Here is a 114,477-nt window from a genome sequence, read left to right on the forward strand (position 1 = left end):
TGCGACAACGTGCTGTCGTTCGAGGTGGTCACGGCGGCGGGGGAGGTGCTGCGGGCGAGCCGGACCGAGCATCCGGACCTGTACTGGGGGCTGCGCGGCGGTGGCGGGAACTTCGGCGTGGTCACCGAGTTCGAGTTCCGGCTGCACGCGGTCGACCCGCGGGCGCTGGTGGCGGAGCTGACCTTCCCGATCGACGCCGGTCCGGCGGTGCTGCGCGGCTGGCGGGATCTCAGTGCCATTGCGCCGCGCCAGGCCACGTTCACCGCGTCGGTCTCCGACGCGGAGGTCACCGTCGGGTACGTCTGGGTCGGCGATCCCGACCAGGGCAAGGGCCTCGTGCCGGAGCTGTGCGGGCTGAGCCGGCCGGTGCGCGAGCGGGTGTACGAAGCGAGCTATCACGAGCTGCAGACCAGGGACGACGAGGCGGATCGGCACGGCCTGCGCCAGTTCTCAAAGGACCACTACCTGTCGACGTTCCCGGACGCGGCGATCGAGGCGTACCTGTCCCGTGGGGCGCGGGACGGCAGCGGCGAGGGACTGCCGGGCGGCTGGCTGGAGGCGTACGGCGGGGCGATCGCCGAGGTGCCGGACGAGGAGACCGCGTTCGGCCACCGGCAGACGCTCTTCGAGTTCGGGGTCCGCTCGTCGTGGACCGATCCCGCCGAGGACGCCGACCGGATCGCGGTGACGAAGCAGGTGGCGGCGGCGCTCGAACCGTTTGCCAGCGGGGTCTACGTGAACATGCTCAGTGACGACGGGACCGACGGTGTCCGCCGTGCCTACCCGCCCGCCAAGCTGACCCGGCTGGCCGAGGTGAAGCGGGCCTACGACCCGGACAACGTGTTCCACCTCAACCAGAACATCAAGCCGGCGCCCTGATCGTCGCCGACCCGCGAATGCGGAAACCCGCCAGGTCGCGTCCGGCGGAAGGGAGGACGCGACCTGGCGGGCCCGGATGGTTCAGGGCATCAGGCTGCCGCGATGGCCTCGATCTCGAGCAGCCAGGACTCGTCCCAGCATCCGGTGATGATGATCCCCAGAGCGGGCCGGTGGCCGCCGAGCATCTCCTGCCTGATCTTGGAGTTCATCTCCCGGTCGGAGCGATCGGCCAGGTAGGTGGTGACCTTGACGAGGTTCTCGACGGTCATCCCGGCCTCGTGCAGCACCGCCAGCACGTTGCGCCAGACCAGCCGGCACTGTGCCTCGAAGCCCTCCGGCACCGCTTCCTCGGCGGTCAACGGCGCTTGACCGGTGATGAAGAGCAGCCGCTGCGCACCGGTGACGAGCGCACCCTGGGAGAGCCCCGGATCGGCGAGATGCGGGGGATCCACGTTGGTGAAGTTCATGCCAGCGATGCTAAGAAGTCCCTACCCGGGTGTCATCCTCGTGCGTGCTCAGTTGCCCCGTGGACGACCGGGCGCTCCGGTCCCGCACGGCCGGGACGACGGCGATCAGCAGCAGCGCCGCGGTCAGCGCGAAACCGGCCGGGTAACTGAGGATGTCGGCCACGAAACCGAATCCCACGGCGCCTATCCCGAGCCCGGCGTCGTAGGCGAAGTTCCACAGCGCGCTCGCCCGGCCGAACTCGGCCTTGTCGACCCGCTCGAACAGCATCACCATCGTCACGTTCTGCCCCGCGCCGAAACCGATGCCGAACAGCACCATGCCCGCGATCACCGCGACCGGGCTGTCCAGCCAGACCACGCAGAGGGTGCCGACGGCCGCCGAGAGCACGGCCGGGACCAGCAGCCGGGACACGCCGTGACGGTCGGCGATCCAGCCCGCGGCCCAGCGCGCCAGCGCGACCAGGCACGACTGGATGAGCAGAGCCAGCGCGGCCAGGCCGCGTGAATCCGCCGACACCGCCAGCGGCAGGAAGGTGGCGAACACGCCCGAGGCCACCGCGAGTGCCGTGAAGATCAGCGTCGGGCGGGCCAGCGCTCCTGTCATCCCCTTGAAGACCCTGGGCTCCTGCTCGACCCGGCCGGCCCTGGACGGCAGGAGGAGCACGGCGATCACCCCGGCCAACCCGATCACCGTCATCGCCGTGAAGATCGTCGAGAATCCGACGTGGTCGGTGAGCCACACCCCGGCCGGCAACCCCACGACGGCCGGTATCGCGCAGATGACCCCGTACAGCCCGAGGGCTTCCCCGCGGCGTTCGGGTGGGACCAGTTCGGCGACGAGGGCGCCGCCGGCGACCACGAAGATGCCGAACCCGGCGCCCCGCACCAGCGACACCGCGATGACCAGCTCCACCGCCGCCGAGACGGTCAGCAACAGCGACGGCACCGCCAGCAGGAGCAGCCCCAGCGTCAGCACCGTCCGATAGCCCCATCGAGCCAGCAACTTCGGTGCGGCCAGTTCCAGCAGCACCGTGGACAGCATCATCGCACCGGTGGACAGACCGGCACCGACGTCGCCCGCGTCCGACCCGCCGGCATAGAGCGGGACGACCGACAGGAGCAGGAAGAAGTTCGTGAGCGCGCCGAACGCGGCCAGCAGCAACAGGACCATCTGGCGGTTCAGGATCGGCGTCGGAGTGGTCGTCCGCCCCTGGCGCTTCGAGAGGTCGGCCGCTCCCGTGCTGCGCGCCTGCTTCGCGGGTGGCGCCTGCGGGTCGACATCCATGACAGCGTCGTATCCCCTCACCGGCAATGTAGCCCAAGATTCGTGACAAGTGTGCCCATGCCTACCGACCAGGTCGACGTGATCCGGCAATTGAGCAATTTGGAACAAGATTTCGTGGCGTGGCCACAAAGTAGCATCAGAGCTGGCGTGACGATGTCCGCCGGAGCGGCGTTCCCGGTACAGCCGGCCCGAGTTGGAGGAGCACGTTGCCAGAGCACACGCGGTCGACGGCCGACGACAGCGGCGAGCCGCGGGTCCTCTCCGGCGGCCCGCCGGCAACCACGGGGCCGGTCGGCGACGTCGCCGGACCGCAGGCGCCCGACCAGGTTAAGGACTTGGTCAAAGCGCTGGACAGCTGCGCCTGGGAGCTGAGCACGGCACGGCACGACATCGACGAGTTCGTCGGATATTGCGAGCGCAACACGCTACCGGTGGACGAGCCGGTCGTCGCCGCCCTGGTCGCCGCGGCCGACGCGGCCGGCGAGCGCATCGCCGAGCAGCGGCACCTGCTTCTGACACTGTCCGCGATCGACGCGAGCCTGCTGTCGGCGAGCGAGCTGGCGCTCCGCTTCGGGTTGGCCACGCACTCCTATGTCCGTGGTGCGCTGGAATGGCGTTCGGCCGCATTCGACCAGTCGGTGGCCGTGCAATTCTTCGACCTCCGGGCGCAGGGCTCACCAATCGTGAACTACGAGCGCTACGAGCACGATCCGGTGCGCCGGGTCGAGGCGCAATTGCTCGACGTTCTCGGCCTGTCACCGGAGCGCCATTCGATCAGCGCCACCTCGTCCGGTGTCGCCGCCTACACTCTGGTCGAGGCATTCCTGCTGCGGGAGCGGTTGCGCAACGGCGACCTGGTCCTGATGGCGCCGTACATCTACTTCGAGGCGTCCGAGCAGTTGGTCACGCTGCCGTTCGTCCGGGTCGAGCGGGCCTCCGGGTACGGCGTCGAGGAGATCATCGCCGATGTCGTGCACTACCGGCCGCGAGCCCTCTTCGTGGACCCGCTGTCGAACACGGCCGAGCAGCGGATGATCGACCTGCCCGGCCTGCTGGCCCGGCTGCGCTCGGTGGTCATCGAGCGGACCACAGTCGTGATCGACGGCACCATGCTCTCCGGTGGCATGCCGGCCGACCTGCTGAACAGCGACGACAAGGTCGAGGTGCTGTACTACGAGAGCGGCTCGAAGTACCTCCAGTTGGGCATGGACGCCGGCATGGCCGGCATGGTGGCCTACCCGGTCGAGTTGCGGGAGGCCTTCGACCGGCAACGCCGCAACACGGGATTGATCCTCTACCGGCACGGCGCGGACCTGTTCCCGCGGTATCAGCGATCCTTCTATCGCCGGCGGATGACGCGGATCGGCGCGAACGCCCTGCGGATCGCCGAGTTGCTGCGCGGCGACCACCGGGTCACCGATGCCGGCGCGGTCTTCTACCCCGGTCTGCCCGACCACCCCGACGTCCGGATCGCCGAGCGGCTGCCGTACGCGGGTGGGTGTGTGACGTTCCTGTTCCACGACCGGGACCGCAACACCAAGGGTGAGCTCAACCTGCTGTTCGACCGGATCTTCGCCTACGCCCGCGTCTCGGGCGTGCAGGTGACCAAGGGAGCCAGTTTCGGCTTCTCGATCCCACGAGTGTCCGCCGCGGACGCCTTCGCCGAGGGCGAGCCCCCCTTCCTGCGGCTCTACGCGGGCGACCGGGCCGACCAGCTCGAAGCGCTCGCCGAGGCGTTCGCCCAGGCCCTCGCCGACCACGTCGGCGTGTCGCCCCGCGATCTCGCGGGTGACGGCTCACCCCGGATTTCCCGAGTCCCATAACTGCCGCCCCAACGGGAGCCCTTGGATGCGCAATGTGCTCATCATCGACTACGCCGGCCGGGGCCACGCCTTCGCCGACCTGTTCGTGAGAACCGACCCGGACGTCACCGTGCACCTCGCCCCCGGTTGCGCGGCGATCACGGACGATCGCATCGTCTCGGCGCCCTGGCTGGACATCTACCACTCCGGCCCGGTCGTGGAGTACGCCCGGGAGATCGGCGCGGACCTGGCCATGCCGGCCCATCCCAGATCGCTGACCGAAGGGTTCGTCGACGAGCTGCGCGCCGCGGGGATCCCCACCATCGGCCCGGACCGGTCCGCGACCCGTCTCGAGTCCAGCAAGAAGTTCACGAAGGAACTGTGCGTGAAGTACGGCATCCCGACCGCGGGATACCGGTACTTCGAGGATCCGGCGGCCGCCATCGCGTACGTGCGCTCGGTCGACGGCCCGCACGTGGTGAAGGGCAACGAGTCGTGCCAGGGCAACGGCGTCTTCATCTGCGACACCGAGGCCGAGGCGATCGACGCGATCAACCGGCTGATGGTCTCCCGGGACTTCGGCCCCGGCGGACGAACCATCATCATCGAGGAGAAGCTGGTCGGCCGGGAACTCCTGTACTTCGCGCTGGTCGGCGGGGAACACCACCTGATGCTGCCGATGGCGGTCGACTACCCCCGGTCCGACGACGGCAACCGCGGCGTCATGTGCGGCGGCATGGGCGCCTTCTCGCCGAGCCCGGACGACACACCCGAGGAGATCGAGAGGTTCGAGCGTCAGATGCTGCGGCCGCTGCTTGCCGCGATCAACGCCGAGGGACTCCACTACACCGGGGTGATCTACGTCGGCTGCATGCTCGTCGGAGACCAGCTCCACCTCATCGAGATCAACGCCCGGATGGGTGACCCGGAGGCCGAGGTGGTGTTCCCCCGGATCACGACGAACTTCACGGAGGTGGCCGCGTCCATCCTGGACGGCAGCCTCGACCGGCAACCGCCGCTGGCCGTCACCGACGAGTGTTTCGTGAACGTCGTGGCCACCCAGGGGCCGACCAGGGAGCCCGGCCGGTCCTTTCCCGGCTGGCCCTACGGGGAGTACGGCCGCGGCTATCCCATCACCGGTCTGGACGCCGTGGACCGGGACCGCTGCCTCGTCTTCTACGGTGCCGCCCGCACCCGGCCCGACGGCCAGCTGGTCACCGACGGGGGCAAGAGCATCAACCTGGTCGGTCGCGGCGCCACGCTCGACGAGGCGGCCTCGCACGCCTACCAGGCGATAGCCGAGGTGAGCTTCCAGGGCATCCGGTACCGCAACGACATCGCGAAGGCCATGCCGTGGGATTGACGCCGGACCAGGCCCGGCGCCGGTGACGACAGGGGGACCGTCCTGCGGGAGGACGGTCCCCCTGTCATTCCGGCAGGCTTCACCCCGGCAGGACGAAGGGGATGGTGAGCCCGTCGTGCGCGTGGGCGCACCGGCATTCCCCCTGGTCACCGAGCCCCGCCACGGTCCGCAACACGAGTTCGCGCAGCCGCTCGACGTTCTCGGAGAACACGCGGAAGACCTCGTCCTGTGCCACCGCGCTCTCCTCGTCGATGCCGGCGTCGAGGTCCGTGACGAGGGCGATCGAGGTGTAGCACATGGCCAGCTCGCGAGCCAGCGACGCTTCCGGAAGGCCGGTCATGTTGATCAGCGACCAGCCCTGCCGAGCGTAGTACTGCGACTCGGCGCGGGTGGAGAACCGCGGGCCGTTGATCACGACCATCGTCCCTCCGTCGACGGCGGGCTGCCCGAACTCGGCCGCGTTCTTCACCACCGCGGCCCGTCCGTCCGGGCAGTACGGATCCGCGAAGCCGACGTGCACGGCGCCGGTGTCGAAGAAGGTGGCGGCGCGGCCACTGGTCCGGTCGACCACCTGGTCGGGCACGACGAACGTGCCCGGCCCGAGCTCGGGGCGCAGCGAGCCGACCGCGCAGGGGCCGAGGACCTGGCGTACGCCGAGCGACCGCAGGGCCCAGAGGTTGGCACGGTAGTTGATCACATGGGCCGGGTGCCGGTGGCCCTTGCCGTGCCGGGGCAGGAAGACCACCTCGCGGCCGCCGACCACGCCGCGCACCAGACTGTCGGACGGCTCCCCGTAGGGAGTCTCGACGCTGACCTGCTCGGCTTCCTCCAGCAGCGAGTACAGCCCGCTGCCACCGATCACACCGACCGGCGTGCTTCCCGCCATGATGCCGCTCCTTCCCGCTGCTTCGTGGTGCTGGCGAACTCGGCCAACCGGCCGGCGGCGGTGGCGATCACCGCGTGACTCTTGCAGAATGCGAACCGGACGAGGTGCCGCCCCGCCTCGGTGTCGGCGTAGAACGCCGAGCTGGGGATGGCGACCACGCCCGCCTTGGTGGCCAGGTCCTGGCACAGCGCGGTGCCGTCGAGGTAGCCGACCGACCGGGCGTCCGCCTGGAGGAAGTAGCCCGCCTCGCAGGAGAAGCACTGCCATCCGGACGAGGTGAGCGCGTCCCGTAGCGTGTCGCGGGCGGCCGTGAGACGCGCCCGGAGCTCGTTCAGCCAGCCGTGCCGTTCGGGCAGCGCCGCGGCGACGGCGTACTGGAACGGCGTGCCGCCGGCGAAGGTGAGGTACTGCTTCACCGTCCGCACGGCGGCGACCATCCGCGCGGGCCCGCACGCCCAGCCGATCTTCCAGCCGGTGGCGTTGAAGGTCTTGCCCGCGGAGGAGATGGTGAGCGTTCGCTCCGCCATCCCCGGCAGCGAGGCCAGCGGGACGTGCCGGATCCCGTCGAAGGTCAGGTGCTCGTAGACCTCGTCGGTGACGGCGATCAGGTCGTGCCGGCGGCAGACGGCGGCGATGTGGGCCAGCTCGGCCGCCGAGAACACGGTGCCGGTCGGGTTGTGCGGCGTGTTGACCAGCACCGCGCGCGTGCGTGGGGTCACCGCCGCGGCCAGCTCGTCGGGATCGAAGGTGAAGCGGTCGTGCTCCGGACGCAGCGGTACGGTGCGCCGGCGGGCCCCGGCCATGGTGATCGCCGCGCTGTACGAGTCGTAGTAGGGCTCGAACACCAGGACCTCGTCGCCCGCCGGGACCAGAGCGGCGATCGCGGCGGTGATCGCCTCGGTGGCGCCCGCGGTCACGAGGATCTCGGTGTCCGGGTCGTACGGTGTGCCGTAGTCGGCCGACCGCTGCTCGGCGATCGCGCGGCGAAGCTCGGGCACACCCGGCAGCGGCGGATACTGGTTGTGCCCGGCGAGCACCGCCTCCGCTGCGGCCTTGAGCAGCTCGGGAGGACCGTCGCTGTCCGGGAAGCCCTGACCGAGGTTGATCGCGCCGGTTCGGTTCGCCAGCGCGGTCATCTCGGCGAAGATCGTTCTGCGGAAGGCCGCGAACTTGGGGACGAGCACGTCGTTGCTCACTCAGGCCACCTCCGTTCTCGCGCCGAACCCGGCGAGGTCGTCGACCACCCGGTGGGTGCCGAAGTCGGTCTCGCAGCCGGGCCGGCGTACGCCCACGGCCCGCCAGCCCGCCGTCCGGGCGGCGTCCAGCTCGGCCCGGCTGTCGGACAGGAACAGGATGTCGCTGCCGTCCGCGCCGATGGCGTGCGCGATCCTCCGGTAGGAAGCCGGGTCCCGCTTGGGGCCGCCGGTCACCGTGTCGAAGTGCCCCGCCAGGTAGCCGAGCAGATCCCCCTGGTCGCTGCGGGAGAACCAGAGCCTCTGGGCGAGCGCGGAACCGGAGGAGTAGATCCAGCAGGGCGTGCCGAGCCGGTGCCACTCGGCGAGTGCCGGCGGCACGTCCGCGTAGAAGACACCGGACAACTCACCGGCCAGAAAACCCTGCTCCCAGATCAGCCCGTGCAGCGTCTTGAGCGGGCTGTGCTTCGCGTTCTGGTCGTGCCAGTCGAGCAGCGTCCGTACCACGTCGTCGAGGTCGTAACCGTCGCCGAGCAGGCCGCGAACCCCGGCGACCACCTCGCGGGTGCCGGGGCGGTCCTGCCGCACCCAGCTCTCGATCCGATCGCGGGCGTAGGGGAACAGCACGTCGTGCACGGCTGACAGCGGGCTGACCGTGCCCTCGATGTCGAGGACGACCGCACCGGTCATGAGGTGGACGCGGGAGCGAGCAGTTCGTCGAGGGTCGGGATCCGGGACGCGATCTCCGAACCGGTGAACTCGGCCACCCAGCCGTCCTCCTCCTGGAAGAACCGGATGGCGCAGAAGTGCGGCCGGGTGCCCATGTCGAACCAGTGCGTCGTGCCCGCCGGGACCGACATCAGGTCACCGGCCGTGCAGACCACGGCGTAGACCTTGTCACCGAGGTGGAGGTAGAAGCATCCGCTGCCCTCGACGAAGAAGCGGATCTCGTCCTCGTCGTGGGTGTGCTCGTTGAGGAACTTCGTCCTGGCCGCCTCCGCCTTGGCCGGCCACTCCGGGTCGGCGTCGTTCGGCACCATCCGGACCACGTCGACGAGCGGGTACGGGCCCTCGGCCGAGAGCCGCTCCACCTCGGAGGCGTAGGCGGCGAGCACCTCCTCCTGCCCGGCGTCCGGGGCCAGCGGGACGGTCGCCCAGCGCTCGAGCCGGATGCCGTGCGGCGCCAGCTCGGCGGCGATCTCGGCGATGTCCTCGGTGCGCGTCAACACGTTCGTACCGTCGTCCTTGGGCATGACCTGTAGCAGGGTCATCTCAGATCTCCTTGTCACTGATGGCACGTCATGAGCGGTCGACCAACAACGTGAGCTGGCACATCGCCTCCAGGCATTCCATGCGGTTGCGGGCGATGTCCAGCGTCGGCCCCCACGTGGTCGCCCCGTGATTGCCGATGAGCATCACCGGCGGCGCGTCCGCGGCGATGCGGTCGAGGACGTCGCCGGCGATGCGGGGCACGTGGGCGTGGTTGTCGAACACCGGAACGACGACCTTGGACGGATCGGAGAGTCCGAGCCCTTTGATGATCTCCAGGTCCGTGAACGTCACGTTGTCGGCGCCGCGCCGCGCCGCCAGGATCGCCGTCGCGGTGGCGTACGGCGGGTGGGCGTGGACGACCGCCTGGGACTCGGCGGACAACCGGTACAGCGCCGCGTGGATGGTGGTCTCGGCCGACGGCCTCGGGGCGTCGGCCCGCACCGGGCGCGCGTCGTCGATGCGGACCTCGACCACGTCGGCGCCGGTGATCGAGCCCTTGCTGACGCCGCTGGCGGTGATGAGGGCGGTCTCGCCACCGGGCATCCGGATCGAGAGGTTGCCCGCGGTGCCCTCCAGCCAGCCGCGGGCGTAGAGCGCGGCGGCGGTCTCGGCCAGGGCGTTGCCCGCGCCGTCGACGGACCAGGTCATGAGACCGGCTCACCCACTGGCGGTGCCGACAGCGGCGTCGTCAGCGGGCGGAACGGCCCGGATTCGGTGACGACGGCGGTCACCAGCTCCGCGGGCGTGACGTCGAACGCGGGATTGAACACAGCGGTGCCCGCCGGCGCGACCTCCACCCCGCCGAACGCGGTGACCTCACCGGCCGCGCGCTCCTCGATGCGGATCTCCGTACCACTGGCCAGCGACATGTCCAGGGTCGACTCGGGTGCGACGACGATGAAGGGGACGCCGGCACGGTGCGCGGCCAGCGCGAGCGAGTAGGTGCCGATCTTGTTGGCCACGTCTCCGTTCGCGCACACCCGGTCCGCCCCGACCAGGACGCAGTCCACCATGCCCGAGGCCAGAGCGGCCGGCCCGGCCGAGTCGACCAGCATGCGGTGCGGGATGCCGGCCTCGGCCAGTTCCCACGCGGTGAGCCGGGCGCCCTGCAGCAGCGGCCGGGTCTCACCGAACAGCACCTCGGCCACGTGGCCGGTGCCGGCGAGAACGCGGATGGCGCCGAGCGCCGTGCCCCACGCCGCAGTGGCCAGACGGCCAGTGTTGCAGTGGGTCAACAGCCGCAACGGCTTCCGCCCGCACAACCGCCGGACGAGTTCGGCGGCCTCGTCGGCGGCTGCGCGGTTACGCTGCTCGTCCTCGACGAGGATCGCGTTCGCCTCGGCGAGCACGGCGTCTGCACCGCCGCTGAGCTCGCCGATCACCCGGCGTACCGCCCAGCTCAGGTTCACGGCGGTCGGCCGTGCGTCGGCTATCCGCCGGGCGTCGGCGCGGACGGCACCTTCGTCGCAGACGCCGTCGCGCGTGTGCGCCCGCGCCGACATCGCCACCGCGAGCGCACCGGCGACTCCGATGGCCGGGGCCCCCCGGATGGCCAGGCGCTGGATGGCGTCGATCACTTCGCCCGGCGTGGTGAGCCGCAGCAGCCGGTACTCGTGCGGCAGGGCGCACTGGTCGACCGCTTCGACGGCACCGTCCCGCCAGGCGATGGAGAGACTCATGCGCGTCAGTCTCGCAACCGGCCGGCCGGGCGGGCATCTTCGATCGTGCGGACAGTGCCGAGGGCGGATCCTCGGTCGTGCGGACGGCCAGCCCACGCGGGCCGGCAGTGGCGGTAGAGCAAGGCGAGAGGTGCGTTGCGTCTCCGGAATCGAGAAGCATGGCTGCATCGACAGAGATGCCGAGACCGGTAGGGGTGGCGATGACCACGAACGAACTCGACCGTGCGCCAGTCGGACCCGGCGGAGTTGATCGCAGGGAATGGGCCAGAGTGGCGGCCGAGGTGCTCGGGTGCGCGACCGAGACGATCGAGGAGCGCGCCGACACCGCATCCTTCATCGATCTGGGCGGCACCTCCCTGCGAGCGGCCGACTTCGCCGCCCGGGTCGAGCGCCGGCTGGGCGTCGCGCCACCGTTGCGCGCACTGCGGGCGGCCGTGCCGCTCACGGAGGCCATGGCGCAGGCGACCGCGTACCAGCCGGTGTCGGCCGGCGACGACAGCACCGCCGTGGACCGGCCGCTGCTGACCGGCCAGGCCGGCATGCTCCTGGCCGAGGACATGATCGACGGTCGCCCGGTGCGGGTGATCTTCACGGCGGAGAGCGCCGTACCCTTCGATCCGGAGCGGCTGCGGTCGACGCTGGCCGCGCTCACCCGCAACCACGAGGCACTGCGCACCATCTTTACCTCCGGCGCCGCCGCGCGTGCCGAGCGCGAGGCCGCCGCGTCCTCCCACGGCGGGTACGTCTCCGGGTCTCCGGGCGACGACTTCAGCCGCCGGGTGCTGCCCAGCTGGGAACCGCGGCTGATCGAGCAGCGGCTGTCACCGCCGGCCGGCGGTGACGTGGTGGCCATCGTCCACGGCCAGCTCTCGGCCGCGCCGGGGCTGCTGCGGCCGTTCGAGGAGCCGCCGATCCTGTTCGTGCACACCCGGGTCGAGGGTGGGCCCGACCTGCTGAGCGTCCTGTTCCATCACACGTTGATGGACGGGTGGGCGCTGGGCCGGTTCTGGCACGCGTTCGCCCACGCGTACGCCACGGGCGTCGCCGAGCCCGGGCCTTCGCCCGACCTGATCGCGGCCTGGCATCGGGAGATCAGCGAGAACGGGCGGCTGGCGGAGCTGACCCGCCTCGCCGTCGAGGACCTCGCGGGGCTGCCCGACACCGTGCCACTGCCCGTCGACCGCAAGCGGCCCGAGGTCCCCGACGTGACGGGCGTGCACCTGCCGTTCAGCCTGAGCGCCGAGCTGCGGAACCGTGTCGAGGCGACCGCGCAGCGGCTCGGCGTGCCCCACACCGTCGTCGTGTGCAGCGCCTGGGCGATGGCCGTGGGGCGTCGGGCCGGTCTGCGGGACCTGGCCATCGGCGTCGCGATGTCCGGGCGGGAGGCCATTCAGCTGCACGACGTGCTCGGGCTGTGCGTGCGGATCGTACCGGTACGTTTCCAGATCGGCGGCACCCGTACGGTCGCCGAGCAGCTGCGCGCCTGGGCCGCCTCCTGGTCCGCCGCCACCGGCCGCTCCGAGCTGCCGTTCGAGGAGATCATCCGGGCGCTCGGGAAGGAGGAGGTCCGCGATCGGACGCCGGTCATCCAGGCCGTGTTCGAGGCCCACGACGAGCTGGTGGGCGACCGGCTGCGCGCGGGTGGGCTGGACCTGCGGCTGCACGAGGGATACGGCGGCTCGTCCATGATGGAGACGACGCTGTTCCTCACCAACTGGGGTGAGCGGCCGTCGTTGCAGCTGGAGTACCAGCCGAGCGTCTTCCGGCCGGACGAGGCGGTCGCCCTGATCGAGGGCTTCACGGCGGCGCTCGAGGAGCTGGTCACGGACCTGGACGCGCCGGTGTCGACGGTGCGGGCCATCTCGGCGGGGCAGCGGCGGTGGCTGGAGGAGCTCTCCGACGGGCCGGCCACCGACTGCGAGGCGGATCTGTGGCACCTCTTCGAGGAGACGGCAGAGCGTTTTCCGGACGAGGTGGCGGTCGATGACCTGACGTACGACGAACTGCTCGCCGCCGTGCGTACCCAGGCCGCCGCCCTGGCCCAGGTCCGCCCGGGCGACCGCGTCGTGCTGGCCGTACCCCGCGGCGTCGCCGAGGTCGTGGCCGTGCTGGCGGTGCTGCATCGAGGAGCGACCTACGTGGCGGTGGACCAGGCCGCCCCACGTGAATGGCTTGCCCAGATCCTCCGCCAGGTCTCGCCCGTGGCCGTCATCGGCGCGCCCGAGGTGGCCGAGCTGGCCGGCCGGCCGTCGGTCGAGCCGTGGACGCCTGCGATGCCGCTGGAACCCGGGCCTGAGCCGGCGCCCGCCGACCCGGGCCGCTTCGCGTACATCGCCTTCACCTCCGGCTCCAGCGGAAGGCCCAAGGGCGTTCCCGTGCCGCACCGCGCGGTGGTGCGCCTCATCCGCGACGCCGGCTATGCGCGCAAGGGCCCCGGCGAGCGCTTCCTGCGGGCCGCGCCCCTGGCGTTCGACGCGTCCACGTTCGAGATCTTCGGGTCGCTGCTGTCCGGCGCCGGCCTGCAGGTCCTTCCGGACGGGCCGGTCGCCCCGACCGAGCTGGCCCGGTTCCTGATCGAGCGTGAGGTCACCGTCGCGTTCCTGACCACCGGCCTGTTCCGGCTCATGGCCGACCACCGGCCCGAGGCGTTCGCGCGTATGCGTCAGGTGATCACCGGTGGTGAGGTCACACCGCCACAGCAGGTGCGGCGCGTGCTGGAACGCCACGAGGGACTGCGGATCAGCCTCGCCTACGGCCCGACCGAGTGCACCACCTTCACCACGATCCACCACTTCGACTCGCCGGCCGAGGTGAGCGACCCGCTGCCGATCGGCCGGCCCCTGACGGGCACACGGTTGTTCGTGCTCGACGACGAGGGTCAACCGGTGCCGCCAGGCGCGGTCGGTGAACTCTGCGTCGGCGGCATCGCGCTCGCCGACGGCTATCTGGACCAACCCGAGGAGACCGCCCGCGCCTTCGGCGCGAAGGCGCCGGACACGGGTGAGCGCCTCTACCGCACCGGAGACCTGGTGCGCTGGGACGGTCGCGGTCGCCTCATGTTCGTCGGTCGCCTCGACCAGCAGCTCAAGGTACGCGGGTTCCGCGTCGAGCCCGAGGCGGTGGCGCGGCGGCTGCGCGAGCACCCGGGGGTGCGCGACGCGGTCGTCGTCGGCGAGGGCAAGGTCGCCGACCAGCGGTTGATAGCCGGGGTCATCCCTGAGGGCCCGGCCCCGTCGGCGGCCGAGCTGCGGGCCTGGGTGGGCCAGACGCTGCCGGCCTGGGCCGTGCCGGAGCTGTGGGCCTTCATCGAGGCATTCCCCCTCACCAGGAACGCCAAGGTCGACCTGCGGGCGCTGGCCGCGCAGGCGGTGGCGATGGGGAGCGGGCGATGACCGGCCTTGAGACCGTCCTCGGCACGCACCCCCGGGTGGAGCGTGCGGCCGTGGGAGACGGTGTGATCTATGTGGTACCGGCCGACCCACGGCAGCCCGAGTTCGTCACGCGCTGGCGCCGGCTCTATGACGACCTCTACTCCGCCGACTCCGAGGCGGCCGGGCACACCTCCGACTTCAGCGGCTGGACCAGCAGCTACACCGGAGAGCTCATCCCGACCGACCAGATGGAACAGTGGCGCGGGGCGACCGTCCGCCGCGTGCGTGCCCTGAAGCCGTCGCGGGTGCTCGAGGTCGGCGTCGGGTCGGGACTGCTGCTCTGGCACCTGGCCCCCGACTGCGTCGAATACCGGGCCACCGACTTCTCGCCGGTCACCATCGCGAAGCTGCGGGCCCGGCTGCGGGGCGCGGGCGTTCCCTGGGCGGGCCGGGTGCACCTGCGGGCGGCCGAGGCCGTCGAGACCGACCGCTTTCCCGAGGGTTACTTCGACACGGTGATCCTCAACTCGGTGACGATGCACTTCCCCGGGCACGGGTACCTGCGCCGGTTCATCGAGCAGGCGCTGCGGGTGCTGGCGCCGGGCGGCCGGTTGTTCGTCGGTGACAACCGGAACCTGAGCCTGCTGCCGCAGTTCCTCACCGAGGTGCAGCGCACACGCGACCCCGCGGCCTCGCCGGCCGAGATCCGTGACCGGGTACGCGAGGCGGCCGTCACCCAGCAGTGGATGCTGCTCGCCCCGGAGTACTTCGTCGCCACGGCGCGGGAGCTGCCGGACGTGGTGGGCGTCGACATCCAGCTCAAGCGCAGCTCCGCGGTGAACGAGCTGACCAGCTTCCGGTTCGACGCGGTCCTGCACAAGGGGCCGGCACCGGTCCGCTCACTCGCCGGTGTGCCCCGGCTGCGGTTCGGCGATCTGCCCGACGGTGCCGATCTCACCGGACTCACCCGTCAGCTCACGGAGCGGGCGGGCGAGGACCTGCGGGTGACCGGTATCCCGAACCGGGCGCTGACCGCACTCGTGGCCGCGGCGGATGCCATCGAGCGCGCCGAGCCGGTCCCGCCCGGCGAGGCATGGGGTTGGCTGCCGGAGGATCTGCACCTCCTCGCCGAGCGCCTCGGCCGTACGGTCGTGGTGACCGCATCGGCGCGTCCGGACGAGATGGACGCCGTCTTCCTCGGCACCGACGCGGCCGAGCCGCTGACCGACCTCTACGAGGTGCGGGAACCGATCGAGTCGGCGGCGCACTACCTGAACCACCCACAGGCGGCGGAGCTGGCCGAGGACATACGCCGCTTCGTCGCCGAACGGTTGCCCGAGTCCGACGTCGCCCCGATCAAGGTCGTCAGCGCGCTGCCTCCGGCCGTCGAGAAGCGGCTGCGCGACCTCGGCCGGCACGACGGGTCGTGTCGTTGACGGCCGGTCCAGGCCGGCCGGACGGCCAGGGGCGCACGTCCGTCACGGGCGTTCAGAGATCACGGATCGGACGGTAGCGGACGGTGAGCTCGGCCAGCGGGTCTTCCTGCAGTGTCGCGCGCAGCCGGATCGGGGTGCCGCCCGGGTTGTCGTACAGCCGGATACCGTCGCCGAGCAGCACCGGTGCGATGTGCAGGTCGATCTCGTCGATGAGGCCGAGCTGGAGCAGCTGCCGGCCGATCGAAGCGGAGTGGATCTCGACGTTCTTGCCGTTGGCGGCCTTCACGGCGATCCGCAACGCCTCGGCGACGTCACAGGTCAGGAACGTGACGCCGGGCGACGGCTTGGCGTCCTCGGGGTGGTGGGTGAGGATGAAGACCGGTCCGTCCCAGTCGCCGTAGGGCTTGGTGTCGCCGTACTTGTCGTAGCCGTCCCGACCGCCGAGCACGGCGCCGAGGGTTTCGATGTACGGCTCGATGATCCCCGGAGTGTCGGAGAGACCGTCCATCCAGTCCATCGAGTGGTCCGGTCCCGCGACAAAGCCGTCCAGGGACATGGAGAAGTGCCAGAGCACCTTGCCGTCGGCGGTCTGTGGCGTGAATTCGTGCATGGTGACCCCCAGCCTGGTTGCGGTTTGCAATCGGTGCACCATATGCCAAAGAGGAGTGGATCGCAATCAATTCGGGGGTGGTGTGTGCCGCGTGTCGGAGCCGCCGGACGTCACCTGGGCAAGCTCGAAGAACAAAACGGACATTGAGTTCGATAGTCTTGCTCCCCGCTGGAGGCCCGTCCCGGGTCCACCGGTGACGGAACGGACCAGGAGGATGCCTGATGCGACCCCCCACTGACGACATTGAGCCGGCTCGGGCCGGCAGACGCGAGTGGATCGGGCTGGCGATGCTGGCCCTTCCCGCGTTGCTGCTGTCCGTCGATGCCAGCGTGCTCTTCCTGGCACTCCCGCAACTGAGCACCGACCTGGGCGCCACCGGCGTCGAGCAGCTCTGGATCATCGACGTGTACGCCTTCCTGACCGCCGGGTTCCTGATCACCATGGGCGGTCTGGGCGACCGGATCGGCCGGCGCCGGATTCTGCTCGTGGGCGCGGCCGCCTTCGGGCTCATGTCTCTGCTCGCGGCGTACTCGACCACCCCCGAGATGCTGATCCTCGCCCGGGCCCTGATGGGTGTCGCGGGCGCCACCGTGATGCCGTCGGCGCTCGCCCTGATCAGCAACATGTTCCGCGACCCACGGCAGATGGGCCTGGCCGTCGCGGTCTTCATCGGCTGTTTCATGGGCGGCGCGGCGGTCGGTCCGGTGGTCGGCGGTGCCATGCTGACCAGCTTCTGGTGGGGCTCGATCTTCCTTATCAACGTGCCGGTGATGCTGGTGATCGTGCTGGCCGGGCCGGTGTTGCTGCCGGAGTACCGTGGCCCGGACGGCGGCAGGATCGACCTGGTCAGCGTGGTGCTGTCGCTCGGTGCGATCCTGCCTGTCATCTATGGCCTCAAGAAGCTGGCGCGCGACGGGTGGGCGGTCCCGCCCGCGCTCGCCCTGGTGGCCGGGCTGGTGATGGGCTTCCTGTTCGTGCAGCGGCAGAAGCGCCGGCGGGATCCTCTGCTCGACCTGAAGCTCTTCCGGCATCAGGCTTTCACCGGCGCCCTCATGATCATGATCATCGGCTCGGTGATGATGTCCGGCATGTCGCTGATCTTCACGCTCTTCCTCCAGTCGGTGCGCGGCCTGACGCCGCTGGAGACCGGGCTCTGGAGCGTTGTCTCCGCGGCGGCGCTCGTCTCCGGCTCGATGACCGCGCCGATCCTGGCCCGGAGAATCCGCCCCGGCGTGGTCATCGCCATGAGCCTGGTCGCGTCGGTGGCCGGCTTCCTGCTGATGACGCAGGTGCAGAAGACCGGCCCGCTGGCCCTGCCGATCGTCGCCATCGCGTTGGTGTCGTTGGGCGCCGGCGGTTTCGCGTCGATCGCCACTGGTCTCGTGGTCAGCTCGGTGCCTCCGGAGCAGGCCGGCTCGGCGTCGTCGGTCTCGTCGATGAGCGGCGAGCTGGGCGTCGCGTTGGGCATCGCGGTGATCGGCACCATCGGCACGAGCATCTACCGTGGCCTGCTGGATGTGCCGGCGGGCGTGCCGGGAGGCGTTGCCGAGACGGCCCGGGAGAACATCACGGGCGCGGTCGCCGCGGTGGCCGGCCTCCCGAGTTCCACCGGCGCGGCCCTGCTCGAGGACGCACGCGCTGCCTTCACCACGGCGCTGCAGAGCGTGGCGGGGATCTCCGCGGTGATCGCCACGATGCTGGCGGTGGTGGCTGTCACGGTGCTGCGCCGGTTCCCACCCACGGGCGGGACGCCGGATGCCACGGGCGACGGCGATCCTGCGGCGGGGCCGGCGGTGACCAGGGAGGCGTCGGCCCAGGTCTGACGCCGCCGCGAAACGCAGACGCCACCCCCGCCGGGGGTGGCGTCTGCCGTTGTGGAGGGCGGGGGCGAGCCGGGACGATGCGGGCGGCCGTCAGTCGAACCGCAGGGCGACGTGGTGCTCCAGAGCCATCCTGCGGATCGCGGTCAGCGCGACCTCGAGCAGGACGCTGCGGGCGGCCGCCTCCCCCCGGTTGGGCTTCTCGGGAGAGAGCAGGTCGAGCTCTCGGACGACGAGGCGCTCAGCCGCCTCGGCGTACGGGGAGAAGAAGTCCATCTCGCAGTCACAGCCCAGCTGTCGCAGTGCCGCCAGCACCTGCGCCAGGTGGCTGCTGACGGGCGATTCCGGATCGACCCGCCAGCCGTGCTCCTTGATCAGGATTTCGACGTCCTCGCGTGCGGCACGCAACACGTCGGCGTTGTCCGGCCGGGGATCCTCCTGCGGGACCTGCGTGCGGTTGATGACGTCGAAGAGCCCGGGAAGGGGGAGTGCCTCGTCTCCGATCGCGGTGAGGAGGGCGCGGACCGTGGTGAGGTCGAGTTGGCCGATGGTGGTGAGCGCGCGGATCAGTCGTAGCCGACGCAGGTGTGCCTCGCCGTATACGGCCTGGTTGCGGCCGGTCGGCTCGCCTGGCGGGAGCAGGCGTTCGCGCAGGTAGAACTTGATCGTGGGAACCGGTACACCGGTCTGTTTGCTCAGATCCGATATTCGCATGGAAACCCCCATATTCCGCGGGCATCTGTTCCCTGCATCAGTTCGTCCCGCGAGCCCGGTGTGATTGTACTTTGACGGGCCATGTCGTGGCTGTGTGAAAGAAGACGGGTGCCCTGGTTGACACCAAAAGCGGCACCGACCGGAGCCGAGGCCGCTTACGGTCGCACTACGTAACTGTGGCGGATCGTTAACTCGCCGGCCCGACGGTGCCCGGAGTCGATTATCACTGCCGTTTTCTACCGTCGGGTAATAGCGATTGATTGAGGTGGGCCGTCAATTAGCGGACAGTATTGACGGGTGGAGTCCGGCGGCGCGCGCCTCAGGCCGCTGCCCAGCGTGGTGCGTCACGGGTGCCGCGACGGTGCTGGCGGGAATCTCATTGAGTCGCGTTGCCGACGGTCTCCCTCGTGCGGATGGATTGTGCGGGCATGCATATTGTCGATGCGGCACGTTTCCGGTGTCTTCTCTGTCCGTGCTAGGTAGCGTCGCGGCTACGGTGCGTGACGAGGTTGGCGCCCTCGCCCTGCTTCATCCAGGGCCGCGGCGTGCGCCGTGACCGGGTGTGGTGGTCCGGGGTCGGCTTGCCGCGGCGGACCACCGGGTGGGCCGACCGCAGGTCGGAGTGCTCGGGCCGGGGGTGAAGCGGGGTGCGCGGCGTCCGGGGCCTGCCAGGGGTCGTCCGGCGGTCGACGCGCGGCCGGCGTCGTGGGTGGGTGGTTCGGGCCGGCGGGCGCGGGCGGGGTGTCGGCTGCTGACCGTCCTGTGTCGATTTGTAATGCCAGTGTGGCCTGGTCTGTCCAGGCGGGCGAAGTCGTTTCTGAGAAGAGTCGGCGGACCGGCTGCTAATGGTGTAGAACGTCCGTATTCGAGCACTTCATGAATGAATGCTGCATCGACGGTGTCGATTTTAGGTTCAAGCATCGGCGAGTATCAGTATCCATTCCGGCAGATGTGCCCTGGGCTGCGGATTCCGGCGGCAGCAGATAGTTTCAATATCCAGAACTACTTCACGTGTGCGCTGCGTACCCGGGTGGTAAGTGGAGGGTATTGATCGCCCACAGGGGGTCGGCTAGCCTGTCTCCGGGGATCAAAGAGTTCCACATCGATCGATGGTAACGCTGTCCCGAGAGCAATTTGGGCGATTATTTTTATGTCGCTGTCCAGGCGACCGTAAATTGTCGTCAGAATTGCGCTGCCACTCTAGATTCGTCAACTGTCATGAGGGGGAGACCATGCAGGACGTTGCCGAACGGGCCGTGCTACGGGCGATCGAAGCCATGCACGAGCGGCTGGGCGATGAGCTGACCGTCGACGACCTGGCTCGCGCCGCGATGTTCAGCAAGTTCCACTTCACGCGGATCTTCCAGCGGTTCACCGGCGTCTCGCCCGGCCGCTTCCTGTCGGCGTTGCGCCTGCAGAAGGCCAAGCAGCTGCTTGTCTCCACGTCGATGAACGTCGCGGACATCAGCGTACGGGTCGGGTACAACAGCGTCGGCACGTTCAGCTCGCGCTTCAGCCGCAGCGTCGGCATGTCGCCGACCGTGTACCGCCGCCGCGCCGGCTACGCCGCCGCCATCCAGGCCGCCACCGACAGCGCGAGCCGCCGATCGAACGCCCGGCTGTCCTGCCGGCTGCGGCTGCCCGAGTCGGACGACGCGGTGATCTTCCTGGGCATGTTCGCCCACCGGATCCCGGAGGGCCGACCGGCGCGCTGCGCGGTGCTGGAGCAACCCGGCCGGGTCGTCTTCAACTCGGTGCCCGTCGGCACCTGGTACCTGCTCGCGCAGTCGGTGTCGCTGGACGGAGCCGGAACCGGGACGGACATCGCCGACCGGCCCGTGTCGGTCGCCACCTACGGCCCTTTCACGGTACGGGCCGACTCGACGATCATGGCGGATCTCGAACTGCGGCCGGCCCGCGACCTGGACCCGCCGGTCCTGCTCGCCCTGCTCGACGCACGCAAGTACGCGATGGAGCGGATGAGCGAGGAGCGGGACACCCAGCCGGAATTCGAGCGCAGCGCCGCCTGACCGGCGTCACTCCTCCGCCAATCGGACGCGGCCCGGCAGCCGGGACAGTGACCATCCGTTTCGCCACACCAGGAGGGAGCGTCATGACCACGGTCGGTACCGGCGTCCACGTCGCTCTCGACGGCGCGACGCTCGGCCTTCCCGATCTGCGCCGGATCGCCGAGGACCACGTGCCGGTCGCGCTCGGCACCCGGGTGCTGGAGCGCGCGGCCGTGAGCCGGCAGCAGGTCGAGCAGACCGTGCGGCAGCACCTCCCGGTGTACGGGGTGGCCACCGGCTACAGCGAGATGGTCCGCCTGCTCACCGAAGCGACCGACGAGACCGAGTTGCGGACCGGCCTGGTACGCGGTCACAGCGCCGCCGTGGGACCGCTGCTCGGCGAGCCCGAGGCGCGGGCCGTGACCACCGCACGACTGAACGCCCTCGCCAAGGGGCCGTCGGCGGTTCGGCCCGTGGTGCTCGAACGTCTCGCGCTCCACCTCAACGAGGGTCTGACGCCGGCCGTGCCGGAGACCGGACTGCTGGGCGCCGACGGGGACCGGGCCGCGCTGGCCCACATGGTCGGCACGCTGCTCGGCGAGGGGCACCTGCTGCGGGACGGGGTGCGGACGCCGGTCGGGCCGGTGCTGCGCTCGCTGGGCATCGAGCCGCTGCGGTTGGACGTCAAGGAGTGCCTGGCGCTGCTCAACGGCACCTCGGCCATGACGGGCGTGGCCGCCCTGGTGGCCGAGCACGCGCTGGCGCAGGCACGGCACGCCGAGATCGCCGCGGCGCTGGTCGTCGAGGTGCTGCAAGGCTCGCCGAGCCCGTTCCAGGCGGCCGGCCATGAGGCCCGCCCGCACGCCGGCCAGATCGCCAGCGCCGCCAACATGCGTGCGCTGACCGGCGGCAGCAGGCTGATCAGCGACCACGCGGACCGCCGTCGGCGAGTGGCCGCCAGGATGACGGGCGGCAACGGCGACGGGGCCGTGTTCGGCGCCGACGTCGTTCTCCAGCAGGCCTACTCGTGGCCCTGCGTCCCGCAGGTGATCGGCGCGGTCCGGGACACCCTCGGGCACGCCACGCGCACGCTCGAGATCGAACTCAACTCGGCCGACGACAGTGCGCTGTTCCCACCGGACCGGGACGTGCCCACCGGCCAGCCGGTCGCCTTCGTGATGGACTTCCTGACCATCGCGCTCGCCCGGCTCGGCGCGTCCTCCGCCCGGCGCAGCAGCCGGCTGCTCCACCGGCGCGTCGACGACGGCCTGCCGGAGAGCCTGATCAAGGGCGGTCCCGGCTCCGCCGGCACGCGGTACCGGGCCACCGCGCTGGTCGCGGAGAACCGGACGATCGGTCCGGCCAGCACCGGCGGCCCGCCCGGTGACGACGACGAGGACCGGGCCAGTGCGGGGCTGGTCGCCGCCTGTAACTGCCGGCGGGTCCTGGGCAACAACTTCCTCATCCTCGCTTTGGAGCTCCTCGCCGCCGCTGCGGCGGTGGACGTCTCCGGGCGCCTCGACCGCCTCAGCCCGGCTGCCCGGGTCACCTACAGCACCGTCCGGTCGCTGGTGCCCACCCTCGCCGACGACCGCTACCTGGCCGACGACGTCCAGTCGGTCGCCGACGAGTTGGCGCGCGGCACGTTGCTCGACGCCCTCGACGACGCCGGCATCAACCTCCAGTAAGGAGAAGTTCCCATGACCATCACTCCGGAAGCTCCGCAGGCGCCCAGCGCGCTCTCGCTGCAGCAGCAGTTCCTCTGCATGTTCGCCCAGGGCTTCGAGGCCGGGCCGTTCGGGCCGCACTACGTGGAGGTCGGCGGGTGGCGCATCCACGGACGCGTCGACGGGCAGGTCCTGCGCCGGGCGTTGGCCGACGTGGTGCAACGGCACGAGGCGCTGCGTACGGTGCTGCACCTGGAGAACGGCGGCGGCACCCAGAGCGTGCTGCCCGCCCGGCCGCCCGAGCTGCGCGAGGTGGAGCTGGACGGCTCGCCCGGCGTGGACCGGGACCAGCGCGCCGAGGAACTCATGATCGAGATGGAGACCCGGCCGTTCCCGATCGACGAGGTTCCGTTGATGCGGGCCGTGCTCGGCCGCTTCGACGAGCAGGACTCGGTGCTGGTGCTCTGCACCCACCACAGCGCCGCGGACGTCTGGTCGCTCCAGGTGATCCTGCGGGACCTGGCGGAGTGCTACGCGGCGCGCGTCGCCGGGGACGAGCCGCGGCTGCCCGAGGCGACCCAGTACCGCGACTACGTCTCCGCGCAGCAGGAGGAGGCCGCGGGGCCGACGGTGGCGGCCGCACGTGCCTACTGGCGTGAGACGCTGCGCGGCGCCCGGATCCTGGTCGAGCCGACGCACCGCAACGAGCAGGCCCCGGCGACGAGTTACCACCGCTTCACCACCGACGAGCACCTCAGCACCGAGGTGTCCCGGCTGGCCCGGGAGACGCTCAGCTCGCCGTTCATGGTGCTGCTCGCCGCGTTCGCCGTCTTCGTCCACCGGCGCACCCAGGCGACCGACATCACGGTGCCCACGTTCGCCCCGGGCCGCCAGCGCGGCTTCCAGGCCACGGTCGGGTCGTTCTTCAACTTCCTCCCGCTCCGGGTGGACCTGCGCGACTGCCGCTCCTTCCGGGACGTCGTCACCCGCACCAGGACTGCCTGCGTCGGCGCCTTCAAGCACGAGCTGCCGCTGCTGCACGTGCTCGCCGAGGCGCCCGAGCTGATGGCCTCGGTGAGCCCCGACGCGGTGCCGTGCCTGTTCCAGGCCGTCCAGCCGCCCTACCTCATGCAGGGCAAGCGAATCGGCGACCTCGAGTACACGGCGATCTGGCGGCGGGTCAAGCCGCAGCCGGTCGGCTCCGAGACCCCGGACGGCATCATCTGGTCGATGCACCTGGGCAAGACCGAAGTGGTCGGTGGGCTCAGCTTCAGCCGCCACCTGTTCGAACGCGCCCAGATCGAAGAGCAGGTGGCCGGATACCTCGGCGTGATCGCCGAGATGGCGGCCGACCCGGACGCGGCGATCTGAGAGGCTGACCCATGACCGTCACCGCGAACGACGTGCAGGGCGCGGCCCTGTCATCCGAGCCCGACGTCACCCCGGCCGTGCTGATCGAGCGGGCCAGGGCTCTGGGGTCCACCCTGGTGGCCCGCCAGCGGGAGACCGAGGAGCGAACGTACTACGCCGAGGACACCCACCGGGCGTTCCGGGACGCGGGCCTCTACCGCATCACGGTGCCCAAGCGCTACGGCGGCTACGAGTTCGGCTTCGACACCTTCCTGCAGGTCGTGATGATCCTGACCCGTGCCTGCGCGTCGACCGGCTGGATGTACTGCCTGGGCGCGGCGCACTCGCTGTTCGTCGGCACCATGTTCGGCGAGAAGGCGCAGGCCGAGATCTTCAAGGATCGTGACTTCATCGCACCGCTCGTCAACGCCCCGCACGGCACGGCCCGGCGCGCGGCGGACGGCGGCTGGATCCTGAACGGCGTCTGGAAGTACTGTTCCGGCGCGCCGTACGCGACCCACCTCATCGGCAACACGATGATCATCGAGGAGGGGCAGCCGCCGCGCCCGCTGCTGTTCATCGCGCCCCGCGACCAGTGGGAGATGCTCGACGACTGGGGCTGGCAGCTCGGCCTCAAGGGCAGCGGGTCGCACAGCATCCGGATCTCCGACGGGCACATCCCCGGCCACTTCGGCCTGGAGCTGGACTTCAACGAGATCTCGGTCACCGGTGGCACCCCCGGGCGTGACCTGCACGAGCACCCGCAGTACGGCGGTGCGCCGGCCAGCTCGATGGCCCTGGAGGGCGCACACATCGCGGTCGGCATGTGCCAGGGCGCGCTCGACGCGTACACCGAGTTGATGTTCTCCCGGCCCACGATCCTGCCGCCGTTCCCGCCCCGGGTGGAGGACCCGGACTTCCAGCTCTGGTACGGGCAGGCCAGCAGCATGATCGACGCCGCCGAGACGCTCGTGCTCGCCACGGCCCGGCGCTGGCACGAGCTGTCCGAGCAGCCGGTCGGTGCGTTCACCGCCGAGGAGGACCTGCGGATCGCGCTGACCTGCCGAGAGGCCACGTCACTGGCCTGGCGGGCCGTCGACGAGATCATCCAGCCGACCGGCGGCAGCACCTCCGTACGGGAGGGAGAGCGCCTCGAACGGGTCTGGCGGGACCTCTCCACCGGCCGTACGCACGTCAGTTCCGCCGTGCTGCTCACCACCATGGCCAACCGCGCGTACACCCAGATGCGGCTGCGGCGCGAGCACCGGTGACGGTGATCGCGGCGCCGGGGTCAGGCCGGCGTCGCCGGCCGCGGACACCGTCCGCCGGCTGACGGCGACCGGCCGGGACGCACCGGGCGGTGACACGGATGCGTGTCACCGCCCGGTGCGTCCCCGTCTCCCGGCCGGACGGTGCGGCCCGGCTGTGGGCGTGCGCCGCACACACCGGTGCGGCGTCGCGTGCGGCTCAGGGGGCGCCCTCCGGTGAGGGCCGGGGCACGGCCCGGAAAAGGCGCCAGCCGCTGCCTTCCACTCGGGAAGGCAGCGGCTGGTTCGCCGACCGCGACTGTCGGTCAGGCGCCGAGCCGGAGCCGCTCCGGCTCCGACTGCGGCAGCGCCTGCGGGGCCTGGCCGTCGTTGGCGGCGCCCGAGTCCACCCGACGCGCGTACTCGTCGAGCAGTTGCTGAGCCTGGTCGTTGGCCTGGCTGAACCGCGCTACCAGGTCCGCGCCGCCGACCAGCACGTCGTGCATGGCCTGCACGGCCGTGCTCTGGACGGGCAGGAAGTTGCCCATCACCGCCCCCCGGGTGGCGGGGGAGTCGGGACTGGCCCGGAGCTGGTCGACGGCGGCCCGCTCGTGCGGGTTCCGGTCGTACCAACCCTCGCTGGCGAGCAGGGCGATCGACGCCTCGGTGGAGGGGACGAACGCCCGCCCGTGGTCATAGACGGCGCGGGCGTTGCGCGGGCTGTTCAGGAACTGCATGAGGGCCAGCGCGCCGTCCCGGGTCCGCTCGTCCAGCCCGTCGCGCAGCCACAGCGACTCGCCGGCGATGACGCTTCCCGAGTAGCCGGCCCGCTCGTTGTACGGCATCGGGCTCGCCTGCACGTGGAACCCGGCCCGCCGGGCCGCCCGGACGATGGGACCGGCCTCGACCGAGGTGCTGATCATCATCGCCGTGTCCCCGGCGGCGAACGTCTCCATGCAGCCCCACCAGTCCGACGACTTGCCGGTGTAGAGGTAGTGGCCGGCCCGGTGCAGGTCCCGCCACCAGGTCGCGTAGGCCAGCATCTCCGGGGACGTGTAGTGCACCTTCTCGCTGCGCCCCGACCTGCCGTTGTCGTGGTCGGCGGTCAGCCCGCCCTGCTGGGCCACAGACTGCTGGAACAGCCAGCCGAAGTTGGGCCAGGTGATCCCGCCACGGCGCGCGCCGTTCCGGCCGGCGACGGCGGCGCAGGCGGCCTCCACCTCCGACCAGGTGGCCGGCGGCTCGGTGATCCCGGCCGCGCGCAGCGCGTCCATGTTGGAGTAGAGCAGGAGAGTGGAGGTGTTACGTGGCATCGACCGCAGCTCGCCGCCGAACGTGTGGTAAGCGCGCATGTTGGCCACGATGTCGTCGAGGACCACCGGCTCGCCGAGGATCTCGTCCCGCCCGCCCACCGCCTCGGTCACCGAGGTGAAGAACGGCCGTCCCTCCGGGTCGCGGAGGTCCTGAACCTCCTGGAGATACGTGTACTGGTACGAGGCGATGTGCGGCGCCGTGCCCTCGCGTGCGGCCCGGGCCATCTCCCGGGGGAAGGCGCCCACGTTGACGGCCTCGACGACGGCCCGGTACTGCGGATGCCTGCGGTTGAACTCCTCCGCCTGTCTCCGGACCGGGTCGACGAGTTGTTGCCACATCGGCCAGCGGTTCAGCCAGAGCTTGATTGTGATCTTGTCGGCTGATTCATGCATCAGTCCTGCCACCTCAGGTCGGCGCCGGGGATATTCATAGGGTTCTCATGCTCTGCGCCGTCAGCAGCTGTCGCATCTCCTCGCTTGCCCCGGACCGTCCGCAGGCGGGCACGCGGGAAGAGGACCTTCCCCGGCACGGCGGGCCAGACTTCAGATCCGGAGGCCGGACCTGAAGTGGAGGACTCCGCCATGACCGCACCCGTTCTCGCGCCGGGCGCGCCGGTGCACCTGCTCGTCCGGCGCCGCGCCGAGGCGGCGCCGGAAGCCACCGCCATCTCGTGGGGAGACGAGGCCGTCTCCGCGCGCGACCTCGACCGGCACGCCGCACGGATCGCCGCCGCGCTGGCCGGCTTCGCCGGTCGCCCGGTCGCCGTACGGGTACCGGCCGGACCGGACCGGTACGCGGCGCTGCTGGGGGTGCTGCGCGCCGGCGCCGTGCTGCTGTGGTCCGGCACCGGGGCGGCCGGCGAGCGCGGTCGCGCCATCCTCGACGCGGTGCGCCCGGCCGCCGTGCTGACCGGCGGTGCCGGCGACGAGCTGAGCGACTGGCACACCGGGCGCACCGGTGTACCGCAGATCGATGTGACAGCCCTGCCCGACGCGACCGCGACCGAGCCGTCCGTTCCGCCCGGGGCCTGGGCCTACCTCGCGCACACCTCGGGTTCCACCGGCCGGCCCAAGGGCGTGCCACAGACGCATGCCGCACTGGCGCAGTTCAGTACCTGGTTCGCCACCGAGTTCGGACTGGCTCCGGGCGTACGGGTGGCGCAGTGGGTGGCCCCGGACCACGACCCCGCGCTGTGCGAGACGTTCGCGACGCTGGTGGCCGGCGCGGTGCTCTGCCCGGTGCCCGACCCGATCCGCGCCCACCCCGGCCGCCTGCTCGCCTGGCTGTCGGCGGAGCGGATCGACGTCCTGCAGACCGTGCCCAGCTTCGCCCGCCAGTTGCTGACCGAGAGCACCGAGCGGTCCCGGGTGCCCCTGCTCCTGCGTCGCCTGCTGCTCATGGGCGAGGCAGTGCCGGAAAGCCTGGTCCAGGGATTCCAGGCCGCGGCGCCCCGGATGGCCCTGGCAAACATCTACGGCCCGACCGAGACGGTCGCCGCCACCTGGCACCGGATTCCACGCGGGTTCCGGGGCACCGTGCCCATCGGGCGGCCGATCCCCGGCCGGGACGTGCTGGTCCTCGACGAGCGGGACCGCGACTGTCCGCCCGGAGTGGTGGGTGAGATCGTGGTCGGCAGTCCGTACGTGACCCCGGGCTATCTCGGCGACGACGCCGGTGGGCCGGCCTTCCGCCCCGTGCCCGGCCGTGGGCCGGGGCCCTGGTACCGGACCGGCGACCTGGGCCTGCGCCGCGACGACGGGCTGCTGGAGTTCCGGGGCCGCCGGGACCAGCAGGTGAAGATCCAGGGGCATCGGCTGGAACTGGCCGAGATCGAGTCGATTCTGCTCGAGCACGACTCCATCACCGAGTGCGCCGTGCTCGCCGTGACCGGTGCCGACGGCATCGTCACCAGGCTGACCGCGTACGTCGTGCCGCGGGAGGGGCCGGACCCGGCGCGGTGGCGCGCGCACATGCGGCAGCGCTTCGGTGACGTGATGCTGCCGATGACGTTCCGGGTTGTGCCGCACGCGCTGCCGCGCAACGAGACGGGCAAGGTCGACCGCCGCCGGCTGACCGGACTGGACCAGCCGCCGGCCCCGGCCGACGGACAAGACAGCAGCTCAGGAGATGCGTCGCGGTGACCTGAGCGGCCAGAGTCACACCTAACGGCGTTCGGACTCGAGGAGAATCAATGGACACAGTCACCACGCTGCCACGAGCGGAGCTGCTGCGGCGTGCGGCCGAGCTCGGCCCGCTGCTGCGGAACAACGCACAGGCGTCGGAGGAGCAGCGGCGGCTCAGCATCGAGACGCTCGAAGCGCTGGGCGGCTCCGGCCTGCTGCGTATGCGGGTCCCGCGGAGCTACGGCGGCTACGAGTCCGACATGCGGACCGTCGCCGAGGTGCTGGCCGAACTCGCGCGCGGCGACGGCTCCGCGGCATGGACCGCGTCCGTCTGGCTGATCAGCAGCTGGATGGTCGGGTTGTTCCCCGACTCCGTGCGCGCGGAGGTGTTCGCCGATCCGGACGTGCGGATCAGCGGCATCCTCAGCCCGACCGCCATGGCGACGCCGGTCGACGGTGGCTACCGGGTCAACGGCAAGTGGTCGTTCAACACGGGCTGCCTGCAGAGCGACTGGAACGTCAACGCCGCCGTCCGGCCCACCCCGGACGGCCAGTTCGAGCCCGTCATGGTCCTCGTCCCGATGAGCGAGCTGCAGGTCATCGACGACTGGCACACCACCGGCATGCGCGGCTCGGGCAGCGTCTCCACCGTGGCGGACAACGTCTTCGTGCCCGAGGACCGGGTGCTGCCGATGGGTCCGGTGATCGGCGGGGCGCACCCGCTGCAGCAGGACCCCTCGGCGCCGATGTGGCGGGCCCCGTTCATGCCGATCGCCTGCATGACTGTGGGCGCCGTCGCCTACGGGCTGGCGCAGGCGGCGCGGGACGCGTTCCTCACCCGGCTGCCGGGCCGCAAGATCACCTACACCGACTACGACGAGCAGAGCGCCGCGCCGCTGACCCACCTCCAGGTGGCCGGCGCGACGCTCCGGGTGGACGAGGCCGGCTTCCACATCCTGCGCACCGCCGACCGGATCGACGCGAAGGCGGCCACCGGCGAACCGTGGACGATCGAGGAGCGGGTCCAGGCCCGGCTCGACCTGGGCGCCGCGTGCCTGCGCGCCAAGGAGGCAGTCGACCTGCTGGCCGGTGCGAGCGGCGGAAGCTCGCTCCAGCTCGACGTGCCGATCCAGCGCATCGAGCGCGACATCAAGGCGCTGAACCTGCACGCGATCATGCACCCCGACACCAACTTCGAACTGTACGGGCGGGTGGCCTGCGGGCTCGCCCCCAACACCCAGTACCTCTGATCTCCTGCCAGGAGGAGCGACATGACCACTCAGCAGCAGCCGGCCACCGCGGACATCGCCGAACGGGTCGCGGCCATCTGGACGGATGTCCTGGGCGATCGGTCCGGCACGTTCTTCGAACTCAACGGGCAGTCCATCGCCGCCGTGCAGATCGCCGCGGCGGTCGAGGAGCAGCTCGGTGTCACTCTCGACATCGGGGACCTGTTCGAGGACCCGGATCTGGAGACCCTGACCCGTAACATCCTGGCCCGCGTCGAGGGGTGACTGGGATGGCCGACCTGACCCACGTCACCCCGGCCGCTCCGCTGGACGACGTCGTGGCGATCCTGGAACGCGACGGGGCGGTGATCGTCGAGAACTTCGTCGACGGCGAGACCCTCGCCGGGCTCCGGGCGGACCTCGAGTCCGGCCTCGATGCGGCCGGCTACAGCGAGAGTGGTTACGACGGGCAGAAGACCAAGCGGCTGTCCAGCCTGTTCCACTGGTCGCCGCGTCACATGTCCACAGTGGTCACCCAGCCGCAGTACCTCGGTGCGGCCCGGCGCCTGCTGCAACAGCCCACGCACATGTGGATCGGCAAGGTCCGGATGGAGGTGACGCCGAACATCCAGGTCAGCTTCACCCAGGCGATCCGCATCGACCCGGGGCAGGGCCGGCAGCCGTTGCACCGCGACGACGCGATGCATCTGTGGCGGCATCCGGGCCCGCCGTGCCGGCTGCAGCTGATGCTGGCCATGACGGACTTCACCGCGGCGAACGGCGCGACCCTGGTCATCCCCGGCAGTCACCACTGGGACGACGAGCGGGCCCCGACGTACGCCGAGACGGTCCCGGCCGTCATGCCCGCCGGTTCCGCGCTGCTCTGGCCGGGCGGCGTCTACCACGGCGGCGGCGCCAACACCACTGACTCCTCGCGGATGAGCCTCTCCGTCGCGCTCGACCTGGGCAACCTTCGGCAGGAGGAGAACCAGTACCTCGCGGTCCCGCGGGAGACAGTGCAGACCCTGCCGGAGGAGGTGCAGCGGCTGCTCGGCTGGGACCGCTGCCCGCCGGGTCTCGGCCAGGTCGCGACCCAGGACCCGCATCTGTTGCTGGAGCGGACGCTGGAGGAACTCACCGCCCGGCCGCGCGGTGCGAATCCGTTGATGTAGGGCCGGCCGGGTCCCACCCGAACCGGTGGCGCGCCGGACATGAGCCGGTCCGTGCCGTCGCCTGACGCAGCCGGTGCGCTCTGCGAGAGCAGGCGCACCGGCTGCGTCGTGTGATCCCGCCGGAGACGGCCACCGCCCCGGCCGGCCGGGGCCGGCTCACCGGCCCGCCGGCGTACCCGTCACGCTCTCGCCTGCGGTGCGTTCCCGCTCGGCGGCGTACGCGGCTTCGAGGCGCTCGAAGGCGCCGGGGCCGTGCCGCGGCTTCGGCGGCGCGCCCAGGTGGCGTACCCGGAGTTCGTCCATGAGTTCGTCGAGGAACGCCGGGCCCGCGTCGCGCATGAACTGCTGTCGGCTGCGGAGCGCGTCGTCGCCGGGGCGCCAGTCGAGCCCCCAGTCGCCGAGGGCGTAGAGGATCGGCAGGGTCTGGATGCCACTCTCGGTGAGGCTGTAGAGAGCGCGCTGCCCCCGCGCCGCGGTGCCGCGGGTGAGGATCCCCGCCTCGACCAGCCGCACCAGGCGGTCGGCGAGGATGTTCGACGCGATGCCCTCGACCGATCCGGCGAGCAGCGCCCTGAAGTATCGTCGGTCGCCGAAGATGACGTCGCGGAGCACGAGCATCGACCACCTGTCGCCGAGCAACTCGACGGCGGCGTTGATCGGACACCCGGATCGTTGTTGCACGCTTCCTCCTTGACAGGTATGTCGCTCTACATATAGTGGTTGCGGAACGCAACCGCTACCGGGAAGAGGCGATGATGGGCCGCTTCGTGTACTGGATGAACGTGTCCCTCGACCTCCGGATCGAGCAGGTGCCGGGTGACAACGGCGCCGGCGAGTGGCTGCGCATCGACGAGGAGCTGCACCGGGAGTTCAACGCGCGGGCGCGCGCACTCTCGATCATGGTCCAGGGTCGCGTCATGTACGAGATCATGGAGGAGTACTGGCCACGCGCGCGGGGGGACGAGTCGCTGCCGGACTTCCTGCGGGAGTACGGCGAGATCTGGACCGCCGCGCCCAAGGTGCTGGTGTCCCGCACCCGCCGCCACGCCGACCACAGCACCCGGATCATCGGCGGTGACGACGCGATCGAGCAGCTCGCCGACCTCCGCGCCACCACCCCCGGCACTCTCGGGGTGGGCGGCGCGACGCTGGCCACGCAGCTGCTGCGGGCGAGGCTGCTCGATGAGCTGCTGCTCTTCACCCACCCGGCGATCCTCGGCTACGGCCGGCCGCTCTTCGACGACTACGACATGCCCATCGACCTCGACCTGATCGAGCAGCGGTCGTTCAAACAGGGCGTCACGATGCATCGCTACGCCGTCTGCGACGCGAGCGAGACGAGCCCCTGACCGCGCTCCACCGGGCCCGCCGGTCGGTCAACCGCCCGTTCCACCAGGCTGAACCGTTCTCGTGGCGAGGTCGAGGTCGGCGGCGCGGGCGAGCTGATCCCGGGTCCGGGCGTCGCTGAGAAGCGGCTCGTCGAACTCCCGGGAACCCGAACGGACGGCCGCCAGCACCCGGTCCAGGAACAGGAGCATGCTGTCGGCCGGCGGGAGCCGGTGCGACTCGGACGTGCCCCCGGCGTCCACCCGCACGGTGGGGGAGAGGTCCGGCGGCGCCGAGAACGGGCGCTCGAAGTCCACACCGACGCCGGGGCCCAGCAGATGGAGGGCGTTGCGGTAGCCCGTCGTGAAACCGAACTGTCCGACGAGCGTGCGGTCGCCCGGATAACCGGCCAGCACGCTGTAGGCGAGTTCCAGGCCGTCGGGGGCACGGTCGCCGACGATGACCTGGAGGCGGTCGGGCTCGGCATCCCACAGGACCCGGCCCAGGGACGCGAGGTAGGGGCCGGTGTCCAGCAGGGCTCCGCCACCCCGCGAACGGTCGTGGCGGAAGTCGGTGGCGGGCACCGGCGGGGTGAAGACCGCGACGGCCTTGGTGAACGTCGCGTCCAGCGCGCCCGCCCAGGCGAACATCGGATGGTACGAGTAGCAGGTCGCCTCGGCCAGGACCAGCGACGACCGCCGGGCCAGTGCGACGGCCGACCGCGCCTCGGTCAGGGTCGGGAAGGCGGGCTTGTCGACCACCACGTGGTGTCCCGACCGCAGGGCCCACGCGACGGCCTCGGCGTGCTCGCCGTTGGTCAGGGAGACGTAGACCAGGCCGGGCCTGCGGCCGGTCAGGGTACGCCAGTGCGTGCCGTCCCGGCGGCTCACCACGGTGATCGAATCGAAGGGAAGCGCCGCGGCGGCGGGCAGGACCCGCCGCTGCGCGAAGCGCGACCGGCCGATCAGGAGGAAGTCCACGCGACTCCTAGAGAAGGCAGGCCATCAGGCTGCGGGCCTCGACGTTCACGTAGTAGCCCGCCGACACCAGGCGGTCCAGCAGGCCCAGTGTCATCCAGCGGTGGGTGGGCGGCACGTCCACCTCCTGGCCGGGCCGCAGTTCGATGACCACGTGCCGGGTGTCGGCCCGCAGGAAGCGGCCGCCGTCCTCCGACTGCACCGAGCTGTGCCGGACCTGTGACACCGGGGCGGAGAGATACTCCACCAGCGGGGGAAGATCGGACGGGGTGCGGTAGTAACCGGGGGCCAGCTGGATGCTGGCGGCCAGCTCCAGCCGGTCCGTCAAGCCGGGCTGCACCAACGCCTGGACCAGGAACTCGAGCACGCCGCCCCGGCGCCGGCAGAGGAACGCGACCAGGTTGCCGGGCACCGGCTCCAGCATCGGCTGGGTCCAGCTGGTGACCTCGCGGCTGGTCGCGGTGATCTTGAGGCCGACGACGCGGAAGTAGCCGCCGTCGCGGTGCCGGATGCCCTCGTCGTCGGCGATCCAGCCGTCCAGGCCGGACAGGGCGGTGCGGCGGACGTCGAGCGTGTAGAGCTCCTTCTGGTCGATCAGCCAGGTCATGGCGTCGGCCAGGTCGGCGTCCGAGCGGCTGCGGCGGTGCGAGGCGACCACGGCCGCGTGGAAGTCGTCCTCGGGGTCCGGCCCGTTGCCGGCGTAGGAGATGCAGGCCAGCACCGTACGGGCGTTCATGTTCACGTGGCCGGCGGCCAGCTGTGCCCGAAGTTGCCCGAGGGTGAGCCAGGCGAAGTCGTCGAGGCGCGGCACGTCCACGTCCGGCGGAATCTCGACGATCATGTTGCGGTTCCGCTTGTGCAGGTACCACGACGCGTGTTCGGAGAGCAGCCGGTCGACCAGCACCCGGCCGCGCGAGGGGCGCAGGAAGTGTTCCAGGTACGGCGTGGGTCGCCCACCGTGCACGCGCTGGTAGTTGCTCTGCGTGGCCTGCACGGTCGCGGCGTACTGCACCAGGCTGCTGTTGCCGGGCTCCATCTTGACCTGCATGAGGAAGTGCGGCACGCCGTGGAACCGCTTGACCAGGATGCCCAGGATGCCGATGTCGGGCTGCACGATGATCGGCTGGTGCCAGGCGGGCACGGGACCGAAGTTGGTGCGGACCGCGAGGCCCTCCACGCTGAAGAAGCGACCCGAGGTGTGCGCCAGCCGGTCTGTCAGCCGCCATTCGGGCAGCGCCGACAGCGGCACCTCCGTCACCTCGTACGTGGCGGAGGCAGACCGCTGCTTCAGGAACAGGTCGGCGTCGACAGGCCCGTCGGTGACGAGCGCCGAGGCGAGGAACCCGGGTCGCATCAGATCGGCCCGGACAGCGACGGCAGCGGGAAGACGAGCTTCCCGCCGGCGGCGACGAACTCGCGCTCCCGTTCGAGGAAACCCTGCCGGTGCACCCAGGGCAACACGAACAACTGGTCGGGGCGGCGGGCCTTCGCCTCCTCCTCGGAGACGATCGGGATTCCGGTGCCGGGGGTGACCGCGCCGTGCTTCTCCTCGCTGACCTCGCCGATGCACGGCAGGTCGTCGGTGCTCAGGCCGCAGTACTGGAGGATCACGTTGCCCTTTGTCGACGCGCCGTACCCGATGGTGTGCAGGCCGGCCCGGCGCGAGCGGTCGAAGAACGCGCGCACCTGGTCGCGGTGCTCGGCGACGCGGCGGGCGAACGTCTCGTACGGCTGCTCGGTGTCGAGCCGCAGCGCCGCCTCACGCTGCCGGACGCGCTCGATGCCGGCGTGGTCGATCCGGTGCTTCGACGGGTCCTTGACCAGGGTGACGCAGAGGCTGCCGCCGTTCACGTCGGTGATCTCGGCGGTGGTCAGGGTGAGCCCGGCCCGTGCCGCCATCCACTCGATCTGGCGCAGCTGGTAGTACTCCAGGTGCTCGTGGCAGATCGCGTCGTACGCGGGGATCTCCAGCAGCGGCAGCGCGTAGCTCATCTCGATCATCCACACGCCGTCGTCGGCCAGGATGTCGCGCACCTCGGTCATGAAGCCCAGCGGGTCGGGCAGGTCGTAGAACATCGCGATCGCGGTGACGATCTTCGCCTTGCGGTCGCCGTACCGCTCGGTGAAGCCGTCCCTGGTGAAGAAGTCGGAGATCAGGGCGATGTCGTCCGGGTAGTACTGGCGCCACTTCTCGCCGGTCGGATCGACGCCCACCCGGGTGACGTGCGACGGGTACGCCTTGAGCAGGGTCCCGTCGTTGCTACCGATGTCGAGCACCAGGTCGCCCGGACTCAACTCGACCAGGCCGGTAAGGGCGGCCACCTTGCCGTTCAGGTGATTGATCATGAAGGGGCGGATGCTGGAGCGGTAGCCGTAATGCTCGCCGTACATCAGCGACAGGTCGGCGGTGTGCCGCATCTGCAGGAGTCCGCAGCCGCCCAGGTCACACCGCACAAGCTCCAGTGGGGCGATCTGTACGTCCTCGCCGGGCCGGGGGAAGATGCCGGTGAGTGCCTGCATCCCCAGGTCCAGCACCGGCACCAGATTGCGGTTGCCGCAGATCCGGCAGGCCGTGCATTCGGTGACCGTTCCGGTGCCGATGGTCATGATGCCTCCCATGGTGAGTGACGGGCGCTCAGCGGTCGCGGCGCGCCGGCTTGTCCGCTCAGACCGCCACGGCCGGGGTGCGCCGTTCGACCGCCGTGCGGAACAGCGAGGCCACCTGCTCGACCTCGGCGTCGGTGAGTGACTGGTGCAGGGGCAGCAGAAGGGTCGTCGCGGCGGCGGCGTCGGTGCCGGGCAGGCGGGCGTCCGAGCCGTACAGCGGAACGCGGTGCAGCGGTGGATAACGGAATGTCGTGTAGACGCCGTTCTCCAGCAGTTCCTCGGCGATGCCGTCACGCAGCGCCGGATCCACCTGGACCCAGTAGAAGTAGTGCGTGGACCGGTGTTCCTCGGGCGGCTGCGGGCAGAGCCGCACGCCCCGCAGGCCCGCAAGCGCCCGGTCGTAGGCGGCGCAGATGTCGCGGCGGCGCGCCACGAAGCCGGGCAGGCGGCGCAGCTGGACCTGGCCGATGGCCGCGGTCATGTCGTTTCCGATGAGCCGCTGGCCGACCTCGTGGATGGTCTGATCCCACCAGCGGCGCGGGTCGCGGGCCATCGCCGCGAAGGCGCCGCGGTCCTGCATGCCGTGGTAAGCCAGGCGGTGGGCGCGCCGGGCCATCTCCGGATCGCGCAGATAGATCATGCCGCCGTCGCCGGTGGTGATGATTTTGCGTGAGTCGAAGCTCCAGATGCCGACGTCGGCGAAAGTGCCGCACGCCTTCCCCGCCACCTGGGAATAGACCGCGCAGGCGGCGTCCTCGACGAGCGGGATGCCGCGCTCGCGGCACAGCTCGGCGATCCCCACGACCTCCCCCGGGTGCCCGCCGTAGTGCAGGATCGTCACCGCCTTCGTGCGCGGGGTGAGGCAGGCGGCGATGTCCGCCACCGACGGGTTCAGGGTGTGCGGGTCGACGTCGCAGAACACCACCCGGGCGCCGGAGGCGGCGATCGTGTTGGCGTTGGCCACGAAGCTCACCGAGGGCACCACGACTTCGTCGCCCGGACCGAACTCGAGCAGCCTGGCGGTCAGCCCCAGCGCCGAGGTGGCCGAGTTGAGGAAAAGCAACGTCTCCGGCGGTACGCCGAGGTGCTCACCGAAGGCGCGCTCGAACTCCCGCGTCCGAGGGCCGTAGCCCAGCCAGTTGCTGTCGAATGCCTCGCCGACCGCCGCGAGCTCCTCGGCACCCACACTCGGCTGAAACACGTTGATCATGCGGCGTCCTTCCGGCCTACGTCCAGCAGGGCCTGCGCCTCGGCGGTGGCCCGGTGGAGCGGGCGGCCGGGTCAGTGCCTTCATGCTCGGCGACCACGGCCGGCGGGTGCATCTTCGTCGGTGCCGTCCGCGGCAGCACGTGAACACCAGGCCGGCACCAGGGCAAGCGAAGAGGTGCGACGGCTATCGCGCCGGTGATGGCATCGATGCGCAACCAGGCGTTCTTTCCCCACACCAATCGGGAGCATCACATGACCACGGTGGAAACCGATGTCCGAGTCGAGTTGAACGGCGAGACGCTCGACGTGCCGCAGGTGCGCCAGGTTGCCGAGGAGCACGTGCCGGTAGTCCTCGGCGAGCGGGTGCTCAGCCGCGCCGCCGCGAGCCGGGAGCAGTTCGAGGAGACCGTCCGCAGCAACGTTCCGGTCTACGGCGTGACGACCGGCTACGGCGAGATGATCTACATGCTCGTCGACACGGCCAAGGAGACCGAGTTGCAGACCAACCTGGTCCGCAGCCACAGCGCCGGCGTCGGTCCGCTGTTCGCCGAGGCCGAGGCACGCGCCGTGGTCGCCGCCCGGCTGAACGCGCTGGCGAAGGGCCACTCCGCGGTTCGTCCCGTGGTGCTCGAGCGCCTCGCGCTCTACCTCAACGAGGGCCTCACCCCCGCCGTACCGGAGATCGGCTCACTCGGCGCCAGCGGAGACCTGGCCCCGCTCGCACACATCGCCAGCACCCTGATCGGCGAGGGCTACCTGCTGCGCGACGGCGACAAGACGCCGACCGGGCCGGTGCTGCGCTCGCTCGGCATCGAGCCGCTGCGGCTGCGCTTCAAGGAGGGCCTCGCCCTCATCAACGGCACCTCGGCGATGACCGGTGTGGGCGCTCTGCTGGCCGAGTACGCGCTGGCCCAGGCCCGACACGCCGAGATCGCCGCCGCACTGGTCATCGAGACGTTGCAGGGTTCGATGAGCCCGTTCCAGCCGGAGGGCCACGACATCGCCCGGCCGCACGCCGGGCAGATCGCGAGCGCCGCCAACATGCGCACGCTGATGGCCGGCAGCAAGCTCACCGTCGAGCACGCCGACCTGCGCAAGCAGGTGGCCGCCAGCAAGGAGAACGGCAACGGCAACGGCGGCAACGTCTACCGCTCCGACGTCTACCTCCAGAAGGCGTACTCGCTGCGGGCCATCCCGCAGGTCATCGGCGCGGTGCGGGACACCCTGTCGCACACCCGGCTCAAGCTCGAGATCGAGCTGAACTCGGCCAACGACAACCCGCTGTTCTTCACCGGCAAGGAGATCTTCCACGGGGCGAACTTCCACGGTCAGCCGGTGGCCTTCGTGATGGACTTCCTGACCATCGCGCTCACCCAGCTCGGCGTCCTCTCCGAGCGGCGCAGCAACCGGCTGCTCAACCGGCACCTCAGCTACGGTCTGCCGGAGTTCCTGGTCAAGGGCGAGCCGGGTCTCAACAGTGGCTTCGCCGGTGCGCAGTACCCGGCCACCGCGCTGGTCGCGGAGAACCGCACGATCAGCCCCGCCAGCACCCAGAGCGTCCCGTCCAACGGCGACAACCAGGACGTGGTCAGCATGGGCCTGATCGCCACCCGTAACGCTCGCCGGGTGCTGCGGAACAACCACATCATCCTGGCCCTGGAGTTCCTCGCCGCCGCGCAGGCCGTGGACGTCTCCGGCCGCCGGGACCGGCTCAGCCCGGCCGCCCGGGTCACCTACGACACGATCCGGTCGCTCGTGCCGACCCTCGACGAGGACCGCTACATGGCCGACGAGCTCGAACTCGTCGCCGCCGAGCTGGAGCGCGGCACGCTGCTCAAGGCCCTCGACGACGCCGGCGTCCGCCTGAACTGACGGGAGAGTCTCATGACCGGCACGCGGACCGCGTATCGCACCTGCCCGCTCTGCGAGGCCGTCTGCGGCCTGCGCCTGACCCTCGACGGTGACCGGGTCACATCGGTGACCGGTGACAAGGACGACCCGTTCTCCAAGGGCTACCTGTGCCCGAAGGGCGCCACCCTGGGCCGCCTCGACGAGGACCCGGACCGGCTTACCGGCCCGATGGTCCGCGAGGGTGAGGCGTGGCGCCGGGCGGACTGGGACGAGGCGTTCGCGATCGTCGCCCGGGGGCTGGAGGGAGTCATCGCCGAGCACGGGCGGGAGGCCCTGTCGCTCTACTACGGCAACCCGACCTTCCACACCATGGCCGGCATCCTCTACCGGGGTCCGCTGGCCATGGCGCTCGGCACCCGCAACGTGTTCTCGGCGAGCACCGTCGACCAGATGCCCAAGCACGTGGCGTCCGGGCTGATGACCGGCGACCCGTGGGCGGTGGCGGTGCCCGACCTCGACCGCACGGACCACCTGCTGATCATCGGAGCCAACCCGGCGGTGTCGAACGGCTCGCTGTGCGCCGCGCCGGACTTCCCGGGGCGGATGCGGCGGCTGCGCGAGCGCGGCGGGCGCATCGTGGTGCTCGACCCGCGCCGCACCCGGACCGCCGAGCTGGCCGACGAGCATGTGTTCGTCCGGCCCGGCAGTGACCCGGCGCTGCTGTTCGCCATGGTGCACACGCTGCTGGACGAGGAACTGGTGACGATCCGGGTGCCGGTGGCCGGCCTCGACCGGCTGCGGGAGCTGGCCGCGCCGTTCACGCCCGAACTGGTGGCCCCGTTCTGCGGCGTCGACGCGGAGACCGTCCGGCGGCTCGCCCGGGAGCTCGCCGCCGCGCCCACCGCCGCCGTCTACGCCCGCATCGGCACCTGTACGGCCGAGTTCGGCACCCTCGCGCAGTGGTTGGTGGACGTGCTCAACGTGCTGACCGGAAACTTCGACCGGGCCGGCGGGGTGATGTACGCGAAGCCGGCCACCGCCGAGGTGCACAAGAGCCCCGAGCCGTTCACCGCGGGGCGTTGGCGCAGCCGGGTGAAGGGCTTCCCCGAGACCCTCGGGGAGTTCCCGGCCGCCACCATGGCCGACGAGATCGAGCAGCCCGGCCCCGGTCAGGTACGGGCTCTCGTCGTCGTCGCCGGCAATCCGGTGCTGTCCACTCCGGACGGCGGACGGCTCGACCGGGCGCTGGAGAGTCTCGACTTCATGGTGGCTGTCGATCCGTACCTGAACGAGACGACCCGGCACGCCCACGTCATCCTGCCGCCGCCGCGCACCCTGCAGATGGCGCACTACGACTTCCTCATCTCCACCATCCAGGTACGCAACTACGCCCGCTACTCCCCGGCGGTGGTGCCACTCGACGCCGGGCAGCGCAGCGAGGCCGAGATCCTGGAGCGGCTCACGCTGATCGCGATGGGACTGGGCGCGCAGGCCGACCCGTCCGGGCTGCCAGAGCAGATGCTGGGCCAGCTCCTGTCGGCGATCCCGGTGACGACCCGCGCCGAACTGGACGGCGAGGACGGCCCGGATCTGCTGCTCGACGCCATGCTGCGGATGGGCCCGTACGGCCTGACCCGCCGGAAGCTGCTCGACCACCCGAACGGGATCGACCTGGGCCCGTTGGAACCCCGGCTGTCCGAGATCCTCAAGACGCCGTCCGGGCGGGTCGAGCTCGCCCCCCAGCCGCTCGCCGAGGACACCGGGCGGTTGCGGGCGGCGATGATCCGCCCGCCCGCGCCCATGGTGCTGATCGGACGCCGGCACCTGCGCTCGAACAACAGCTGGATGCACAATGTGCCGACGCTCACCGGCGGCACCAACCGCTGCACCCTGCAGATCCACCCGGACGACGTGGCCCGGCTCGGCCTCGGCGAGCGGGCACGGGTCAGCTCGGCCTCCGGCGAACTGGAGGTCGAGCTGGAACCGACCGACACGATCATGCCCGGGGTGGTGAGCCTGCCGCACGGGTGGGGGCACCGGCGTACCGGCCAGCGGGTGGCCGCCGGTCGGGCCGGGGTCAATGTGAACGAGCTGACCGGTGGTGCCGTGGACGTGCCCTCCGGCAACGCGGTCTTCAACGGTGTGCCGGTCGCCGTGGCGCCGATCGGCGGCTCAGTAAGCGGCTCAGTAAAGCAATCTGGAAGATCTTAGGCCGCGATCGACGACCATAGACTCCCGCTCACCTAACCGAGTGGGGGGAACAGCGATGAGAAGACGGGCGATCCTGGTCGCGGGCGGATCGGTGGCGGGCGCGGTGATGCTGTCGCGGGGGGCGGCGGCGACCACCAGCGGGCCGGACGCGTCAGCCGCGGCCCACCACCACGCGCACGGTCCGGCCGGAGCCACCGCGCGCAAGGCGACGACGCTCAGCGTCACGCCGTTCCAGACGCGCATGCCGGTGCCGCCGGTCGCGGTGCCGAAGCGGCAGACGGCGGACTGCGACGAGTACGAGGTCCTGGTGCAGCCCGCCCAGCTCGAACTGGTGCCGGGTATCAGCACCGCGGCGCTCACCTACGGCGGCGGCTGGGTGGGCCCGACCATCTACGGCCGCACCGGCCGGCCGGCCAAGGTGACCTTCCGCAACAACCTCGACACGCACACCAACGTGCACCTGCACGGCGGCCACGTGAAGGCGATCGACGACGGGCACCCGATGGACATGATCCTCCCGGGTGCCGCCAGGACCTACTACTACCCGAACAACCAGCGCGGGGCCACGCTCTGGTACCACGACCACGTGCACGGCGACGAGGCCGAGCACACCTACCGCGGGCTGCACGGCTTCTACCTCGTCAACGACCCGGCAGAGAAGGACCTGGGGCTGCCGACCGGCTCGTACGACGTGCCGATCATGTTCACCGACGTCCAGATGGACACCGACGGTTCACTGATCTGGGGCTTCCCGAACGAACGTGACCTCGTCGTGGTCAACGGGAAGGTCAAGCCGTTCTTCCCGGTCGCCGCCCGCAGGTACCGGTTCCGTGTCCTGAACGCGACGAACGAGGGCAAGTACACGTTCAGCATCGACAAGGGGAAGATGTGGCAGGTCGGCTCGGACGGCGGTCTGCTGCCCGCGCCGGTGGCCCGGACCTCGCTGACCCTCAGCTCGGGCGAGCGGGCGGACCTGCTCGTCGACTTCACCGGCCTGCCGGTCGGCACCTCGGTGGTGCTCAGTGACGCCGTCAAGGGACCGGTGCTGCGTTTCGACGTGCGCTCCACCGCCGCCGATCCCAGCCGGTTCCCGCTCCGGCTGCGCCCGCTGCCCACGCTGCCCGTGGCCACCAAGCAGCGTGAGGTTCACCTGGGGTTCGACTTCAGCCAGGAGCCGCCGTACCCGATGGTCAACGGGAGGTCTTACGACCCGAACCGGGTGGACTTCAGCATCAAGCGTGGCACGACCGAGATCTGGACCGTCTACAACGACGACGTCGAGGCCGGCATCGACCACAACTTCCACCTGCATCTGACGCAGTTCCGGGTGCTGGGCCGCACCGGCGCGCCGATGACCGCGGACGACGCGGGGCTCAAGGACACCGTGCTGATCCCGGCCGGAACCTCGGTGCGGCTGCAGGCCACCTTCACCGACTACCTGGGCCGGTACGTCTACCACTGCCACTTCCTCGAGCACTCCAGCATCGGGATGATGGCGCAGATGGAGATCGTGCCCTGAGCCGGGCGGCGCCGGCGCGGCGCTGAGCACCGGCGGAGATGCCGTGCTGGCCACCCCGATGTGACGCTGTCGGCATGACCGTCATCTCGAACGTGGTTGCGCCGTCCGCATCCCCGTCCGCCCCGACCGAGTTGACCGAGTTGACCGAACGAGCCCGGGCCATGGTGCCCGGGCTCGTTCCACGACAGCGTGACGACGGCGGTCGCCGGCTGGTCGGGGGTACGCCCGCCCGGCCGTCCCGGCGTGGCGGAGCACGGCGATGACCGGGCCGCTGACCGGGGACGAGTACGTCGAGAGCCTGCGCGACGGCCGCGAGGTGTTCCTCTACGGCGAGCGGGTCAAGGACGTCACCACCCACCCGGCGTTCCGCAACCCGGTACGCATGACCGCCCGGCTCTACGACGCGCTGCACGATCCGGCCCAGCGCGACGTGCTGACCGCGCCCACGGACACCGGATCGGGCGGCTTCACCCACCCGTTCTTCCGCACCCCGCACACCGTCGACGACATGATCGCCGATCAGCGTGCCATCGCGGCCTGGGCGCGGATGAGCTACGGCTGGATGGGGCGCAGCCCCGACTACAAGGCGTCGTTCCTCGGCACGCTCGGGGCCAACGCCGGCTTCTACGCGCCGTACAGCGACAACGCGGAACGCTGGTACCGGGAGTCCCAGGAGAAGGTGCTCTTCTGGAACCACGCGATCGTGCATCCGCCGGTGGACCGTAACCGGCCGCCGGACCAGGTGGCCGACGTCTACATCCGGGTGGAGCGGGAGACGGGCGAGGGTCTGATCGTCAGCGGCGCCAAGGTGGTCGCCACCGGGTCGGCGCTGAGCCACTACAACTTCATCGCCCACTTCGGCCTGCCGGTGCGAAAGAAGGAGTTCGCGCTGATCGCCACCGTGCCGATGGGCGCGCCCGGCGTGAAGCTGATCTGCCGTCCGTCGTACGGGGCGAACGCCGCCGCGGTCGGCACACCGTTCGACTACCCGCTCTCGTCGCGGCTCGACGAGAACGACACCATCCTCGTGCTCGACCAGGTGCTGGTGCCGTGGGAGAACGTGTTCGTGTACGGGAACCTCGGCAAGGTGCAGATGTTCGCCGGCCAGTCCGGCTTCTCCGAGCGGTTCACCTTCCACGGCTGCACCCGGCTCGCGGTCAAGCTCGAGTTCCTCGCCGGCCTGCTCGCCAAGGCCCTGGAGCTGACCGGCACGAAGGACTTCCGCGGCGTGCAGAGCCGGCTCGGTGAGGTGCTCGCGTGGCGCAACCTGTTCTGGGGGCTGTCGGACGCCGCCGCCCGCAACCCGGTGCAGTGGAAGAACGGCGCGCTGCTGCCCAACCCGCAGTACGGCATGGCGTACCGCTGGTTCATGCAGATCGGTTACCCGCGGGTCAAGGAGATCATCCAGCAGGACGTGGCCAGCGGGCTCATCTACGTCAACTCCAGCGCCGACGACTTCCGCAACCCGGAGATCCGGCCCTACCTCGACCGGTACCTGCGCGGCTCGGACGGCTCGGACGCCGAGCAGCGGGTCAAGGTGATGAAGCTGCTCTGGGACGCGACCGGCACCGAGTTCGGCGGCCGCCACGAGCTCTACGAGCGCAACTACGCCGGCAACCACGAGAACACCCGGGTCGAGCTGTTGCACGCGCAGACGGCGACCGGGCTGGTCGACGGCTACAAGGCCTTCGCCGAGCAGTGCCTCGCCGAGTACGACCTGGACGGGTGGACCGCCCCCGACCTGTGGACGCCGGAACGCTGACGGGACCGGTCCGACGCACGCCGGTGCGGTCCGGCCCCGCGCCCGCCCGGCCCCGCCGTCAACCGGCCAGCCAGCGCAGCACCGGCTGCCCGGACTGCTGCTCGGCCTCCCGGTAGCGGGGCAGGATCGAGTCGGTCACCGCCCCGCCGGTCAGCCTGAACAGCGCCGTCGAGAGACTCAGCTGGCCGAGCCGCGCGGCGCCGACCGACACCGGCACCCCGGCGGCGGCACACACCTCGGCGACGCCGGCGCCGTCGTGGACGGCGTCCAACAGCAACAGATCGAGCGGCGAGACCACATACGACGGCAGCAACGCGCCGCAGAGGTGGTCGAGCAGCCAGGTGATGACCTCGTCGCCCGGCCCGCGTGGCAGGTCGAGCTCGCGATACCGGCCGGTCAGGACCGCCACCTCGGCCTCGGCGATGCGGCGCCGCCCGCCGGCGACCAGCGCGGCCAGCCCGGCGACGCCGAATTCGCGGTAGAGCAGCGTGGCCTGCCGGATGTGCGCGGAGCGCAGCCTCGGCGATGCGGGGCAGTGCCGGTCGTGGACGAGGATCGACCGTAACGCCGTGCGCGGCACGACCGCGGCCGCCGCGTAGCAGAGCCCGAGGACGTCGGCGAGCCCCTGCTCCAGCCCCCGGTCGGATCCGTCCGGCCCGACGTCCGCGGCGGCGTGCACCAGCCTGCGCGCGGCCCGGGTGATGCTCAGGAACGGCCGCAGCCCGGACAGCCGCAGGTAGGCACCGGGCTCGAGCCGGTGCCGGGCGGCCTTCGACGGGCCGATGGAGATGGACGTGCGCTCAGACGCGGCGTACGGATCCGGCAGAACCGACCCGACCGTGACGGTCATTCCGGCCACGTCCAGGCCGGCCGCCGTGAGCCGGTCGCGCAGCGGTCCCGCCGCGGCGAGCACCGCGTGCTCCGTACCGCTGCTGCCGAGGGCCAGCGGCGCGTCCGCCAGCTCGCGGAGCTGGGCGGCGGTGAGCCGGCGGGCGGCGGCGGCGTCGTCCGCGCACTCCCCGCTGTCGCCGTCCAGCGACGCGCCGGCCCGGCGCAGCAGGTCGATCGCCTGCCTGGCCGGCACGACGTCGTCCAGGGGCAGGTGGGGCTCGACACCGGAGAGGAAGGCCTCTACGTTCGCGAAGCGGCAGGGTGCCAGATGGATGCCGGCGAAGAGCCAGTCCCGCATCGTTTGCGTCATCAACGCCTCTTTCAGGTTATTTCCCTTGGATTGTGACAAGATCGGCGCGCGAATCAACTCGCATCGTGCTCTCTGCCGGGCGAGCACGCGCGGCGGAGACCGGTGGCACCGGGTGGTCCTCCAATCGTGCGTTGAACCCGCCGTCTGCGCTGCCCCGACGGCAGGCGCGTTCCCGGGGGACCGGGCACAGAGTTGGGCCCGTCGTGCGGGGGGAAGCACGACGGGCCCGGTTCGGGACGGCGGGGCTCAGCCCGACTGTGCGAGCGTCGGCTGACGCGGCCGGTCGACGGGGGCGCTCCGGGCGAAGGCGCCGCGCAGCACGCGCCACAGCGTCGCGGGGCGCATCAGCGCCTGTGGGGTGTCGACCATGCCCGCGGCCCGCAGGTACGCCGTGGTGACCTTCGGGTCCCGGGTCGCGGCGACCTGCACGAGCCGCAGGTAGCGCTGCACCATCCGCATCTTGAGAGACCGGTGGCCGGGCACGTCCGGGAAGTTCAGGTCGACCGTCGTGGTCATCTCCCACGGCGCGTCGATGCAGTCGCGGGCCAGGTCGCGGAAGTACGCGGCCGGGTCGGGTTCGCCGTGCGCGCTCAGGTGGCGCCGGATCGTCAGGGCGGCGACCGCGGCCACCGTCATGCCCTGCGCGTACACCGGGTTGAAGCTGGTGACCGCGTCGCCGGTGACCAGCAGGCCGGCCGGCAGGCGGGACATCCGCTCGTAGCGCCGGCGCAGCGTGACGGGATAGTGGAAGGGGACGGGCTCGTCGATCGGGCGGGCCGACTTGAGGGCGTCGGCGATGTCCGGGATCGCCAGCGACCGGATGAAGTCGTAGAAGCCCTCCTGGTCGGTCGGCGGGTGGTCGCCGAGCAGGCCGTAGGCGGTCAGTTCGACCTTGCCGTGGTCGGTCTGGGTGAAGATCGCGCCACGCGGCGAGGCGGGGTACGCCACCGGGATGATGGCCAGGTCGCCGTGCCACGGGTCGTCGTCCAGTTCGTAGTGCTGGGTCACGTATCCGAGGTTGATCTTGATGCGCTCCTCGGGGACCCGCTCGTAGCCGAACCGCTCCAGCATGGCCGGGGTCCGCGAGCCGCGGCCGGTGGCGTCGACGACCAGGTCGGCCTCGATCACCTCGTCCCGGTCGTTGTCCAGATCACGCAGCCGGGCGCCGGTGACGCGGGCACGGTCCGGTGTCGTCTCCAGCTCGACGATGTCGCGGCGCTCCAGGAACCGCACGCCGGACAGCTGCTCGACGCGCTCGCGCAGGTGACGTTCCATCAGCGGGGCCGTGGCGGGCACCGCGATGTAGCCGATGTCCTCGCGGACCAGCGGCCGCCCGTTGAAGTACCACCGGCACGAGCCGGCGTAGTCGCCGGTCGGGCAGCCGTCCGCCACGAGTCCCTCGATGAAGCCGGGGAACAGTTCCTCGGTCACCTGGAGGCCGCGGACGTGCATGGCGTTGATGTGCTTGCCCTGCGGGCGGCCGCGACGCGGTCCCCGCTCACCGACCAGCTTGTCCCGGTCGACGATCAGGACCTCGTCGTACCGCTCGGTCAGCACTCGCGCGGCGAACAGGCCGGCGTAGCTGCCGCCGAGCACCAGCGCCCGGCGTGGATTCTTCCCCATGGGTGGCTCCACCCTTTCTCTGTGCGATGCGGCTGCTTGACGGTCAGCCGGGCATCCTGCTCATCGGCGCGGAACCGAGCAGGCCGCCGTGCACGGCGAGGTCTGGCCGGTGATGCGGGCCGAGCGGGACGGCAGGAGGAACAGCACGGCTCGGATACGTCGGCGGGCCACCGAACGGGCCACCCGACCTGGCTGCGGAACACCCTCAGCCATCGGGATGAGCGTCGCAGTCAGACGGGCGGGCTCACATCTCCCCGCTTGCCCTCATCCGGCACGATCCGGCCGGTGGTCGCACGGGCCGCCGCGAACGCCGCCCAGGCGGTCAGCTCGACCAGTTGCGCGTCGTCCGACCGGCACTGTGCGACCAGTTCCGGGGTGACCCGGTAGGACGCGTACGCGGTCAGCAGCGCCACCCGCCCGGCCGGCCGGTCCGCCGCGGGCAGTTGCTGGACCGCCTCGTCCAGCCACGCCCTGGCGCTGATCCCGGGCCCCGCGAAGCCCGGATCAGCCAGCCGGGCCTCGACGAGTTCGCGCACCCGGGCCGGGACGCTCCGTTCGCCGGCTGCGGCGATGGCGGCGCCGGCGCGGTTCAGCGCCTGGGCGATGTGCGGCACGGTCGCGGCCCAGGCGGTGCCCGCCAGCGGGCCGGCCTCGGGCAGCAGGTCCAGCGACGAGCCCGCCGCGACCTCGACCCGGCCGAGCCGGCCCAGCACCGACGCCGCGGTGCGCCGCAGGACCCGTTCGGCCGGCCTCGGCACGGCCGGCAGCGGTGAGTCCCGCAGGAACACGTTGACCATGCGGTTGATGTAGTGGAAGACCAGCACCACCCCGACCAGCTCGGCCCGTTGCTCCGGTGGGAACGGCTCCGGCCCCTCGCCGGTCCGCGCCCAGCGGACCAGGGCGCGCAGTCGGGGCTCGGTCACCTCGTCGGTCCCGCCGGCCGCGATGCGGGCGGAGTCCGGCCCGGCGAGCAGGCCGGTCAGCGCGGCGCCGTGCACGTCCAGGCAGTACGGGCAGCGGTTGGCCACCGAGACGGCCGCGGCGACCGCCTCCTTGTCGGCGCGGCTCGCCCGGCCGGACACCACCAGGGTCTCCCGCAGGATGCTCCAGCAGGCGGCCAGCACCGGTGGCGCCGGGGCGTGCAGCGCCACCGGCGGGGCCAGCATCCCGAAGTCCGTCTCGACCTGGCGGTAGACCAGCGCGACCGGTTCGGGGGCGGTCTCCGGCGGCACCGGCCGGACGTAACGGATGTGGGCCGGCGCGATGCGTCGGGTCGCCGCTCTCAGCAGTCTTCCCATCGTCGTCCTTAGTCGAGTGCGTATGCGATCTCGGTGAGGTAGCGGCCGTAGTCCGAGTGGGGCATCTCGGCGCCCAGCTCGTAGCAGGCCTCGGCGTCGATGAAGCCCATGCGCAGGGCGATCTCCTCGAGGCAGGCCACCCGGACCCCCTGCCGCTCCTGGATCACCTGCACGTACTGGCTGGCGGCGAGCAGGCTGGCGTGCGTGCCGCAGTCCATCCACGTGTAGCCGCGGCTCAGCGGTACGAGCCCGGCCCGGCGCTGCCGCAGGTATTCCTGGTTGACGTCGGTGATCTCCAGTTCCCCGCGATCCGACGGACTCAGGCCGGCGGCGATGCTCACCACGTCGTTGTCATAGAGGTAGAGGCCGGTGATCGCCTGGTTGGAACGCGGCCGCCGGGGCTTCTCGAAGATCGAGACCAGCCGGCCCTCCGTGTCGGTCTCGGCGACGCCGTAGCGCTCGGGATCCGAGACCGAGTAACTGAACAGGGTGCAGCCGTCGACCGAGCGGGCCTCGTGCTGCAGCAGGTTGTAGAAGCCGGCGCCGTGGAAGAGATTGTCGCCGAGGATCAACGCGGACCGGTCGTGTCCTATGTGACCGGCGCCGATGAGGAACGCCTCGGCGATGCCGCGTGGCTCCTTCTGCTCGGCGTAGCTGAGGTTCAGGCCCAGCCGGGATCCGTCGCCCAGCAACTGGCGCATGTGCGGGAGCACATCCGGGTTCGAGATGATCAGGATGTCCCGGATGCCGGCCAGCATGAGTACTGAGAGCGGGTAGTAGAGCATCGGTTTGTCGTAGACGGGCAGCAACTGTTTGGACGTCGCCAGCGTCAGCGGGTACAGCCGCGTACCGGTGCCACCGGCGAGAACAATTCCCTTCACCATCGGGTCCGTTCGTCGAGTCGACATCTGCCGGAAAACCAGTATGTGGCGGGCCGGCAGACCCCCAGGTCTCCTGGAATGCGGTGCGCGCAGAACCCCGGCGAGCGGCCCGGCTGTTCGCACTCTCAGAGGCGCAGCCCGCTGGGAAACGGCGTGATACTCCACTTCACCGGGCCGTTCGGGCTCCGCTCATCCAGGAGGTCGGTAACAGTGACTGTCGATCAGGACACGGATATTCTGGCGGGATTCCGGTCCGATGACGCCAACTTCAAGTTGACGCTGTGGGATCCACGGAACAACGGAGTGCGGTACCTCAAAGCACTGCTGTACAGCGTCAGCGGCCGGCTGAGCCCGCAGGACCGCGAGCGGCTGCGCAAGACCCGGAACCGGGACGTCGGCGATCCGATCACCGTTCGCCACGACGGCGACGAGATCGACATGGACTACCTGCGGGCCGTGCAGGAGGTCGGTTTCCTCGCGGAACGGGTGCGCCTGGCCGGTGCGCGAATCGTCGAGATCGGCGCCGGATACGGCCGTACCTGCCACGCGTTGATGGCCAACCACGACGTCGCGGAGTACCACATCGTGGAGCAGGAGCCCTCGCTGCGGCTGGCCCGCGCCTACCTGCGCGCGGTGCTCGAGCCCGCGCAGTACGCCAAGGTGTCCTTCCACGCGGCCGCGGACGCCGGGCGGACGTTCCCGCGTGACGTCGACCTGGCGATCAACATCGACTCGTTCGCCTGCATGCCGCCGGAGGTGGTCCGCGGCTACCTGGGTCTCGTCGACGAGCGGAGCCAGGCGTTCTACGTGAACGGCCCGGTCGGCAAGTATCTGGACAAGGCGCTGGACGACCACTCGCAGGGCACCGAACAGGTGGCCTCCGCGCTGCGCGCCGGGCTGCTGACCGAGGTGATCGACATCTTCGACAGCGAGGCCGTGCGTAAGCAGTCGCGCCGGTTCGTCTCGGCCTACACGCCGGGGGACCGCTGGGAGTGCGCCGCCGAGGCGAGCACTCCAGTGTGGAGCCACTACTGGCAGGCGCTGTACCGTTCCTCCAGCGCGCGGCAGGCCGCGTAGCCCGGGAGCAGGCCGGCGTCCAGCGCTTCGGCGAGACTGGGCGCCGCCTGGTCCCGCGGCGAGAGGATGGGATCGATGTCGGCCGGGATCGGGAGCGCGAGCTGCGGGTCGAACGGCGCGAGCGCGAGTTCGTTCTCCGGCCGGTACTCCAGCGACAGCAGGTAGTTCATCACGGTGTCGTCCTCGAGTGCGACGAAGAGATGACCGACCCCGAACGGCAGGTACAGCGCCGGACACCGCTCCTGGTCAAGCTCCACGGCGTCGTACCGCCCGAACGTCGGCGAGCCCACCCGGAGGTCGACGATGATGTCGAGGGCGCGGCCGTGCAGGCAGTAGACGTACTTCGCCGTGCCGGGCGGGGTGACTGTGTAGTGCAGGCCGCGTACCGCGCCGCGGCGCGAGACGCTGAAGTTGACCTGGGCCACCGGAAACAGGGGACGTCCGAATGCCGACGACCGGAACGGCGTACGGAAGACGCCGCGCTCGTCCGGAAAGGCCGGCGTGTCGAACGCGAGGGCACCGGCGACCAGCTTCCTGGGTGCGGATGGAATAGTCACGGCACCAGGGTCGCCGAGTCGCCGGCGCCGGTCCACTTCCGGGTTGCGGCCCGGGCGTCACCAGCAGTTCGAGGGACCGTGACCAGCCACTCCGGCCGTCAGCGGAACGTGCGCATGGGCACGCTGCGCCACGATCTCCATCGCCAGCTTGCGGACGTCCAGCAGGGCCAGCAGGACCGGTGGGTCGAGCGGACCGGCGCTGTTGAACTCCAGCGCGGAACGGACCACCGAGCGCGGTGCGACGGTGATCGGGCCGAGGCTGGCCACCGACACCGACTCGTTCACGTTTGCCTGGTAGCCGTCCGGATGGCCGCATGATCCCGGCACCGCCTGGGCCAACAGATGCCAGGTGCCGCTGGGCACGTCGTCGAGCTCGAGATGCGCCGGGTCGGCGAGCACCGTACAGCGCACCGGGCGGCCCTGCGGAATGCGTTCGGGGAAAAGGCCGGCGAAGACCAGCCGCGGCTGGCCGTCCTGTGGCATCCGGATGCGGCACTCGACGCGACCACCGGCCGACGACGTGGTGTGGGCGTCTGTTTCCGTGACGATCTGCCGCGCGAATCCGGACTGGAGCCGGTATTCGGTGGGGGACATGCCCACACTACGGCTGAACCGGGTGCTGAACGTGCCGACGCTGTTGTAGCCGACCCGCTGGCTGATATCGGCGATCCGCAGTGGGGTCGAGACCAGCAGTTGCTGGGCGTGCTGGAGCCGCAGTGCGGAAAGGAAACGGCCGGGGGAGATGCCGGTGACCCGCTGGAAAACGCGCGTGAAGTGGAATTTGCTGAACATGGCCGAGCGGGCCATGTCGTCAATCGTCAGCGGTTGGCCTAGATTGTCGCGCATCGTCGTCACTGCGCGTTTGACGGCTACCTCAATTTCCTGTTCCATTGCGCCCATTCCGGCCAATTCCGAATGCTGGCGGCCTTGTGATGTCCGTCGCTCTTCCCCGAGGCTATCTCAGGGCGGGAGCGGGCGCAATCCGCCGCGCCATCAGTTTCCCGACACCGAATCCACGCCGGGGCGCGACGCATGGATGCCCTGGTCGGAGATCCTTGCCGGGTGGCGGAATGTAGATAGTGGAACGCACTGCTGCGTACTGAGAATCAGTTGTCGAACATCGCCGGAACCCAGTCGAATCCGAAATAGCGGGTAGAGCCGGGCGGATGTGGCCGGGGGTGCTCCCGTGCCGACCCGCCGGGCCGGCGGCCCTGACTCAGGCGGCGCCGGCGTATTCCTCGGCGGGCCGGTTCTGCTCGGCCAGCCGGCTCAGCGCGTAGGTGCGCACGTCGAGCAACGCGAGCAGCACCGGCGGATCGAGGGCGCGGCCCGGCCGCAGCACCAGCTCGGTGGAGATCGGCTTGCCCGGCCGGATGACGATCGGCCCGGCGGTGGCCACGGCGACCGGCCGGTCGGCGTGATCGCGGTACGAGCCGGGTGGGCGCCGGTCGGCCGAAACCGACTGCGCGAGCAGGTGCCACCGGCCCAACGGCGCGTGGCGGAAGGTGACGTGCCGCGAGTCGCGCAGCACCGCGCAGCGCACCGGGCGGCCCTCGGGCACGCGCTCGGGAAAGAGACCGACGAACGTCAGGGTGTTCTCCGTGGGGCCGGCGGGGTGCACCACGCAGGAGAGGCTCGCGTCGCTCAGGGCCACCCCGTCCGAGTCGGTGCGGATCTCGCTGGCGTAGCCGGCGCGCTGCCGGAAGGTGGTGGGTGACATCCCGACGCTCCGGCTGAACCGGGAGCTGAACGTGCCGACGCTGCTGTAACCGACGCTGACGCTGACGTCGGCGACATTCATCGGCGTCGAGACGAGTAGTTCCTTGGCCCGCTGGAGGCGCAGCGCGGAGAGGAAGCGACCCGGCGACACCCCGGTGACCCGCTGGAACAATCGTGTGAAATGAAACTTGCTGAACATGGCTGCGCGAGCCATGTCATCGACCGTCAATTGTCCACCGAGGCGCTCGTGCATCGCCTCGATGGCGCGCAGAACTGCCTTCTCCGACGTATCCTGCATTCTTCCCCCAGGGCTGGGCCGCGCCGCAACAATGAGATTCCGGCCTTCTCGGCCGATCCGTCACGGCGAGCGGTGGAATGCGCACCGAACAGCGCACCCCCACGTTCATGTGTCGCCAGGCTAGCCACGGCCGAGTTGGGCGGGCAACCGGATAGGCCGTCCCGCCGGGCCGAGCGCAATATTGAAGTAGCAATTGGATACCGGAGATACCCGATCACAGCTCTCCGCCGGGAAATTCTTTTCCAGAATTGCTTCCCTCGTCCGGCACGCGGGATTTTCGCGTTCGATCTGCTGATACTGGCCACACCGGCGGAAGGAGCAGCCATGATCGTCGGCCGAGTCGCAGCCTCAGTCGTGCAACGTCAGGTACGCCATGTCACACCGGTCTCCGCGCTCTCCGCGAGCGGTCTGGTCGAGCAGGTGTACCAGCAGGTGGCGGACGAGATGCGCCTGGTGATCCCACCGGCGCTCATGCATTCACCGTCCCCCCGCGCGCTGGCCGCCTACTGGACCCTCATGCGCGAGCCGGTGCTGGCCAGCGGCGCCGCCGACCGGGCCTCGAAGGAGGCCGCCGCGACCGCTGTCGCGGTCGCCACGATCTGCCCGTACTGCGTCGACATGCACTCGGTCAGCATGTACGACCTGGCCGGCGAGTACGACGCGGACCAGCTCGCCGCCGACCGCGTCGACGACATGCGCGACCCCCGGCTGCGTGAGATCAGCCAATGGGCGCGGGGCGCGCAGGAGGCGCCCGACGGACTCGGGGTGCCGGCCTGGCTCACCCCCGCGCAGAGCGCCGAGCTCATCGGCACGGTGACCGCGATGCACTACCTGACCCGGATGGTGAACGTCTTCCTCTCCAGCTTCCTGCTTCCGCCCGGCCTCACCGGGCGGGCACGGCAGCGCATGAAGCAGGGGGTGGGCCGGCTGCTGCGCGACACGTTGCGCGCGCACCGCGAGCCCGGCCGCTCCCTCGACCTGCTGCCGGACGCGCCGCAGCCCGCCGACGCCGGCTGGGCGGCGGGCAACCCGTTCATCGGCGGTGCGCTGGCGCGGGCCGCCGCGACGTTCGACGCGGCCGGCGAACGGTGGCTGTCACCCGAGGTCCGTGCCGTGGTGCGCGAGCACCTCGACGGCTGGCGCGGCGCGGACACCGGCATCTCCACGGCGTGGTGCGAGGACCTGCTCACCCCGCTCGGCCCGGCCGACCGGGCGGCCGGACGGCTCGCGCTGCTCACCGCGGTGTCGTCGCACCAGGTGGGCGACGGGGTCGTCGCCGAGTTCCGGCGTCACCAGCCCGGAGACGAGGCGCTCGTGGAGGTCACCGGGTGGGCGGCCTTCGAAGCCGCCCGTCGCATCGGAGCCCGGCAGCGTCTCGCCGCACCCCGCACACCAGGAGACGCGCCGGCCGGGAATCGCATAACACGATGAAGTCTCACCCACACACCGCGTGAGGGAGTTTCCCGATGCCCACAGTCCTCGGTTCGTTACGCCGGATGGCCCTGACTCCGTCGTTCCACGACGTGAGTTTCGCCGGGCGCGGATTTCCGGTCACGCCCACCGACGCCACCCGCGCCCTCGAAGCCATCCCGCAGGCCGTCGTCTGCGGCTTCGAGTGGGGCATCGAACTGCGGGACCAGTGGGGCCTGGAGCGCCGGCTCGACATGGTCGACGCCGAGCTGCGCGGCTTCGCGTACGAGGGCGCGACGATGGCGTTGACCGTGCGGGACGCGATGGCGGGCGGCCGGGGAACCCGTACCCGGGAACTGCTGCGCGGACCGGGTGTCCCGCACACGTTCCTGACCTACATCGGCATCGGGTTCGCGATGGCCCGCCTGCCGCGTCCACTGTGGCGCGGTGTCCTACCCGACCTCACCGGCACGCCCTACTTCCCGACCATGAGCTGGCTGGCCGTCGACGGCTACGGCTTCGACCGGGCCTACTTCGACACCCGTAGCGTGGTGGAGCGCCAGCGCCGTCCGGCGCCGTACCCGTGGCAGGGCCGCGCCGACTACTTCCCCCGCGCGGTCGACCAGGGCATCGGGCGGGCGCTGTGGTTCATCCACGGCGGAGTCCCGCAGCACGTCGACGCCGCGGTGCGCGCCTTCGCCGCCGAGCGGCACGCCGACCTGTGGAGCGGTGTCGGCCTCGCGGCCACCTTCGCCGGCGGCTGCGACGAGACCGGTCTGGCGGTGCTGCGGCGGGCGTCCGGCGAGCACTGGCGGCACCTGGCACAGGGCGCGGTGTTCGCCGCCAAGGCCCGCGACTTCTCCGGCTTCGTGCCGGAACACTCGGCGAGCACGCTGCACACGCTGACCGGCCTCACCGTGTCGGCCGCGGCGACGCTGGCCGACGACATCAGCCTGAGCCGAGCCGAACCGACAGGCCCGCCCGACTACGAGTCCTGGCGGCAGCAGATCCGCGACCACCTCGATGCGCTCGCCCTCTCCCACCCCCCAGCGGAGGCCGTGACATGACAGCCTGGCACAACCTGCGACGGCGCGTCCTGACGCCGGACATCTCGGAGACCAAGGTCGCCGTCCGCGGCTTCCACGCCAAGTCGGCGGAGGCCGTCGACCGGCTGGAGACCGTCGGCAGGTCCTTCCTGACCGGTTACGGCGCCGCCGCGGCGACCGGCCGGCCGGCCGACGTCGAGGCCGAGCTCAGGCAACTGCCCGAGCTCTACCGCGGTTTCGCCTACGAGGGCGCCGGCATGGCCATGGCCGTGCTCGACGGCCTGCCCGTCGGACGCGGCGGGCACGTGCGGGCGCTGCTCGACGGGCCGGGCGCCGACCACGTCTACATGGTGTACGTCGGGGTCGGCTGGGCGATGGCCCGCCTGCCGAGATTCCGCTGGTCCACGCTGTACGGCCCGGACCCGCTGCTGCGCTGGCTGCTGCTCGACGGCTACGGCTTCCACCAGGCGTACTTCAAGACCCGCCAGTACGTCCACGAGCGGTACCAGGCGCCCCGGGCCCCGAACGTCGTGCCCGGCCCGGCGTGGCACACCAACCAGGTCATCGACCAGGGCATCGGCCGGGCGAGCTGGTTCGTCTGCGGCACCGACCCGGAGCGGGTCGCCGCGCTGTTCGCCACCTTCCCCGAGGAGCGCCGGCCGGACCTCTACAGCGGAGCCGGCCTGGCCGCCACGTACGCGGGCGGCGTCGACCGCGCGGAGCTGGAGTGCCTCGCCGAGGCGGCCGGCCCGTACCGGGGTCAGCTGGCCCAGGGGGCCGCGTTCGCCGCGCAGGCCCGGCTGCGTGCCGGTCTCGTCGTCCCGCACAACGAACTGGCCACCGAGGTGCTGTGCGGCACGGACGTGGCCACGGCCGCCGCCGCCACCGACCACGCCCGCGAGGGCCTGCCCGCCGACGGCGCAGTGCCCGCCTATGCGACCTGGCGTCAACGCATCGCCGACGCGTTCTCGGCACACACCGGGGTGGAACGGCGCCGCTGACCCCGTCTCGTGCGCCCCGTCCGCCCGTCCATGTGAGGAGCCCCGATCGCCCATGTCCAGAATCGCGCTGGTGGGAATGGCGTGCCGATATCCCGACGCCACCACCCCCAAGGAACTCTTCGACAACGCCATCGCCGGCCGCCGGGCGTTCCGCCGGCTGCCGGACGTCCGGATGCGGCTGGAGGACTACTGGGACCCGGATCCCCGTACCCCGGACCGCTTCTACGCCCGTAACGCGGCGGTCATCGACGCGTACGAGTTCGACCGGATCGCGTACAAGGTGGCCGGCAGCACGTACCGTTCCACCGACCTGACGCACTGGCTGGCTCTCGACGTGGCCGCCGGAGCCCTGGCCGACGCCGGCTTTCCGATGGCCGAGGGCCTGCCCCGGGAGCGCACCGGCGTGATCGTCGGCAACACGCTCACCGGCGAGTTCTCCCGCGCCAACCAGCTGCGGCTGCGCTGGCCGTACGTGCAGCGCACGGTGACCGCGGTGCTGCGCGAGCGTGGGTTCGCCGACGAGGACCTGGACGCTCTCCTCGACGACCTGGAGCAGACGTACAAGAGCCCGTTCCCGGCGGTCGACGAGGACACCCTGGCCGGCGGCCTGTCCAACACCATCGCCGGGCGCATCTGCAACCACTTCGACCTGCAGGGCGGCGGCTACACGGTGGACGGCGCGTGCTCGTCCTCGCTGCTCTCGGTGGCCACCGCCTGCAAGGCGCTGGCGGACGGCGAGCTCGACGTCGCGGTGGCCGGCGGGGTGGACCTGTCGGTCGACCCGTTCGAGGTCATCGGGTTCGCCAAGACCGGGGCGCTGGCCACCGGCGAGATGCGCGTCTACGACCGCGGCTCGAACGGGTTCTGGCCGGGCGAGGGCTGCGGCATGGTCGTGTTGATGCGTGAGAGTGACGCGCTGCGCGGCAACCACCGCATCTACACCACGATCGCCGGCTGGGGCATCTCCTCCGACGGGCGCGGCGGCATCACCCGGCCGGAGACCCGCGGCTACCACCTCGCCCTCAACCGGGCGTACGCCCGCGCCGGCTTCGGCATCGAGACCGTGCCGCTGTTCGAGGGGCACGGCACCGGCACGAAGGTGGGCGACTCCAACGAGCTGACCGCGCTCAACCAGAACCGGCTGGCCGCCGACCCGGGCGCCGCGCCCGCGGTGATCGGGTCGGTCAAGGCGATGATCGGGCACACCAAGGCCGCGGCCGGTGTGGCCGGGCTGATCAAGGCGTCGATGGCGATGCACAACGAGGTCATCCCGCCGACCGTCGGCTGTGTCGACCCGCACGAGGTCTTCGAGTCGCCGAACGCCGCGCTGCGCGTCGCGCGTCGGGCCGAACCGTGGCCGGACGACCGCCCGGTGCGCGCCGGCGTGACCGCGATGGGCTTCGGCGGCATCAACACGCACCTCGTCCTGGACCGCGGCGAGCCGGTGCGCAAGGTGCGCTACGGGAGCCGTACCCGGGCCATCGCGGCCGGCGCCCAGGACGCCGAGCTGCTGGTGTTCGACGCGCTGACCCCGGCCGAGCTGCGCGAACGGCTGAAGCGGGTGGCCGACTTCGTGCCGTCGATCAGCTACGCGCAGCTCAGTGACCTGGCCGCGACCCTGCACGGCGAGCTGCGGGAGCTGCCCTGGCGGGCGGCGGTCGTGGCGCACTCCCCGTCGGACGCGACGAACCGGTTGAAGGCGGTGGTCGACGCCCTGGACGCCGGCGAGCCGCAGTTGTTCGCCGACGGGGGTCGTACCTGCTTCGGACAGATCGGCGACGGGGAGATCGGCTTCCTGTTCCCCGGGCAGGGCTCCGGCAAGGGCACCAGCGGTGGCGCGCTGCGCCGGCGCTTCGCCGAGGCCGACGAGGTCTACCGCGCCGCCGCGCTGCCCCGCAGCGGCGACATGGTCGCCACCGAGGTGGCCCAGCCGCGCATCGTCACCGGCTCGATCGCCGGCCAGCGCGTGCTGCGGACCCTCGGCCTGGAGGCGGTCGTGGCGGTCGGGCACAGCCTCGGCGAGCTGACCGCCCTCCAGTGGGCCGGGGCGATGGACGACGAGACCGTGCTGCGCCTGGCCGCCCTGCGCGGCCGCACCATGGCCGAGCACAGCTCCTCCGGCACGATGGCCGGTCTGTCCTGCGGGCCCGAGCAGGCCGAACGGCTGATCGCCGGACTGTCGGCGGTCGTCGGCGGGCACAACGGACCCGGACAGACCGTGATCAGCGGCAGCGTCGAGGCCGTCGAGCAGGCCTGCCGGCGGGCCGAGGAGGCAGGCGTCGCGGCGACCCGGCTCGCCGTCTCCCACGCGTTCCACTCGTCGCTGGTCGCCGAGGCCGCGGGCGCCTTCGGCGGCCTGTTGCGCCGGGAGTCCTTCGGCACACCCGACCGGCGCGTGGTCTCGACGGTGACCGGTGAGGAACTGCCCACCGATACCGACCTGGCCGACCTGCTCACCCGGCAGATCACCGAGCCGGTGCTGTTCGCCCAGGCGGTCGCCGTGGCCGCCAAGAACGTCGACCTGCTCATCGAGGTCGGCCCCGGCCGGGTGCTCAGCGGCCTGGCGAGCGGCGTGGTGGACGTGCCGGCGGTCGCGCTGGACACCGACGACGAGTCGTCGGTCGGCCTGCTGCGGGTGCTCGGAGCGGCCTTCGTGGTGGGGGCCACCGACGTCGACCCCGCGCTGTTCCACGGGCGGCTGGTGCGCCCGCTGGCGGTGGGCACGGAGTTCAGCTTCTTCGAGAGCCCGTGCGAGGCCGCGCCGCAGGTGCCGGCCCGCAACCGCGGCGGGATTCCGGCGGCGCCGTCCAGCACGCCGGAGGCGCAACCCGTGTCCGGCCCGGCCGGTGAGTCGGTCGCCGACCTGCTGCGCCGGATGACGGCGGAACGGGCGGAACTGCCGCCCGAGCTGGTCGACATGAACAGCCGGCTGCTCGACGACCTGCACTTCAGCTCGATCACCGTGGGCCAGATGGTGAACCGGGTGGCGCAGAGCATCGGCATCCCGCCGAGCCGTACGCCCGCCAACTTCGCCACCGCCACCCTCGCCGAGCTGGCCGAGGCCCTCGAAGGACTGCGCGGGTCGGAGACGGTCGAGGGCGTCACCGAGGCCGCGCCGATCGTCACCGGCGCCGCCGACTGGGTGCGGTCCTGGCGGGTCGACCTCGACGAGCGCGACGTGCCGGCGGCGGCCGGCGTCGAGCAGCGCGGCAGCTGGCAGGTGCACGCCCCGGCGGAGCACCCGCTGGCCGAGCCGCTGCGGGCCGCGCTCGAGCGCGGCGACGTCGGCGGCGGCGTTCTGGTCCTGCTGCCGACCGACTGCGAGGAGGCGGATCTGGCCGAGGCGCTCGCCGGGGCCCGGGCCGCGGTGACGGGCGCCTCCGGTGGCCGGTTCGTCCTGGTGCAGCACGGGCGGGGCGCGGCAGGTCTGGCCAAGACCCTGCACCTGGAGGCGCCGCACATCCGCACCACTGTCGTACACATCGCGCCGGAACCCGACGCGGTGGACCGGATCGTCGCCGAGGTCGCCGGCACCACGAGCTTCACCGAGGCGTGGTACGAGGCCGACGGCACCCGCCGCGTGCCGGTGCTGCGCCCGTTGCCGGTGAGCGCGGAGCGCACCGAGGCGGCGCTCGACGAGTCCGACGTGCTGCTGGTGACCGGCGGCGCCAAGGGCATCACCGCCGAGTGCGCCCTGGCCATGGCCAAGGACAGCGGTGCCCGGCTGGCCCTGCTCGGCCGCTCCGACGCGGCCACCGACCCGGAGATCTCGGCGAACCTGGCCCGCATCGCCGAGCAGGGCGTCACCGTCCGGTACGCGCGGGCCGACGTCACCGACCCGGCCCAGGTGCGCGCGGCGGTCGAGTCGCTCACCGCGGAACTCGGCGGTCCGGTGACCGCGGTGCTGCACGGTGCCGGGCGCAACGAGCCGACCGCCCTCACCGGCGTGAACGAGGACCTGGTCCGTCGCACGCTGGCACCCAAGGTGGACGGCCTGCGCAACGTCCTCGACGCCGTCGGCGGCGGTGGGCTCAAGCTGCTGGTCGCGCTCGGCAGCATCATCGGCCGGGCGGGGCTGCGCGGCGAGGCGCACTACTCGATCGCCAACGAGTGGCTCGACGACCTGGTCACCCGCTACGGCGCGGACCACCCGGACTGCCGCGCCCTGGTGCTGGAGTGGTCGGTCTGGTCGGGCGTGGGCATGGGCGAGCGGTTGTCAGTGGTCGAGACGCTGGCCCGCGAGGGCGTCACCGCCATCACCCCGGACCAGGGCCTGGCGATGCTGCGCCGGCTGCTCGCCGACCCGTCGGTGCCGTCCACCGTGGTGATCAGCGGCCGGACCGAGGGCATCCACACGGTCGAGCGGGAGAACCCGCCGCTGCCGCTGCTGCGCTTCGTGGACCGGCCGCTGGTGCGCTACCACGGCGTCGAGCTGGTGGTGGAGACGGAGCTGAACGCCGGCACCGACCCGTACCTCGCCGACCACCTGCTCGACGGCAACCTGCTGTTCCCGGCGGTGCTGGGCATGGAGGCGATGGCGCAGGTGACCCGGGCCCTGACCGGCTGGACCGGAGCGCCGGCGATCACCGACGCCCGGTTCGAGCGGCCGATCGTGGTGCCGCCGGGCGGCAGCACGACGATCCGGATCGCCGCGGTGCGCACCGACGACGACGCGGTCGACGTGGTGATCCAGAGCGAGGAGACCGCGTTCGCGGCCGACCACTTCCGCGCCCGGCTGCTCCGGCGCGACACCGGCCCGGCCGGCGGCGCCCCCGACCAGGTCGGCGAGGGGATGCCGCCGGTGGCCCTCGACCCGGCCGTGGACCTCTACGGCGACGTGCTCTTCCAGGGCGGCCGGTTCCAGCGGCTGCGCGGCTACCGGCGGGCGCAGGCCCGGGACGTGGACGTCGTGGTCGAGGCGCTGCCGCAGACCGACTGGTTCGCCGCCTTCCTGCCCGGCGCGCTCGTGCTCGGCGACCCGGGCGTGCGGGACACCCTCATGCACGGCAACCAGGTCTGCGTGCCGGACGCGACGCTGCTGCCGGTGCGGGTGGACGAGCTGCACCCCGCCGGTGACCGGCTCGACCGGGCCGGTGAGCTGCGCTACTGCGCCACCGAGCGCAGCCGGGACGGCGACACGTACGTCTACGACATCGCCCTGCGCGACGCGGACGGCTCGGTCATCGAGCGCTGGACCGGACTGCACCTGCGGGCGGTACGCAAGCGCGACGGGCGCGGCCCGTGGGTGCCGGCGCTGCTCGGGCCGTACCTGGAGCGCACGATCGGCGACCTGGCCGGCATCCGGGCGGCGGTGGTGGTCGAGCCGGACGACCCGGGCGACGACACCGGCGACCACGTCGGCACGCGGCGGGTACGCACCGCCCGCGCGGCCTGGCGGGCCGTCAACCGCCCGGTGAACGTCCGGTACCGCCCGGACGGGCGGCCCGAGATCGACGGGAACCTGACGCTGACCGCGTCGCACGGCGCCGGTCTCACCCTGTGCGCGGTGGGGGAGGGGCAGCTCGGCTGCGACGTCGAGCCGGTCACCGCCCGGACGGAGGACGACTGGAAGGGGCTGCTCGGCCGGCACCTCGACCTGGCCCGCCTGATCGCCGAGACGTGTGCCGAGCCGCTGGACGTGGCGGCCACCCGGGTCTGGTCGGCGATCGAGTGCCTGCGCAAGGCGGGCTCCTCGGCCGAGGCCCCGCTCACGCTCGCCGGAACCGAACGCGCTGGCTGGGTCACCCTCGCCTCCGGCGACATCCGCATCGGCGCCCTGGCGGCGACGGTACGCGGCGGCGCCGTCGAGCCAGTGGTCTTCGCCGTACTCGCAAAGGAGGGCCAGTGAAGTACTTCGAGTATCGCCACACCGTGGGCTTCGAAGAGACCAACCTGGTGGGCAACGTCTACTACGTCAACTACCTGCGGTGGCAGGGCCGGGCGCGCGAGCTGTTCCTCAAGGAGCGTGCCGCCGAGGTGCTCGCCGATCTGCAGGACGACCTGAAGCTGTTCACGCTCAAGGTGGACTGCGAGTTCTACGCCGAGATCACCGCGTTCGACGAGGTCTCCATCCGGATGCGCCTGGTCGAGCTTGGTCAGACCCAGCTGCAGTTCGGCTTCGACTACGTGCGGCTCAACCCGGAGGGCGGCGAGACGCTCGTCGCCCGGGGGATGCAGCGGGTGGCGTGCATGCGCGGCCCGAACAACCGGACCGTGCCGTCGCGGGTACCGGAGGCGCTGGTGCGCGCGTTGGAGCCGTACACCCATCAGTTGGCGAGGGCCCGCTGATGACCGAGCTGCAGACCGAACGCGAACCGGTGCCGCAGGTGCAGGACACGGCCCTGCTGCGGCGCACCTTCGGCTCCTTCGCGACCGGGGTGACGGTGGTGACGACCGGCGGCGACGAGCCGCACGGCATGACGGCGAACAGCTTCACCGCGGTGTCGCTGGAGCCGCCGTTGGTGCTGGTCTGCGTCGACCGCAACGCCAACATGCACAGCGCCATGGTGCGGGCGGGCACCTTCGGGGTGTCGGTGCTCAGCGCCGGTCAGGAGAAGGTGGCCCGGCACTTCGCCGGGCGCCGGCCGATCGGCGTCGCGGAGTTCGCCGACACCGACTGCCTGCGGGGCGCCTGGTGCGACGCCCCACTGATCGCCGGCGCGGCCGCGCACTTCGAGTGCGAGCTGTGGCGCACGTACGACGGCGGCGACCACAGCATCTTCGTCGGCCGGCTGCTCAGCATGGCGGGCAGCAGTGACGAGGACGTACTGGTCTTCCTGCGCGGCCGGTTCGGGCGGATCGAGTGCGACGCGGCCGACCGGAGGGCGGCATGACCGCCGCCTTCACGCCCACCGACACCCCGTCGCGGGGGCGCGCCCTGCCGGGGCCGTCCCGGCGGTCGGCGCTGCGGCTGCTCGCCCAGATGAACCGCGACCGGCTGGCCATGATGACCGGCGCCGCACGGGAGTACGGCGACGCCGCCCGGCTGCCGGTCGGGCACAAGGCGCTCTACTTCTTCAACCATCCCGAGACTGCCAAGCACGTGCTGGCCGGCAACGCCGCCAACTACCGCAAGGGCATCGGCCTGGTGCACGCCCGGCGGGCGCTCGGCGACGGCCTGCTCACCAGCGAGGGCGAGCTCTGGAAGGAACAGCGCAAGGTGATCCAGCCGGCCTTCCAGAGCCGGCGGATCGCCGAACAGGCCGGGGCCGTCGCGGCCGAGGGAGCCCGGCTGGTCGACCGGTTGCGGAGCCGGATCGGCGCCGGCCCGGTGCAGCTGGTCGACGAACTCACCGGCCTGACCCTGGGCGTGCTCGGCCGCACGCTGCTCGACGCCGACCTGCACGAGTTCGACGGGATCGGCACCGACTTCGCCCGGGTGCAGGACCAGGCCATGTTCGAGCTGGAGACGCTCAGCATGGTGCCGATGTGGATCCCGCTGCCGCACCAGATGCGGTTCCGAAAGGCGCGGCAGCGCCTGGAGGTCGTCGTCGAACGCCTGGTGGCCGAGCGACGCGCGCGCAGGACCGACGCCGACGACGTGTTGTCCCGGCTCATCGTGTCGGCCGACCGCGAGGCCGACCCCCGCACGGGGCGGATGCGCCTGCGCGACGAATTGGTGACGCTGCTGCTGGCCGGGCACGAGACCACGGCCAGCACGCTGAGCTGGAGCCTGCACCTGCTGGACCGGCACCCGCAGGTCTGGCAGCGGGTGCACGACGAGGCGGTCGAGGTGTTCGGCGGCCGGGCTCCCGAGTACGACGACCTGCGGCGGCTGACCTACACCTCGGCCGTCATCTCCGAGGCCATGCGGTTGTTCCCGCCCGTCTGGCTGCTTCCCCGGATCGCGATCGAGGACGACGTGGTGGGCGGCTACCGGGTGCCCGCCGGAGCGGACGTGCTCGTCTCGCCGTACACCCTGCACCGCCATCCGGCCTTCTGGCCGGAACCGGACCGGTTCGACCCGGAGCGCTTCCTCGGCGACGCCGGGACGGACCGGCCGCGGTTCGCCTACATCCCCTTCGGAGCCGGCCCCCGCTTCTGCGTGGGTAACCACCTCGGTCTGCTCGAGGCGGTTCTTGTGCTCGCCCTGCTCTGCCGCGACCTGCGGCTGACCGGGCTTCCCGGCCGACCGGTCGTCGCCGAACCGATGCTGTCGCTGCGCATCCGCGGTGGACTGCCGGTAACGGTGCAGGCCGCCTGACCCCTGAATGGAGAGCCTCTTGTCAACGCCCACGATCGGACGGCCACGGCGGATGTTGCCGGCCCTGTTCGCGATCCTGCTGGTCGCCGGCCTCTACGCCATCGCCCGCGCACCGTCCGCATCAGCCTCGGAGCGGGCCGAGATCTCGTCCCGCTACCAGTTCACCGAACTCCCGATCGCCCTCCCGCCGGGTCTGCCGAACAACAACGTCCGCCGGGTGAACCAGGACTACCAGCACATCCGCTCCTGGATCTCGTCGGTCGGCGCGAGCATCGCCGTCAACGATCTCACCGGGGCGGGCGTCCCCCAGGACCTCTGCCTGGTGGACACCCGCAGCGACTCCGTCATCGTCACCCCCGTACCCGGAACCGGGACCCGGTATGCGCCGTTCGTGCTGGATCCCGCGCCGCTGCCCAGCGGCCCGGGGGTCGCGCCGATGGGTTGCACGCCCGGTGACTTCAACCAGGACGGTCGGATGGACCTGCTGACCTACTACTGGGGTCGCACGCCGATCGTCTTCCTCAACAAGCAGGCCGGCGCCTCGACGTCGCTCAGCAAGGCGACCTACCAACCGACCGAGCTGGTGCCCCAGTCGCCCTCCGCGGACGGCAGCTACCACGGCCCGCTGTGGAACACCAACGCGGTGGCGGTCGCCGACTTCGACGGTGACTCGCACCCTGACATCGGGGTGTTCAACTACTTCCCGGACAGCGGGGTACTCGACCCGGACTCCCCGCGCAACGTCGAGATGAACCACTCCATGTCCCGGGCGAAGAACGGCGGTGGCGCGCACGTGCTGCGCTGGACCGGCGCCACCGGCGGCGACCGGCCCTCGGTGAACTACCAGGAGCAGCCCGGCGCCGTGCCGCCGAAGCTGGCGTCCGGTTGGACGCTGGGAGCCGGCTCCGCGGACCTGGACGGCGACCTGCTGCCCGAGCTGTACCTGGCGAACGACTTCGGCAACGACCACCTCCTGCACAACGTGTCCACCCCCGGAAAGATCAAGTTCGCCGGTACGGAGGGACGCCGCGGCGCCATGACGCCGAAGTCGATGGTGCTCGGCCACGACTCGTTCAAGGGCATGTCGATCGACTTCGGCGACCTGATGGGCACCGGCCGGTTCGACATGTTCGTCAGCAACATCACGACCCCGTGGGGCATCGAGGAGAGCAACTTCGTCTGGCGCAACAACGCCGCGAACGAGCAGGAGGCGGGCCGGAAGCTCCGCAAGGGCATCGCCCCGTACGACCAGAAGGCCGCCGAGCACCAGATGGCCTTCACCGGCTGGGGCTGGGATGCCAAGATGGCCGACTTCGACAACAGCGGGCGCCTGGCGGTGGTGCAGGCGGACGGCTTCGTCAAGGGCACCATCAACCGCTGGCCCTGGCTGCAGGAACTGGCCATGAGCAACGACCTCATGTTGCAGAACCCGCACATGTGGCCGAAGGCCGAGCCCGGTGACGACATCGCCGGACACCAGAAGCTGGCGTTCTGGGCGCCGGGCAAGGACGGCAAGTTCCTCAACGTCAGCGAGGACCTCGGCCTCGCGGTGCCGGTGCCGACGCGCGGGATCGCCGTCGGTGACGCGGACAACGACGGTGGCCAGGACTTCGCGGTGGCCCGCCAGTGGGACGCGCCCGTCTACTACCGCAACGCCAAGGCCGGCAAGGGGAACTTCCTCGGGCTGCGGCTCTTCCGCCCGGCGCTCGGCGACGACCGGGCCCGTACGCCCGCGTACGGCGCGCAGGTCTGCATCAAGAGGGCCGACGGCCGGATGCAGATCTCGCAGCTCGACGGTGGCGGCGGGCACAGCGGCCGCCGCAGTTTCGACGTCTTCTTCGGGCTCGGCGACGCCGGCTCGCAGCCCGTCGAGGCCACCGTCAAGTGGCGTGACGCCAACGGGGTCGCCCGCAGCCAGACGCTCGACCTCACCAACGGGTGGCACGACGTAATGCTCACCGAGCAGGCAACGGAGGTACCAGGACGATGACCGACACCGAGGTTCGGACCGCGACGAGGACCCGGCCGGCAGAGCCGCTGGTCTCACCAGCCGCGGCCTCCGGAGAGGCGGCGCGTGAGCCCGCCCGCGTCGACTCCGCCGACCCCCGCTACAAGGCGCTGCGCAACTTCGCCATCTCGATGAGCGTCTTCAACATCCTCGGCTACACAGTGCTCGGCTTCGAGCAGCCGTGGCTCTGGCCGCTGCTGGCCCTGGCCGTCGGCTACACCGCCGAGATCGCCATCGAGTCGGTGGCGGCGTGGGCCAACGGCCGCCGGCCGGAGTACGCCGGCAACGGCGCGTGGGGCATGTACACCTTCCTGCTGCCCACCCACATCACGGCGCTGGCCTGCAACATGCTGCTCTACGCCAACGTGCACTTCTGGCCCATCGCGTTCGCCGTCGTGGTGGCGATCGGGCAGAAGTACGTCTTCCGTGCCCCGATCAAGGGACGGATGCGCCACTTCCTGAACCCGTCGAACTTCGGCATCACGATCACCCTGCTCGCCTTCTCGTGGGTGAACATCGCGCCGCCGTACCACTTCACCGAGTCGGTGCCGGACGCGATCTCGTTCATCGTCCCGTTCGTCATCCTCACGGCGGGCACCGTGCTGAACGCCATGCTCACCAGGAAGGTCCTGCTGATCATGGGCTGGGCGGGCGGCTTCGTCATCCAGGCACTGGTACGGCACTGGATCTGGGACGTCTCGCTGTGGGGCGCGCTGGTGCCGATGACCGGTGTGGCCTTCGTCCTGTTCACCAACTACATGATCACGGACCCGGGCACGACGCCCTCGACCGGCCGCGCGATGTTCATGTTCGGCGCCTCGGTGGCCACCGTCTACGGCATCCTGATGGTCTTCAACGTGGTCTACACGCTGTTCTTCGCGGTCACCATCGTGTGTGTCATCCGCGGCCTGTACTGGTGGGTGCGTTCGTACCGGGAGAGCCGCCGGCCGCAGCTGGCCCCGGCCCTGGCCTAGGCACGCCGCCACGCCGACCAGTGTGGGCGTCGCCGCCGTACCCGTGACGGCGGCGGCGCCCACGCCGTCGCGCCCGAGCCCGGCCCCGGCCGGACGCTGAGGGCGCTTTTCAGGAGATGCCCCGGGTTCGGGCGTGAGGCCAGACTGGGCCCGGTCGCGTCGTCCGGGTGACACCCGGCCGCCCGGCACCGCCAAGCCGCCGGGCGATCGCGGATGCCCCGGAGCCCGAACTCACCTGGCGTTCAAGCGGGAGGCGTTTATGAGCATCGTCGACGTGAGGCGCAAGGCCTTCCACCATCTTCTGGTCAGCACCGTGCTGGTCTCGATCATCAACGTCACCGTCTGGTTCGGGGTCACCTTCTATGTGTACGTGCAGACGCGCTCGGTGTTCGCCACGGGAGTGATCTCCGGGCTCTTCCTGGCGATGTCCGCGCTGACCGGCATCTGGTTCGGCAGCCTGGTCGACCGCCATCCGAAGAAGACGATGATGCAGGTGTCGTCGGTGGTGTCGCTGGTGCTGTACCTCGTGGCCTTCGTGATCTACGAGACCGCGTCGCCGGAGTCGTTCACCGACCCGACCAGCGTGGTCCTGTGGACGCTGGTGGTGGTGCTGATGTTCGGCGTCGTCACGGGCAACATCCGCCTGATCGCACTGCCGACGCTGGTGACGGTCCTGATCCCCGAGGAGTCCAGGGACCGCGCCAACGGCCTGATCGGTGCCACCATCGGGGTGGTCGGCGTCGTCACGAACGTGATCAGTGGCGTGCTCGTGGCGGTCGACGGCATGTTCTGGGTGCTGGTCCTGGCCCTGGTGGTGCTCGCCGCCTCCGTGGCGCACCTGCGCCTCGTGCCCGTTCCCGAGCGCGCGGCCACCGACACCCGTCCGGGTGAGCCGGCCTCCCACGGGCCGGCGCCCGACGTGGCCGTGCCGGGCGGCATGGTGGATCTGCGGGGCACCATTCGGGTGATCGGCCAGGCGTCCGGGCTGGGTGGCCTGATCGTCTTCTCGGCGTTCAACAACGTTCTCAGCGGCGTGTTCCTGGCGCTGATCACCCCCTATGGACTGACGCTGATGTCGGTCCAGGCGTGGGGGTTGCTCTGGGGTGTGCTGTCCACGGGCTTCATCGTCGGCGGGCTGATCATCGCCCGGACCGGCCTGAGCAGGAACCCGGTGCGGTTGCTGCTCATCGTGAACCTCTGCCTGTGGGCGGTCACCCTGCTGTTCCCGGTGCGGTCCTCGATCATCCTGCTGTCCGTGGGCATGTTCATCTACACCCTGCTCCAGCCGTACGCGGAGGCCTCCGAGCAGACGATCCTGCAGAAGGTGGTGCCCTACGAGCGGCAGGGGCGCGTCTTCGGCTTCGCGCAGAGCGTCGAGCAGGCCGCCTCACCGCTGGCCGCGTTCCTGGTCGCGCCGATCGCCCAGTTCCTGGTCGTCCCGTTCATGACCGACGGCGCCGGTGCCCGGGCGATCGGCGGCTGGTACGGCACCGGCACCGACCGCGGCCTCGCGCTCATGTTCATGCTGAGCGGCGTCGTCGGCCTGATCGTCACCGTCCTGGCGATGCTGAGCCGTTCGTACCGACAGCTGAGCCGGCGTTACACGCAGTCCCCGGCGGCTTCCGCCGAACTGAGTCCCACCGGGCAGCGGTGAGACGAACACGCCGCCGGTGTGTATTCACCGGCGGCGTGTTCGGTCTGGTCGAAAGGGACGTCAGGAACGGTCGCGCGGGCAGTTCTGATAGACCGCGAGCACCCAGTCGTCGTTCTCCTTGACGAGGATCCACGACGCCCGGATCGCGTTCTCGGGCGCCAGTTCCTCGGCGCCGGCCTCGATCACCCCGCCCTCGGTCAGCAGCGCCACGGCGCCGGGACCGAGCGGCCGGATCGCGATCGGCGTCCCGGTGACCGTCGTACCGCGGTAGGGACCGGCGTACGCGTTCGTCATGAACTGCCTGATGGCCTCGCGTCCCTGAACGAGGACGCCGGGCAGGATCAGCGTCCCGTCCTCGGCGAACAACCGGGCGAAGGCGTCGGCGTCGTGCTCACGCCACGCGTTGACCATGCGCGCCGGGACGGCGGCGATGGCGGCCTGTTCGGTGGATGCGGTAGTCGAAGTCATCGGCTCTCTCTTTCTCGACGAGACGGCGGAACGGCCGTCCCCATCGTGTCCACATCCGTGCCCGCGTAGCGCCTTCACGCGTGCGCAGCATCGTGCCGCAAGCCCAGAGATGACCCCGAACGGCGCAGCGAATGAACATGAGAATTCGATTCGACGTTCGCAGAAAGGCGGTGCAGGGATGCCACCGGAATCCACGCGGTTGACCGATTCCGAGGTGATGACGCTCGAGGCCTTCGCGGACACCATCATCCCCGGAGAGCGGCGGCACGCCACCGACCGAGCCGTCGCCGGCGCGGCCGACGGCGGGGGCGCTGTCGCGTCCGGCGCCGTCGATCTGATGGCGTCCGAGGAGGGCGGCCTCGGCGGGCTGCTGCCGACGCTCGTGATCGGGCTCAACGACCACGCGCAAGCGTACGCCGACAAGCACGGCCTGACCCTCGACGACAGCGTTCCCGCCTTCGTCGCCCTGGACTTCGACGACCGGACCGCGTTGGCCGCCGAGCTGATGGCGCCACGCACCGACGAGCAGGACCTGTGGGTCCCGCTCGCCATGTTCAGCGTGATGGCCTGGGACACCGGTGCCTCCGTGCACACCACCGAGGCCCTGGCCGCCGGCCACCCGGGCCTGACCACGATGGGCTTCAACGGGCCCGACGCCGACGGCCTGTGGCGCTTCCCGGACTTCTCCTACCGCCGGGTGCTCGCCTCCCCGCACCCGCACACCACACCCTCGGGAGATCCCGCATGACAGGTATTGAGACCACCGACGTCCTGGTGATCGGCAGCGGCTTCGGTGGCGCGATCCCGGCCTACCGGCTCGCTGCCGGCGGCGCCCGCGTCGTCGTGCTCGAACGCGGTCCGTGGCTCACCGGCGAGGAGTTCGAGCACGACTTCAAGTTCGGCAGCTCGAGCACCCGGGCCTTCGAGTTCACCATGGGCGACGGCATGAACATCCTCGGTGGCAACTGCGTCGGCGGCGGCAGCGTCGTCTATTTCGCGGCCATGCCACGGGCGCCCCGGTACGCCTTCGAGCGGCTCGGCGGCGCGGGACGGCGGTTGTGGCCGAGCAGCATCAACCGTGCCGAGCTCGATCCCTGGTACGACATGGTCGCCGAGTCGCTGCCGATCACCCGTCAGGACTGGAACGACGTCACGTACTCCGGGGGCCTGTTCGGGGCGGCGTGCGCGCACGCGGACCGTACGGCCAACCCGGTGCCCGCCGCCATCGACCGGGACAAGTGCACGAACTGCAACTGGATGATGTCCGGCTGCCGGTTCGACGCGAAGCGCTCACTGCTGCTCAACTACCTGCCCGGGGCGCTGGCGCACGGCGCCCGGATCCGGCCCCTGCACGAGGTGCAGCGCATCTCGCGCACCGACGACGGCTACCGGGTGCACTTCAACACGGTGGACGAGGTGGACTACCGCAACGTCACAGGCAGCGGCGCGATCGACTGCAAGGTCGTGATCGTCGCGGCCGGCGCGGCGGCGACCCCGGCGATCCTGCAACGCTCCGAGGCCGACCTCGGCGAGATGCCGGCCGCCGTGGGCCGGTACTTCTCGGGCAACGGCGAGCGGCTCAACACGGCGGTCGTCGACGAGAACCGGGTGCGCGAGGTGCTCGGTCTCTCCCGCCCCGACGGGCGGGCCTACGAGGGGTACCAGATCGGCAAGGGCCCGGTCTGCGCCAGTTGGGACCGGCTCGACGGGAACCTGCCGGAGTTCCACCGCTACTCGCTGGAGCAGCTGTACTTCCCGCCCGGCTTCGGCACGATCCTCGCTCAGGTGCGTGACGCCACCGGGCCCACGTGGTTCGGCGTCGAGAAGAAGGAGATGCTGCGCCGCTGGCAGTCGTGGCTGACCATCTTCATCATGTCCGAGGACGACAACGAGGGTGTCTTCGGCCCGCCGCCGGAGACCGGCAACGCCGACCGGGTCTCGCAGCAGATGCTCAGCCGCGGCCCCCTGCGTTACGACCCGACGGCGAACACCCGGGCCGCCTGGGCGCGGGCCGACGCGGACGTGCGCGACATCCTGGAGCGTGACGGCCTGGCCAAGGTGATGCCGTGGAGCAACGAGGTGATCGGGGCCTACACGGTGCACCCGTTGTCGTCCTGCCGGATCGGCGACGACCCGCAGACCTCCGCCCTGGACGACACGCACGAGTTGCGCAACCACCCCGGCATCTTCGTCACCGACGGCTCGTCGGTGCCCGGTGCGTTGACCGTCAACCCGGCCTTCACCATCGCGGCGCTGGCCGAGCGGGCGGTGCCCCGGATCGTCGAGGCGGTCGCCCGGCGCGGCGTCGGGGTGCGGTACGTGGCCGAGCCGCCGGAGGCGCGCACCAGCAGCCGCCGTCCTCTCCTCGCCCAGGCGTGAAACGGCCGGGTCCGCCTCGACGGACCCGGCCGCTTGCCGGGACGTGCCCCGGCCGCTCAGGGCCGGGGCACGTCGAAGAGTGCGGGGAACTTGTTGATCAGACCGAGGTCACCGCGGGCCTTCAGCCTGCCGCGCAGGAAGAGCATGCGGGCGTTGGCGTTGCCGGTGGTCATCTTGACGAAGTTGACCGCGTCGAGGTGCAGCACCAGCCGCGGCGTGCGCGCCGGTCGCGGGGACACCGTGCACCGGCCGCCGGCGATCTCCAGCTCGAAGACGTCCTCCTCGCCATCGGCGGGGCCGGTCACGTGCCAGTGCACCACGGCCTGGAGGGCACCGGCGCGGTCCGCCCGGAACACGTCCGGCATGCCGTCGATCAGGTCGCCGAGAACCGTCTTGCGCCGGTCCCCGGCGACCAGCTCGCGCAATTCGGCGTCCGAGGCCTTCTTGACCTGTCGCGCGAAAGTAGCCGCGCCTTCCGCGGGGTTCACCATGGACACCATTCGGTCACTCCATTCAGGTGCAAAGAGGGATTCTTCAATTCTTTTCGCCGGCCTGCACCCCGGGCCAACTCCCAGAATGCGTAGAGGTACGCCATGACATTTCTGATCACCGGCGGCTCCGGCTTTCTCGGTTCGCACATCGCGGCCGAGCTGGTCCGCCGTGAGGTTCCGGTGCGGCTGCTCGTACGGGATCCGCAGCGGGCCCGGAAGGCGCTGGAGCCGCTCGCCGCCGGTGCCGCCGGTGTGCCGATGGCGCTCGGGGACGTCACCGATCCGGCGGCCGTGGTGGCGGCGCTGCGCGGCTGCGCCGGGGTGCTGCACGCGGCGTCGGTCTACAGCTTCGATCCGCGCCGGCACGCCGAGATGCGCGCGGTCAACCGCCGCGGCACCGAGGTCGTGCTGGCCGCCGCCCGTGACGCCGGTGTGGACCGGGTCGTGCACGTCTCGACGTTCGGCGCGCTGCTGCCCGCGACCGGGCCGATCACCTCGGATGCGCCGGTCGGCGCCCCGCGGGAGCCCTACCTGGCCAGCAAGGCGGAGGCCGACCGGGTGGCCCGGCAGTACCGGCGGGACGGGCTGCCGGTGCTCGTCACCTACCCGCCGGCCCTGCTCGGGCCGCACGACCCGCGTCTGGGTGACCAGACCCGGCGGGTGCGCGACGTGCTGCGTGGCCTCATGCCGATCTGGCCGGACGGGGGCTTCCCGATCGGGGACGTCCGCGACGCCGCCGCCTGGCACGCCGACGTGCTGATCCGCGGCGGGCCCGCCCAGCTCGCCGCGCCGGGCCGGTTCGTGCGCACCCGGGAGCTGCTGCGGGCGCTGCGTGACGTCACGGGCCGCCGGCTGCCGGCCGTGCACCTGCCGGCCGCCGCGTTGCTGCCGGTGGGCCGGCTCGCCGGGCTCGCCCAGCGGGTGCTGCCCGTGCACGTCCCGGTCGAGCACGGCGCCATCTACGTCTGCGGGGTGGCCCGCCCGCTCGACGACGCGCCGGCCCCGCGGCCGCTCGTCGACACCCTGGCCGACACCGTTCACTGGCTGCGCGAAGCGGGTCACCTGAGCGCGGCCCAGGCCGGCCGGGCGGCCACCCGCAAATCTATCGGAGTCTGAATACCGCACGGCAGAAGAATGATGGTCTTCAGTGCGCCGATAAGGTGACTCGTCGACGTCGTCACATTGGAGGAGACGAATGATGGGACAGAAATCCGGGGTTCTCGCCCTCGTGAACGGGCGCTATCATCGGGTCACGCTGCGACTCTTTCTCATCGTTGTGGTCGCGCACTGGGCCGAGCATCTCGTGCAGGCCTACCAGATCTGGGTGCTCAACAAGCCGCGCCCCCAGGCTCGCGGGGTGCTGGGACAGTTCTGGCCCTGGCTGGTCAGCTCCGAGTGGCTGCACTACGGCTATGCCATCGTGATGCTGGTATTCCTGTTCCTGCTGTTCCCCGGCTTCTCCGGGCGCTCGAAGGTGTGGTGGGGGATCGCGCTCGGGCTGCAGTTCTGGCACCACATCGAGCACCTGCTGCTGCTGATCCAGGCGCAGACCGGCACCTTCTTCTTCGGCGGCACGGTGCCCACGAGCATCGCCCAGCTGGTGATGCCCCGGGTGGAGCTGCACCTGTTCTACAACTCCGTCGTCTTCATCCCGATGCTGATCGGCATGTACCTGCACCTGCGCCCGACCCCGACCGAGCGGGCGAGGGTCACCTGCGACTGCGCGGCACCGCAGGCCAGCTTCTCGCCGGGCATTCCCCGTCCGACGACGGCCTGACATGCCACGGCTTCTCCGGAACGCGGTGCTGCCGCTGCTCGCGGCGTCGGTGCTCCTGCTCGCACCGGCCGCCGCGGTGGCGGCGACGGTCAGCGACCCGGCCGACGGCGCGGCCCTCGCCGCCGCGCCGCGGCAGGTCACGCTGACCTTCACCCGCGCCCCGGTCGCCGAGACGTCGCGGGTCAGGGTGGTGTCCGGCGACGGCCGCCCGGTCGACGGGCCGGGCGGGCCGGTCCGCGCCGGGCTCAGCCTGACGCAGCCGGTGGGCATCGCGCGAGCCGGTGACTTCACCATCGTCTACTCCGTGACGTTCGCCGACGGCGGGCAGGAGCAGGGCACCCGCCGTTTCCGTGTCCTCACCGATCCGGCCGCCGACGACAGCGGCGCCCACGCCGGGCACGGCGGGCACGACGTCGACCCGGTCAGCGCCACGCTGCTGGTCATCGACGGCCTGGTCGTCCTCGCCGTGGTCTTCCTCCTGGTCGTCCGCCGGCCCGGCGCCGCCCCCGTCGCCTGGCGCCTCCCCTCGAGCGAAAGGAACCCCGATGACCGCACTGCCTGACGTCTACGTACAGCTCGCCGCCCAGGGCGAGGAGGTCGACCGGCTGGTCGCGGACCTCGACGCCGCGGGCTGGGACCGGCCGACGCCGGCTCCGGGCTGGACCGTCGCGCACCAGATCGCCCACCTGACCGCCACGTTCCGGATGGCGGAGACCGCGGTCTCCGCGCCCGACGACTTCCGCGCGTTCACGGCGTCCCTCGGGGGCGACTTCGACGCCAACGTGCGGCGCGCCCTCGGCGTCTACCTCGGCGAGCCGCGCGACGTGCTGCTCAAGAAGTGGCGGGCCGGGCGGGTGGCGGTCGACGAGGCGCTGGCCAAGACCCCGCCCATGCAGATCGTGCCGTGGCTGGTGCGCCCGTTGCCGGCCGCGGTGCTGGCGGCGGCGGGCATGATGGAGTTGTTCGCCCACGGGCAGGACATCGCCGACGCGCTGGGCGTGCGTCGCACCCATGACGACGGGCTGCGGCACCTCGTCGACTTCATCTCCCGCACCTGGGATTTCGGATACCAGTCCCGCGCTCTGGAGACGCCCGACGCTCGGCTGCGGTTCGAGGTGACCGCGCCGTCCGGCGCCCTCTGGACGTACGGCGCGGACGACGCGACCGACGTGATCAGTGGGCCTGCCGTGGACCTGTGCCTGCTCGCCACCCGCCGTCGGCACCGCGATGACCTGGCCCTGACCGGAACCGGCGCGGAGGCGGACCGGTGGCTCGACATCGCCCAGGCGTACCGCGGCCCGGCCGGAGAGGGCCGCCGTCCAGGCCAGTTCGACCACTGAGAACAGGCCCAGTCGCCGCGACTGTTCAATTACTACAGTCGACATTCCCAGCGTGCAGGATTTCTGCGGTAGCTCTGTCGTGACGATCGTGGCAGACTCGCGGCAAGGTCACTCGGCGACGGGGGTGGGTTTGCGCATCTCGGAACTGGCCCGGCGGGCCGGCATGCCGATCCCCACGGTGAAGTTCTACCTCCGTGAAGGTCTGTTGCCGCCGGGGACGCCGACCGCGCGTAACCAGGCGCGGTACGAGGAGTGTCATCTGGAGCGGCTGCGCCTGATCCGGGCGCTCACCACGGTGGGTGGGTTGGAGATCGGCGCGGTGCGGGGTCTGTTGACGGTGCTTGAGGATCCGGGTGTGACGTTGGCGGGGGTTTATACGGGGCTGGACCGGGTGGGGTTCACCGCTTCACCGTATCCGGCTGATTTCGACGGTGTGGAGGCGGCGCGGGCGGACATCGATGCGCTGGCTGACAGGTTGGGGTGGGACGAGGAGGCCACGCGGTCGGGGCGTGAGTCGTTGGTTCAGGTGCTTACCACGTTGCGCGCTCTCGGCTGTGATGCTCATGGTCGGTACTTCCTGACGTTCGCGCAGGCGGCGGGCAGCGTGGTGGATGCGGAGATGGGTCTGGTCCAGGGGTCCGACCGTGACGCCAAGGCTGAGGCCATGGTGCGCAGTGTGTTGTTCGACGTGTTGATGTCGGTGATGCTGCGGACGGTCCGCCGAAACGCGGTGGCCGTGCGGTTCGGCGGCTGACACCCACTCCTTCGTCCGGTCGGTCACCAGAGCGGTGTCGTTTCTCCGACGTGCGGGGCACGGCCGCAATGCGGAAGATGTCTGCCTGGCACCGCGCCCGGAACAATGAACTCTCGGCGTTCCACGATGGAAGGGGCCGCGATGCCACCCGGCGCGACAGAGCTGGACCTGCTCGGGACACCCGGAACAGAGCACGGAGACGGCACCGGCCCCGGTCCGGGGTTCTCCCGATGAGCGCGCCGGCGATCGAGACCGCGGGCCTGGCCAAGTCCTTCGGCGCCAACCGCGCGGTCGACGGCGTCGACCTTACGGTACCCGCCGGCACCGTCTACGGCCTGCTCGGCCCGAACGGGGCCGGCAAGACCACCGTGGTGCGCATGCTCGCCACGCTGCTGCGGCCCGACGGCGGCAGCGCCCATGTCTTCGGCAAGGACGTGGCGGCCGATCCCGACGCGGTACGCCGCCACATCAGCCTCACCGGCCAGTACGCCTCCGTCGACGAGGACCTGACCGGCGCGGAGAACCTGACTCTGCTGGCACGCCTGCTCGGTCACTCCCGGTCTGGTGCCCGTACCCGCGCCGAGCGGATTCTGGAGGCGTTCGGACTGACCGACGCGGCCGACCGGCAGGTGAAGAAGTACTCCGGGGGCATGCGCCGGCGCCTGGACATCGGCGCCAGCATCCTGAACACTCCGGACCTGCTGTTCCTGGACGAGCCGACGACCGGCCTCGACCCGCGTAGCCGCAACCAGGTCTGGGACATCATCCGGCTGGTGGTGGCGAACGGCACAACGGTATTACTGACCACGCAGTACCTGGACGAGGCCGACCGGCTGGCCGGACGCATCGCGGTGATCGACCACGGTCGGGTGATCGCCGAGGGCACGCCCGGGGAGCTGAAGTCCTCGGTGGGCGCGGGCACGATCCACGTCCGGATTCGCGACGCCGCGCAGCGGCTGGCCGCCGAACGCATCCTGGCCACCGCCCTGGAGACGACGATCGACCTGGACGCCGACCCGGTGGCGTTGTCGGCGCGTACCGCGGGCTCCGAGCAGGGCGCCACCGAGCAGGCCTCCCGCGCCCTGGCGGCGCTGGCCGGCGCCGGGATCGTCGTCGACGACTTCGCCCTCGGCCAGCCCAGCCTGGACGAGGTCTTCCTGGCTCTCACCGACCGGCCGGCACATGAGGAGGTCAGCGCATGAGCACCGCGACGAGCGCCCCCGATGCGCCCACGGTCTACATCCCGTCGGCGGAGACCCTTGCCGCGGTGCTGGCCCGCGACGAACGCCCACCGCGCCCGAGCTCGCTGTCGGCGTCACTGACCTTCGGCTGGCGGGCCATGCTGAAGATCAAGCATGTTCCCGAACAGCTTTTCGACGTGACGGCCTTTCCGCTCATCATGACGCTGATGTTCACTTACCTCTTCGGCGGGGCGCTGGCCGGCTCCACGGGTGAGTATCTGCAGTTCTTCCTGCCCGGCGTCATGGTCACCAGCGTCGTGATGATCACCATGTACACCGGTGTGGGCCTCAATATCGACATCGAGAAGGGCATCTTCGACCGCTTCCGCACCCTGTCGGTCTGGCGCCCCGCACCCCTGGTCGGCATGATCTTCGGCGACGTCGTGCGCTACATCCTGGCAGCCGTGGTCATCATGTGCGTCGGCCTGGTTCTCGGCTTCCGCCCCGAGGGCGGCCCAGCGGGCGTGGCCGCGGCGATCGGCCTGCTCGTGGTCTTCTCCTTCGGCTTCTCCTGGGTGTGGACCATGGTCGGTCTGCTCCTGCGCTCGGACAAGTCGGTGATGGGCTTCAGCTTCCTGGTCCTGATGCCCCTGACCTTCCTGAGCAACGTCTACGTCGACCCGCGCACGATGCCGGGCTGGCTGCAGGCATTCGTCGAGGTGAACCCGATCAGCCACCTGGTGACCGGCGTCCGTTCGATGATGGCCGGCGACTGGGACATGGCCGAGATCACCTGGACGCTGGCCGCGGCAGCGGCCCTCACGCTGATCTTCGGTGCCCTGACCATGCGCCTGTACAACCGCCGCTGAACCCTGCCGGCAGTGGGTGGACCCGGCCGGATGCCCGAGTGCGGCCGCAACACGTCTCCTGGATGGTGCCGATGACAGCCGTGACGCGGGATGACTGGACGCGGGCCCGGGCCGCTGTGCTCGACACCGGCCGACGCTTCGACGCGCTCGTCAGATCCGTACCCGATCCCGCGGCGATGGCGACCGCGGAGTGGTCCATCGCCGACTCCGCCGCCCATGTGCTGTCCATCGGCTCACTGTGTCTGCTGTTGCTCGACCCCGACGCGCCACCGCTGCCGGTGCCGGGCCTGCGTGAACTGCTGTCGGACACCAACGTCGACACCGTCGCCGACGCGAACTCCCACGTCATGCGGCACCTCACCGAGCGCGACCCGCGGGTCGTCCTGCACGAGCTGCGGACGTCGATCGAGCGCATCCTGCTCGTCACCCGTACCGCCGACCCGGCCTCCACCGTCACCTGGCTGGGCAACGCCCAGGTGACAGTGGCCGGGGTGCTCGCACACCTCGTCAACGAGATGCTCGTGCACGGCTGGGACATCGCGCGGGCGGCCCGCCTGCCGTGGCGGATGCCGGACGCCGACGCGGGGCTGTTCTTCGACCTGTTCCTCGTCGACATGATCCGTAACGACTACGGCGCGCTGCTCAACCCCTCGGTCCGCATGCCCCGCCGTCGCATCGCGGTCCAGTTCCGCTCCGCGCACACCACGACGGCGACATTGGCGCTGGACCGGGGCCGGGTCGTGGTCGCGCCGCCCGACGACCCGTACGACGTCAGCCTGACCTTCCGCCCGGCCCGCTTCAACCTGATGCTCTTCGGCCGCGTCGGCGCGCTGCGCGCCGCGGCCGCCCGGGACGTGATCGTCGGCGGCCCCCGCCCGTGGCGGTTACGGGCCTTCCTGCGGGTCGTGCACATGCCCAACAACGCCCGTGCCTGAACGGTGAGCCCATCGGTCCGCCTTCAGACCGAGACGGACAGGGCCGGGCCGCGGCAGACGCCGTCCACGGGCACGGGCGGAGACGACACGGCGAGCGAACGGCCGCAGGCTTGAGGCATACACCGATCCCCCCTCGACCGGAGGCTCCAAACGTGACAGCACACGACGTGATCGCCGATCTGACCGCCGGTGCCGAGGACGTCGACCGCATGGTCGCCGGTCTCACCGACGAGCAATGGACACTGCCCACGCCTGCCGAGGGCTGGACCGTCGCCCATCAGGTCGGTCATCTGGCCTTCGTCTTTCGCATCGCCGGCCTCGCCGCCGCCGACCCCGAGGCGTTCATCGCCCTGACCCAGCGCATCGGCACCGGCTTCGGCGCCTTCGACCGGGCTGTCAACGCCGCACTGGCGGAATACCTCGTGCTGCCGCGGCAAGCGCTCCTCGCCCGGTGGCGGGCCGAGCGTGACGCCGGCGTCGCGGCACTCGCGGCCGTTCCGGACGGGACGCTCGTACCGTGGCTCGTCCGGCCGATCCCGGCGCCCGTACTGTGCGCGGCCGGCATGACGGAGCTCTTCGCCCACGGCCAGGACATCGCCGACGCGCTCGGCGTTCAACGGCGACACACCGACCGCATCAGGCGGATCGTGGAGTTCGTCGTGCACACCTGGGAGTTCGGCTACCAGGCCAATGACCTGACCCCGCCGGCTGAGCAGTTCCGCTTCCAGGTCACGGCGCCTTCGGGCGAGCAGTGGACGTTCGGCCCGGCCGACGCGGCCCAGTCGGTCACCGGCTCCGCTGTCGACCTGTGCCTGCTCGCGACCCGCCGCCGCCATCACAGCGACCTGGGCCTCGTCGCCACCGGCGCGGACGCGCGCACGTGGATCGGGTTGGCGCAGGCCTACCGTGGCCCGGCCGGCAGGGGACGCGCGGCCGGTCAGTTCGCCGGCTCCCGGTCGCCCGCCTGACAGCGGGCGACGCCCCCCACCCGGCCGGGTTCGGCGGGAACGCGCCGGCAGCGGCGCCGCCGCACCCGGCCCGCGGCATGGCCCGCCGACTGGCCGCCACGGATGAGGAAGCGCCCATGTCCGGCACGACTCCGCCGTGTCGACAGTGGAGCGCTACGGTGTCCTCGCCCTCAGGGACCCGCGCAGGACCCGTAGGACGATGCCCGGCCTGAGCAGTGACGCCGGAGGCTGCACGAGGTTGAGCACCCGCAGGAACGCCGCGCCGAGCACCGCGTCGTGGCTGGCCGCGACATGCAGCCGGTGCACGAACCTGTTGGTGAGCCGCACCCGGGCCCCGCGCCGGCCCGGCACCTCAGGGAACCGCAGGTCGGTGCCGACCGCGATCGCCCACGGGCCGTCGATGATCCGGGCCGCGCCACGGAAGAAGCGAGGCGCGATCGCGGTGCCGTGCTCGGTGAGCAGGCGGCGCAGCAACAGCGCCTCCAGCGCCGCGACCGTCATGCCCTGCCCGTAGATGGGATTGAAGCTGCACAGGGCGTCGGCGACGACCAGGTATCCGGACGGGAACCGGCGCAGCCGCTCGTACCGCCGGCGGATGCTGGCCGGAAACCGCATCGTCACCGGCTCACCGGCCGGTGGGGCGGACCGGACGATCGTCGCGATGTGCGGTGCCGCCAGTCTCTCGGCGAATGCCGCCATGCCCGCGTCATCCGTCGGCGGCTGCTCGCCGAGCATGCCGTTCAGCGCGATCGCCACCCGGTCGCCTTCCAGAGCTGCGGCGATCCCGGCGCGGGGCGCCCCCGGTACGGCGTTCGTCAGCGCGCCGAGCAGGCCGTCAAGGTGCTCCGGGCAGCGCTGGTAGAGGCGGGTGACGTACGTGACGTCGACGCGGACCCGATCCTCCGGCGGCGGCCGGTAGCCGAGCTCGGCCAGCCACCGAGGGCTGCGGGAGGCGCGGCCCCCGGCGTCGACGACGAGGTCCGCCGTGATGGTGTACGGCGTCGCGGTCTGGCTGTGCGAGGCCACCTGGACGCCCGTGACGGTCATACCGCCGGTGTCGGTGAGCAGGCCGGTGACGTCGGTCCGCGGCACCAGCTCCACACCGGGCAGCTCGGCGACCCGGGTGCGGATCACGTGCTCCAGCAGGGGGCGGCTCACCCCGACGCCGATGAGGTCCGACGGTGCCCGCCGCATGCGGTATCCGTCGTTGTACCAGTGGACCTGCTCGTGCAGGTCGACGATGGGCGCGCCGGCGTCGCGCAGTTGTGCGGACAGCCCCGGGAACAGTTCCTCGAGCACCGACCTGCCGCGGGCCAGCAGCACGTGCAGCTGCCGGTCCTGCGGCACGTGGCGGCGGCTCGCCGGTGTGTCGGGCAGCAGGTCCCGGTCGATCACGACCACCCGCGCGAAATGCTCGCTGAGCGCCCGGGCGGTAAGCAGGCCGCCCATGCTCGCACCGATCACCACCGCTGTCGCGTCACCAGCCATGACCCGGACAGTATTGACCGGAGTTGTTCGATGTCATATTGGTTCTTGCTCGACTGTCCGACGGTCAGGTGCCGTAACCCTCTTCCACGATGCGCGTGGCCATCGGCAGGTAGTCCTCCGGCCGCTGCGGCGCGAAGGTACCCAGCCCGTCGACGTAGCGGTTGTACATGCAGAACGCCGCGGCGATGAGCACGGTGTCGTGGATCTCGACGTCGTCGGCGCCCTCCGCCCGGGCGGCGTCGACGAGTTCGGCGGTCACCGCCCGGCCGCTCTGCTGGACCGCGCCGGCGATGCGCAGCAACGCTCGCAGCTTCGGTGACACCGGCGCCGAGTCCAGGTCCGCGCGCACCTTGTCCACCACGGCCATGCCAGCGTCGAGCTGGACGGCGGCGAACGCCGAGTGAGAGGAGCAACAGAAGGTGCATTCGTTGAGACCGGACACGTAGGCCGCGATCAGCTCCCGCTCGCCGGGCGGCATGGAGTGCGGTGCGCGCAGCAGCACTTCGGCGAGCATGTTGAGCGGCTCCGCGGTCTCCGGGCGGAACCGCATCGGGCCCGTGATGCCCGGAAACTCATGCTCGTCCACGCCCAGATCGATGTAAGCCATGCCGTACCGTGGCACGCGCCGATCGGGGGGACAACTTCCTGCGTGCGCAGTTGCCGCATCGACAGTGGCCCGCTCCGCCCGCCGGCCGCAGCGGGTCAGGCAGCGCGATCCGAGGGCCGGAGAACGTGCCGGAGTTCCGAGACGCACATCATGTAGCCGGTCGGTGTCGGCAGCCGGTCGAGGTAGTAGCGCAGGTCGGCGCCGAGCGCGAACACCCGGGTCGGGGTGCCGGTGCCGCGCGCGTCCTCGATCACCCGTCGCAGCCCGTCGAGGACGGCCGGGTGCCGGGTGCGGTAGGAGTCGGCGACAAGGTGGTTGCTGCGGTCGGCGGCGAGGTAGAACTGCACCAGGTCCTTGGTGCCGACGAACAGTTCGGCGGCACCGGCGGCGCAGATGTCCGACGTGGCGTGGACCGCGGCCGGCGTCTCGATGAACGCGGACAGGGGCGTCTCGGCCGGCAGGCCGAGATGTGGTCGCAACTTCGCGAACTCCTCGGCGTCGGTGAGGAACGGCGCCGAGAGATGCACCAGGTCGGCCTGAGCGCCGAGCTGACCGCGCAGGGTGTCCAGCATGACGTGCAGCGCCTGGGGATAGGCGGCCGACCGGAGCAGCCACCGGGTGCCGTGCAGGCCCATGTCGGGGTTGGGCTCGCTCGGCACCGTGGCCTCACCGGTGATGTGGGCGGCGTCGTTGGAGCGCAGGTCGAGCATACGCAGGATCAGCCGCTGGCCCGGCCGGAGCGCTTCCACGCATGCCCGCAGCTGGTCGGCGATCGCGCGTCCGTAGGCGTGCACGGCAGCCCCGCCGCGCAGGGCGTCGATCGGGCTGAGGCCTGCGGAGAAGCACAGGAACTCCTCCCGGACGAAGAACGACTCGACGGCAGTCGTACCCCCGGCTGTGGCGTTGAGGCCGCGGATGTCGCGAAGGTCGGCGATCACGGCGCAGGCCGAGCCGAGAACGTCCGGCGGCGGACCGGCCCGGCCGACGGCCGCCGCGCCGGCGCCGCCGCCGGCGCCCACGACGACAGTCGCCCGCTCCAGGTCGAGCGTCACCACGCCGACGAGCTTGTCGAGGTCGCCGGGGTCGACGCGCAGGACGGGGATGCCCTTGGCGCGGCAGACGGACTGCATGTGGCCGGTACGCCCGCCGGAGCCGCAGACGACGGCGCGGGCCGTCGTGAGCGCGTCGTACAGCCTCGGCGTGAGTGTCTGCGCGATGACGACCGAGCCCGCCACCGGTCGTTCGGTGCGGTTGCACGGCCCGTCCACCACGGATGTGGCTCCGCCGATGAGCAGCACGCCACGGATCTGTCGTTCGGTCACTGGTCGTCCGCCTCTCCCTCGTTCGTGATGCCCAGCTGCCGCCGCAGCTCGCGTGGCGTCACCGAAATGTCCGTGAGCTTCTCGAGCGCCGCCTGGTTGACCGCGGCACGCAGCAACCGGTCACCCGTCTCGGCCCGCACACCGTGGAAGTGATCGGAGCACAGGTGGCCGGCCAGCCGCGCGTCGAGTCGCTCCCGCTCCGCCCGGGACCGCGCGGCGAGCCGCCTGACCTCCACGGTGACGGCCTGCGCGAACCCGTCGCGGGTCGTCTCGGTGAGCGTGTGGCGCAGTTCCGTCGCGGCCCGTCGTGCGGCCCCGTCGCAGCGCAGCTCGAGCCGTTCGAGAACGTGCGCGGCGACCATGACGGAGTGGTTCTTGATCGCGGCGAGGTTGAACGCGAAGGCGCCGGTGCGACCGTTGCGGACGATCTCGTCGCCCTCGCGCATCACCCCGATGGCCGAGAGCACCTCAACCGGCTCGCCGTCGGGTCGTAGCGGCGTACCCCGGGTGTCGACCTCGATGCCGCGGCCGGTGCGGTGATGGGGAGTGACGACGTCGCCGGCCAGGAGGTTCGTCCACAACGGGGACTCGACGTGCGTGTAGTCGAACTCCCGGCCGAAGTTGCACACCACCAGGTCGGCCGGGAGGACGCGGGTGCCGGCCCCCGTCGCCACGACGACGTCGAGTCGCCCCGACGCCGCCGGGCCGACCTCCTCGATCCGGCCGACGACAAGCTCGACCGAGCCGTGGTCGGGGGACATGGCCTGCTCCACGATGGCAGTCGTGTAGGGCACCGCGCCGACTCGTAGCGAGGCGATCTGCGTGCTGAACTCCTTGAGCAGCTGCCGCAGCTCGTCGGTCGGGATCTGCGCGATGACCCGCGGGAGGTAGGGCTCCCATGCCTTCGCCACCCGTTCGGTGATGATCCGCTGGTGGATGTCGGGGTGCTCCGCGGTGATCGCGGCGCAGGCGGCCTCCCACTCGGCGTGGAGGCGTGCCAGGAAGTCCGAGCGGTCCCGGTACGGTTCGAACAGCCGTCCGGGGGCGGGGAGCTGGACCACGCCGTGCTCGTGGTGCTCGGGGTACGCGCGTGGCATCGTGCCCGACTTGGAGACCAGGCGGATGGTGCCGGTGTGACCCTGGCGCAGGAGCAGGGCCACGGAGTCGTACGCGCTCAGCACCGATCCGACGACCACGACGCTCGCGTCGGGCGGTGTATCCAGCAGCCGCCGTACGCCCTCCTCCGAGTACGGGTGCCGGATGAACGCGTCATGCCCCAGCACCTGGCCGGCGAACGCCGGTTCCCGGAGCTCCATGCCGGTCGCGAGGATCACGTGATCGGCCGTCAGGGTCTTCGTGTGCCCGGCGTCGTCGCCGGAGCCCAGCCGGATGGAGGCCACGACGTGGTCCGCGTGGATGTCGAGGTCGACCGCCTCACCCTCGGTCTCGATGAGTTCCACACCGGGGTACGCCTCGGCGCGGGCCGCGGCGACGCGATCGGTCAGGTAGTCGTGGTAGATCCGGCGTGGGGCGGGGCCGTGTCCGACGAATGTGAAGTCCCCCCAGGGCGCGGTCCATCCGCTGCGATCGGCCTCGTGATTGGCCCAGCGGACGAAGTCGTGGACGTCCTCGCGGAACGCGGACATGCGGCCGGCCTGGATGTTGAACACGTGATCCCAGGGGTTGCCGTCTCGGTGGTACGCCACCCCCGCGTAGCGGTAGTCCCGGCGACGCTCAAGCAAGACGATCTCGAGGGGTTCGCGGGCGAACTGCAGGAGCCGGATGGCTGTCGCCGTGCCGGCCAGCCCGGCACCGACGATGAGGACCCGAGGACGATGCATTCCTGCCTCCTTTTTGGATACCGGCAGCATGCATCGCCCGACGCCTGTCGATCAATTTCCTCCTCCTGAGCGACGCCCGTTCGTCATTCCCGGGGATCCGTTCGATGTTGGCGGCCGGGCGCGGAACGGCGCCACTTCACCAGTGCTGAAACCGGCGGCGCCCCACGCCACACCCCTATCGTCGGGACGAGGGCGGGTTGTCGGAACGCCGACAGGCGCGGCACGATGGGCGGTCGATGTGGTGGCCTGTTCGAGAAGCCGATCATGACCCTCGCGAAAGGGGAACGCATCCATGGAACAGATGACGGTGGCTCTCGCGCAGAGCGGCCATACGGCGACCATCGCCAGCGTTCGCGATTACACCATCGTGATGGATCGTCCGTCCTCCAACGGCGGATCGGACGCGGGCCCGATGGGTGGTGAGACGCTGCTCGCCTCGGTCGGTGGCTGCTTCATGAGCACTCTCTACGCCGCCGCCGAGGCCCGGTCCACCCGGGTCGAGGGCGCGACCTGTCGCGTCACCGGCGTGTTCGAGCCGAACCCCCGGCGGTTCGGTGCGATCCACATCGAGGTGTCGTGCGACTCGTGCCCGGCCGCGGACCTCGAACACCTCGTCGTGATCGCCGAACGCGGTTGCCTGGTGGCCGCGACCCTCAGGCAGGGCATGAAGGTGACCGCGTCGGTCGCCGTGCCGCCCGCCGCCGGGTGAACAGCGGGGCCGCCGCCGAAGTGCGCACGATGGAAGATGCGCTGGTCTTCGCCGACCGATACCTTCCGGTTCGTGACCTTGCCGATGGAACCGAGCGGTAGCGTTCCGTGTCCGCCGGTGCTGTCGCCCGTCTAGCCGCACTGCGAAGGAACTCACGATGATGGATGACACGCACGCCCGGACAGCCCCGTCCACCAGTTCGCCGGTCCCGGCCACCGAGCGACAGTCGGTCTGGAAGCACGGGGTCGTCGCGGCCGTCGTCGCCGCGATCGTCACCACCGTCCTCGCGGCGATCGCGTCGGCCGCCGGTGTGACGCTCGGGAACAGCGGCGAGACCATCCCGCTCCCCATGTTCACGGTGCTGACGCTGGTCCTCTCGCTCGTCGGTGTCGCCATCGCCGCCGTCATGGCGCGCAAGGCCCGTCGACCGCGGTCCACCTTCGTGCGGACGGCGGTGGCGCTGCTCGTGTTGTCCTTCATCCCGAGCGTCACGTTCGGCTTCGACGCCGGTGCCGCGGCAACCCTGGTCGCTCTGCACATCGTCGCCGCGGCGATCGTCGTGCCGGTCGTGGCGCGGCAGCTCCCGACCACACGCTGACCCGGCCGCGGCGCCGCCGCGCCCATCCAGTTCCAGCCCTCCCTCACCAGCGGGGCGCCGACGTCGGCGCCCCGCTGGGTCGCAACTGATCCAAATCGGCCCGGTCCGCTCGCATGTCACCCCGCGAAGCTCGTCGAAACGGTCCGCCCGCGTTGCCTCTGAGCAGGCTCGGTATCCGCGCAATCTGGGAGACAGCTCCCATGCACTCGCGTGCGAAGGTAGCCCGGAAGCCTTGGAGCCTCGATTGGAAGGTGAGCGGCTGATGGCTACTGCCGTGATCCAAAACGTGCGAGATGTCCTGACCGACTACCCCGGGCTCACGGAGGTCGCGGTCCTGGCCCACGAGCACGAAGCCCTCGGCCATGTCCTGGTGGCCTACATCGTGCTGCGTAGCGTCGGCCTCAACCTCACTGAGCTGTACAAGCACCTCAGGAAGCGGCTGCCGGGCAGCATGGTGCCGGCCGCCGTCACCGTCGTCGACGCCATTCCGGTCGACTCTGGGGGGACGGCCGACCCGCGCGCGTTGCCCCAACCCGACCTGCGGGGCCTGATGCCCTACCGGCCGCCGGACACTCCCCGCCAGGAAGCGCTCTGCACGATCTTCGCCGAGGTGCTCGCCCGGCCCCGGTGCGGTATGGACGACAACTTCTTCACCCTCGGCGGCGAGTCGATCGACGCCATGCTGATAGCCAGCCGCGCCAGCGCGGTACTCGGCCGGGACATCTCGATGGATGACCTGTTCGACGCGCCGACCGTGGCGGAGTTCGACCGGCTTCTGGACCTCATGCCGCTCAGGTAGGCACCGAGACGCCGGGCGGCCGGTTCACACCGGCAGGACTCCCGACATCGCGAGCCGCCGTCAGCGACGGCCCGGGGCTCGGTCCGGTTCCCGGATCCGGGAACCGGACCGAGCCCCGGCGCGATTTCTGAACCCCGCCTCGCGGCCCGGGCTCCGGCTCGGGCGAACCGCCCCCCGTCGGCGGGCGAATCGCATGGGCAACTGTGGAGATGCGCCGGGATAAATGGGCCGGGCAGGGTGGTCAGCGAACCGCCCGTCGTCGTGCGGAAACGATGAGAGTCAAGCGGCCGGCCGGGTCTGCCAATCGGAATGAGGTTGCCATGACTAATCCGTTCGAGGACGCCGACGCCCTGTATCTGGTCCTTGTCAATGACGAGGGGCAGCACAGTTTGTGGCCGTCCGGCATCGCCGTCCCAGATGGTTGGGTCACCGCGCACGACACGGATTCCCGATCGAATTGCCTTCGGTACGTCGAAGAACACTGGACCGACATGCGTCCGCAGAGCCTGGTCCGGGCGGAACGGGCGTGAGTGTCGTGGAAACGCTGACGGAGGCCCAACGGGAACTGGTCGTCTCGCGGTGGAACGACACGGCGCGGGACGTGCCGGAAACGGTGTTGCCGGAGTTGTTCGTGGCGCAGGTGGCGCGGACGCCGGACGCGGTGGCGGTGGAGTTCGGTGGTGTGTCGTGGTCGTACGCGGAGTTGGATGCGCGGTCGAACCGGTTGGCGCGGTATCTGGTGGGGTTGGGTGCGGGGCCGGAGCGGGTGGTGGCTGTCGCGTTGCCGCGGTCGTTGGAGATGGTGGCGGCGGTGCTGGGTGTGGTGAAGGCGGGTGCGGCGTATCTGCCTGTGGATCCGGGGTATCCGGCGGACCGGATCGGGTTCATGCTCGCCGACGCCGCCCCGCGCCTGCTCATCAGTGACCGGGCCACGGCGCTGCGGCTGCCGGACGTGCCCGGCGTCGAGCTGGTGATCATCGATGACCCCCGGGTGGCCGAGCCGGTCGCCCGGCAGGACGGCAGCGGTGTGGGGGACGCGGACCGGCTCGCGCCGCTGCGTACCGCCCACCCGGCCTACGTGATCTACACGTCCGGGTCCACCGGGCGGCCCAAGGGCGTGGTGGTCAGCCACCGCGGCCTGGCGAGCCTGTCCGGTTTCCTCATCCGGACCTTCGAGATCGGGCCCGCGTCACGGGTGGGACAGGTGGCCTCGCTGAGTTTCGACGCGGCGGTCATGGAACTGATGATGTCGCTGCCCGCCGGGGCGGCCCTGGTCCTTCCCGAGCAGGGGCAACTGGCCGGGGAGGCGCTCGCTGACACGCTGCGCGACCTGCGGGCCACCCATGCCCTGGTCGGGCCGGCCTCCCTGGCCGGGGCGACGACGGACCAGATGCCCGGCCTGGAGTGCCTGATGGTCGGCGGTGAGGCGTGCCCGGGCGAGATCGCCGCCGAGTGGTCGAAGGGCCGGCGGATGTTCAACGCCTACGGCCCGACCGAGGCGACGGTGGCCACGACGATGAGTGGGCCGCTGTCGGGAGGGGACGCCCCGCCGATCGGGAGGCCTATCTGGAACGCGCGGGCGTACGTGCTCGACGATCGGCTGAGGCCGGTGCCGCCCGGTGTGGCGGGGGAGCTGTACCTGGCCGGGCCGAGCCTGGCGCGGGGTTACCTGGGCCAGCCCGGTCTCACCGCCGGCCGATTCGTGGCCTGCCCGTTCGCGTCCGGTGAGCGGATGTACCGGACCGGCGACCTGGTGCGCTGGCGCGACGACGGTGAGCTGGAATACCTGGGCCGCGTCGACGAGCAGGTCCAGGTCCGCGGATTCCGGGTCGAGCCGGGCGAGATCGAGGCCGTGCTGGCCGGGCAGCCCGGGGTGGCCCGAGCCGTGGTGATCATGCGGGAGGACCGCCCCGGCGACCAGCGCCTGGTGGGCTATGTCGTGCCGGCTGCCGGGAGCGAGCTGGACCCGGCCGGGATCCGGGCGGCCGTGGCAGCGGTGCTGCCCGTCTACATGGTGCCCGCCGCCGTGGTGGTCCTGGACGCGCTGCCGTTGACGGTGAACGGGAAGCTGGACCGGCGGGCGCTGCCGGCCCCGACGTTCGTCGGCGGCACCGGCCGGGCGCCGTCCACTCCCGCCGAGGAAATCCTGTGCGAGCTGTTCGCCCAGGTCCTCGGTGTGGACCGGGTCGGGGTGGACGACAACTTCTTCGACCTGGGTGGACACTCGCTCCTGGTGGCCCGGCTGATCAGCCGGGTGCGGTCGGTGCTCGGGGTGGAGCTGGAGATCCGGGCGGTGTTCGACCATCCCACGGTGGAGTCGCTGGCGCGGTCGCTGGACAGCGTCGGGGCGGCCCGGCCACCGCTGGAGCCGGGGGACCGGCCGGCACGCCTGCCGCTGTCGTTCGCGCAGCAGCGGTTGTGGTTCCTGGCGCAGGTGGAGGGGCCGAGCACCACCTACAACGTGCCGTTCGCGTGGCGGCTGCGGGGGCGGGTCGACACCGCCGCGCTGACCGCCGCCCTGGGTGACGTGGTCCGGCGGCACGAGACGCTGCGGACCGTGTTCCCGGCGGTGGACGGGCAGCCGTACCAGCGGGTGGTCCCGGCCGCGCTGGCGGTGCCGGAGGTAACCGTGGTGCCGGCTCAGGAGGACGAGCTGCCGGCGCTCACCGGGCGGGCGGCGCAGCACGTCTTCGACCTGGCCGGTGAACTGCCGGTGCGCGCCTGGGTGTTCGTGCTGGGGCCGGACGAGTGCGTGCTGGTGTTGCTCACGCACCACATCGCCAGCGACGGCTGGTCACTGGGCGTGCTGCTGGCGGACCTGGGGCAGGCGTACGAGGCGCGGCTGGCCGGGCACGCGCCGGAGTGGACCGAGCTGCCGGTCCAGTACGCGGACTACACGCTGTGGCAGCGCGGCCTCCTGGGCGCCGGCCAGGACGGCGGCAGCGTGCTGGCCCGGCAGGTGGAGTACTGGCAGTCGGCGCTGGCCGGTCTGCCCGAGCGGCTTGAGCTGCCGTTCGACCGGCCCCACCCGGCCCACCGCTCCTATCAGGGCGGGCAGGTCGACGTGGACGTGGACGCGGCTGTGCACCGCGGGCTGGTGGAGCTGGCGCGCCGGCACCAGGTGACGCTGTTCATGGTGCTCCAGGCCGGCCTCGCGGTCGTGCTGTCCCGCTCCGGGGCCGGTACCGACATCCCGATCGGCGTGCCGGTGGCCGGTCGAGGCGGTGACGAGAGGCTGCACAACCTGGTCGGGTTCTTCGTCAACACGCTGGTGCTGCGGACCGACCTGTCGGGCGACCCGGACTTCGGGGAGTTGCTCCGCCGCGTCAGGGAGCAGGACCTGGCGGCCTACGCGCACCAGGACGTCCCGTTCGAACGGCTGGTGGAGGTGCTGAACCCGGTCCGGTCTACCACTCATCACCCCCTGTTCCAGGTGACGCTGGCCTCCGACGACGACACCAGCAGGGACTGGCGGGTCCACGGCCTGGAGTCCACGAACCTGCCGCTGCCCGAGCAGTCGGCCAAGTTCGACCTGTCGCTGACGTACCGGTCGCGACATGAGCCGGACGGCGCCCCCGGCGGGATCGGCGTCACCCTGGAGTACGCGGCGGACCTGTTCGACGCGAGCACCGCGCAGGCTCTGGCGGAGCGGCTGGTCCGGCTGCTGGGCCAGGTCGCCGCCGACCCGGGCCAGCGGGTCAGCGGCGTGGAGCTGCTGTCGGCGGCGGAACGCGAACTGGTCGTCTCGCGGTGGAACGACACCGCACGGGACGTGCCCGGTGTGGTCCTGCCGGAGTTGTTCGTGGCGCAGGCGGCGCGGACGCCGGACGCGGTGGCGGTGGAGTTCGGTGGTGTGTCGTGGTCGTACGCGGAGTTGGATGCGCGGTCGAACCGGTTGGCGCGGTATCTGGTGGGGTTGGGTGCGGGGCCGGAGCGGGTGGTGGCTGTCGCGTTGCCGCGGTCGTTGGAGATGGTGGCGGCGGTGCTGGGTGTGGTGAAGGCGGGTGCGGCGTATCTGCCTGTGGATCCGGGGTATCCGGCGGACCGGATCGCGTTCATGCTCGCCGACGCGGCGCCGATCGCGATGCTCACGACCCGGCAGCTCGACGCCGACCTGCCCGCCGCTGGCGTGCGGGTCGTCCTCGACGATCCGGCGGTGGCCGCCGACGTGGCGAGCCGGCCCGGCGGCGAGGTCGCCGACGGGGAGCGGATCGCGCCGCTGCTGCCCGGCCACCCGGCGTACGTGATCTACACGTCCGGGTCCACCGGGCGGCCCAAGGGCGTCGTCGTCAGCCACCGGGGCCTGCCCAGCCTGGCGGCGTTCCTGGTGCACACCTTCGAGACCAGGCCGGGGTCACGGGTGGCGCAGCTGCTCTCGCTGAGCTTCGACATGTCAATGGTGGAGCTGCTGTTGTCGTTGACCGCCGGAGCGGCGCTGGTGCTCCCCGAGCAGTGGCCGCTGGCCGGGGAGCCGTTGGCCGAGGCGTTCCACGAGCTCGGCATCACCCACGCGATGGTGGCGCCCAGCACGCTGGCCGGTGCGACGCCCGCCAAGGTGCCGGCCCTGGAGTGCCTCATCGTCGGGGGCGAGGCCAGCTCCGCCGAGCTGATCGCCGCGTGGTCGGCGGGCCGGCGGATCTACAACGGGTACGGCCCGACCGAGGCGACAGTGGGTACGACGATGAGCCGGCGGCTGTCCGGCGGCGGGGAGGTGCCGCCGATCGGGGCGCCGATGTGGAACGTGCGGGCGTACGTGCTCGACGAGCGCCTGGGTGTGGTGCCGGCGGGGGTGCCCGGGGAGCTGTACCTGGCCGGGCCGTACCTGGCGCGGGGCTACCTGAACCGGCCCGGGCTGACCGCGGAGCGGTTCGTGGCCTGCCCGTTCGCATCCGGTGAGCGGATGTACCGGACCGGTGACCTGGTGCGCTGGCGCAACGACGGCCAGCTGGAGTTCCTGGGCCGGGTCGACGAGCAGGTCAAGCTCCGGGGCTTCCGGATCGAGCTGGGCGAGATCGAGGCAGTGCTGGCCGGGCAGCCCGGCGTGGCCCGGGCCGTGGTGGTGCTGCGGGAGGACCGCCCGGGCGACCGCCGCCTGGTCGGGTACGTGGTGCCCGAGGCCGGCCGGGCGCACGAGGTGGACCCGGTCGCTGTCCGGGCCGCGGTGGGCCGGGCCCTGCCCGGACACATGGTGCCGTCCGCTGTGGTGGCCGTCGACGAGCTGCCCCGGTTGGTCAACGGGAAGCTGGACCGGCGGGCGCTGCCCGCCCCGGACTACGCCGCGGGAGCGGCCCGGGAACCGTCCACCCCGGCCGAGCGGGCCCTGTGCGAGTTGTTCGCCGAGGTGCTCGGGGTGGACCGGGTGGGCGTCGACGACAACTTCTTCGACCTGGGCGGGCATTCGCTGCTCGGCGCCGTGCTCGTCGCCCGGTTGGAGAACCAGCTCGGTATCAAGATCAGCCTGCAGAACTTCCTCGCCAACCCGTCCGTCGGTGCGGTCGCCGGTCACGCGGCACCGCAGACGGCCGGACAGTCCTGATCGGCACGAGACGACCCCCGGAGGAGGAACGATGGATCTGGCGGCCAGGGGTGTGACCATCTACTCGACATGTCGGTCGAGCATCGGCTACGGCCAGGACTCCCACCTGCGCAAGCTGCTGGAGACCGCCCGGTGGGCCGATGAGGCCGGCTACCGGGGGGCCCTGCTGTACAGCGACAACACCTCGATCGACGCCTGGATGTCGGCCCAGGCCGCCATCGCGAACACCGCCGGCTTCGTGCCGCTCATCGCGGTCCAGCCGCTGGACAAGAGCCCGTTCGCGCTGGCCCGGGCGATCTCGTCCCTGGCTCACCTGTACGGGCGGCAGGTCGACCTCAACTACGTCAGCGGCGGCTTCAGCCGTGACCTGCGGGTCCAGGGTGACGCGCTGCCGCACGACGCCAGGTACGACCGGCTCGTCGAGTACGTGACGATCGTCAGAGCGCTGCTCGACGGCGGCCTGACCAGTCACGAGGGGCGGTACTACAACTTCCGGCGGGCGCGGCTCACGACGCCGGTACCCGCCGACCTGCTGCCCAGGGCGTACGTGTCCGGCTCGTCGGCGGCCAGCCTGCAGGCGGGGGAGTCACTGGGCCTCAGCCAGCTCTCCTTCCCGTTGCTGCCCGCCGAGTTCGCCAGTCCGGACACCCGCAAGAACAGGTTCGGTGCCGGCATCAGCATCGGCATCATCGCCCGTGACGACTCGTCCGAGGCGTGGCGGATCGCGCACAAGCGGTTCCCGGCCGATCCGGACGGCGCGGAGCGGATGAAACTGCTCCTCTCGGCCGCGGTGTCGTCCTGGCAGCCCCAGCTCGCCTCCGTGCCGATCGCCGACGAGGGGGAGGGCGGGGCGTACTGGCTCGTTCCCTTCCGGTACCACCACACGTTCTGCCCGTACCTCGTCGGGAGCTACGACGAGGTGGCGCAGGCGGTGGCGACGTATCTGAAGGGCGGTGCCCGCACCTTCGTCTTCGACCTGCCGCAGGAACCCGACGACCTGTATCACACGCGGATCGCGGTGGAACGCGCCGTCGCGGCCCTGGACGGCGACCCGTCCTGACGCGCGAGCGGCCGTTTCGACAGCGCCTGACGAAAGGACACGCCGATGCGCCCCGTCGCCGGCACCGGCCCACTCTGCAGCCAGCTCAGCTCCGGCGACGGGGCGGAGGTGCTGGTCACCGACTTTCAGGCGCTCAACGGGGCGCCCCGGCTCAGCCAGTTGCTCGGTGACGCCGCCACCGACCAGCGGATCTACCAGGTGGATCCGCGGGGCGCGCTGTCCGGTGGCCGGCTCTACGCCTCCCTGGCGGAACTGGCGGACGAGGCGGTCGCCCTCTTCCGCGCCGAATCCTCCGCGGCGGGGGACCAGCGGCTGTTCGTGGTGAGCCACTGCAGCGCCGCCGCCCTGTCTCTGCGGATCGCCGGTCACCTGAGCGCCGTCCGGGAGGTCACCGCCGTCCTGGTGCAGCCGACCTGGCCGGGCACGGAGCACGTCGTCCAGGGGTTCGCGGAGTTCCAGGCGAAGCTGGGCGCCGGTGGTCAGCCGTGTCCCGACCTGGACGGCGATCCCCGGGCCTGCGTCGCGGAGATGGAACAGCTGATGCGGGCGGAGATGACGGAGCTGGCGAAGCGGCACGGCCTCGACAGCGCCCCGCTGGCCTTCTCCGAGCTGCTGGTGTCGTACCGGACCTGGCTCGCCTTCCTGCTGGCCTGCCGCAACGACCGGCCCGCGGAGCCGCCCGCCGAGTCGGTCGAGGTGACGGTGTTGACCGACGACCCCCACTTCGTGTTTCCCGGTACCGCTCCGGACCGGTACCGGATCACGCCGCCGCCCTCCGGTGAGCGGCCCGATGACGTCACACCGGAACTGGCCCGGCTGGTGCTCGGCCAGATTGGGAACTGGGAACCGCCGGATCCGCGCCGCTCCATGTCGGCGCGCCGCGGCTGAGCGCCGCCGGACGATGATCGGCGGCGCACCCTCGAAGACGACCACGGCGTTGATCACTGCCCACGATGGAAAGACCCACCGATTGGGTCTCATAGGAGGAAGACGTGGAAGATGAGCGTCCGTTCGTCATTGATCCCCTCGGCGCCGGCATCCACGCCGAGATGGACCGGCTCCAGGCCCGGGGGCCGGTCACCCGGGTGCTGCTGCCCGGCGGGGTTACGGCCTGGTCAGTGACCGGCTACCACACCGTTCGGCAGGTCCTGGCGGACGAGCGGTTCGGCAAGAACGCCCGGCAGCACTGGCCGGCGTACGTCGACGGCGCCCTCGACCCGGACTTCCCGCTGATCGCCTGGGCGCGGATGGACAACATGTCGACCGCGGACGGTGAGCCCCACGCCCGCCAGCGACGGCTCGTCGCCGGCGCGTTCAGCCCGCAGCGCATCGCCGCCCTGCGGCCGCGGGTCGAGCGTGTCGTGACGCGCGCGCTCGACGACCTGATCGAGTACGCGGCCGAGCGGCCGGGTGAGCCGGTCGACCTCAAGGAGCGGTACGCCCACCGGGTCGCCGCGCGGGTGATCGGCGAACTGCTCGGCGTGCCCGACGGGGACCCGGACGGCATTCTGGACCGCGCCGGGTATGTCGAGTCGACCCCGCAGAAGGCGGGCGAGGTCTTCGCCCTGATCCGGCGCAAGCTCGAAGCCCTGGTCGCGGTGAAGCGGCGGGAGCCAGGTGAGGACCTGATCAGCGACTTGATCGCGGCCCAGCCGGGCGCCTGCCCGGTGAGCGGCACGGGTGCCGGGTCCGACGCCGAGCTGGTCGGCCTGGCGCAGTTGATGCTCAACACCGGCGCGGAGCCGGCCCGGAACCTGATCACGAATGCCGCGGCCGCACTGCTCACCCGGCCCGTCGAGCGCGGCCTGGCGGTGAGTGGCCGGGTGCGCTGGGAAGACGTGGTGGAGGAGACGCTGCGCAGCGACGCCCCGGTCGCACACCTGCCGTTCCGGTTCGCGACGGAGGACGTCACGATCGCCGGCGTCACCATCAAACGCGGTGACCCGGTGCTGATCGGTTACCTCACGACCGGCCGCGACCCGGAGGTGCACGGCATCGCGGCGGGGGAGTTCGATGTCCAGCGGGCGGACAAGCGGCACGTGGCGTTCGGGCACGGCGTCCACCGGTGCATCGGCCCGGCCCTGGCCCGGATGGAGGCGCGCATCGCGCTGGAGGCGCTGTTCACACGCCTGCCGGGGCTGCGGCTCGCGGTGGAGCCAAAGGAACTGGCCGGGCAGGGAACGTTCATCATGAACGGCTGGCGCGAACTGCCGGTTTACCTCTGAGGCCCGGGGCCGGTGGCGGGCCCACACCCGCCACCGGCCTCACGCCGCGCCACAGGTGAATATCGCCGAGCCAGGCGCACGGCACAACGCCGTCTCCTCGAATGAGGAGACGGCGTTGCCGGTCGTCGGGCCGGGGTGCCCGGATGAACTCGACGCCCGGCCCCGGCCGCCCGCTATCCGGCGCGGTGCACGGTGGCGAGCTTCTCCATCTGTGGCACGACGTCGTTGGGCGACGGGACCGCCGCTGTCCGCGCGCGCAGGCGTTCGGCGTTGCGGCCGTAGGACGGGCTGTCCAGCACCCGTCGCAGCTGGTTGTGCAGGGCCTCGGCGGTGAGCCGGCCGGGGTCGCTGACGTAGACACCGGCACCCTGCTCCTCCAGAGCGGTGACGACCGCCAGCGGGCCCCAGAACTTGTCGGCGCCGAACTTGCCCGGCACCAGCAGTTGCGGCACCCCGTAGTAGGTGGCCGCGGCCACCGTGCCGTACCCGCCGTGGTGCACGATGGCCGAGCAGGTCGGCAGCAGCGCGTTCAACGGCACGAAGGGAACCGGTCGGACGTTGCCCGGCAGGGCGGGCAGGGCCGCGCGCTGCTCATCGGTGAGCGTGACAATGACCTCCGCGTCCAGGTCTGCGACCGCGTCCAGCATGTCGCTGACGGACGCGCCGGCATTCAGCTCGCGGAACGACAGGCCGAGCGTGAGGCACACGCGCCGGCGGTCCGGCTCGGCGTACAGCCACTCCGGAACGATCGACGGGCCGTTGAACGGCACCGCGCGCACCATCTGGTAGTCGATGCCCTCCGGCTGCCAGGTCCAGGGCGGCATCGCGTTCACCGACCATTGGCCGGTCACCGATTCCTCGGTGAAGTCCAGGCCGTACCGGGCGAGGATCGGCTCCAGGTGGACCCGCATCGGATCGCGCGCCGGGTCGACAGCCCGCGCCGCAGTCCGCAGCTGCATCAGCGCGTCGGTGCACATCACCAGGCGGGCGTGCGCGGCGCCGCAGGCCCGGGCGGCGACCGGGCCCGCGTAGGCCATCGTCATGCCGTCCCAGAGCACCAGGTCCGGCTTCCAGGCCCGGGCGAAGCGCACCGCGTCGTCGATTACCGAATCCGGGTTGAAGATCGTGAAGTGCCAGTCGGCCAGGGCGGTGAGCTCGCCCAGCGGGTCGTCGGCGGCGTAGTCGGCCTGCACCGACTTGCGCCCGTTCTCGTAGGGCCCGGCGTCCGCGTCCGGGACGGGGAGCGCCTCCTCCTCGGTGGCCTTCTCGGACACCATCGCGGTCAGGTCGATCGGGGTGCCGAGGGACACCGCGGTCAGGCCGGTGTGCGCGACATCCTGGGGGGTCAGCCCGACCGGGTCCGGCTGGGTGGCCATCCGGACCTCGTGCCCGGCGGTGCGCAGGGCCCAGGCGAGCGGTGTCAGCGCGTACAGGTGGGTCTTGCTCGGACAGTTCAGGACCAGGATGCGCACGGAAACTCCCAGGAGTCGAGCGAAGGAACGTCAGGCGGTGCCCGGTGCGGCGGGACTTCTAGGACGTCGGGTCCGGGATGTCGACCCTGCTTCTGCCCAGGGCCGCGGCGACGTCGACGATCAGGTCTTCCTGGCCGGCCACCGCCTGGCGCCGGCCCAGCTCGAAGAAGATGTCACGCGGGTCCAGGTTCTCGCGCCTCGCCGCGTCGAGCACCGGGTTCTTGAAGCCGGAGAACACGCCCGCGAGCCCGCTGACGATGCCCACCGAGTCGATGGTCGGCGGCTTGGGCATGAGTTCCCGCTCGGCCAGGTCCGCCGCGTCGAGAAGGCCGTACAGGTCGACACCCGTCGAGAAGCCGCTCCGTTCGAGGACCGGCACCACCACCTCGAGCTGGGTGTTGCCGGCGCCCGCCCCGAATCCTCTGGCGCACGCGTCGATGATCGTGGCACCGGCGCGCGCCGCGGCCACGGAGTTGGCCACGGCCATCCCGAGGTTGTTGTGCCCGTGGAAGATGATGGGCACGTCGACGGCACCGGCTATGGCGGTGATCCGCTCGCTGACGTCCTCGGGCAGGTAGTGCCCGGCGGAGTCCATGATGCCCACGGCTGACGCGCCGTAGTCCACGAGCCGGCGGCACTCCTCGGCCAGCCGCCCGGGTGCGGCCATGTGGCTCATCACCAGGACGCTCTGCGCCTCCACTCCGGCGTCCCGCAGGAACCCCAGATAGCGCTCCATGGTGTTGCCCTCGGTGCAGTGGGCGCCGACCCGCACCACGTCGACTCCGTGGTTCACCGCTTCCTTGAGGTCGTGCGTGGTGGCCCAGCCGGGCAGCATGAACACGGCCATCTTGCTGTGCGAGAGCTGTTCCCGGACCACGGTGAGCATCTCGGCGTCGGTCAGCGCGGCCCGGCCCACCTGCAGCGACGACGCGCCGAGGCCGTTGCCGTGGCCCACCTCCACGACCGGGATGCGGGCCGCGTCCGCCGCGGCGGCGTACCGCCGGAGCTGGTCTCGACCGAGTTGGTGACGAATCGCGTGCTGACCGTCGCGCAGTGTCGGGTCATGGATGGTCACCGGCCGGATCGTCACGGCGTCTTCCTGCGTACCCTGGTCCATGTTCAGCTCACTGTCCTCTTCTGGGCGACCGGACGGCCCGCTGCGTACTGTTCGGCGACGTAGATGGCGGCGGAGTTGATGATGTCGAGGTTCCCCGCGTGGTGCGGGATCAGATCTCCCGAGGCGCTCACCTCGATCGCGATGAACGCCCGGCCGTCGACGACGCTGCACGCGGCGATGTCGAAGCCCGCGGCGAAGGTCCGGACCTCTTCCGCCGCCGCTGTCACGTGCTTGCGGATCACGTCCAGATCGAAGTCGTCGCCGGTCATGGAGATCGCCACCCGGAAGGTGGGAGGCGGCTCGGCGGGGCTGAGGTTCAGCAGGACCTTGACATCGGGCACTCCGGTGAAGGCACGGATGGCGGCCTGCGTCGTCTCGACGTACTCGTCGAGGTTCAGCCGGCTCGCCCGCCCCACACTCTGGCTGGCCGCGGTCGTCACCACCTCGATGTAGTCGGGTGAGTACCGCTGGGTGAGCGCGTGCAGGATCGGGATCGCCGTCTGGCCGCCGCAGCTGATCAAACTGACGTTGCGGTGCACAAGGGCGTCCGTCCCGTTCACCGTCGGCGCGATCATGTGGCCGATCCGGCTCGGCGTCAGATCGACGACCAGCGCACCGAGGCCCTCCAGGTACTCCCAGTGCTCGGCGTGGGAGGCGGCGTTGCTGGCGTCGAACACGACGTCGAACTTCACCGGGGCAGACGCCAGCGACCTGACCCCGCCGCCGGTCGTCCGGTAGCCAAGTTCGGCTGCGGTGCGCAATCCGCGATTCTGACTGTCGCGCGCCACCACCAATTGGCAGTCAAGGAATTTGGAACGCTTGATCTTTGTCAAGAGATCGAGCCCAATGAGCCCCGCTCCGAGGATGGCAACGTTCAACCGGCTGCCCTTATTCATAGCCCGATCTTCCCCTCAGAATTGCCCCGAACCATGGCCGGTCCCGTCGTTGCGGCCGGCGCGATTGTGGCGCACGCTCTCGTTCAGCATGCCGTGAGCGGGACGACGAAACTTCTCCACGAGTGCGTCATCAGCCGGCCGGTGCCGGATTCCGGCGAGCGTCGGTGGCGCACTGCGCACAATGGAACGTTGCCCCTGGTGTGCGACGTCGACAAGCATCACAAATGTTGACGCTGCCGCACTCACACCCAGGGAGGGCGCGTGATGAGCACGACGATCGGCCGCCGGACGAGGCACTTCGTTGCCGCCGCCATGGTCGGCGTTCTGATGACCGGCGCCGGAGCGACCGCGTCCGCGGCCGCCACGACCCGGATCGCATGGGGTGCCTGCGCGGACCCGGATCTGGCCGCCGCCGGTGCGCGGTGCGGATTCCTCACCGTTCCGCTCGACTACGCCCGTCCGCGCGGCGCCACGATCCAGCTCGCGGTGTCGCGGATCCCGCACACCACGCCGGATTCGCAGTACCAGGGCGTGATGCTGACCAACCCCGGCGGCCCCGGCGGATCCGGGCTGGGCCTGGCGGCACTGGGCCAGGCGGTCCCGGACGGCGCCGGCGACGCCTACGACTGGATCGGCCTCGACCCGCGCGGCGTGGGCTCCAGCGTGCCGGCGATCTCCTGCCGGCCGGACTACTTCGCGGCGCCGCGGCCGCCGTACGTGCCCGGTACTCCGGCAGTGGAGCGCGCCTGGCTCTCGCGCACGCGTGGATATGCCCGCGCCTGCGCCGAGGAGAACGGGCCGCTACTGCGGCACATGACGACGCTGGACTCCGCGCGTGACCTGGAGAGCCTGCGGATCGCACTGGGCGCACGCCAGATCAACTACCTCGGATACTCGTACGGCACCTACCTCGGCCAGGTCTACGCCAGCGTCTACCCGGCGCGCGTACGGCGGATGGTGCTGGACAGCACCGTGGACCCGCGCACCGTCTGGTACCGGAACAACCTGGACCAGTCCGTCGCCTTCGAACGAAACATCAGGATCTGGTTCGGCTGGCTCGCCCGGTACGACAGCGTCTACCACCTCGGCAGCACGGCGGCGGCGGTCGAGAAGCTCTTCTACCAGAAACTCCACGAACTCGACCGGCAGCCGGCCGGCGGCGTCGTCGGCGGCGCCGAGTGGAGTGACATCTTCGTGCACGCCGGATACAACCAGTACTTCTGGACCCAGCTCGCCGGCGTGTTCGCCGGCTGGGTGCACGACCAGGACGCCGACACGCTGATCGGCTGGTACCAGATCGTCGACGGGCCGGGTGACGACAACGGCTACGCCGCCTACAACGCGGTGTCGTGCACCGACGCGCCATGGCCCCGGAACTGGGCCACCTGGCAGCGCGACCTGAGATCCACCTTCCGGGCGGCGCGCTTCCTCACCTGGCTCAACGGGTGGTACAACGCGCCCTGCCTGTCCTGGCCCGCACCGGCGGGCCGGGCGGTGGACATCGACGGGCGGCGCGTCGCGAGCGTTCTGCTCGTCAACGAGACGCTGGACGCGGCGACGCCGTTCGGGGGGAGTCTCGAGGTGCGCAGGCGGTTCCCGCACTCCCGCCTGCTCGCCGTACCGGGTGGCACCAGCCACGCCAGCGGCTTCTTCGTCGGCAACGAGTGCGTGAACGGCGTGGTCGCCACCTACCTGGCGACCGGCGCGTTGCCCGCACGTCAGCGGGGCAACGGCCCGGATGCGACCTGCGCACCGCTCCCGCAGCCGGTACCCGACCCGGCGGCCACCGCGCAGGCATCCGGAATCGGCGCCGCCAGGTCCCCGTTGGGCCCCGCGTCGGTCCTCGGGACACCATCGGCACGCCGGGCTCGCTGACACCCCCGGCCGGTCTTCGCCCCACCCGGCCACTGCGAACGCCAGTGGCCGGGTGAGGCGGCAGCCGCCCGTCCGATCTGCGGAGACGGCAGCGCCGTCGCCATCAGGACCCGCACTCCGATCAGCGGTCACGCTCGTGGCCGGACGGCAATTTCACCGTTGAGCACGCCGCAACGCCGCGGTGAGACTCGACACGACGGATGCCCATCTATTCGGGAGGTCACATCCATGCGCGAGTCATTCTGGTATTCGCCACCGGGCGCGGGCGAGACGGTTCCCACCGGGACGGCGGGGAGGCCGTGATGCGGGAGACCGCAGCGTGGCCGGCCGACGATCTCGGCCCCGCGGCCGTGCACTTCTTCGAGTTGACGGCTGGTGCCACGGGCATCGTCGTGCTCGACAATCTTGTGCTCGGCCCGGCCATCGGCGGAGTGCGCATGACCCCGACGGTCACCGTGGGCGAGGTGGCCCGGCTCGCCCGCGCCATGACGATCAAGAACGCGGTGGCCGGACTGCCACACGGCGGAGGGAAGTCGGGCATCCGGTTCAACGGGCCGCTCGACCCCGCGGCGCGGCAGTCCGTGGTCCGCTCCTTCGCGCGCGCGATCCGTCACGTCGTCGACTACATCCCCGGGCCCGACGTGGGGACCGACGAGACGGCGATGGCGTGGATCCGCGACGAGATCGGCCGCTCGGTCGGGCTGCCCAGCGCGCTGGGCGGCATCCCGCTCAACGAGGTCGGCGCCACCGGCTACGGCGTGGCGAAGTGCGCGGAGGCCCTGCAGACCGCGAACCGGCTCGAGCTGGCGGGCGCCCGGGTGGCAGTCCAGGGCTTCGGCGCCGTCGGGCGAGTCGCCGCCCTCGAGCTGGCCCGCCTCGGCGCTCGCGTCGTCGCGGTGTCCGACATCACCGGCGCCGTCTACGACCAGGACGGCCTGGACATCGAGGCGCTCGCGGCCTTCCAGCGCACCGGCCCGATCGCGGACTGCCACGACGTGAAACCCATGGAGCGCGACCAGCTGCTCACCGTCGAGTGCGACATCCTGATCCCCGCCGCCCAGGGCGACGCCGTGCACATGGGCAACGTCAACGACGTGCGGGCGAGGACGATCCTGCAGGGCGCGAACCTGCCGGTCACACCGGAGGCGGAGGCTGTCCTCGCCCGGCGAGGTGTGCTCAGCGTGCCCGACGTGATCGTCAACGCGGGGGGTGTGATCTGCGCGGCCGCCGAGCACCGGGGCCGTACCCGGGCGGAGGCGTTCACCCAGATCGCGGAGCGGATCACGGCCAACACGCTCGAACTGCTGGATCGGGTCGCGGCCCGTCCCGGTCTGTTGCCCGCCGAGGCCGCGGTCGAGATGGCGCAGACACGGTTGGACGTCGCGCGCGCCTACCAGCGGACGTTCTGATGGTCGAGCCGGTCCGGACGACATCGGCCGCCCGGACCGGACCGCCACCGCTGCTCAGGTCCGCAGGTAGGAGGCGCCGTTCAGGTCGAGTACGGCACCGCTGGCCCACTCGGCCTTCTCCGAGGCCAGATAGAACACGGCCGCGGCGATCTCGTCCGGCTCGCCGACCCGGCCGAACGGGCTCTGGGCCCTGATCGCGTCGCCGCCGGGTGCCTCGAGGTACTCCTTTGCCATCGGGGTCCGCACGAATCCGGGCGCCACCGTCGCGACCGAGATCCGGTACGGCGCGAGGGCGAGCGCGAGCGACTGGCCGAAGGAGTTCAGGCCGGCCTTGCTCGCACCGTAGGCCGGCGCCTCGGGTTCGCCGCGGAACGCGCCCCGCGACGAGACGTTGACGATGCGCCCGCCGCGCTCCTTCAGGTGCTGGACCGCGCACCACGTCACGTTGGCCGCGCCGATCAGGTTGGGCCCCAGGGTGGACTGCCAGTGCTGCTGCCAGACCTCGTAGCTCACCTCGGTGATGGGGTGCAGGGTGAAGACGCCCGCGTTGTTCACCAGGACGTCGAGCCCGCCCAGCCGCTCGGCGGCGGAGTCGACAGCGGTCCGCACAGCGGCACTGTCCATGAGGTCGGCCTGGAGGGCGACGTGCCCGGTGCCGTCCAGCTCGCCCAGGAGCTCGTCGGCGACGCCGGCCGCCTTGTCGAGAAGTGCCACCCGGTCACCCGCCGCCGCGAATCGCTTCGCGATGGCCCATCCCATGCCGCTCGCCGCCCCCGTGACGAGGACGGCGCGGCCCGCCCCCGGGCTCGCGTCCCCGTGGGCTCGGCGGGACTGCGGGCCGGACGGATCGCCTTCGTCCGCGACTGCGGGCGTCGCGGCGCCTTCCTCGGGCGTGCCGTGCGCTTCGCTCATGGTCGGGCCCCTTCCTGGTGGGTTCAGCGGTCTCCTGATCGTTGCCAGGCGGTCAGCCGGCAGCACCCGCGAAAGTGCGACGACGGATATCGCCGGTACCCGTGCCGCCGGGACCGGGCACCGGGTTCGGCCGTACCGACCCACGGGACGATCCGCGGGCCGGCTCCGACGCGCCGACCAGTGCGACGGCGCCGACGGCGGGTAGCCGTCGGCGCCGTCTCCCGGGCGAGGGCGATCGACGGCATGGGTGGCCGTCGGCATCGTCACCCGGAGGTGGCTGGGCTGTGGGGCGCTGGCTGCCCGGTGGGCAAGAGGGCGGCCGCGGTGGCAGGGCCCACGATCCGGCAGGCCGGGAGTACGGGGCATCTCCGGCCGTGCTCGCACGCCGGACAGCGGCGGGCAACTACGAAGGTGCCCGCCGCCGGCGTCCTGACTAGCGTGGCCGGAGGAGTGTCGCAGAGGAATACGTCGATCTATGACTCCTGGGGGCTGCCATGAACCAATCGGAGATCCTCGTGGAACCCGCGGCCCGCTATCCGCTGAGTTCCCGGCAGCGGGACCCGGGCGGTCTGGCACGCGCACCGCAACATGTCATCGCCCTGGCTCTCCGGATCAAGGGAGAACTGCGCGTCGATGCCCTCAGAGCCGCCCTCGACGAGGTCGTGGAACGGCAGGAGTCCCTGCGTACGCGGGTTCATTACGACGAGACGGACGGCAACCTCGGGTTCCAGGAGGTGCTGCCGCCGTTGCCGGTCCCGCTCACCGTCCGCGACATCGCCGTGGAACCCGGCCGCTCGCGCGACGACGTGGCGGTCGATCTGCTCACCGATCTGAGCCAACAGACGATGTCGTTCTCGGTCAAGCCGTCGTTGCGGGCCTCCCTGCACCGGTTCGACGACCGCGACGCGGTGCTCACCATCCAGACCCACCACCTCTTCTGTGACGGCTGGTCGACCGACATCCTCCGGCGTGAGATCGCGGCCTGCTACACGGCCCGGGTGACGGGCGTGCCGCACACGCTTCCGACGCCGGTCCCGTACCGGGAGTTCGCCCTTCAGGAACAGGAGTTCCTGCGCGGCGGGAAGGCGGCGGCCGCGCGCCGCTTCTGGTCGGACAAGCTGGCCGGAGCGGAGATGCTGACCATGCCGGCCGACCGGCCGCACGGTCCCGACACGCTGCAGCCGCAGATGGCGATCGGGAACTTCACGATCGACCCGGGCAGCTTCGCGAAGGTCGCGGCGAGTGCCGCCCAGAATCGGTGCAGCGTCTGGCACGTGTTCCTGGCGGCGTTCATGGTGCTCGCGGAGAGGGTGACCGGTCGGTCCGACATCACCCTGTTCACGTCGAGCAGTGGCCGGCCGAGCCCGGATTTCTACGACACCATCGGCTTCTTCGTCAACCCGGTTCCCCTTCGTCTGGAGTTCGGCGGCTGTGAGACCTTCCTGGACCTCATGCTGCTCGCGCGGAAGGGCGGCGCCGAGGCACGGCGGCACCCGTTTCCGTTTCCGACGATCGTCGAGATGACGCCGGGCCTGATGAACGGTGCCGCGGATCCGCGGGCCCTCATGCCCATCCTGAACTACATCAACTCACCGGTGGCGCAGGACGACACCGGGTTCGCCGCCAGCGTCGAACCGGTGGTCATGCCGGAGGAACGGACGACGTCCTTTCTCCGCGGCGGGTTCGTCTGGACCTTCCTCGTGGCTCCCCCCGGCGAGCTGCGGTGTTGCGTCGAGTACGAGCCCGGTGCGGTCGACGCGAGCACGATCGACCGCTGGGGCTCGGACTTCATCGACCTGATCCTGACGATCGCGGACCGGCCGGACCAGGCCTGGCGTAAGCCGTAGCGGATGCGGCGCGGCCGCCTGGCCGTCGTGCGACGCCCGGTGGCTACCCGGCGTCGGCGGCGGCCAGGTAGGCCGCGATCAGGCGTTCGTGGACGCTCGGCGATCGCGGTGGGGTGCCGGTGCCGAGGTGCGAGTGGCGGAGTTCGTCCATGAACTCCTGCCAGAGCCCGGGGCCGCCGTGTTCGAGCAGTTCGGCGGGGACGCGCAGCGCGGCGTTCGTCGGCCGGTGTCGGAGCCCCCAGCTGCCGAGCTGCGCGAACACGGGTACGAGTCGGATGGCGGGTTCGGTCAGGCTGTATCGCGCCCGCTGGCCCGGTCGGGTGTCCTCCCGGGTGAGCAGTCCAGAGTCGACGAGGCGCTTCAGCCGGTCGGCGAGGATGTTCGTGGCGATGCCCTCGATCGAGTTGGCCTGCAGCTCCCGGAAGTAGCGGCGGTCCCCGAAGACGATGTCGCGGAGGACGAGCAGGCTCCAGCGATCGCCGAACACCTCGACGGCGGCGTTGATCGGACACTCCGACCGCGGCTCGTGCGTGTCGCCCATAGTGCTTGCAAACTACCACCGCCGGTATTAGCGTCCCGACCGGCGATAGAAGAATCACGAACGAAGGGGGCCCCGTGCTGAGGCAGGTCGCGGAGGGTGTGCTGATCCACGAGAGCGAGTTCCTCGAGTGCAACGCCGTCGTCGTGCAAGGCCGGTCCGGCGTGTTGCTCATCGACCCCGGTGTGACGGGCGACGAGATGGCCTGCCTTGCCAACGACCTGTCCGAGCTGGGTCAGAGCGTCGTGGCCGGTTTCTCGACGCACCCGCACTGGGATCATCTGCTGTGGCACGAGAGCTTCGGCGAGGCACCTCGGTACGGCACCGCGGGCTGCGCGGCCACCGTCCAGGCCAAGTTGTCGGACGCGGGCGCGAGGGAACGCGTCGTGGGAATGCTTCCGCCGGAGGTCGTCGGCAAGGTGCCGCTGGACCTGCTCGGCCACATCACCGGCCTCCCGGAGGGGACGAGCCGGATTCCCTGGGACGGTCCCGAGGTCCGGATCATCGAGCATCAGGCGCACGCGCCCGGCCATGCGTCGTTGCTGATCAAGGAGCGTCGGGTGCTGGTGGCCGGCGACGTGCTCTCCGATGTCCTGATTCCGATGCTCGACCTGAACGGCGCCGAGGAGCCGGTCGACGACTACCTGACCGCGCTGCGGCTGCTCGAGGAGGTGGCGGACGACGTCGATGTCGTTGTTCCGGGCCACGGGTCGGTCGCCGAGGCCGATCAGGTCCGCGCGCGGATCGAGTGCGACCGGGCGTATGTGCTCGCTCTGCCCGAGGGCGACATCGCCGACGATCCGCGGGTCGGTCCATCGGCCAAGCCCGGCTGGGAGTGGGTGAGCGACATGCATGCCGGGCAGGCCCAGCGCCTCGCCCAGCGCGTGTAGCGATGTCGACGGCGTCGGCCGGACCGGCCGACGCCGCCGGCTGATCGCCTCGCTGTCGACCCGGACGGTGGCGGTAGCCGAAGAGGTGTCGGTGCCCGGAGGAGACGCATGGCGAAGCTCATCTACTCGATGGTCACCTCGCTCGACGGCTACGTCGAGGCGGCTGAGGGCAGCCTCGGCACCGGGGCCGAGGACCCGGAGGTGCACACCTTCGTCAACGACCTCTTCCGCCCCGTCGGCACGTACCTCTACGGCCGTCGCATCTACGAGACGATGGTCTACTGGGAGACCGCGCACACCAAGCCCGGCCAGCCACCGCACATACTCCAGTACGCCAGCGACTGGCAGGCGGCGGAGAAGATCGTGTACTCCACGACGCTGCGGTCGGTGTCCAGCGCGAAGACCAGGATCGAGCGGTCCTTCGACCCGGACGCGGTGCGCAGGCTCAAGGCCCAGGCCGACCGGGACCTCACCATCGACGGCCCGAACCTCGCGGCCCAGGCGATCGCGGCCGGCCTGGTGGACGAATACCACCTGTTCATCACCACGACTGTGGTCGGGGGCGGAAAGCGGTTCTTCCCCGAGGGTCTACGCCTTGACCTCGAACTGGTCGAGGAGCGTTCCTTCGCCACCGGCCTCATCTACGCGCGCTACCGGACGCGCTGAGCCGCCCCACAGCCGAGGGGGCCGCCCGCGCCCGTGCCGCGCTTCTTCCGGAATGCGGTGTCATCGCCTTCGGTGAATCGGTCGAGACCCTGGCGGCCGATAGAGTGACGACTCATGACGAGAATGCTGGTCACCGGGGGCGCGGGGTTCATCGGGTCGAACTTCGTCCACCACACCCTGCGGCACCACCCCGAGTACCGGATCCGTGTCCTTGACGCCCTGACCTACGCGGGCAACCGCGCGAGCCTCGGCCCGGTCGAGGACCGGGTGGAGTTCGTGCACGGCGACATCTGCGACGCCGAGCTGGTGGACACCCTGGTCGCCGGCTCCGACGTGGTCGTCCACTTCGCCGCCGAGTCACACGTCGACAACTCGTTACGCGATCCGGAGCCGTTCGTCCGGACCAACCTGATCGGCACGTTCACCCTGCTGGAGGCCGTACGCCGGCACGACGTCCGGTTCCACCACGTCTCCACCGACGAGGTGTTCGGTGATCTTCCGCTGGACGGGCCCGCGAAGTTCACCGAGCGGACCGCGTACGACCCGTCGAGCCCCTACTCCGCCACCAAGGCGGGATCGGACCTGCTGGTGCGCGCGTGGGTCCGGTCCTATGGCGTGGCGGCGACGCTCTCCAACTGCGCCAACAACTACGGGCCGTTCCAGCACGTGGAGAAGTTCATCCCCCGGCAGGTCACCAACGTGCTGATCGGTGAGCGCCCGAAGCTGTACGGGACCGGCGTCAACGTCCGCGAGTGGACGCACGTCGACGACCACAACGAGGCGGTCCACCTGATCCTGCGGCACGGCCGGCTCGGCGAGACCTACCTCATCGGCTCCGGCGACGAACGCAGCAACCGCGAGATCGTCGAGCTGATCCTCACCCTGATGGACCGGCCGGCCGACGCGTACGATCTGGTGCCCGACCGCCCGGGGCACGATCTGCGCTACGCCAACGACTCCACGAAGCTGCGCACCGAGCTGGGCTGGCGGCCGCGGTTCGGTTCGTTCCGCGACGGGCTCGCGGCCACCATCGACTGGTACCGCGCCAACGAATGGTGGTGGAAGCCGCGGAAGCGGACCGTCGAGGAGGGCTACCGCGCCGCCGGTGAGACAGCGGGCTGAGGTCACGCCCGGGCGGATGCCGCACCCGCCGCGACCCGGTAGCCGGCGCCGTCACGGGCGCGCCGTGTGTTCAGCGGCGTCGCCGGCCGAGTCCGGGCGATCCGCCGCGCCACGTACGCGTGTCCCGGTCGGGCCCGAACTCGATGTCGTCGGTCGGCGGCCTGTCCTCCAGCTCCGCCATCGCGATCTCCACACGATCGGCGCGGATCCGTGCGTCGCGCCGGTCGCGCCGGTCCTCGATGTCGTCGCTCGGCCGTCGGGGGCGTTCGTGTCGTTGCGGGCTCATAGCCGGTGACGATCGCATCCCGGCGCACCGTCTTCAAGAGACGAACGGCCGCGTCCGGCCGCTGCGCGGCGATAGCACCATCGCTCCGCATCGCCGCCCGTACCCGCTGGGCAGTGCCCTCAGTCGTTGATCAATCTGTGGTACGGCGCTGCTCCAGCCCGATCGCCACGAGGGCCGCGCTGCCTTCCGAGTCCGCATACAGGACCGGCCGTTCCTCGCCACCGTCACCGCAGAAGAAGTACGTGCCCCCGGCGCCGTCACCCGCGAGGCCTTCGAGTGCCACGCCTGATGCGAGGTGGACGTCCTCGACGTGGTCTCTCCGGTCGAGGTCGAAGTCGCCCGGCCAGGCCAGGAAGCTGGCGGCCTCCTCGTGTTCGACGATTGCCGCAATCAGCGATCGCATGTGCCGCACCTTATCCGCCGGTCCCGGCGACCGCACGCTCACAGGCGGCAGCGGGCGGCACGGTATTGACAGATCGTGTCCCGACCGCTGAGGCTGCATGAAGAGATGTGTGTCGATACATGGGGGCATGATGCGACGGAGGATCCTCGCGCTGGCCGCAGCCGCAGCTGTTGTCGTCGGCGGGACCATGACGATGGTGCTGCGGCCGGCCTACGCCGCGCCCGTGTGCACGGTCGACTACACAATCACCCGTGAGTGGTCCACCGGCTTCTGGGCCGAGCTCACCCTCACCAATCTGGGCTCTCCCGTCACCGACTGGTGGCTGCGGTTCCGGCAGGCCAGCGGTCAGACGATCACCATGGGCCTCGACCGGCTGCCGGAGGGATACACGCTGGGCAGCGGCGAGATGTACCCGGTAACCATGCTCCGCCCCCCGGCGGGGTCCACGCTGCCGACCGGCGCCTCGGTGACGGTGCGGTTCGGCGGCAACTACCGGGGTGCCGATCCCGAGCCGACCGACTGGATGTTGAGCGGCCAGCCGTGCGACGCGGACGTCGCCGGCCCGACCGGCTCGTCGTCGCCGGCAGCCTCCGGGAGCCCGCGGCCCAGCCCTCTGCCGGGCGGGCCGTCGGTGGCGCTCACCTCGCCCCTGCCCAACGACTTCTTCGCCGCGCCGGGCGTCATCCCGATCCGGGCGGAGGCCACTGCGGCGGCCGGCCGGCGGATCGAGCGGGTCGAGTTCCGGGAGCGCGGCACGTTGCTCGCCGTGGACACCACCGCGCCGTACGCGTTCGACTGGCGCGGCGTGCCGCCCAACAGCGGTACCCGCGTCACCGCCACCGCCTTCGACAGCGGCGGCGCCCAGGCCACCGCCGAGGTCCGCGGCATCCGGGTGCTCCCGCCGCGGGCACCCGGTGCCGCGCCCGCGCTGAAGGCATTCGGCAACCGCATCCTCACCGTCACCGCCGACCCGAGGCCGTACCGGCCGCGTGGAATCATCCGGTCGGCCCTGCCCGGCGAGTGCGCCTGGGGACCGGTTCGCTGGGACGGCCCGGTCGACGACGCGTCAGTGGGCGCGCTGCGGGCCCGCGGCGTCAACGCGGTGCGGGTCGTGCTGAGCGACGCCTGCTACGTCTACACCGGCAGCCCTGCCGACAGGCAGAACCGCGTCGGGTACCTCGACGAGGCGGCCCGGTACGTCGACCGGCTCATCCGGGCCGGCATCACACCCATCGTGTCCCTGCGCCAGAGCGACACTCTCGCCGCCCGTACTTTCTGGAGCGCGGCGGCGGAGGTGTTCGGTGACGACAACGCGGTGGTCCTCGACATCTCGCCGTACGACTTCCCGGCGGCCGGCGGCGCCGATCCCGCGACGGTCTGGGCCTGCTGGCGCGACGGCGGCCCCGCGTGCTCGGGCACCGGCCTGCCGCCCTTCGGCGTACAGGAGCAGATTCGCCTGCTTCGCGTCCAGGGCTCGTTCAACCTGGTCCTCGCCGCCGGGGTCGACGGCGGTAACGACCTGCGCCGGTGGCTGGAATACCGCCCGGCCGACCCGGACGGCCGCAGCGTGGCCGCCGCCTGGCGCGTCGACGACCGTTCGGCCTGCGCCACGCCCGCCTGCTGGCGGTCGACCCTGCTCCCGGTCGCCGCCCAGGTACCGCTGATCGCCACCGACGTCAGCGCCGGCCCGGCGGCGCCGACGTTCGTGCCGCGGACGGTCGCCTGGCTGGATCAGCACGGCATCGGCCACCTGCGCCGGTGACCGGGGGAGGGTGAGCCACACCGGCAGCAACGGGCCCGCTCGACCCGGCCCGTTGCTGCCGGCAGCGGCCGTAGGGCCGGTCAGACGCTCGTACGCGACCACTGCTGGTTGGCACCGGTGTTGCACGCGTACTGCTTGAGGACCACACCGTCCGCCGTCGACGCGGCCGGTACGTCCACGCACTTGCCGCTGTGCCGTGCCCGGAGCTGGAAGTAGCTGCCGGCTGCGACCATCTGGAACTGCTGGTTGGTGCCGCTGCCACAGGTGTACTGGATCAGCTCGGCGCCGTCGGCTGTGGACGCGCTCGCCACGTCGAGGCACTTCCCGCTGTTGCGGCTGACCAGGCGCCAGTAGCCGCTGCCGGCGTCCTGGAACTGCCACTGCTGCCACGCGTTGCCGTTGTACGTGTACTGGCCGACGCGCGAGCCGTTCTCGGTGTTCGGTGCCTGGACGTCCATGGCCTTTCCGCTGTGACGCACGACGACCCGGTAGAACGTGTCCGTCGACGGCGGCGGCGTCGTGGGGCCGCCGCCGACGGTGTCGCCCCAGCCGTAGCGGACCTGGTCGGCGCCGGAGGTGTTGCGGACGGTCAGATGGAGGTCGGTGCCGCCGCCGCTGAGCGAGTACATCGAGTACCAGTCGTAGCCGATCGTGCCGGGCTTGCCGCCGAGCGCGGGCCAGTAGGTGCCGCCCATCCGGTTGTCGCGCATGACCTGGGCCATGGCGCGGATGTAACGCACGAAGTTGTCGGTGCTGTTCGCGTCGGCGTAGTTGCGGCCGTCGCTCATGGGCGCGCCGAACTCGGTGGCGACGGCCCGGTCGGCGCAGCTGCCGAGGCGGGTCTGGATGTGGCTCCGGAAGGCGTCGTAGGTCATCGCGCCGTAGAAGAAGGCGTAGTAGTGGAACGAGAGCAACGTCGAGTTGAAGCGGGTGTCGTTGCAGATGTCCCGCAGGTCCTGGCTGAAGCCGGTGCCCCCGATCAGCACCCGGCTGGGCGCCGCCGAGTAGTGGTAGCTGAGCCAGTTGGCCGCGACGTTGCGCCACTCCGTCGAGCTGTAACCGTGGGGTTCGTTCATCGGCTCGAAGTAGACGTTGGGGTTCGAGCCGTACGTGTTCGTCACAGTGGACCACATCGTGTTCCACGCGGAGAGGTTCGTGATCCTGCCGCCGGAGGCGGCGCCGTCCTCCCAGTAGGCCAGGATGACCTTGAACCCGCGGGCGGTGGCGGCGTCGATGGCGCCCCGGTAGGCGTCCCACCAGGCCGTCCCCACCGTGTGGGTGTTGACGGGCAGCCGGACGGTGTTGACCCCCATGGTGGAAGCCATGTCGTCGTAGAGGGCGTTGGCCTTGGCCCGCACCGTGGCGTTGCTGTCGGAGGAGCTCAGACCCTGCACGACGAGGGGACCGGTGCTGAAGTTGTCGCCCAACACGGCCCAGTTCATGCCCCGGAACTGGTTGGTGGCGGCGATGGCCGGCGACGACATGACGGCGACGCCGCCGACCATCGCCGTCATCGCGGCCACCGGCACGATCAGCAGCCGGCGTAACGACCGGGTGCGCCGCGGTTGTCCCGTTGCATGGCGCCTCGACGACGTGATCCGTGTCAGGAAGTGGTCGGTCACGTGATCCAGCCTCTCTGGGTTCGAGCTCAGGCTGCCGGAGCCGCTGCTGCCCGCCGTGGTGCGGCAGCCATGAGGTCCTCCGGGAACGCCGGCATTGTTAGCGCTAACACCGTTGCGTCCCCAGCAACCCGGGCTTCTTGGTCTTTGGCGGTGGTTGACGTGCCGCGCGAGCAACTCCGGCGGGTCACGCCGAGGCGGCACCATGCTTCTGATTGTTAAGTGCGCGTTGCGAACAAGTGTTGGCGACCGCGTCTGGGGTGTCAAGGAATCGACGAATATCGTTCTCTCTCGTGATTCGGCCCCACCGGCCGCCACCGGGGTGGGGCGTGGGGAGCGCCGTGTTCGATCGGTGCCCGGCAGTAGATTGAGACGGGTGAGCCAGGGCGAACCATCCACGGAAACCGGTCCGTCGGGCGGCGACGCGACGGCGAGGATGCTGGCGGCGGCGCGTGCGGGCGACGGCGCGGCCTTCAGTCGTCTGGTCGCACCCCTGCGGGACGAGCTCCGTGCGCACTGCTACCGGATGCTCGGTTCCTTCCACGACGCGGAGGACGCGGTCCAGGACACCATGGACCGGGCGTGGCGGGCTGTCAGCCGGTTCGAGGGGCATTCGATCCGGCCATGGCTCTACCGGATCGCCACCAACCGCGCGCTTTCGCTCCTCCACTCGCGCGGGCGGCGCGAACTGCCCACCGACTTCACCGCCCAGGGCGTGTCCCGGGCCGAGGTGAGCTGGCTCGAACCGTATCCGGACCGCATCGCGGCCCCGCCCGTTCGACCGGATCCGGAGGCCCACGTGATCGCGAGGGAGACCATGGAACTCGCGTTCGTCGCCGCGTTGCAGCATCTGCCACCGCGACAACGTGCCGTCCTACTGCTGCGAGACGTTCTCGGTTACTCCGCCGAGGAGACCGCCGGGATGCTGGTCTCCACGGTCGCCGCGGTCAACAGCGCGACGCAGCGGGCCCGCCGGATCGTCGCCGGGCTGACGCCGTCCGGCAGTCAGCAGCGGA

At 71.1% G+C, this 114,477-nt stretch carries 95 protein-coding genes (2 of these 95 only partly in view); 58 read left to right on the forward strand and 37 right to left on the reverse strand.

Features of this window, described 5'->3' with window-relative positions:
* On the forward strand, positions 1 to 879 hold the 3' portion of the coding sequence (locus AB0C17_RS07075; RefSeq protein ID WP_357468131.1) for an FAD-binding oxidoreductase. The gene continues 450 nt to the left of window position 1, outside the view; the window shows 879 of its 1,329 coding nt (coding positions 451-1,329); its start codon lies beyond the left edge, outside the window; it ends in the stop codon at positions 877 to 879.
* 89 nt (positions 880 to 968) lie between these two features.
* Here the strand turns inward: AB0C17_RS07075 and AB0C17_RS07080 are convergent, their stop codons facing one another.
* Both AB0C17_RS07080 and AB0C17_RS07085 read right to left on the reverse strand, forming a co-directional pair.
* Positions 969 to 1,346 carry a RidA family protein gene (locus tag AB0C17_RS07080; RefSeq protein WP_357386700.1) on the reverse strand — a complete coding sequence of 126 codons (378 nt, stop codon included), beginning with the start codon at positions 1,344 to 1,346 and terminating at the stop codon, positions 969 to 971.
* 10 nt (positions 1,347 to 1,356) lie between these two features.
* Positions 1,357 to 2,721 carry an MFS transporter gene (locus tag AB0C17_RS07085; RefSeq protein WP_357477143.1) on the reverse strand — a complete coding sequence of 455 codons (1,365 nt, stop codon included), beginning with the start codon at positions 2,719 to 2,721 and terminating at the stop codon, positions 1,357 to 1,359.
* Positions 2,722 to 2,966: 245 nt separating this feature from the next.
* On the opposite strand from AB0C17_RS07085, the gene AB0C17_RS07090 reads away from it, so the two are divergent.
* Both AB0C17_RS07090 and purD read left to right on the forward strand, forming a co-directional pair.
* Positions 2,967 to 4,454, forward strand: a complete 1,488-nt coding sequence (locus AB0C17_RS07090; protein WP_357477146.1) for a PLP-dependent transferase — start codon at positions 2,967 to 2,969, stop codon at positions 4,452 to 4,454.
* A gap of 25 nt (positions 4,455 to 4,479) precedes the next feature.
* Entirely contained in the window at positions 4,480 to 5,796 is a 1,317-nt protein-coding gene (purD, locus tag AB0C17_RS07095; RefSeq protein WP_357386707.1) for a phosphoribosylamine--glycine ligase, read from the forward strand.
* A 79-nt stretch (positions 5,797 to 5,875) separates the two neighbouring features.
* On the opposite strand, the gene AB0C17_RS07100 is transcribed toward purD, so the two are convergent.
* From AB0C17_RS07100 to mtnA, 6 genes are read right to left on the reverse strand one after another with little or no spacing between them, the layout of a single operon-like run.
* Positions 5,876 to 6,682 (reverse strand): S-methyl-5'-thioadenosine phosphorylase, encoded by an 807-nt coding sequence (locus tag AB0C17_RS07100; protein WP_357386709.1) that lies wholly within the window; start codon positions 6,680 to 6,682, stop codon positions 5,876 to 5,878.
* On the reverse strand, positions 6,655 to 7,878 hold the full coding sequence (locus tag AB0C17_RS07105; RefSeq protein WP_357477148.1) for a pyridoxal phosphate-dependent aminotransferase: 1,224 nt from the start codon (positions 7,876 to 7,878) through the stop codon (positions 6,655 to 6,657). Before AB0C17_RS07105 ends, AB0C17_RS07100 begins: the two co-directional genes overlap by 28 nt.
* A complete protein-coding gene (mtnC, locus tag AB0C17_RS07110; protein WP_357386713.1) occupies positions 7,879 to 8,565 on the reverse strand; it encodes an acireductone synthase in 687 nt (228 codons plus the stop codon).
* Entirely contained in the window at positions 8,562 to 9,146 is a 585-nt protein-coding gene (locus tag AB0C17_RS07115; protein WP_357386715.1) for a cupin, read from the reverse strand. The genes mtnC and AB0C17_RS07115 overlap by 4 nt, the downstream gene beginning before the upstream one ends.
* A 28-nt stretch (positions 9,147 to 9,174) precedes the next feature.
* Entirely contained in the window at positions 9,175 to 9,795 is a 621-nt protein-coding gene (gene mtnB, locus AB0C17_RS07120) for a methylthioribulose 1-phosphate dehydratase (RefSeq protein WP_357386717.1), read from the reverse strand.
* Positions 9,792 to 10,826 carry an S-methyl-5-thioribose-1-phosphate isomerase gene (gene mtnA / locus AB0C17_RS07125; RefSeq protein WP_357386719.1) on the reverse strand — a complete coding sequence of 345 codons (1,035 nt, stop codon included), beginning with the start codon at positions 10,824 to 10,826 and terminating at the stop codon, positions 9,792 to 9,794. The genes mtnB and mtnA overlap by 4 nt, the downstream gene beginning before the upstream one ends.
* Before the next feature lie 269 nt (positions 10,827 to 11,095).
* Here mtnA and AB0C17_RS07130 point away from each other — a divergent pair, with 269 nt between their 5' ends.
* A complete protein-coding gene (locus tag AB0C17_RS07130; protein WP_357477151.1) occupies positions 11,096 to 14,218 on the forward strand; it encodes an amino acid adenylation domain-containing protein in 3,123 nt (1,040 codons plus the stop codon).
* Positions 14,215 to 15,633 carry a class I SAM-dependent methyltransferase gene (locus tag AB0C17_RS07135; protein WP_357468111.1) on the forward strand — a complete coding sequence of 473 codons (1,419 nt, stop codon included), beginning with the start codon at positions 14,215 to 14,217 and terminating at the stop codon, positions 15,631 to 15,633. The genes AB0C17_RS07130 and AB0C17_RS07135 overlap by 4 nt, the downstream gene beginning before the upstream one ends.
* Before the next feature lie 52 nt (positions 15,634 to 15,685).
* Here AB0C17_RS07135 and AB0C17_RS07140 read toward each other — a convergent pair whose 3' ends face one another.
* Positions 15,686 to 16,243, reverse strand: a complete 558-nt coding sequence (locus AB0C17_RS07140) for a dihydrofolate reductase family protein (protein WP_357468108.1) — start codon at positions 16,241 to 16,243, stop codon at positions 15,686 to 15,688.
* A 221-nt stretch (positions 16,244 to 16,464) separates the two neighbouring features.
* Here AB0C17_RS07140 and AB0C17_RS07145 point away from each other — a divergent pair, with 221 nt between their 5' ends.
* Complete coding sequence (locus tag AB0C17_RS07145) at positions 16,465 to 18,066, forward strand: MFS transporter (protein WP_357386727.1); 1,602 nt, start codon at positions 16,465 to 16,467, stop codon at positions 18,064 to 18,066.
* 90 nt (positions 18,067 to 18,156) lie between these two features.
* Here the strand turns inward: AB0C17_RS07145 and AB0C17_RS07150 are convergent, their stop codons facing one another.
* Positions 18,157 to 18,789 (reverse strand): MerR family transcriptional regulator, encoded by a 633-nt coding sequence (locus tag AB0C17_RS07150; protein WP_357386729.1) that lies wholly within the window; start codon positions 18,787 to 18,789, stop codon positions 18,157 to 18,159.
* Positions 18,790 to 20,009: 1,220 nt separating this feature from the next.
* Here AB0C17_RS07150 and AB0C17_RS07155 point away from each other — a divergent pair.
* The 4 genes from AB0C17_RS07155 (at position 20,010) to AB0C17_RS07170 (ending at position 25,074) form a co-directional block, all read left to right on the forward strand.
* The gene (locus AB0C17_RS07155; protein ID WP_357386731.1) at positions 20,010 to 20,807 is read left to right on the forward strand and encodes an AraC family transcriptional regulator; all 798 of its coding nucleotides are present in this window, start codon (positions 20,010 to 20,012) and stop codon (positions 20,805 to 20,807) included.
* A gap of 83 nt (positions 20,808 to 20,890) precedes the next feature.
* On the forward strand, positions 20,891 to 22,474 hold the full coding sequence (gene cmdF / locus AB0C17_RS07160) for a tyrosine 2,3-aminomutase (RefSeq protein ID WP_357386733.1): 1,584 nt from the start codon (positions 20,891 to 20,893) through the stop codon (positions 22,472 to 22,474).
* Between the two features lie 12 nt (positions 22,475 to 22,486).
* Entirely contained in the window at positions 22,487 to 23,824 is a 1,338-nt protein-coding gene (locus AB0C17_RS07165) for a condensation domain-containing protein (RefSeq protein ID WP_357386735.1), read from the forward strand.
* A gap of 11 nt (positions 23,825 to 23,835) precedes the next feature.
* Positions 23,836 to 25,074, forward strand: a complete 1,239-nt coding sequence (locus tag AB0C17_RS07170; protein ID WP_357386737.1) for an acyl-CoA dehydrogenase family protein — start codon at positions 23,836 to 23,838, stop codon at positions 25,072 to 25,074.
* A 302-nt stretch (positions 25,075 to 25,376) separates the two neighbouring features.
* Here the strand turns inward: AB0C17_RS07170 and AB0C17_RS07175 are convergent, their stop codons facing one another.
* Positions 25,377 to 26,756 (reverse strand): extracellular solute-binding protein, encoded by a 1,380-nt coding sequence (locus AB0C17_RS07175; protein WP_357389594.1) that lies wholly within the window; start codon positions 26,754 to 26,756, stop codon positions 25,377 to 25,379.
* A 189-nt stretch (positions 26,757 to 26,945) separates the two neighbouring features.
* Here AB0C17_RS07175 and AB0C17_RS07180 point away from each other — a divergent pair, with 189 nt between their 5' ends.
* Genes AB0C17_RS07180 through AB0C17_RS07195 form a run of 4 tightly spaced genes read left to right on the forward strand, consistent with a single transcriptional unit; the run spans position 26,946 to position 30,888 of the window.
* Positions 26,946 to 28,505, forward strand: a complete 1,560-nt coding sequence (locus AB0C17_RS07180; protein ID WP_357477155.1) for an amino acid adenylation domain-containing protein — start codon at positions 26,946 to 26,948, stop codon at positions 28,503 to 28,505.
* 50 nt (positions 28,506 to 28,555) lie between these two features.
* Entirely contained in the window at positions 28,556 to 29,737 is a 1,182-nt protein-coding gene (locus AB0C17_RS07185) for an acyl-CoA dehydrogenase family protein (RefSeq protein WP_357389598.1), read from the forward strand.
* A gap of 21 nt (positions 29,738 to 29,758) precedes the next feature.
* Entirely contained in the window at positions 29,759 to 30,001 is a 243-nt protein-coding gene (locus AB0C17_RS07190) for a phosphopantetheine-binding protein (RefSeq protein WP_357389600.1), read from the forward strand.
* Positions 30,002 to 30,006: 5 nt separating this feature from the next.
* Positions 30,007 to 30,888 (forward strand): phytanoyl-CoA dioxygenase family protein, encoded by an 882-nt coding sequence (locus AB0C17_RS07195; protein WP_357389602.1) that lies wholly within the window; start codon positions 30,007 to 30,009, stop codon positions 30,886 to 30,888.
* Positions 30,889 to 31,044: 156 nt separating this feature from the next.
* Here AB0C17_RS07195 and AB0C17_RS07200 read toward each other — a convergent pair whose 3' ends face one another.
* Positions 31,045 to 31,569, reverse strand: a complete 525-nt coding sequence (locus AB0C17_RS07200; protein ID WP_357477158.1) for a helix-turn-helix domain-containing protein — start codon at positions 31,567 to 31,569, stop codon at positions 31,045 to 31,047.
* Positions 31,570 to 31,643: 74 nt separating this feature from the next.
* On the opposite strand from AB0C17_RS07200, the gene AB0C17_RS07205 reads away from it, so the two are divergent.
* Positions 31,644 to 32,237 carry a dihydrofolate reductase family protein gene (locus AB0C17_RS07205; RefSeq protein ID WP_357477161.1) on the forward strand — a complete coding sequence of 198 codons (594 nt, stop codon included), beginning with the start codon at positions 31,644 to 31,646 and terminating at the stop codon, positions 32,235 to 32,237.
* A gap of 27 nt (positions 32,238 to 32,264) precedes the next feature.
* On the opposite strand, the gene AB0C17_RS07210 is transcribed toward AB0C17_RS07205, so the two are convergent.
* From AB0C17_RS07210 to AB0C17_RS07225, 4 genes are read right to left on the reverse strand one after another with little or no spacing between them, the layout of a single operon-like run.
* Positions 32,265 to 33,194, reverse strand: a complete 930-nt coding sequence (locus AB0C17_RS07210) for a Gfo/Idh/MocA family oxidoreductase (protein WP_357477164.1) — start codon at positions 33,192 to 33,194, stop codon at positions 32,265 to 32,267.
* A 7-nt stretch (positions 33,195 to 33,201) separates the two neighbouring features.
* Positions 33,202 to 34,545, reverse strand: a complete 1,344-nt coding sequence (locus AB0C17_RS07215) for an NDP-hexose 2,3-dehydratase family protein (protein WP_357477167.1) — start codon at positions 34,543 to 34,545, stop codon at positions 33,202 to 33,204.
* Complete coding sequence (locus AB0C17_RS07220) at positions 34,545 to 35,798, reverse strand: class I SAM-dependent methyltransferase (RefSeq protein ID WP_357477169.1); 1,254 nt, start codon at positions 35,796 to 35,798, stop codon at positions 34,545 to 34,547. Before AB0C17_RS07220 ends, AB0C17_RS07215 begins: the two co-directional genes overlap by 1 nt.
* 58 nt (positions 35,799 to 35,856) lie before the next feature.
* Entirely contained in the window at positions 35,857 to 37,008 is a 1,152-nt protein-coding gene (locus AB0C17_RS07225; RefSeq protein ID WP_357389614.1) for a DegT/DnrJ/EryC1/StrS family aminotransferase, read from the reverse strand.
* 251 nt (positions 37,009 to 37,259) lie between these two features.
* Between AB0C17_RS07225 and cmdF (AB0C17_RS07230) the strand changes: the two genes are divergently transcribed.
* From cmdF (AB0C17_RS07230) to AB0C17_RS07245, 4 genes are all read left to right on the forward strand, one after another.
* Complete coding sequence (gene cmdF / locus AB0C17_RS07230; RefSeq protein WP_357389616.1) at positions 37,260 to 38,879, forward strand: tyrosine 2,3-aminomutase; 1,620 nt, start codon at positions 37,260 to 37,262, stop codon at positions 38,877 to 38,879.
* A 12-nt stretch (positions 38,880 to 38,891) separates the two neighbouring features.
* Complete coding sequence (locus AB0C17_RS07235) at positions 38,892 to 41,069, forward strand: molybdopterin oxidoreductase family protein (protein WP_357389618.1); 2,178 nt, start codon at positions 38,892 to 38,894, stop codon at positions 41,067 to 41,069.
* Positions 41,070 to 41,124: 55 nt separating this feature from the next.
* Positions 41,125 to 42,588 carry a multicopper oxidase family protein gene (locus AB0C17_RS07240; protein ID WP_357389620.1) on the forward strand — a complete coding sequence of 488 codons (1,464 nt, stop codon included), beginning with the start codon at positions 41,125 to 41,127 and terminating at the stop codon, positions 42,586 to 42,588.
* Positions 42,589 to 42,847: 259 nt separating this feature from the next.
* Positions 42,848 to 44,350: a 4-hydroxyphenylacetate 3-hydroxylase N-terminal domain-containing protein gene (locus AB0C17_RS07245; protein ID WP_357389622.1), complete on the forward strand. Its 1,503-nt coding sequence runs from the start codon at positions 42,848 to 42,850 to the stop codon at positions 44,348 to 44,350.
* Between the two features lie 58 nt (positions 44,351 to 44,408).
* On the opposite strand, the gene AB0C17_RS07250 is transcribed toward AB0C17_RS07245, so the two are convergent.
* The 4 genes from AB0C17_RS07250 to rfbA form a co-directional block, all read right to left on the reverse strand.
* Entirely contained in the window at positions 44,409 to 45,551 is a 1,143-nt protein-coding gene (locus AB0C17_RS07250) for a hypothetical protein (protein ID WP_357389624.1), read from the reverse strand.
* Positions 45,552 to 45,797: 246 nt separating this feature from the next.
* Positions 45,798 to 47,174, reverse strand: a complete 1,377-nt coding sequence (locus tag AB0C17_RS07255; protein ID WP_357389626.1) for an FAD-binding monooxygenase — start codon at positions 47,172 to 47,174, stop codon at positions 45,798 to 45,800.
* Between the two features lie 230 nt (positions 47,175 to 47,404).
* Positions 47,405 to 48,472, reverse strand: coding sequence for a carboxymuconolactone decarboxylase family protein (locus AB0C17_RS07260; RefSeq protein WP_357389628.1), 1,068 nt, complete (start codon positions 48,470 to 48,472; stop codon positions 47,405 to 47,407).
* A gap of 8 nt (positions 48,473 to 48,480) precedes the next feature.
* Positions 48,481 to 49,353 carry a glucose-1-phosphate thymidylyltransferase RfbA gene (gene rfbA / locus AB0C17_RS07265; RefSeq protein ID WP_357389630.1) on the reverse strand — a complete coding sequence of 291 codons (873 nt, stop codon included), beginning with the start codon at positions 49,351 to 49,353 and terminating at the stop codon, positions 48,481 to 48,483.
* A 78-nt stretch (positions 49,354 to 49,431) separates the two neighbouring features.
* On the opposite strand from rfbA, the gene AB0C17_RS07270 reads away from it, so the two are divergent.
* Positions 49,432 to 50,430 (forward strand): putative sugar O-methyltransferase, encoded by a 999-nt coding sequence (locus AB0C17_RS07270; protein WP_357389632.1) that lies wholly within the window; start codon positions 49,432 to 49,434, stop codon positions 50,428 to 50,430.
* Here AB0C17_RS07270 and rfbC read toward each other — a convergent pair.
* From rfbC to AB0C17_RS07285, 3 genes are all read right to left on the reverse strand, one after another.
* Positions 50,382 to 50,981 (reverse strand): dTDP-4-dehydrorhamnose 3,5-epimerase, encoded by a 600-nt coding sequence (gene rfbC, locus AB0C17_RS07275; protein ID WP_357389661.1) that lies wholly within the window; start codon positions 50,979 to 50,981, stop codon positions 50,382 to 50,384. The genes AB0C17_RS07270 and rfbC overlap by 49 nt on opposite strands.
* A 63-nt stretch (positions 50,982 to 51,044) precedes the next feature.
* Positions 51,045 to 51,878, reverse strand: coding sequence for a helix-turn-helix transcriptional regulator (locus AB0C17_RS07280; protein WP_357477172.1), 834 nt, complete (start codon positions 51,876 to 51,878; stop codon positions 51,045 to 51,047).
* Between the two features lie 325 nt (positions 51,879 to 52,203).
* A complete protein-coding gene (locus tag AB0C17_RS07285; RefSeq protein ID WP_357477175.1) occupies positions 52,204 to 53,004 on the reverse strand; it encodes a helix-turn-helix domain-containing protein in 801 nt (266 codons plus the stop codon).
* A gap of 324 nt (positions 53,005 to 53,328) precedes the next feature.
* On the opposite strand from AB0C17_RS07285, the gene AB0C17_RS07290 reads away from it, so the two are divergent.
* The 10 genes from AB0C17_RS07290 to AB0C17_RS07335 all read left to right on the forward strand — a co-directional run bounded on the left by AB0C17_RS07290 (position 53,329) and on the right by AB0C17_RS07335 (position 69,300).
* A complete protein-coding gene (locus AB0C17_RS07290) occupies positions 53,329 to 54,435 on the forward strand; it encodes a carboxymuconolactone decarboxylase family protein (RefSeq protein WP_357389638.1) in 1,107 nt (368 codons plus the stop codon).
* A gap of 35 nt (positions 54,436 to 54,470) precedes the next feature.
* Entirely contained in the window at positions 54,471 to 55,481 is a 1,011-nt protein-coding gene (locus AB0C17_RS07295) for a DUF1702 family protein (protein ID WP_357389640.1), read from the forward strand.
* Positions 55,478 to 56,461, forward strand: a complete 984-nt coding sequence (locus AB0C17_RS07300; RefSeq protein ID WP_357477177.1) for a DUF1702 family protein — start codon at positions 55,478 to 55,480, stop codon at positions 56,459 to 56,461. The genes AB0C17_RS07295 and AB0C17_RS07300 overlap by 4 nt, the downstream gene beginning before the upstream one ends.
* Positions 56,462 to 56,513: 52 nt before the next feature.
* Complete coding sequence (locus AB0C17_RS07305) at positions 56,514 to 62,309, forward strand: type I polyketide synthase (protein ID WP_357477179.1); 5,796 nt, start codon at positions 56,514 to 56,516, stop codon at positions 62,307 to 62,309.
* A complete protein-coding gene (locus AB0C17_RS07310) occupies positions 62,306 to 62,749 on the forward strand; it encodes an acyl-CoA thioesterase (protein WP_357389646.1) in 444 nt (147 codons plus the stop codon). The genes AB0C17_RS07305 and AB0C17_RS07310 overlap by 4 nt, the downstream gene beginning before the upstream one ends.
* A complete protein-coding gene (locus AB0C17_RS07315) occupies positions 62,749 to 63,294 on the forward strand; it encodes a flavin reductase family protein (RefSeq protein ID WP_357468079.1) in 546 nt (181 codons plus the stop codon). Before AB0C17_RS07310 ends, AB0C17_RS07315 begins: the two co-directional genes overlap by 1 nt.
* Positions 63,291 to 64,664 (forward strand): cytochrome P450, encoded by a 1,374-nt coding sequence (locus tag AB0C17_RS07320; protein ID WP_357389650.1) that lies wholly within the window; start codon positions 63,291 to 63,293, stop codon positions 64,662 to 64,664. The genes AB0C17_RS07315 and AB0C17_RS07320 overlap by 4 nt, the downstream gene beginning before the upstream one ends.
* Positions 64,665 to 64,716: 52 nt before the next feature.
* Positions 64,717 to 66,654, forward strand: coding sequence for a VCBS repeat-containing protein (locus tag AB0C17_RS07325; protein ID WP_357468196.1), 1,938 nt, complete (start codon positions 64,717 to 64,719; stop codon positions 66,652 to 66,654).
* Positions 66,651 to 67,646 (forward strand): enediyne biosynthesis protein, encoded by a 996-nt coding sequence (locus AB0C17_RS07330; RefSeq protein ID WP_357389652.1) that lies wholly within the window; start codon positions 66,651 to 66,653, stop codon positions 67,644 to 67,646. Before AB0C17_RS07325 ends, AB0C17_RS07330 begins: the two co-directional genes overlap by 4 nt.
* Before the next feature lie 274 nt (positions 67,647 to 67,920).
* Complete coding sequence (locus AB0C17_RS07335; protein ID WP_357477182.1) at positions 67,921 to 69,300, forward strand: MFS transporter; 1,380 nt, start codon at positions 67,921 to 67,923, stop codon at positions 69,298 to 69,300.
* Positions 69,301 to 69,360: 60 nt separating this feature from the next.
* On the opposite strand, the gene AB0C17_RS07340 is transcribed toward AB0C17_RS07335, so the two are convergent.
* Entirely contained in the window at positions 69,361 to 69,768 is a 408-nt protein-coding gene (locus tag AB0C17_RS07340) for an SgcJ/EcaC family oxidoreductase (protein WP_357389656.1), read from the reverse strand.
* 217 nt (positions 69,769 to 69,985) lie between these two features.
* On the opposite strand from AB0C17_RS07340, the gene AB0C17_RS07345 reads away from it, so the two are divergent.
* The gene (locus AB0C17_RS07345) at positions 69,986 to 70,516 is read left to right on the forward strand and encodes a DUF5987 family protein (protein WP_357389658.1); all 531 of its coding nucleotides are present in this window, start codon (positions 69,986 to 69,988) and stop codon (positions 70,514 to 70,516) included.
* Positions 70,513 to 72,147 (forward strand): FAD-dependent oxidoreductase, encoded by a 1,635-nt coding sequence (locus tag AB0C17_RS07350; RefSeq protein ID WP_357468072.1) that lies wholly within the window; start codon positions 70,513 to 70,515, stop codon positions 72,145 to 72,147. The genes AB0C17_RS07345 and AB0C17_RS07350 overlap by 4 nt, the downstream gene beginning before the upstream one ends.
* Before the next feature lie 56 nt (positions 72,148 to 72,203).
* On the opposite strand, the gene AB0C17_RS07355 is transcribed toward AB0C17_RS07350, so the two are convergent.
* Positions 72,204 to 72,635, reverse strand: coding sequence for an SCP2 sterol-binding domain-containing protein (locus AB0C17_RS07355; RefSeq protein ID WP_357390997.1), 432 nt, complete (start codon positions 72,633 to 72,635; stop codon positions 72,204 to 72,206).
* Positions 72,636 to 72,740: 105 nt separating this feature from the next.
* Between AB0C17_RS07355 and AB0C17_RS07360 the strand changes: the two genes are divergently transcribed.
* The 9 genes from AB0C17_RS07360 to AB0C17_RS07400 all read left to right on the forward strand — a co-directional run bounded on the left by AB0C17_RS07360 (position 72,741) and on the right by AB0C17_RS07400 (position 80,462).
* Complete coding sequence (locus AB0C17_RS07360; protein WP_357390999.1) at positions 72,741 to 73,754, forward strand: NAD-dependent epimerase/dehydratase family protein; 1,014 nt, start codon at positions 72,741 to 72,743, stop codon at positions 73,752 to 73,754.
* 82 nt (positions 73,755 to 73,836) lie between these two features.
* Positions 73,837 to 74,415, forward strand: coding sequence for a hypothetical protein (locus tag AB0C17_RS07365; RefSeq protein ID WP_357391001.1), 579 nt, complete (start codon positions 73,837 to 73,839; stop codon positions 74,413 to 74,415).
* 1 nt (position 74,416) lies between these two features.
* Positions 74,417 to 74,977: a copper resistance protein CopC gene (locus AB0C17_RS07370; protein WP_357391003.1), complete on the forward strand. Its 561-nt coding sequence runs from the start codon at positions 74,417 to 74,419 to the stop codon at positions 74,975 to 74,977.
* Positions 74,961 to 75,755 carry a TIGR03084 family metal-binding protein gene (locus tag AB0C17_RS07375; protein ID WP_357391005.1) on the forward strand — a complete coding sequence of 265 codons (795 nt, stop codon included), beginning with the start codon at positions 74,961 to 74,963 and terminating at the stop codon, positions 75,753 to 75,755. Before AB0C17_RS07370 ends, AB0C17_RS07375 begins: the two co-directional genes overlap by 17 nt.
* Before the next feature lie 52 nt (positions 75,756 to 75,807).
* Positions 75,808 to 76,509 (forward strand): MerR family transcriptional regulator, encoded by a 702-nt coding sequence (locus AB0C17_RS07380; RefSeq protein ID WP_357391007.1) that lies wholly within the window; start codon positions 75,808 to 75,810, stop codon positions 76,507 to 76,509.
* Between the two features lie 230 nt (positions 76,510 to 76,739).
* Positions 76,740 to 77,711 carry an ATP-binding cassette domain-containing protein gene (locus AB0C17_RS07385; RefSeq protein ID WP_357391009.1) on the forward strand — a complete coding sequence of 324 codons (972 nt, stop codon included), beginning with the start codon at positions 76,740 to 76,742 and terminating at the stop codon, positions 77,709 to 77,711.
* Positions 77,708 to 78,559 carry an ABC transporter permease gene (locus AB0C17_RS07390; protein WP_357391011.1) on the forward strand — a complete coding sequence of 284 codons (852 nt, stop codon included), beginning with the start codon at positions 77,708 to 77,710 and terminating at the stop codon, positions 78,557 to 78,559. The genes AB0C17_RS07385 and AB0C17_RS07390 overlap by 4 nt, the downstream gene beginning before the upstream one ends.
* Before the next feature lie 71 nt (positions 78,560 to 78,630).
* Positions 78,631 to 79,494 carry a maleylpyruvate isomerase N-terminal domain-containing protein gene (locus tag AB0C17_RS07395; RefSeq protein ID WP_357468069.1) on the forward strand — a complete coding sequence of 288 codons (864 nt, stop codon included), beginning with the start codon at positions 78,631 to 78,633 and terminating at the stop codon, positions 79,492 to 79,494.
* A gap of 152 nt (positions 79,495 to 79,646) precedes the next feature.
* The gene (locus AB0C17_RS07400; RefSeq protein WP_357468066.1) at positions 79,647 to 80,462 is read left to right on the forward strand and encodes a TIGR03084 family metal-binding protein; all 816 of its coding nucleotides are present in this window, start codon (positions 79,647 to 79,649) and stop codon (positions 80,460 to 80,462) included.
* 153 nt (positions 80,463 to 80,615) lie between these two features.
* Here the strand turns inward: AB0C17_RS07400 and AB0C17_RS07405 are convergent, their stop codons facing one another.
* The 4 genes from AB0C17_RS07405 to AB0C17_RS07420 all read right to left on the reverse strand — a co-directional run bounded on the left by AB0C17_RS07405 (position 80,616) and on the right by AB0C17_RS07420 (position 85,720).
* Entirely contained in the window at positions 80,616 to 81,950 is a 1,335-nt protein-coding gene (locus AB0C17_RS07405) for an FAD-dependent monooxygenase (RefSeq protein ID WP_357477186.1), read from the reverse strand.
* Positions 81,951 to 82,014: 64 nt separating this feature from the next.
* A complete protein-coding gene (locus tag AB0C17_RS07410; protein WP_357391029.1) occupies positions 82,015 to 82,557 on the reverse strand; it encodes a carboxymuconolactone decarboxylase family protein in 543 nt (180 codons plus the stop codon).
* 95 nt (positions 82,558 to 82,652) lie between these two features.
* Positions 82,653 to 83,879: a putative PEP-binding protein gene (locus AB0C17_RS07415; protein ID WP_357391019.1), complete on the reverse strand. Its 1,227-nt coding sequence runs from the start codon at positions 83,877 to 83,879 to the stop codon at positions 82,653 to 82,655.
* Entirely contained in the window at positions 83,876 to 85,720 is a 1,845-nt protein-coding gene (locus AB0C17_RS07420; RefSeq protein ID WP_357391021.1) for an FAD/NAD(P)-binding protein, read from the reverse strand. The genes AB0C17_RS07415 and AB0C17_RS07420 overlap by 4 nt, the downstream gene beginning before the upstream one ends.
* Before the next feature lie 292 nt (positions 85,721 to 86,012).
* Here AB0C17_RS07420 and AB0C17_RS07425 point away from each other — a divergent pair, with 292 nt between their 5' ends.
* From AB0C17_RS07425 to AB0C17_RS07460, 8 genes are all read left to right on the forward strand, one after another.
* A complete protein-coding gene (locus tag AB0C17_RS07425) occupies positions 86,013 to 86,429 on the forward strand; it encodes an OsmC family protein (protein WP_357468061.1) in 417 nt (138 codons plus the stop codon).
* A gap of 157 nt (positions 86,430 to 86,586) precedes the next feature.
* A complete protein-coding gene (locus AB0C17_RS07430) occupies positions 86,587 to 87,027 on the forward strand; it encodes a DUF6069 family protein (RefSeq protein ID WP_357391025.1) in 441 nt (146 codons plus the stop codon).
* A 262-nt stretch (positions 87,028 to 87,289) separates the two neighbouring features.
* Positions 87,290 to 87,826 carry a phosphopantetheine-binding protein gene (locus AB0C17_RS07435; protein WP_357391027.1) on the forward strand — a complete coding sequence of 179 codons (537 nt, stop codon included), beginning with the start codon at positions 87,290 to 87,292 and terminating at the stop codon, positions 87,824 to 87,826.
* A 320-nt stretch (positions 87,827 to 88,146) separates the two neighbouring features.
* Positions 88,147 to 88,356, forward strand: a complete 210-nt coding sequence (locus AB0C17_RS07440; RefSeq protein ID WP_357477189.1) for an MbtH family protein — start codon at positions 88,147 to 88,149, stop codon at positions 88,354 to 88,356.
* The gene (locus AB0C17_RS07445) at positions 88,353 to 93,362 is read left to right on the forward strand and encodes an amino acid adenylation domain-containing protein (RefSeq protein WP_357387289.1); all 5,010 of its coding nucleotides are present in this window, start codon (positions 88,353 to 88,355) and stop codon (positions 93,360 to 93,362) included. The genes AB0C17_RS07440 and AB0C17_RS07445 overlap by 4 nt, the downstream gene beginning before the upstream one ends.
* A gap of 31 nt (positions 93,363 to 93,393) precedes the next feature.
* Positions 93,394 to 94,422 carry an LLM class flavin-dependent oxidoreductase gene (locus tag AB0C17_RS07450; RefSeq protein ID WP_357387287.1) on the forward strand — a complete coding sequence of 343 codons (1,029 nt, stop codon included), beginning with the start codon at positions 93,394 to 93,396 and terminating at the stop codon, positions 94,420 to 94,422.
* A gap of 45 nt (positions 94,423 to 94,467) precedes the next feature.
* Positions 94,468 to 95,310 carry a hypothetical protein gene (locus AB0C17_RS07455; RefSeq protein WP_357387285.1) on the forward strand — a complete coding sequence of 281 codons (843 nt, stop codon included), beginning with the start codon at positions 94,468 to 94,470 and terminating at the stop codon, positions 95,308 to 95,310.
* Between the two features lie 104 nt (positions 95,311 to 95,414).
* On the forward strand, positions 95,415 to 96,647 hold the full coding sequence (locus AB0C17_RS07460) for a cytochrome P450 (protein WP_357387283.1): 1,233 nt from the start codon (positions 95,415 to 95,417) through the stop codon (positions 96,645 to 96,647).
* Positions 96,648 to 96,820: 173 nt separating this feature from the next.
* Here AB0C17_RS07460 and AB0C17_RS07465 read toward each other — a convergent pair whose 3' ends face one another.
* The 3 genes from AB0C17_RS07465 to AB0C17_RS07475 are packed head-to-tail and all read right to left on the reverse strand — an operon-like array spanning position 96,821 to position 100,132.
* Positions 96,821 to 98,119 (reverse strand): nucleotide disphospho-sugar-binding domain-containing protein, encoded by a 1,299-nt coding sequence (locus tag AB0C17_RS07465; RefSeq protein WP_357387281.1) that lies wholly within the window; start codon positions 98,117 to 98,119, stop codon positions 96,821 to 96,823.
* 58 nt (positions 98,120 to 98,177) lie between these two features.
* On the reverse strand, positions 98,178 to 99,194 hold the full coding sequence (dmpG, locus tag AB0C17_RS07470; protein WP_357387279.1) for a 4-hydroxy-2-oxovalerate aldolase: 1,017 nt from the start codon (positions 99,192 to 99,194) through the stop codon (positions 98,178 to 98,180).
* Positions 99,195 to 99,238: 44 nt separating this feature from the next.
* Complete coding sequence (locus AB0C17_RS07475; protein WP_357387277.1) at positions 99,239 to 100,132, reverse strand: acetaldehyde dehydrogenase (acetylating); 894 nt, start codon at positions 100,130 to 100,132, stop codon at positions 99,239 to 99,241.
* A 264-nt stretch (positions 100,133 to 100,396) separates the two neighbouring features.
* Here AB0C17_RS07475 and AB0C17_RS07480 point away from each other — a divergent pair, with 264 nt between their 5' ends.
* Both AB0C17_RS07480 and AB0C17_RS07485 read left to right on the forward strand, forming a co-directional pair.
* Positions 100,397 to 102,007 carry an alpha/beta fold hydrolase gene (locus AB0C17_RS07480; protein ID WP_357477192.1) on the forward strand — a complete coding sequence of 537 codons (1,611 nt, stop codon included), beginning with the start codon at positions 100,397 to 100,399 and terminating at the stop codon, positions 102,005 to 102,007.
* A gap of 302 nt (positions 102,008 to 102,309) precedes the next feature.
* Entirely contained in the window at positions 102,310 to 103,416 is a 1,107-nt protein-coding gene (locus tag AB0C17_RS07485; protein ID WP_357477195.1) for a Glu/Leu/Phe/Val dehydrogenase, read from the forward strand.
* 54 nt (positions 103,417 to 103,470) lie between these two features.
* Here AB0C17_RS07485 and AB0C17_RS07490 read toward each other — a convergent pair whose 3' ends face one another.
* Positions 103,471 to 104,694, reverse strand: a complete 1,224-nt coding sequence (locus tag AB0C17_RS07490) for an SDR family oxidoreductase (RefSeq protein ID WP_357477199.1) — start codon at positions 104,692 to 104,694, stop codon at positions 103,471 to 103,473.
* 128 nt (positions 104,695 to 104,822) lie between these two features.
* Here AB0C17_RS07490 and AB0C17_RS07495 point away from each other — a divergent pair, with 128 nt between their 5' ends.
* Positions 104,823 to 106,175, forward strand: a complete 1,353-nt coding sequence (locus AB0C17_RS07495; RefSeq protein ID WP_357477201.1) for a condensation domain-containing protein — start codon at positions 104,823 to 104,825, stop codon at positions 106,173 to 106,175.
* 43 nt (positions 106,176 to 106,218) lie between these two features.
* Here AB0C17_RS07495 and AB0C17_RS07500 read toward each other — a convergent pair whose 3' ends face one another.
* A complete protein-coding gene (locus tag AB0C17_RS07500; RefSeq protein ID WP_357477204.1) occupies positions 106,219 to 106,716 on the reverse strand; it encodes a helix-turn-helix domain-containing protein in 498 nt (165 codons plus the stop codon).
* Positions 106,717 to 106,790: 74 nt separating this feature from the next.
* Between AB0C17_RS07500 and AB0C17_RS07505 the strand changes: the two genes are divergently transcribed.
* The 3 genes from AB0C17_RS07505 to rfbB all read left to right on the forward strand — a co-directional run bounded on the left by AB0C17_RS07505 (position 106,791) and on the right by rfbB (position 109,391).
* Positions 106,791 to 107,603 carry an MBL fold metallo-hydrolase gene (locus tag AB0C17_RS07505; protein WP_357477207.1) on the forward strand — a complete coding sequence of 271 codons (813 nt, stop codon included), beginning with the start codon at positions 106,791 to 106,793 and terminating at the stop codon, positions 107,601 to 107,603.
* A gap of 108 nt (positions 107,604 to 107,711) precedes the next feature.
* The gene (locus AB0C17_RS07510; protein WP_357387265.1) at positions 107,712 to 108,269 is read left to right on the forward strand and encodes a dihydrofolate reductase family protein; all 558 of its coding nucleotides are present in this window, start codon (positions 107,712 to 107,714) and stop codon (positions 108,267 to 108,269) included.
* 123 nt (positions 108,270 to 108,392) lie between these two features.
* Positions 108,393 to 109,391, forward strand: coding sequence for a dTDP-glucose 4,6-dehydratase (gene rfbB, locus AB0C17_RS07515; protein WP_357468190.1), 999 nt, complete (start codon positions 108,393 to 108,395; stop codon positions 109,389 to 109,391).
* A 70-nt stretch (positions 109,392 to 109,461) separates the two neighbouring features.
* Here the strand turns inward: rfbB and AB0C17_RS07520 are convergent, their stop codons facing one another.
* Entirely contained in the window at positions 109,462 to 109,677 is a 216-nt protein-coding gene (locus AB0C17_RS07520; protein ID WP_357477209.1) for a hypothetical protein, read from the reverse strand.
* A 130-nt stretch (positions 109,678 to 109,807) separates the two neighbouring features.
* Complete coding sequence (locus AB0C17_RS07525) at positions 109,808 to 110,080, reverse strand: hypothetical protein (protein ID WP_357387261.1); 273 nt, start codon at positions 110,078 to 110,080, stop codon at positions 109,808 to 109,810.
* Positions 110,081 to 110,207: 127 nt separating this feature from the next.
* Between AB0C17_RS07525 and AB0C17_RS07530 the strand changes: the two genes are divergently transcribed.
* Positions 110,208 to 111,842, forward strand: a complete 1,635-nt coding sequence (locus tag AB0C17_RS07530) for an Ig-like domain-containing protein (protein WP_357477212.1) — start codon at positions 110,208 to 110,210, stop codon at positions 111,840 to 111,842.
* An 80-nt stretch (positions 111,843 to 111,922) separates the two neighbouring features.
* Here the strand turns inward: AB0C17_RS07530 and AB0C17_RS07535 are convergent, their stop codons facing one another.
* Positions 111,923 to 113,326, reverse strand: a complete 1,404-nt coding sequence (locus AB0C17_RS07535) for an RICIN domain-containing protein (protein ID WP_357477215.1) — start codon at positions 113,324 to 113,326, stop codon at positions 111,923 to 111,925.
* Between AB0C17_RS07535 and AB0C17_RS07540 the strand changes: the two genes are divergently transcribed.
* Together AB0C17_RS07540 and AB0C17_RS07545 are read left to right on the forward strand one after the other, a co-directional pair.
* Entirely contained in the window at positions 113,310 to 113,468 is a 159-nt protein-coding gene (locus AB0C17_RS07540; RefSeq protein WP_357477217.1) for a hypothetical protein, read from the forward strand. The two genes, AB0C17_RS07535 and AB0C17_RS07540, sit on opposite strands and share 17 nt — an antisense overlap.
* 429 nt (positions 113,469 to 113,897) lie before the next feature.
* Positions 113,898 to 114,477, forward strand: the 5' portion of a protein-coding gene (locus tag AB0C17_RS07545) for a sigma-70 family RNA polymerase sigma factor (RefSeq protein ID WP_357387293.1). The gene runs 431 nt beyond the window's last position; the window shows 580 of its 1,011 coding nt (coding positions 1-580); the start codon lies at positions 113,898 to 113,900; its stop codon lies off the right edge, out of view.

The organism is Micromonospora sp. NPDC048887 (assembly GCF_040649715.1).
Classification (GTDB): Bacteria; Actinomycetota; Actinomycetes; order Mycobacteriales; family Micromonosporaceae; genus Micromonospora.

Bases quoted from the DNA above. Each gene is read 5' to 3' on its own strand.
- AB0C17_RS07080 (WP_357386700.1), bottom strand. From the start codon at position 1,346: ATGAACTTCACCAACGTGGATCCCCCGCATCTCGCCGATCCGGGGCTC.
- purD (WP_357386707.1), top strand. From the start codon at position 4,480: ATGCGCAATGTGCTCATCATCGACTACGCCGGCCGGGGCCACGCCTTC.
- AB0C17_RS07100 (WP_357386709.1), bottom strand. From the start codon at position 6,682: ATGGCGGGAAGCACGCCGGTCGGTGTGATCGGTGGCAGCGGGCTGTAC.
- mtnC (WP_357386713.1), bottom strand. From the start codon at position 8,565: ATGACCGGTGCGGTCGTCCTCGACATCGAGGGCACGGTCAGCCCGCTG.
- AB0C17_RS07115 (WP_357386715.1), bottom strand. From the start codon at position 9,146: ATGACCCTGCTACAGGTCATGCCCAAGGACGACGGTACGAACGTGTTG.
- mtnB (WP_357386717.1), bottom strand. From the start codon at position 9,795: ATGACCTGGTCCGTCGACGGCGCGGGCAACGCCCTGGCCGAGACCGCC.
- mtnA (WP_357386719.1), bottom strand. From the start codon at position 10,826: ATGAGTCTCTCCATCGCCTGGCGGGACGGTGCCGTCGAAGCGGTCGAC.
- AB0C17_RS07135 (WP_357468111.1), top strand. From the start codon at position 14,215: ATGACCGGCCTTGAGACCGTCCTCGGCACGCACCCCCGGGTGGAGCGT.
- AB0C17_RS07140 (WP_357468108.1), bottom strand. From the start codon at position 16,243: ATGCACGAATTCACGCCACAGACCGCCGACGGCAAGGTGCTCTGGCAC.
- AB0C17_RS07145 (WP_357386727.1), top strand. From the start codon at position 16,465: ATGCGACCCCCCACTGACGACATTGAGCCGGCTCGGGCCGGCAGACGC.
- AB0C17_RS07150 (WP_357386729.1), bottom strand. From the start codon at position 18,789: ATGGGGGTTTCCATGCGAATATCGGATCTGAGCAAACAGACCGGTGTA.
- AB0C17_RS07155 (WP_357386731.1), top strand. From the start codon at position 20,010: ATGCAGGACGTTGCCGAACGGGCCGTGCTACGGGCGATCGAAGCCATG.
- cmdF (WP_357386733.1), top strand. From the start codon at position 20,891: ATGACCACGGTCGGTACCGGCGTCCACGTCGCTCTCGACGGCGCGACG.
- AB0C17_RS07165 (WP_357386735.1), top strand. From the start codon at position 22,487: ATGACCATCACTCCGGAAGCTCCGCAGGCGCCCAGCGCGCTCTCGCTG.
- AB0C17_RS07170 (WP_357386737.1), top strand. From the start codon at position 23,836: ATGACCGTCACCGCGAACGACGTGCAGGGCGCGGCCCTGTCATCCGAG.
- AB0C17_RS07175 (WP_357389594.1), bottom strand. From the start codon at position 26,756: ATGCATGAATCAGCCGACAAGATCACAATCAAGCTCTGGCTGAACCGC.
- AB0C17_RS07180 (WP_357477155.1), top strand. From the start codon at position 26,946: ATGACCGCACCCGTTCTCGCGCCGGGCGCGCCGGTGCACCTGCTCGTC.
- AB0C17_RS07185 (WP_357389598.1), top strand. From the start codon at position 28,556: ATGGACACAGTCACCACGCTGCCACGAGCGGAGCTGCTGCGGCGTGCG.
- AB0C17_RS07190 (WP_357389600.1), top strand. From the start codon at position 29,759: ATGACCACTCAGCAGCAGCCGGCCACCGCGGACATCGCCGAACGGGTC.
- AB0C17_RS07195 (WP_357389602.1), top strand. From the start codon at position 30,007: ATGGCCGACCTGACCCACGTCACCCCGGCCGCTCCGCTGGACGACGTC.
- AB0C17_RS07205 (WP_357477161.1), top strand. From the start codon at position 31,644: ATGGGCCGCTTCGTGTACTGGATGAACGTGTCCCTCGACCTCCGGATC.
- AB0C17_RS07215 (WP_357477167.1), bottom strand. From the start codon at position 34,545: ATGCGACCCGGGTTCCTCGCCTCGGCGCTCGTCACCGACGGGCCTGTC.
- AB0C17_RS07220 (WP_357477169.1), bottom strand. From the start codon at position 35,798: ATGACCATCGGCACCGGAACGGTCACCGAATGCACGGCCTGCCGGATC.
- AB0C17_RS07225 (WP_357389614.1), bottom strand. From the start codon at position 37,008: ATGATCAACGTGTTTCAGCCGAGTGTGGGTGCCGAGGAGCTCGCGGCG.
- cmdF (WP_357389616.1), top strand. From the start codon at position 37,260: ATGACCACGGTGGAAACCGATGTCCGAGTCGAGTTGAACGGCGAGACG.
- AB0C17_RS07235 (WP_357389618.1), top strand. From the start codon at position 38,892: ATGACCGGCACGCGGACCGCGTATCGCACCTGCCCGCTCTGCGAGGCC.
- AB0C17_RS07240 (WP_357389620.1), top strand. From the start codon at position 41,125: ATGAGAAGACGGGCGATCCTGGTCGCGGGCGGATCGGTGGCGGGCGCG.
- AB0C17_RS07245 (WP_357389622.1), top strand. From the start codon at position 42,848: ATGACCGGGCCGCTGACCGGGGACGAGTACGTCGAGAGCCTGCGCGAC.
- AB0C17_RS07250 (WP_357389624.1), bottom strand. From the start codon at position 45,551: ATGACGCAAACGATGCGGGACTGGCTCTTCGCCGGCATCCATCTGGCA.
- AB0C17_RS07255 (WP_357389626.1), bottom strand. From the start codon at position 47,174: ATGGGGAAGAATCCACGCCGGGCGCTGGTGCTCGGCGGCAGCTACGCC.
- AB0C17_RS07260 (WP_357389628.1), bottom strand. From the start codon at position 48,472: ATGGGAAGACTGCTGAGAGCGGCGACCCGACGCATCGCGCCGGCCCAC.
- AB0C17_RS07270 (WP_357389632.1), top strand. From the start codon at position 49,432: ATGCGGTGCGCGCAGAACCCCGGCGAGCGGCCCGGCTGTTCGCACTCT.
- AB0C17_RS07280 (WP_357477172.1), bottom strand. From the start codon at position 51,878: ATGGAACAGGAAATTGAGGTAGCCGTCAAACGCGCAGTGACGACGATG.
- AB0C17_RS07285 (WP_357477175.1), bottom strand. From the start codon at position 53,004: ATGCAGGATACGTCGGAGAAGGCAGTTCTGCGCGCCATCGAGGCGATG.
- AB0C17_RS07290 (WP_357389638.1), top strand. From the start codon at position 53,329: ATGATCGTCGGCCGAGTCGCAGCCTCAGTCGTGCAACGTCAGGTACGC.
- AB0C17_RS07295 (WP_357389640.1), top strand. From the start codon at position 54,471: ATGCCCACAGTCCTCGGTTCGTTACGCCGGATGGCCCTGACTCCGTCG.
- AB0C17_RS07300 (WP_357477177.1), top strand. From the start codon at position 55,478: ATGACAGCCTGGCACAACCTGCGACGGCGCGTCCTGACGCCGGACATC.
- AB0C17_RS07305 (WP_357477179.1), top strand. From the start codon at position 56,514: ATGTCCAGAATCGCGCTGGTGGGAATGGCGTGCCGATATCCCGACGCC.
- AB0C17_RS07315 (WP_357468079.1), top strand. From the start codon at position 62,749: ATGACCGAGCTGCAGACCGAACGCGAACCGGTGCCGCAGGTGCAGGAC.
- AB0C17_RS07320 (WP_357389650.1), top strand. From the start codon at position 63,291: ATGACCGCCGCCTTCACGCCCACCGACACCCCGTCGCGGGGGCGCGCC.
- AB0C17_RS07325 (WP_357468196.1), top strand. From the start codon at position 64,717: ATGTTGCCGGCCCTGTTCGCGATCCTGCTGGTCGCCGGCCTCTACGCC.
- AB0C17_RS07330 (WP_357389652.1), top strand. From the start codon at position 66,651: ATGACCGACACCGAGGTTCGGACCGCGACGAGGACCCGGCCGGCAGAG.
- AB0C17_RS07340 (WP_357389656.1), bottom strand. From the start codon at position 69,768: ATGACTTCGACTACCGCATCCACCGAACAGGCCGCCATCGCCGCCGTC.
- AB0C17_RS07345 (WP_357389658.1), top strand. From the start codon at position 69,986: ATGACGCTCGAGGCCTTCGCGGACACCATCATCCCCGGAGAGCGGCGG.
- AB0C17_RS07350 (WP_357468072.1), top strand. From the start codon at position 70,513: ATGACAGGTATTGAGACCACCGACGTCCTGGTGATCGGCAGCGGCTTC.
- AB0C17_RS07360 (WP_357390999.1), top strand. From the start codon at position 72,741: ATGACATTTCTGATCACCGGCGGCTCCGGCTTTCTCGGTTCGCACATC.
- AB0C17_RS07365 (WP_357391001.1), top strand. From the start codon at position 73,837: ATGGGACAGAAATCCGGGGTTCTCGCCCTCGTGAACGGGCGCTATCAT.
- AB0C17_RS07370 (WP_357391003.1), top strand. From the start codon at position 74,417: ATGCCACGGCTTCTCCGGAACGCGGTGCTGCCGCTGCTCGCGGCGTCG.
- AB0C17_RS07375 (WP_357391005.1), top strand. From the start codon at position 74,961: ATGACCGCACTGCCTGACGTCTACGTACAGCTCGCCGCCCAGGGCGAG.
- AB0C17_RS07385 (WP_357391009.1), top strand. From the start codon at position 76,740: ATGAGCGCGCCGGCGATCGAGACCGCGGGCCTGGCCAAGTCCTTCGGC.
- AB0C17_RS07390 (WP_357391011.1), top strand. From the start codon at position 77,708: ATGAGCACCGCGACGAGCGCCCCCGATGCGCCCACGGTCTACATCCCG.
- AB0C17_RS07395 (WP_357468069.1), top strand. From the start codon at position 78,631: ATGACAGCCGTGACGCGGGATGACTGGACGCGGGCCCGGGCCGCTGTG.
- AB0C17_RS07405 (WP_357477186.1), bottom strand. From the start codon at position 81,950: ATGGCTGGTGACGCGACAGCGGTGGTGATCGGTGCGAGCATGGGCGGC.
- AB0C17_RS07410 (WP_357391029.1), bottom strand. From the start codon at position 82,557: ATGGCTTACATCGATCTGGGCGTGGACGAGCATGAGTTTCCGGGCATC.
- AB0C17_RS07420 (WP_357391021.1), bottom strand. From the start codon at position 85,720: ATGCATCGTCCTCGGGTCCTCATCGTCGGTGCCGGGCTGGCCGGCACG.
- AB0C17_RS07425 (WP_357468061.1), top strand. From the start codon at position 86,013: ATGGAACAGATGACGGTGGCTCTCGCGCAGAGCGGCCATACGGCGACC.
- AB0C17_RS07430 (WP_357391025.1), top strand. From the start codon at position 86,587: ATGATGGATGACACGCACGCCCGGACAGCCCCGTCCACCAGTTCGCCG.
- AB0C17_RS07435 (WP_357391027.1), top strand. From the start codon at position 87,290: ATGGCTACTGCCGTGATCCAAAACGTGCGAGATGTCCTGACCGACTAC.
- AB0C17_RS07440 (WP_357477189.1), top strand. From the start codon at position 88,147: ATGACTAATCCGTTCGAGGACGCCGACGCCCTGTATCTGGTCCTTGTC.
- AB0C17_RS07450 (WP_357387287.1), top strand. From the start codon at position 93,394: ATGGATCTGGCGGCCAGGGGTGTGACCATCTACTCGACATGTCGGTCG.
- AB0C17_RS07455 (WP_357387285.1), top strand. From the start codon at position 94,468: ATGCGCCCCGTCGCCGGCACCGGCCCACTCTGCAGCCAGCTCAGCTCC.
- AB0C17_RS07475 (WP_357387277.1), bottom strand. From the start codon at position 100,132: ATGAATAAGGGCAGCCGGTTGAACGTTGCCATCCTCGGAGCGGGGCTC.
- AB0C17_RS07480 (WP_357477192.1), top strand. From the start codon at position 100,397: ATGAGCACGACGATCGGCCGCCGGACGAGGCACTTCGTTGCCGCCGCC.
- AB0C17_RS07485 (WP_357477195.1), top strand. From the start codon at position 102,310: ATGCGGGAGACCGCAGCGTGGCCGGCCGACGATCTCGGCCCCGCGGCC.
- AB0C17_RS07490 (WP_357477199.1), bottom strand. From the start codon at position 104,694: ATGCCCCGTACTCCCGGCCTGCCGGATCGTGGGCCCTGCCACCGCGGC.
- AB0C17_RS07495 (WP_357477201.1), top strand. From the start codon at position 104,823: ATGAACCAATCGGAGATCCTCGTGGAACCCGCGGCCCGCTATCCGCTG.
- AB0C17_RS07500 (WP_357477204.1), bottom strand. From the start codon at position 106,716: ATGGGCGACACGCACGAGCCGCGGTCGGAGTGTCCGATCAACGCCGCC.
- AB0C17_RS07510 (WP_357387265.1), top strand. From the start codon at position 107,712: ATGGCGAAGCTCATCTACTCGATGGTCACCTCGCTCGACGGCTACGTC.
- rfbB (WP_357468190.1), top strand. From the start codon at position 108,393: ATGCTGGTCACCGGGGGCGCGGGGTTCATCGGGTCGAACTTCGTCCAC.
- AB0C17_RS07520 (WP_357477209.1), bottom strand. From the start codon at position 109,677: ATGAGCCCGCAACGACACGAACGCCCCCGACGGCCGAGCGACGACATC.
- AB0C17_RS07525 (WP_357387261.1), bottom strand. From the start codon at position 110,080: ATGCGATCGCTGATTGCGGCAATCGTCGAACACGAGGAGGCCGCCAGC.
- AB0C17_RS07530 (WP_357477212.1), top strand. From the start codon at position 110,208: ATGATGCGACGGAGGATCCTCGCGCTGGCCGCAGCCGCAGCTGTTGTC.
- AB0C17_RS07540 (WP_357477217.1), top strand. From the start codon at position 113,310: ATGGCCGGCGACGACATGACGGCGACGCCGCCGACCATCGCCGTCATC.
- AB0C17_RS07535 (WP_357477215.1), bottom strand. From the start codon at position 113,326: ATGTCGTCGCCGGCCATCGCCGCCACCAACCAGTTCCGGGGCATGAAC.